This is a genomic window from Streptomyces sp. NPDC016845, assembly GCF_044332585.1.
Lineage (GTDB): Bacteria > Actinomycetota > Actinomycetes > Streptomycetales > Streptomycetaceae > Streptomyces.
In genome coordinates this window covers 1-115343 of the sequence record NZ_JBIRPI010000015.1, presented here as the reverse complement: position 1 = coordinate 115343, position 115343 = coordinate 1, and the positions used below count along the sequence as shown (strand labels likewise).

88 protein-coding genes and 5 pseudogenes (1 of these 93 running past the window's edge) are annotated in these 115343 nt (G+C 71.9%); 47 read left to right on the top strand and 46 right to left on the bottom strand.

Translation table 11 applies throughout. The features are described 5' to 3' along the window. From ACH4RC_RS29085 to ACH4RC_RS29065, 5 genes are all read right to left on the bottom strand, one after another. Positions 1–2490: the 5' end (the start) of a type I polyketide synthase gene (locus ACH4RC_RS29085; protein ID WP_398206164.1), read on the bottom strand. It extends 21822 nt beyond the left edge of the window; 2490 of the gene's 24312 nt are visible here — the first part of the coding sequence; its start codon is at positions 2488–2490; the stop codon falls past the left edge of the window. 282 nt (positions 2491–2772) lie between these two features. Then, entirely contained in the window at positions 2773–3558 is a 786-nt protein-coding gene (locus ACH4RC_RS29080) for a futalosine hydrolase (RefSeq protein WP_398206162.1), read from the bottom strand. Next, entirely contained in the window at positions 3555–4622 is a 1068-nt protein-coding gene (locus ACH4RC_RS29075) for a glucose-1-phosphate thymidylyltransferase (RefSeq protein ID WP_398206161.1), read from the bottom strand. The genes ACH4RC_RS29080 and ACH4RC_RS29075 overlap by 4 nt, the downstream gene beginning before the upstream one ends. Positions 4623–4721: 99 nt before the next feature. After that, on the bottom strand, positions 4722–19736 hold the full coding sequence (locus ACH4RC_RS29070) for a type I polyketide synthase (RefSeq protein WP_398206160.1): 15015 nt from the start codon (positions 19734–19736) through the stop codon (positions 4722–4724). 46 nt (positions 19737–19782) lie between these two features. After that, complete coding sequence (locus ACH4RC_RS29065; RefSeq protein WP_398206158.1) at positions 19783–32238, bottom strand: type I polyketide synthase; 12456 nt, start codon at positions 32236–32238, stop codon at positions 19783–19785. 427 nt (positions 32239–32665) lie between these two features. Between ACH4RC_RS29065 and ACH4RC_RS29060 the strand changes: the two genes are divergently transcribed. Genes ACH4RC_RS29060 through ACH4RC_RS29045 form a run of 4 tightly spaced genes read left to right on the top strand, consistent with a single transcriptional unit; the run spans position 32666 to position 36475 of the window. Further along, positions 32666–34045: an NDP-hexose 2,3-dehydratase family protein gene (locus ACH4RC_RS29060; RefSeq protein ID WP_398206156.1), complete on the top strand. Its 1380-nt coding sequence runs from the start codon at positions 32666–32668 to the stop codon at positions 34043–34045. Then, on the top strand, positions 34042–35034 hold the full coding sequence (locus ACH4RC_RS29055; RefSeq protein ID WP_398206155.1) for a Gfo/Idh/MocA family protein: 993 nt from the start codon (positions 34042–34044) through the stop codon (positions 35032–35034). Before ACH4RC_RS29060 ends, ACH4RC_RS29055 begins: the two co-directional genes overlap by 4 nt. A 35-nt stretch (positions 35035–35069) precedes the next feature. Continuing rightward, positions 35070–35702, top strand: a complete 633-nt coding sequence (locus ACH4RC_RS29050) for a TetR/AcrR family transcriptional regulator (RefSeq protein ID WP_398206153.1) — start codon at positions 35070–35072, stop codon at positions 35700–35702. Positions 35703–35725: 23 nt separating this feature from the next. Beyond that, on the top strand, positions 35726–36475 hold the full coding sequence (locus tag ACH4RC_RS29045) for a VC0807 family protein (RefSeq protein WP_398206151.1): 750 nt from the start codon (positions 35726–35728) through the stop codon (positions 36473–36475). A 24-nt stretch (positions 36476–36499) separates the two neighbouring features. Here the strand turns inward: ACH4RC_RS29045 and ACH4RC_RS29040 are convergent, their stop codons facing one another. Together ACH4RC_RS29040 and ACH4RC_RS29035 are read right to left on the bottom strand one after the other, a co-directional pair. After that, positions 36500–36979, bottom strand: a complete 480-nt coding sequence (locus ACH4RC_RS29040; RefSeq protein WP_398206150.1) for an NUDIX domain-containing protein — start codon at positions 36977–36979, stop codon at positions 36500–36502. A 289-nt stretch (positions 36980–37268) separates the two neighbouring features. Further along, the gene (locus ACH4RC_RS29035) at positions 37269–38123 is read right to left on the bottom strand and encodes an endo alpha-1,4 polygalactosaminidase (RefSeq protein ID WP_398206148.1); all 855 of its coding nucleotides are present in this window, start codon (positions 38121–38123) and stop codon (positions 37269–37271) included. 477 nt (positions 38124–38600) lie between these two features. Between ACH4RC_RS29035 and ACH4RC_RS29030 the strand changes: the two genes are divergently transcribed. Beyond that, positions 38601–39413 (top strand): BTAD domain-containing putative transcriptional regulator, encoded by an 813-nt coding sequence (locus tag ACH4RC_RS29030; RefSeq protein WP_398206146.1) that lies wholly within the window; start codon positions 38601–38603, stop codon positions 39411–39413. Positions 39414–39418: 5 nt separating this feature from the next. Continuing rightward, positions 39419–40012, top strand: coding sequence for an NADH oxidase (locus ACH4RC_RS29025; RefSeq protein ID WP_398206145.1), 594 nt, complete (start codon positions 39419–39421; stop codon positions 40010–40012). Between the two features lie 22 nt (positions 40013–40034). Here the strand turns inward: ACH4RC_RS29025 and ACH4RC_RS29020 are convergent, their stop codons facing one another. Continuing rightward, on the bottom strand, positions 40035–40643 hold the full coding sequence (locus ACH4RC_RS29020) for a DNA-binding response regulator (protein ID WP_398206144.1): 609 nt from the start codon (positions 40641–40643) through the stop codon (positions 40035–40037). 58 nt (positions 40644–40701) lie between these two features. Continuing rightward, positions 40702–41913 carry a sensor histidine kinase gene (locus ACH4RC_RS29015; RefSeq protein ID WP_398206142.1) on the bottom strand — a complete coding sequence of 404 codons (1212 nt, stop codon included), beginning with the start codon at positions 41911–41913 and terminating at the stop codon, positions 40702–40704. Between the two features lie 364 nt (positions 41914–42277). Here ACH4RC_RS29015 and ACH4RC_RS29010 point away from each other — a divergent pair, with 364 nt between their 5' ends. The 3 genes from ACH4RC_RS29010 to ACH4RC_RS29000 all read left to right on the top strand — a co-directional run bounded on the left by ACH4RC_RS29010 (position 42278) and on the right by ACH4RC_RS29000 (position 47394). Then, entirely contained in the window at positions 42278–43075 is a 798-nt protein-coding gene (locus tag ACH4RC_RS29010; protein ID WP_398206140.1) for an ABC transporter ATP-binding protein, read from the top strand. After that, entirely contained in the window at positions 43072–45603 is a 2532-nt protein-coding gene (locus ACH4RC_RS29005; protein ID WP_398206139.1) for an FtsX-like permease family protein, read from the top strand. The genes ACH4RC_RS29010 and ACH4RC_RS29005 overlap by 4 nt, the downstream gene beginning before the upstream one ends. 156 nt (positions 45604–45759) lie before the next feature. Continuing rightward, the gene (locus tag ACH4RC_RS29000) at positions 45760–47394 is read left to right on the top strand and encodes a penicillin-binding transpeptidase domain-containing protein (RefSeq protein ID WP_398206137.1); all 1635 of its coding nucleotides are present in this window, start codon (positions 45760–45762) and stop codon (positions 47392–47394) included. Positions 47395–47524: 130 nt separating this feature from the next. Here ACH4RC_RS29000 and ACH4RC_RS28995 read toward each other — a convergent pair whose 3' ends face one another. After that, positions 47525–48505, bottom strand: a complete 981-nt coding sequence (locus tag ACH4RC_RS28995; protein ID WP_398206135.1) for a helix-turn-helix domain-containing protein — start codon at positions 48503–48505, stop codon at positions 47525–47527. A gap of 302 nt (positions 48506–48807) precedes the next feature. On the opposite strand from ACH4RC_RS28995, the gene ACH4RC_RS28990 reads away from it, so the two are divergent. The 4 genes from ACH4RC_RS28990 (at position 48808) to ACH4RC_RS28975 (ending at position 52278) form a co-directional block, all read left to right on the top strand. Continuing rightward, positions 48808–49632, top strand: a complete 825-nt coding sequence (locus ACH4RC_RS28990) for an alpha/beta fold hydrolase (RefSeq protein WP_398206133.1) — start codon at positions 48808–48810, stop codon at positions 49630–49632. Between the two features lie 126 nt (positions 49633–49758). Then, positions 49759–50589 carry an alpha/beta fold hydrolase gene (locus ACH4RC_RS28985; protein ID WP_398206131.1) on the top strand — a complete coding sequence of 277 codons (831 nt, stop codon included), beginning with the start codon at positions 49759–49761 and terminating at the stop codon, positions 50587–50589. A gap of 30 nt (positions 50590–50619) precedes the next feature. Continuing rightward, on the top strand, positions 50620–51411 hold the full coding sequence (locus tag ACH4RC_RS28980; protein ID WP_398206129.1) for an alpha/beta hydrolase: 792 nt from the start codon (positions 50620–50622) through the stop codon (positions 51409–51411). A gap of 105 nt (positions 51412–51516) precedes the next feature. After that, a complete protein-coding gene (locus ACH4RC_RS28975) occupies positions 51517–52278 on the top strand; it encodes an SDR family NAD(P)-dependent oxidoreductase (RefSeq protein ID WP_398206185.1) in 762 nt (253 codons plus the stop codon). 401 nt (positions 52279–52679) lie between these two features. On the opposite strand, the gene ACH4RC_RS28970 is transcribed toward ACH4RC_RS28975, so the two are convergent. Further along, positions 52680–53255 carry a hypothetical protein gene (locus ACH4RC_RS28970; RefSeq protein WP_398206128.1) on the bottom strand — a complete coding sequence of 192 codons (576 nt, stop codon included), beginning with the start codon at positions 53253–53255 and terminating at the stop codon, positions 52680–52682. 203 nt (positions 53256–53458) lie between these two features. Between ACH4RC_RS28970 and ACH4RC_RS28965 the strand changes: the two genes are divergently transcribed. After that, positions 53459–54325, top strand: a complete 867-nt coding sequence (locus tag ACH4RC_RS28965) for a LysR family transcriptional regulator (protein WP_398206126.1) — start codon at positions 53459–53461, stop codon at positions 54323–54325. A 79-nt stretch (positions 54326–54404) separates the two neighbouring features. Here ACH4RC_RS28965 and ACH4RC_RS28960 read toward each other — a convergent pair whose 3' ends face one another. After that, the gene (locus ACH4RC_RS28960) at positions 54405–55181 is read right to left on the bottom strand and encodes an oxidoreductase (protein ID WP_398206124.1); all 777 of its coding nucleotides are present in this window, start codon (positions 55179–55181) and stop codon (positions 54405–54407) included. 436 nt (positions 55182–55617) lie between these two features. On the opposite strand from ACH4RC_RS28960, the gene ACH4RC_RS28955 reads away from it, so the two are divergent. Both ACH4RC_RS28955 and ACH4RC_RS28950 read left to right on the top strand, forming a co-directional pair. Continuing rightward, positions 55618–56787, top strand: coding sequence for a polyprenyl synthetase family protein (locus ACH4RC_RS28955; RefSeq protein ID WP_398206122.1), 1170 nt, complete (start codon positions 55618–55620; stop codon positions 56785–56787). Positions 56788–57226: 439 nt separating this feature from the next. Beyond that, positions 57227–57640 (top strand): four-helix bundle copper-binding protein, encoded by a 414-nt coding sequence (locus tag ACH4RC_RS28950; RefSeq protein ID WP_398206120.1) that lies wholly within the window; start codon positions 57227–57229, stop codon positions 57638–57640. A gap of 98 nt (positions 57641–57738) precedes the next feature. Here ACH4RC_RS28950 and ACH4RC_RS28945 read toward each other — a convergent pair whose 3' ends face one another. Both ACH4RC_RS28945 and ACH4RC_RS28940 read right to left on the bottom strand, forming a co-directional pair. Further along, positions 57739–58098 (bottom strand): ANTAR domain-containing protein, encoded by a 360-nt coding sequence (locus ACH4RC_RS28945; protein WP_398206119.1) that lies wholly within the window; start codon positions 58096–58098, stop codon positions 57739–57741. Between the two features lie 205 nt (positions 58099–58303). Then, positions 58304–58672, bottom strand: a complete 369-nt coding sequence (locus ACH4RC_RS28940) for an STAS domain-containing protein (RefSeq protein WP_398206117.1) — start codon at positions 58670–58672, stop codon at positions 58304–58306. A gap of 371 nt (positions 58673–59043) precedes the next feature. Here ACH4RC_RS28940 and ACH4RC_RS28935 point away from each other — a divergent pair, with 371 nt between their 5' ends. Together ACH4RC_RS28935 and ACH4RC_RS28930 are read left to right on the top strand one after the other, a co-directional pair. Then, the gene (locus ACH4RC_RS28935) at positions 59044–63213 is read left to right on the top strand and encodes a SpoIIE family protein phosphatase (protein ID WP_398206115.1); all 4170 of its coding nucleotides are present in this window, start codon (positions 59044–59046) and stop codon (positions 63211–63213) included. After that, positions 63213–63509 (top strand): STAS domain-containing protein, encoded by a 297-nt coding sequence (locus tag ACH4RC_RS28930; RefSeq protein ID WP_398206114.1) that lies wholly within the window; start codon positions 63213–63215, stop codon positions 63507–63509. Before ACH4RC_RS28935 ends, ACH4RC_RS28930 begins: the two co-directional genes overlap by 1 nt. Positions 63510–63598: 89 nt before the next feature. Here ACH4RC_RS28930 and ACH4RC_RS28925 read toward each other — a convergent pair whose 3' ends face one another. From ACH4RC_RS28925 to ACH4RC_RS28915, 3 genes are all read right to left on the bottom strand, one after another. Further along, a complete protein-coding gene (locus tag ACH4RC_RS28925; RefSeq protein ID WP_398206112.1) occupies positions 63599–63997 on the bottom strand; it encodes a VOC family protein in 399 nt (132 codons plus the stop codon). Positions 63998–64063: 66 nt separating this feature from the next. Continuing rightward, positions 64064–64507: an ATP-binding protein gene (locus ACH4RC_RS28920; RefSeq protein ID WP_398206111.1), complete on the bottom strand. Its 444-nt coding sequence runs from the start codon at positions 64505–64507 to the stop codon at positions 64064–64066. A gap of 40 nt (positions 64508–64547) precedes the next feature. Next, positions 64548–64889, bottom strand: a complete 342-nt coding sequence (locus tag ACH4RC_RS28915) for an STAS domain-containing protein (RefSeq protein WP_398206110.1) — start codon at positions 64887–64889, stop codon at positions 64548–64550. Between the two features lie 336 nt (positions 64890–65225). Here ACH4RC_RS28915 and ACH4RC_RS28910 point away from each other — a divergent pair, with 336 nt between their 5' ends. The 3 genes from ACH4RC_RS28910 to lepB all read left to right on the top strand — a co-directional run bounded on the left by ACH4RC_RS28910 (position 65226) and on the right by lepB (position 67251). Next, positions 65226–65663, top strand: coding sequence for a hypothetical protein (locus ACH4RC_RS28910; protein ID WP_398206108.1), 438 nt, complete (start codon positions 65226–65228; stop codon positions 65661–65663). A gap of 85 nt (positions 65664–65748) precedes the next feature. Then, positions 65749–66393, top strand: a complete 645-nt coding sequence (locus ACH4RC_RS28905; protein WP_398206107.1) for a class F sortase — start codon at positions 65749–65751, stop codon at positions 66391–66393. A gap of 132 nt (positions 66394–66525) precedes the next feature. Continuing rightward, positions 66526–67251, top strand: a complete 726-nt coding sequence (gene lepB / locus ACH4RC_RS28900) for a signal peptidase I (RefSeq protein WP_398206106.1) — start codon at positions 66526–66528, stop codon at positions 67249–67251. Positions 67252–67407: 156 nt separating this feature from the next. Here the strand turns inward: lepB and ACH4RC_RS28895 are convergent, their stop codons facing one another. After that, on the bottom strand, positions 67408–68004 hold the full coding sequence (locus ACH4RC_RS28895) for a TetR/AcrR family transcriptional regulator (protein WP_398206104.1): 597 nt from the start codon (positions 68002–68004) through the stop codon (positions 67408–67410). A gap of 140 nt (positions 68005–68144) precedes the next feature. Here ACH4RC_RS28895 and ACH4RC_RS28890 point away from each other — a divergent pair, with 140 nt between their 5' ends. Further along, positions 68145–68915, top strand: coding sequence for an SDR family NAD(P)-dependent oxidoreductase (locus ACH4RC_RS28890; RefSeq protein WP_398206103.1), 771 nt, complete (start codon positions 68145–68147; stop codon positions 68913–68915). Between the two features lie 104 nt (positions 68916–69019). On the opposite strand, the pseudogene ACH4RC_RS28885 reads toward ACH4RC_RS28890, so the two are convergent. Together ACH4RC_RS28885 and ACH4RC_RS28880 are read right to left on the bottom strand one after the other, a co-directional pair. Then, positions 69020–69187: pseudogene (locus tag ACH4RC_RS28885) on the bottom strand (MFS transporter); the annotation flags it as partial. 69 nt (positions 69188–69256) lie between these two features. Then, on the bottom strand, positions 69257–70084 hold the full coding sequence (locus ACH4RC_RS28880) for an SAM-dependent methyltransferase (protein ID WP_398206102.1): 828 nt from the start codon (positions 70082–70084) through the stop codon (positions 69257–69259). A 225-nt stretch (positions 70085–70309) separates the two neighbouring features. On the opposite strand from ACH4RC_RS28880, the gene ACH4RC_RS28875 reads away from it, so the two are divergent. Next, entirely contained in the window at positions 70310–70588 is a 279-nt protein-coding gene (locus tag ACH4RC_RS28875) for a hypothetical protein (protein WP_398206101.1), read from the top strand. A 120-nt stretch (positions 70589–70708) separates the two neighbouring features. Then, the gene (locus tag ACH4RC_RS28870) at positions 70709–70960 is read left to right on the top strand and encodes a hypothetical protein (RefSeq protein WP_398206099.1); all 252 of its coding nucleotides are present in this window, start codon (positions 70709–70711) and stop codon (positions 70958–70960) included. An 84-nt stretch (positions 70961–71044) separates the two neighbouring features. Here ACH4RC_RS28870 and ACH4RC_RS28865 read toward each other — a convergent pair whose 3' ends face one another. From ACH4RC_RS28865 to ACH4RC_RS28855, 3 genes are all read right to left on the bottom strand, one after another. Further along, the gene (locus ACH4RC_RS28865) at positions 71045–71191 is read right to left on the bottom strand and encodes a hypothetical protein (protein WP_398206098.1); all 147 of its coding nucleotides are present in this window, start codon (positions 71189–71191) and stop codon (positions 71045–71047) included. Positions 71192–71208: 17 nt separating this feature from the next. Then, entirely contained in the window at positions 71209–71748 is a 540-nt protein-coding gene (locus ACH4RC_RS28860; RefSeq protein ID WP_398206096.1) for a 2'-5' RNA ligase family protein, read from the bottom strand. 103 nt (positions 71749–71851) lie between these two features. After that, a complete protein-coding gene (locus ACH4RC_RS28855; RefSeq protein ID WP_398206095.1) occupies positions 71852–72760 on the bottom strand; it encodes a LysR family transcriptional regulator in 909 nt (302 codons plus the stop codon). A gap of 82 nt (positions 72761–72842) precedes the next feature. Here ACH4RC_RS28855 and ACH4RC_RS28850 point away from each other — a divergent pair, with 82 nt between their 5' ends. Continuing rightward, the gene (locus tag ACH4RC_RS28850) at positions 72843–73742 is read left to right on the top strand and encodes a DMT family transporter (RefSeq protein ID WP_398206093.1); all 900 of its coding nucleotides are present in this window, start codon (positions 72843–72845) and stop codon (positions 73740–73742) included. A gap of 11 nt (positions 73743–73753) precedes the next feature. On the opposite strand, the gene ACH4RC_RS28845 is transcribed toward ACH4RC_RS28850, so the two are convergent. Both ACH4RC_RS28845 and ACH4RC_RS28840 read right to left on the bottom strand, forming a co-directional pair. Beyond that, positions 73754–73948 (bottom strand): hypothetical protein, encoded by a 195-nt coding sequence (locus ACH4RC_RS28845; RefSeq protein WP_398206092.1) that lies wholly within the window; start codon positions 73946–73948, stop codon positions 73754–73756. Beyond that, positions 73945–74826, bottom strand: a complete 882-nt coding sequence (locus tag ACH4RC_RS28840; protein WP_398206091.1) for an SDR family oxidoreductase — start codon at positions 74824–74826, stop codon at positions 73945–73947. Before ACH4RC_RS28840 ends, ACH4RC_RS28845 begins: the two co-directional genes overlap by 4 nt. 203 nt (positions 74827–75029) lie before the next feature. On the opposite strand from ACH4RC_RS28840, the gene ACH4RC_RS28835 reads away from it, so the two are divergent. Then, entirely contained in the window at positions 75030–76232 is a 1203-nt protein-coding gene (locus tag ACH4RC_RS28835; RefSeq protein ID WP_398206089.1) for a serpin family protein, read from the top strand. Positions 76233–76282: 50 nt separating this feature from the next. On the opposite strand, the gene ACH4RC_RS28830 is transcribed toward ACH4RC_RS28835, so the two are convergent. Next, positions 76283–76795 (bottom strand): TspO/MBR family protein, encoded by a 513-nt coding sequence (locus ACH4RC_RS28830; protein WP_398206087.1) that lies wholly within the window; start codon positions 76793–76795, stop codon positions 76283–76285. A 228-nt stretch (positions 76796–77023) separates the two neighbouring features. Between ACH4RC_RS28830 and ACH4RC_RS28825 the strand changes: the two genes are divergently transcribed. Continuing rightward, positions 77024–78457, top strand: coding sequence for a VCBS repeat-containing protein (locus ACH4RC_RS28825; protein WP_398206086.1), 1434 nt, complete (start codon positions 77024–77026; stop codon positions 78455–78457). 7 nt (positions 78458–78464) lie between these two features. Here ACH4RC_RS28825 and ACH4RC_RS28820 read toward each other — a convergent pair whose 3' ends face one another. Next, complete coding sequence (locus ACH4RC_RS28820) at positions 78465–80279, bottom strand: bifunctional sugar phosphate isomerase/epimerase/4-hydroxyphenylpyruvate dioxygenase family protein (protein ID WP_398206085.1); 1815 nt, start codon at positions 80277–80279, stop codon at positions 78465–78467. A 62-nt stretch (positions 80280–80341) separates the two neighbouring features. After that, positions 80342–81235: a shikimate dehydrogenase gene (locus ACH4RC_RS28815; RefSeq protein WP_398206083.1), complete on the bottom strand. Its 894-nt coding sequence runs from the start codon at positions 81233–81235 to the stop codon at positions 80342–80344. Positions 81236–81466: 231 nt separating this feature from the next. Here ACH4RC_RS28815 and ACH4RC_RS28810 point away from each other — a divergent pair, with 231 nt between their 5' ends. Both ACH4RC_RS28810 and ACH4RC_RS28805 read left to right on the top strand, forming a co-directional pair. Next, positions 81467–82132, top strand: a complete 666-nt coding sequence (locus tag ACH4RC_RS28810) for a TetR/AcrR family transcriptional regulator (RefSeq protein WP_398206082.1) — start codon at positions 81467–81469, stop codon at positions 82130–82132. A 178-nt stretch (positions 82133–82310) separates the two neighbouring features. Beyond that, the gene (locus ACH4RC_RS28805; protein ID WP_398206080.1) at positions 82311–83681 is read left to right on the top strand and encodes an MFS transporter; all 1371 of its coding nucleotides are present in this window, start codon (positions 82311–82313) and stop codon (positions 83679–83681) included. Positions 83682–83711: 30 nt separating this feature from the next. Here the strand turns inward: ACH4RC_RS28805 and ACH4RC_RS28800 are convergent, their stop codons facing one another. Then, positions 83712–83915, bottom strand: a complete 204-nt coding sequence (locus tag ACH4RC_RS28800) for a hypothetical protein (RefSeq protein WP_398206079.1) — start codon at positions 83913–83915, stop codon at positions 83712–83714. A gap of 230 nt (positions 83916–84145) precedes the next feature. Here ACH4RC_RS28800 and ACH4RC_RS28795 point away from each other — a divergent pair, with 230 nt between their 5' ends. After that, positions 84146–84997 (top strand): SDR family NAD(P)-dependent oxidoreductase, encoded by an 852-nt coding sequence (locus ACH4RC_RS28795; RefSeq protein ID WP_398206077.1) that lies wholly within the window; start codon positions 84146–84148, stop codon positions 84995–84997. 84 nt (positions 84998–85081) lie between these two features. After that, on the top strand, positions 85082–86038 hold the full coding sequence (locus ACH4RC_RS28790) for an aminoglycoside phosphotransferase family protein (protein ID WP_398206075.1): 957 nt from the start codon (positions 85082–85084) through the stop codon (positions 86036–86038). A 165-nt stretch (positions 86039–86203) separates the two neighbouring features. On the opposite strand, the gene ACH4RC_RS28785 is transcribed toward ACH4RC_RS28790, so the two are convergent. After that, a complete protein-coding gene (locus ACH4RC_RS28785; protein ID WP_398206073.1) occupies positions 86204–86746 on the bottom strand; it encodes a TetR/AcrR family transcriptional regulator C-terminal domain-containing protein in 543 nt (180 codons plus the stop codon). A 156-nt stretch (positions 86747–86902) separates the two neighbouring features. On the opposite strand from ACH4RC_RS28785, the gene ACH4RC_RS28780 reads away from it, so the two are divergent. Continuing rightward, positions 86903–88159, top strand: a complete 1257-nt coding sequence (locus ACH4RC_RS28780) for a beta-ketoacyl-[acyl-carrier-protein] synthase family protein (RefSeq protein ID WP_398206071.1) — start codon at positions 86903–86905, stop codon at positions 88157–88159. Positions 88160–88319: 160 nt separating this feature from the next. Here ACH4RC_RS28780 and ACH4RC_RS28775 read toward each other — a convergent pair whose 3' ends face one another. Both ACH4RC_RS28775 and ACH4RC_RS28770 read right to left on the bottom strand, forming a co-directional pair. Beyond that, positions 88320–88808: a hypothetical protein gene (locus ACH4RC_RS28775; RefSeq protein WP_398206069.1), complete on the bottom strand. Its 489-nt coding sequence runs from the start codon at positions 88806–88808 to the stop codon at positions 88320–88322. 172 nt (positions 88809–88980) lie between these two features. Beyond that, entirely contained in the window at positions 88981–90426 is a 1446-nt protein-coding gene (locus tag ACH4RC_RS28770; protein ID WP_398206067.1) for an FAD-dependent monooxygenase, read from the bottom strand. Between the two features lie 142 nt (positions 90427–90568). On the opposite strand from ACH4RC_RS28770, the gene ACH4RC_RS28765 reads away from it, so the two are divergent. Both ACH4RC_RS28765 and ACH4RC_RS28760 read left to right on the top strand, forming a co-directional pair. Next, positions 90569–91204, top strand: a complete 636-nt coding sequence (locus tag ACH4RC_RS28765; protein WP_398206066.1) for a TetR/AcrR family transcriptional regulator C-terminal domain-containing protein — start codon at positions 90569–90571, stop codon at positions 91202–91204. 161 nt (positions 91205–91365) lie between these two features. Further along, the gene (locus ACH4RC_RS28760; protein WP_398206065.1) at positions 91366–91785 is read left to right on the top strand and encodes an SHOCT domain-containing protein; all 420 of its coding nucleotides are present in this window, start codon (positions 91366–91368) and stop codon (positions 91783–91785) included. A gap of 28 nt (positions 91786–91813) precedes the next feature. Here the strand turns inward: ACH4RC_RS28760 and ACH4RC_RS28755 are convergent, their stop codons facing one another. The 3 genes and pseudogenes from ACH4RC_RS28755 to ACH4RC_RS28745 form a co-directional block, all read right to left on the bottom strand. Then, positions 91814–92812 carry an aldo/keto reductase family protein gene (locus ACH4RC_RS28755; protein ID WP_398206063.1) on the bottom strand — a complete coding sequence of 333 codons (999 nt, stop codon included), beginning with the start codon at positions 92810–92812 and terminating at the stop codon, positions 91814–91816. Between the two features lie 396 nt (positions 92813–93208). Then, positions 93209–93447 (bottom strand): annotated as a pseudogene (locus ACH4RC_RS28750) (DNA alkylation repair protein); the annotation flags it as partial. 145 nt (positions 93448–93592) lie between these two features. Further along, positions 93593–94357, bottom strand: coding sequence for an MBL fold metallo-hydrolase (locus ACH4RC_RS28745; protein ID WP_398206062.1), 765 nt, complete (start codon positions 94355–94357; stop codon positions 93593–93595). Positions 94358–94482: 125 nt separating this feature from the next. On the opposite strand from ACH4RC_RS28745, the gene ACH4RC_RS28740 reads away from it, so the two are divergent. Beyond that, on the top strand, positions 94483–95082 hold the full coding sequence (locus ACH4RC_RS28740; protein ID WP_398206060.1) for an ABATE domain-containing protein: 600 nt from the start codon (positions 94483–94485) through the stop codon (positions 95080–95082). Between the two features lie 81 nt (positions 95083–95163). Here ACH4RC_RS28740 and ACH4RC_RS28735 read toward each other — a convergent pair whose 3' ends face one another. Continuing rightward, a complete protein-coding gene (locus ACH4RC_RS28735) occupies positions 95164–96048 on the bottom strand; it encodes an aldo/keto reductase (protein WP_398206058.1) in 885 nt (294 codons plus the stop codon). 197 nt (positions 96049–96245) lie between these two features. On the opposite strand from ACH4RC_RS28735, the gene ACH4RC_RS28730 reads away from it, so the two are divergent. The 5 genes from ACH4RC_RS28730 (at position 96246) to ACH4RC_RS28710 (ending at position 101855) form a co-directional block, all read left to right on the top strand. Next, a complete protein-coding gene (locus ACH4RC_RS28730; RefSeq protein WP_398206056.1) occupies positions 96246–96341 on the top strand; it encodes an Ms4533A family Cys-rich leader peptide in 96 nt (31 codons plus the stop codon). Positions 96342–96512: 171 nt separating this feature from the next. After that, entirely contained in the window at positions 96513–98231 is a 1719-nt protein-coding gene (locus ACH4RC_RS28725) for an ABC transporter substrate-binding protein (protein WP_398206055.1), read from the top strand. A 2-nt stretch (positions 98232–98233) separates the two neighbouring features. Next, the gene (locus tag ACH4RC_RS28720; RefSeq protein WP_398206054.1) at positions 98234–99283 is read left to right on the top strand and encodes an ABC transporter permease; all 1050 of its coding nucleotides are present in this window, start codon (positions 98234–98236) and stop codon (positions 99281–99283) included. Then, positions 99280–100269, top strand: coding sequence for an ABC transporter permease (locus ACH4RC_RS28715; RefSeq protein ID WP_398206053.1), 990 nt, complete (start codon positions 99280–99282; stop codon positions 100267–100269). The genes ACH4RC_RS28720 and ACH4RC_RS28715 overlap by 4 nt, the downstream gene beginning before the upstream one ends. Next, complete coding sequence (locus ACH4RC_RS28710; protein ID WP_398206051.1) at positions 100266–101855, top strand: dipeptide ABC transporter ATP-binding protein; 1590 nt, start codon at positions 100266–100268, stop codon at positions 101853–101855. The genes ACH4RC_RS28715 and ACH4RC_RS28710 overlap by 4 nt, the downstream gene beginning before the upstream one ends. 201 nt (positions 101856–102056) lie before the next feature. On the opposite strand, the gene ACH4RC_RS28705 is transcribed toward ACH4RC_RS28710, so the two are convergent. The 5 genes from ACH4RC_RS28705 to ACH4RC_RS28685 all read right to left on the bottom strand — a co-directional run bounded on the left by ACH4RC_RS28705 (position 102057) and on the right by ACH4RC_RS28685 (position 106446). Next, positions 102057–102710 carry a maleylpyruvate isomerase family mycothiol-dependent enzyme gene (locus tag ACH4RC_RS28705; protein WP_398206050.1) on the bottom strand — a complete coding sequence of 218 codons (654 nt, stop codon included), beginning with the start codon at positions 102708–102710 and terminating at the stop codon, positions 102057–102059. Next, entirely contained in the window at positions 102707–103297 is a 591-nt protein-coding gene (locus ACH4RC_RS28700; RefSeq protein WP_398206049.1) for a dihydrofolate reductase family protein, read from the bottom strand. The genes ACH4RC_RS28705 and ACH4RC_RS28700 overlap by 4 nt, the downstream gene beginning before the upstream one ends. 164 nt (positions 103298–103461) lie before the next feature. Beyond that, on the bottom strand, positions 103462–104364 hold the full coding sequence (locus tag ACH4RC_RS28695; protein WP_398206047.1) for a phosphotransferase family protein: 903 nt from the start codon (positions 104362–104364) through the stop codon (positions 103462–103464). A gap of 231 nt (positions 104365–104595) precedes the next feature. Then, complete coding sequence (locus ACH4RC_RS28690) at positions 104596–105831, bottom strand: serine/threonine-protein kinase (RefSeq protein ID WP_398206045.1); 1236 nt, start codon at positions 105829–105831, stop codon at positions 104596–104598. Between the two features lie 114 nt (positions 105832–105945). Next, on the bottom strand, positions 105946–106446 hold the full coding sequence (locus ACH4RC_RS28685; RefSeq protein ID WP_398206044.1) for a hypothetical protein: 501 nt from the start codon (positions 106444–106446) through the stop codon (positions 105946–105948). A 91-nt stretch (positions 106447–106537) separates the two neighbouring features. Here ACH4RC_RS28685 and ACH4RC_RS28680 point away from each other — a divergent pair. Further along, a pseudogene (locus tag ACH4RC_RS28680) lies at positions 106538–106720 on the top strand (GNAT family N-acetyltransferase); the annotation flags it as partial. A gap of 375 nt (positions 106721–107095) precedes the next feature. On the opposite strand, the gene ACH4RC_RS28675 reads toward ACH4RC_RS28680, so the two are convergent. Continuing rightward, on the bottom strand, positions 107096–107809 hold the full coding sequence (locus ACH4RC_RS28675) for a hypothetical protein (protein ID WP_398206042.1): 714 nt from the start codon (positions 107807–107809) through the stop codon (positions 107096–107098). Between the two features lie 90 nt (positions 107810–107899). Here ACH4RC_RS28675 and ACH4RC_RS28670 point away from each other — a divergent pair. Together ACH4RC_RS28670 and ACH4RC_RS28665 are read left to right on the top strand one after the other, a co-directional pair. Beyond that, a pseudogene (locus tag ACH4RC_RS28670) lies at positions 107900–108042 on the top strand (pyridoxamine 5'-phosphate oxidase family protein); the annotation flags it as partial. A gap of 433 nt (positions 108043–108475) precedes the next feature. Continuing rightward, positions 108476–109363, top strand: a complete 888-nt coding sequence (locus ACH4RC_RS28665; RefSeq protein ID WP_398206040.1) for an alpha/beta fold hydrolase — start codon at positions 108476–108478, stop codon at positions 109361–109363. 83 nt (positions 109364–109446) lie between these two features. Here the strand turns inward: ACH4RC_RS28665 and ACH4RC_RS28660 are convergent, their stop codons facing one another. The 4 genes from ACH4RC_RS28660 to ACH4RC_RS28645 all read right to left on the bottom strand — a co-directional run bounded on the left by ACH4RC_RS28660 (position 109447) and on the right by ACH4RC_RS28645 (position 112802). Then, positions 109447–110121: a (2Fe-2S)-binding protein gene (locus tag ACH4RC_RS28660; protein WP_398206038.1), complete on the bottom strand. Its 675-nt coding sequence runs from the start codon at positions 110119–110121 to the stop codon at positions 109447–109449. A 129-nt stretch (positions 110122–110250) separates the two neighbouring features. Next, positions 110251–111210 (bottom strand): DUF389 domain-containing protein, encoded by a 960-nt coding sequence (locus ACH4RC_RS28655; protein ID WP_398206037.1) that lies wholly within the window; start codon positions 111208–111210, stop codon positions 110251–110253. A gap of 28 nt (positions 111211–111238) precedes the next feature. Further along, on the bottom strand, positions 111239–111940 hold the full coding sequence (locus ACH4RC_RS28650) for an HAD family hydrolase (RefSeq protein ID WP_398206036.1): 702 nt from the start codon (positions 111938–111940) through the stop codon (positions 111239–111241). A 187-nt stretch (positions 111941–112127) separates the two neighbouring features. Next, positions 112128–112802 (bottom strand): 2-phosphosulfolactate phosphatase, encoded by a 675-nt coding sequence (locus tag ACH4RC_RS28645; protein WP_398206035.1) that lies wholly within the window; start codon positions 112800–112802, stop codon positions 112128–112130. A gap of 138 nt (positions 112803–112940) precedes the next feature. Here ACH4RC_RS28645 and ACH4RC_RS28640 point away from each other — a divergent pair, with 138 nt between their 5' ends. From ACH4RC_RS28640 to ACH4RC_RS28625, 4 genes and pseudogenes are all read left to right on the top strand, one after another. After that, complete coding sequence (locus ACH4RC_RS28640) at positions 112941–114158, top strand: Vms1/Ankzf1 family peptidyl-tRNA hydrolase (RefSeq protein ID WP_398206033.1); 1218 nt, start codon at positions 112941–112943, stop codon at positions 114156–114158. Between the two features lie 112 nt (positions 114159–114270). Continuing rightward, positions 114271–114684 carry a DUF2795 domain-containing protein gene (locus ACH4RC_RS28635; RefSeq protein WP_398206032.1) on the top strand — a complete coding sequence of 138 codons (414 nt, stop codon included), beginning with the start codon at positions 114271–114273 and terminating at the stop codon, positions 114682–114684. A gap of 76 nt (positions 114685–114760) precedes the next feature. Continuing rightward, positions 114761–114955 carry a DUF2795 domain-containing protein gene (locus tag ACH4RC_RS28630; protein WP_398206030.1) on the top strand — a complete coding sequence of 65 codons (195 nt, stop codon included), beginning with the start codon at positions 114761–114763 and terminating at the stop codon, positions 114953–114955. A gap of 158 nt (positions 114956–115113) precedes the next feature. Further along, positions 115114–115343: pseudogene (locus tag ACH4RC_RS28625) on the top strand (hypothetical protein); the annotation flags it as partial.

Below are 115343 nucleotides of genomic sequence, written 5' to 3'. Positions count from 1 at the left end.
GGTGCCGTCGGGTCCGACCTCCAGGAAACGCGTCACGCCCTCGGCCGCGAGGGTGTCGATGCCGTCGGCGAAACGCACCGCCTCACGCACATGCCGGACCCAGTACGCGGCCGAAGCCAACTCGCCCTCTTCAAAGGCGGCGAGGCGTCCGGTCACGTTCGACACGACCGGGATCCGCGGAACCTCGTAAGCGATCCGCTCGGCCACCTCGCGGAAGGCGTCGAGCATCGGCTCCATGAGCGGTGAGTGGAAAGCGTGCGACACCCTCAGCCGGGACGTGCGCCGACCCTGCTGCTTCAGCTCGAAGGCGACTTGTTCGACAGCCGCCTCGGCACCCGCGATCACCACCGCCTGCGGGCCGTTGACAGCGGCGATCGACACCCCGTCCCGGAGCAGGGGAAGCACCTCGGCCTCCGCCGCCTCCACAGCCACCATCACGCCACCGGCGGGCAGCTCCTGCATCAGCCGGCCACGCGCGACGACCAGGGCGCACGCGTCCTCCAGCGACATCACCCCCGCCACATGCGCGGCAGCGATCTCACCGATCGAGTGGCCCACCAGGAAGTCCGGGCGAACCCCGAAGGACTCGACCAGACGGAACAGAGCCACCTCGACCGCGAACAGCGCTGGCTGCGTCCACTCCGTACGGTTCAGACGCTCGGCGTCGTCACCGAACACGACATCACGCAGCTCGTCACCCACCTGCGCGCACACGGCGTCGAAAGCCTCCGCGAACACCGGGAAAGCGTCGTACAGCTCACGCCCCATACCGATCCGCTGCGCACCCTGGCCCGAGAACAGGAACGCCGTCCTGCCTTCCCGGGTGGTGCCGACGAGGGTGCGGTGGTCGGGCTCGCCCTGGGCCAACGTGGTGAGCGCGGTGAGGAGTTCGGCCCGGTCGTGGCCCTGGACGACGGCGCGGTGTTCGAAGGCCGTGCGGGTGGTGGCGAGGGAGGCGGCCAGGTCGTAGAGGTCGGTCGCCGGGTGTGCGGTCAGGTGGGCGGCGAGGCGGCCGGCCTGGGCGCGCAGGGAGTCGTCGTCCCGGGCGGACAGCAGCCACGGGAGGACGGGGAGGGCGGCGCGCGGGGCGGCTTCGGCGGCGGGTTCGTCGGCGGCGGGTTCGGGGGCCTGCTCGATGACGGCGTGGGCGTTGGTGCCCGAGAGGCCGAAGGCGGAGACGCCGACGCGGCGCGGGTGGTCGGTGTCGGGCCAGTCGGTGGGCCGGTTCAGGAGCTCGACGTGCCCGGCGCTCCAGTCGACGTGGGTGGAGGGGGTCCCGGCGTGCAGGGTGGGCGGCAGGACGCCGTGGCGCAGGGCGAGGACGGACTTGATGACGCCGACGACACCGGCGGCGGCCTGCGTGTGGCCGATGTTCGACTTGACGGAGCCGAGCAGCAGCGGGCGGTCGGCGGGACGGCCCTGTCCGTAGGTCGCCAGGAGCGCCTGGGCCTCGATGGGGTCGCCGAGGCTGGTGCCGGTGCCGTGCGCCTCGACGGCGTCGATCTCTGCGCCGGGCAGGCCCGCGTTGGCGAGTGCGGCGAGGATGACGCGCTGCTGGGAGAGGCCGTTGGGGGCGGTGAGGCCGTTGGAGGCGCCGTCCTGGTTGACGGCGCTGCCGCGCAGGACGGCGAGGACCTGGTGGCCGTTGCGGCGGGCGTCGGAGAGCCGCTCGACGATGATCGTGCCGGCGCCCTCGGCCCAGCCGGTGCCGTCGGCGTCGTCGGAGAACGCCTTGCAGCGGCCGTCGCCCGCGAGGCCGCCCTGCTGGCCGAACTCGATGAACGCGCCGGGGCTGGACATGACGGTGACGCCGCCGACGGCCGCGAGGGAGCACTCCCCCGAACGCAGTGACTGAGCGGCCAGGTGGAGGGCGACGAGGGAGGAGGAGCAGGCGGTGTCGACGGTGACGGCGGGCCCCTCCAGGCCGAGCGTGTAGGCGACACGGCCGGACAGGACGGACATGGAGTTGCCGGTGAGCAGGTGGCCGCGGACGTCGTCGGAGACCTCGCGCAGGCCCGAGGTGTAGCCCTGGTCGCTGCATCCGACGAAGACGCCGGAGCGGCTGCCGCGCAGGGTGGCGGGGTCGATACCGGCGCGTTCGAAGGCTTCCCAGACCACTTCGAGCAGCAGGCGCTGCTGCGGGTCCATGGCGAGGGCTTCGCGCGGGGAGATGTCGAAGAAGGCGGGGTCGAAGCGGTCGGCGTCCGTCACGAAGCCGCCGCGCCGCCGGTCGCCGCCGGTTCCGCTCTGCGTCTCGGCGGCGGGCCAGCCGCGGTCGGCGGGCCAGTCCGTCACCGCGTCGGCCCCCGCGACCAGCAGGTCCCAGAAGTCGTCGGGGCTGCGTACGTCGCCGGGCAGGCGGCAGCTCATGCCGACGATGGCGACGGGTTCCTGCTCGCGGGCCTCCAGCTGCCGCAGTTTGCGGCGGGTGGTGTGGAGATCGACGGTGACCCGCTTGAGGTAGTCCCGAAGCTGCGCTTCATTCGTCATGGACTGCCCCCATGCTGTTCGGTTTCGGTGACGGAGCGGCGGTCCGCGCCGGGCCGGTTCGCGCCGGTCCCGGGCGCCCGGTGCGGGCATGGGTCCGACGCTCGGCTCCGAGTGCGGTGGGGACAGCATGACCCGGGGGAAGAGCATTTTCGGCGGCCGAAGGCGTTCACTGGGGAAACGCTTGGATTTCGGTGGCGGCCATCGTTCACGCAGGCCGGAGCGGTGCCCATGGGCCGGCCATGCTGTGCCGAAGGCCCCGGACACAGTCCGGGGCCGGGGTGGTCACGTGTAGGGCGGTGGGGCGCCGCGGGCGAGGACGGAGTGGAGCACCGCGAAGGCGTCGCGGAGGGCGGCGAGCGCGTCGGGGACACGCCAGGCGGCCCGGTCCCGTGGGCCGACGGTGTTCGAGACCGTACGGACTTCGAGGAGCGGGATGCCGTGCAGGGCCGCGGCTTCGGCGGCCCCGAAACCCTCCATGGCTTCGGCGGCGGCCGCGTGCCGCCGCTGGAGCGCCCGGGCGCGTTCCGCGGTACCGGTGACGGTGGAGACCGTCAGGACCGGCGCGTGGACGGCGCCGAGGACGCGGGCGACGGCGGCGGACAGGTCCGGCGGGCAGGTGTGCTCGGTGACGCCGAAGCCGAGGCTGTCGACGGACAGGAAGCCGTCGGACGTCTCGCAGCCGAGGTCGGCGGCGATGACGCGGTCGGCGACGACGACGGAACCCAGGGCGGCTACGGGGGCGAACCCGCCGGCGATGCCCGCGCAGATGACCAGGTCGTAGGGGTCTTCCCGGGCGGCGGCCGCGGTGAGCGCGGCGCCGGTGGCGGCGGCCGCGGCGGCGGGGCCCACTCCCCCGGTCAGCAGGTCCGCGGTGAGGGGGCGGCGGCGGGCGGTGGAGGGTACCCCCAGCGCGTCCCCGCAGGAGACCGCTTCGTCGCTGGTGACGCGCAGGAGTGTGCGGCCGGGCAGGCCGGGCGCGGTGAGCGGGGCGGCGGTGCCGAGGCCGCGCGCGACGGCGTCGCGCTCGGCGTCGACGGCCGTGACGATGAGGAGGCGGACGGGGTTCATGAGGAGATCTGGACCTGCCCGTGGTCGCCGATGACGAGACGGTGGGCGGCGGGCAGTCTGGGCGTCAGGGTGACCTTGACGTTCCGGCCGACGAGGGAGGCGGCGACGCGCCTGATGTGGTCGAAGGACGACTCCCGCAGCACGATGGAGTACTCGATCTCGCTGTGGGCGATGTGGCACCGCTCCGCGACCGAGGTGGACGGGCCGATGTAGGAGTCGGTGACCACGCTGCCCGCTCCGACGATGGCGGGGCCGACGATACGGGAGCGGCGCACCTCGGCGCCCGCCTCGATGCGGACCCGTCCGATGATCTCGCTCTCCTCGTCGACGAACCCGTCGATACGGGGCTGGAGCCGTTCCAGGAGGGTGCGGTTGACCTCCAGCATGTCGGTGACGTTGCCGGTGTCCTTCCAGTAGCCGGTGATGACGGTGGAGGCCACGTCCATCCCCTGGTCGACCATCCACTGGAGGGCGTCGGTGATCTCGAGTTCGCCGCGGGCGGAGGGCTTGATGGCGGCGACGGCCTCGTGGACGGCGGTGGTGAACAGGTAGACGCCGGCGACGGCGAGGTCACTGCGCGGCCGGCTCGGCTTCTCCTCCAGGTCGATGACGTTGCCGTGGTCGTCGATGACGGCGACGCCGAAGGCCGTGGGATCACCGACCCGGGTGAGGAGGACGTGGGCGTCGCGGGGGTCCTTGCGGAACTCGTCGACGACGTCGCTGATGCCGTCGAGGACGAAGTTGTCGCCGAGGTACATGACGAAGTCGTCGTCGCCGAGGAAGGGCTGGGCGATGAGGACGGCGTGGGCGAGCCCGAGGGGTTCGCTCTGCGAGATGTAGGTGACGTCGAGTCCGAAGGCGGAGCCGTCACCGACGGCGGCCCGGATCTCCGGGGCGGTGCTGCCGACGATGATGCCGACGTCGGTGATGCCGGCCTCGGCGATGGCTTCGAGGCCGTAGAAGAGGATCGGTTTGTTGGCGACCGGGACCAGTTGTTTGCTGGAGGTGTGGGTGATCGGTCGCAGCCGCGTACCGGATCCCCCCGCGAGCACGAGAGCCTTCATGTTCCATCCAGATCACGGGTGACGGGTGGGAAATGGCGGGTGGGGCTTGCGGTCGCCCGGCCGCGACGTCGGGTCGCGGCCGGGACGACCGGCCTTGGTTCAGGCCTCGTCGAGGTCGCCCTCGAGGAAGGCGCGCAGCTCGTCGTCGGAGACCTCGTCGGCCTCCGTCGCGGCTGCCGGGGCTCCGGGCAGGCCGGGGGTGCCGTCCAGCCGGTCGAGGAGGCCACGCAGCCGGGCGCGGAGCTGGTCGTGGAGCGTGTCGTCCACGGTCGTGTCCAGCGTCGCCCCGGTGAAGCGGGCTTCCAGGGCGTCGAGTTGGTCGAGGATCGGGGACGTCGCGGGCCGGGCGGCGGGGGCGATGCGCTCCAGGAGGTGCGCCGCGAGCCGCTCCGGTGTGGGGTGGTCGAACATGAGGGTCGCGGGCAGTCGTACGCCGGCGAGGGCGCCGATGCGGTTGCGGAGTTCGACGGCGGTCAGGGAGTTGAATCCGCTGTCCAGGAAGCCTCCTTCGGGGTCGAGTGAGTCGGGGCTGTCGTGGCCGATGACCAGGGCCGCCTGGGTGAGTACGGCGGTCAGGACGGCGGAGTGCCGGTCGGCGGGGGCGAGGCCGGCCAGGCGTGCGCTCAGGTCGTTTGCTGCGGGGGCCGCCGGGCCGGTCGGCGCCGGTTCGGCCGGGCGCCGGGTGCGGGTCCGCACCAGGTCGCGGACCAGGTCGGGCACCGAGCCGTCGGAGGCGCGCAGGGCGGCCGGGTCGAGGTCGACGGGCGCGTACCAGGGTTCCGGGGCGCGCAGCGCGGCGTCGAGCAGGGCGAGCGCGTCGTCGGTCTCCATGGGGCGCAGTCCGCTGCGGGCGATGCGGCGCAGGTCGGCGTCGCCGAGTTTTCCGGTCATGCCGCTGCGTTCGGCCCACAGGCCCCAGGCGAGCGACCGGATGCGGCGTCCCGGGGTGTCGTGGCGGGCGGCGAAGGCGTCCAGGAAGGCGTTGGCCGCCGAGTAGTTGGCCTGGCCGACACCGCCGAAGGTGCCCGCCACCGAGGAGAACAGGACGAGTTCGGTGCCGGTGTCCCGGGTGAGTTCCGCCAGGAGGACGGTGGCGTCGGCCTTGGCGCGCAGCACGGTGTCGACGCGTTCGGGTGTCAGGGACTGCACGATGCCGTCGTCGAGGACGCCCGCGGTGTGGACGACGGTGGTCAGCGGACGGTCGGCGGGCACCGCGTCGAGCAGCGCGGTCAGGGCGTCGCGGTCGGCGACGTCGCAGGCGGCGACGGTGACGTGGGCGCCGAGGCCGGTGAGTTCCTCGCGGAGTCCGGGCATGCCGTCGGCTGCCTCGCCGCGCCGCCCGGCGAGGACCAGGGACCGGACGCCGTGGGCGGTGACGAGGTGGCGGGCGATCCGCCGGCCCAGGACGCCACCGGCTCCGGTGACCAGGACGGTGCCGTCGCCCGGTGCGCGGTTCGTGGGCGCGGCGGTTGTGTCCGCCGGGCCGACCCGGGCGAGCCGCGGGGTCAGCACGACACCGTCGCGCAGCGCGAATTCGCTCTCCGTCAGGACCGGCAGGGAGGCCAGCAGCGCCAGGGAGGCGGGGCTGCCGTCGTGGTCGACGAGGACGAAGCGCCCCGGGTTCTCGGCGCGCGCCGCCCGGATCAGGCCCCAGACGGCGGCCTGGGCGGGGTCGGTGCGCGGTCCGTCGTCGGCGCCGGTGGCGACGGCGTTCCGGGTGAGCACCACGAGGCGGGAGCCGGCCAGGGCGTCCTCGGCGAGCCATTCGGTGACCAGGCCCAGGGCGTGCCCGGTGGCGCGGCGGGTGGCGGCGCCCAGGTCTGCGTCCTCGTACGTCTCCGGTACGGCGGCGAGTACGGCGTCGGGTGCGCCCGTCGCGGCGGTGGTGGTGGCCAGCGCGGCCGGGCCGGTGTGCCGGACGGCGTTGGTGAGCGAGGGCGCCGCGTCGCCGAGGACGTGCGGGGTGCCCGCCGGGACCGTACCGGGTGCGGCGGGTGTCCAGCGGATGCGGTGGAGCGCGCCGCGGCCCTGGGCGGCCGGGAGGGTGCTGGTGTCCACGGGACGCAGCGTGAGGGCGCCGATGTCGGCGACCGGCTGCCCGGCGCCGTCGAGGAGGGCCACTTGGAAGACGTGCTCCGCCTCAGGGGTGAGACGGACGCGCAGGGCGGCGGGCCCGGCGCGGTGCACGGTGATGTCCGAGAACGTGAACGGGACGACCGTGCCACCGTTCTCCTCGCCGGCGGCGAGGGCCACCGTGTGCAGGGCCGCGTCGAGCAGGGCGGGGTGGACGCGGAACCGGTCGGTGCCCTGGAGGTGTTCGCCGTCCTCGGGGGCGATCTCCGCGTACACGGTGGAGCCGTCGCGCCAGGCGGCGCGCAGTCCGCGGAAGGCGGGGCCGTAGGCGAAGCCCCCGGCGGCGATGTGCTCGTACACTCCGCTCACCGGCACCGCGGTGGCGCCGGGCGGCGGCCACGCGGCGGGAAGGGGTGCGGCGACGGTCGCCGCGGGGGTGTCGCTGAGGGTGCCTTCGGCGTGCCGGGTCCACGCGCCGGAAGTGCCGGCGGGCCGGGAGTGCACGGTCAGGGCGCGGTCACCGTCGGCGTCGGCCGCCGTGACGGCGACCTGGAGGTGGACGGCGCCGTTCTCGGGGAGGACGAGCGGTGTCTGCAGGGTGAGGTCCGCGACGCGGACGGCTCCGGTGTGGGCGCAGGCCTCCATGGCGAGGTCGAGGAAGGCGGTGCCGGGGAAGAGGATCCGCCCGTCGAGCGCGTGGTCGGCGAGCCAGGGCCTGCCGTCCACGGAGACAGTGCCGGTCAGGACGGTCCCGGAGCTCTCGGCGAGCGGGACGGCCGCCGTCAGCAGGCCGTGGTGCACGGCGTCGGGATCGGTGCGGTCGGTGTCGGGGCCCGTCGTCTCCAGCCAGTAGCTGCGCCGCTGGAAGGGGTAGGTGGGCAGGTCGGTGCGGCGGGCGCCGGTGGGGGCGAACCAGGTGTTCCAGTCGACGCGGTGGCCGTGGCTGTGCAGCCGGACGAGGGCGGAGGTCAGGGACGCCTCCTCCTCGGTGTCGCGGCGCAGGGTCGGCACGAGGGTGGCGTCGCCTTCGACGCAGTCACCGGCCAGCGCCGTCAGGACGCCGCCGGGTCCGATCTCGACGTACGTGGTGACGCCCTGTTCCTCCAGCGCGCGAACGCCGTCGTGGAAGCGCACGCCGTCGCGGACCTGCCGCACCCAGTAGGCGCCGTCGAAGGGTTCCTCGGCGCTGACGGGGCGGCCGGTGACGGTGGAGACGACCGGCAGCGCGGCCTCTTCGTGCCGGATCCCGCCGGTGTGGGCGGCGAACGCGTCGAGCATGCCGTCCATGTGGTGCGAGTGGAAGGCGTGGCTGACGTTGAGGCGGTGCGTCTTGCGTCCCCTGGCGGCCAGTTCGTCGGCGACCGCGGTGACCGCGTCCTCGTCGCCGGACAGGACGGTGGCCTGCGGGCTGTTCAGGGCGGCCACGGCCACCCGGCCCTCGTGGGCGGCGAGCAGAGGGGTCACCTCATCCTCACCGGCCTGTACGGAGATCATGACGCCGCCCGTGGGAAGCCCGCCCATGAGGCGGCCGCGTACGGCGACGAGCGCGCAGGCGTCCTCCAGGGTCAGCACGCCCGCGACGTGGGCCGCGGCGATCTCGCCGACGGAGTGGCCGAGCAGCGCGTCGGGCCGCACGCCCAGGCTCTCCAGGAACCGGTACAGGGCGACCTGTACGGCGAAGAGGCCGGCCTGCGTGTAGGCGGTGCGGTCGAGGAGGGCGGCCTTCTCGGTGCCGGGAGCGGCGAACAGGACGTCGCGCAGCGGCGGTTCGAGGTGGGCGTCGAGGTGGGCGCAGACCTCGTCGAGGGCGTCGGCGTAGGCCTCGTGGCGCTCGTAGAGGACGCGTCCGGTGGCGGCCTGCTGGGCGCCCTGGCCGGAGAACAGGAACGCCACCTTGCCGCCGCGGGCCCGGTCCGTGGTGAGCAGCGGGTGCTCGCGGCCGTCGGCGAGGGCGGTGAGCGCCTCGGTCAGGCCGTTCGCGTCGTCGGTGACGACGGCCGCCCGCTCGTCGTGGTGGGCGCGGGTGGTGGCGAGCGACAGGGCGATGTCCGCCGCTGCGGTGCCGGGGCGGTCGGCGAGGTGGTCGAGGAGGCGGCGGGCCTGGGCGCGCAGCGCGGCGGTGGAGCGGGCGGAGAGCAGCCAGGGCAGGACGCCGGGGGTGCGGCCCGCCGGGCGGGCCGGTTCGACGGCGGCGGGAGCGTCCGGCTCCGGCTCAGGCTCAGGTTCCTGGAGGATGACGTGCGCGTTGGTGCCGGAGACGCCGAACGAGGAGACGCCCGCACGGCGCGGGGTGTCACCGGGAGCCCAGCCCTGCTCCTCGTGCAGCAGCCGGACGGCTCCGGAGGACCAGTCGATGTGCGGGGACGGCTGCTCGGCGTGCAGGGTGCGCGGCAGGACGTTCTGCCGCATCGCCATCACCATCTTGATGACGCCGGCGACGCCCGAAGCCGCTTGGGTGTGGCCGATGTTGGACTTCAGCGCGCCCAGCCACAGCGGCCGGTCGGCGGGCCGGTCCTGGCCGTAGGTGGCGAGCAGCGCCTGTGCCTCGATGGGGTCGCCGAGGCTGGTACCGGTGCCGTGCGCCTCGACGGCGTCCACGTCCTGCGGCGAGAGCCCGGCGGAGGCGAGGGCCTGCCGGATCACGCGCTGCTGGGCGGGGCCGCTCGGCGCGGTGAGGCCGTTGGAGGCGCCGTCCTGGTTGACGGCGGAACCGGCCACCATGGCGAGTACGGGGTGTCCGTTGCGGCGGGCGTCGGACAGCCGCTCGAGGAGGAGCAGGCCCACGCCTTCGGCCCAGCCCGCGCCGTCGGCGTCCGCGCCGAACGCCTTGCAGCGGCCGTCGGGCGACAGGGCGCGCTGCCGGCTGAACTCGACGAAGGTGTCCGGCGTCGAGATCACGGTGACACCGCCTGCGAGGGCGAGTTCGCACTCCCCCGACCGCAGGGCCTGCACCGCGAGGTGCATCGCCACCAGCGATGAGGAGCAGGCCGTGTCGACGGTGACCGCGGGGCCCTCCAGTCCGAAGGTGTAGGCGATGCGCCCCGAGGCGACGCTGCTAGCGCTGCCGGTGGCGAGGTAGCCCTCCAGTTCCTCGGGGGCGCGGCGGGCGCGGCTGGCGTAGTCGTTGTAGTTGGAGCCGACGAACACGCCCGCGCGGGCGCCGCGCAGCCGGTCAGGATCGATCCCGGCGCGTTCGAACGCCTCCCAGGACGTCTCGAGCAGGAGCCGGTGCTGCGGGTCGATCGCGACGGCCTCACGGGGTGCGATGCCGAAGAAGGCCGGGTCGAACCGGTCGGCGTCGTGCAGGAATCCGCCGTGCCGTGCGTAGGAGTGGCCGATGCGCTCGGGGTCGGGGTCGTAGAGGTTCTCGACGTCCCAGCCCCGGTCGGCGGGGAAGGGGGTGATGGCGTCGGTGCCGTCGGCGACCAGGCGCCACAGCTCCTCCGGCGAGGTGACCCCGCCGGGGAAGCGGCAGCCCATGCCGACGATGACGACCGGGTCGTCGTCCACGGCGGCGGTGGGCAACTGCGGGAGGGCGTCACCGGCCGTGTCCGTACCGCCGAACAGCTCACTGTCGAGGTGGGCGGCGAGAGCGCTCGCGGAGGGGTGGTCGAAGGCGAGCGTGACGGGCAGCCGCAACCCGGTGGCCTCGGCGAACCGGTTGCGCAGTTCGACGGCGGTGAGCGAGTCGAAGCCGAGGTCGCGGAAGGCCCGTCCGTCGGGCACGGCGTCGACGTCGGCGTGGCCGAGCACGGCGGCGGCCTGGGACCTGACCTCGGCGAGCAGCGCGGCACGGCGCTCGGCGGCCGACGACAGGGCGGCAAGGCGTCGTACGAGCGGCGGCCCGTCGACGGTCTCGGTCTCCTTCTTCTCCGCGCTGTCGGCCACGGCGGCCCGGCGTGCTTCGGGGAACTCCCGCAGCGCGGCGAACGCGCGGGCGGTGATGAGCTTCCAGTCGACGTCGGCGACGATCAGGAACTCCTCGTCCTCGTCGAGCGCCTTCTGCAGGGAGGCGATGGCCAGCTCGGGGTCCATCGGGGGGACGCCGTCGCGGCGCAGCCGCTCCGCGACCTCCTCCCCGACCATGCCGCCCCCCGCCCAGGTGCCCCAGCCGACGGAGGTGGCGGGCAGCCCCTCCGCCCTGCGGCGCGCGGCCAGGGCGTCGAGGAAGGCGTTGGCCGCGGCGTAGCTGCCCTGCCCGGGTCCGCCGAGCGTGCCGGCCATGGACGAGAACAGGACGAACGCGTCGAGGTCGAGGTGGCGGGTGGCGGCGTCGAGGGCGAGCGCGGCGTCGGCCTTGGGCCGTACGACGCCGTGCGCGCGCTGCGGGGTCAGCGTGTCGATGACCCCGTCGTCGATGATGCCGGCGGTGTGCACGACGGCGGTCAGCGTCCCGCCGCCGGGCAGGTCGTCGACGAGCCGCCGCACCGCGTCGGCGTCGGCGACGTCACAGGCGACGACCGTCGCCGGGGTCCCCGACTCGGCGAGTTCGGCGACGAGTTCGCGCGCGCCGAGGGCGTCCGGACCGCGCCGGGAGGCGAGTACCAGGTGCTCGGCGCCGCCGCGGGCGAGCCAGCGGGCGACGTGCCGGCCGAGGCCGCCGGTGCCTCCGGTGACCAGGACGGTGCCCGAAGGCCGCCAGGCGCCGTCGGGCCGGGGGCCCTGACCGGCGCGGACGAGCCGGCGGGAGAAGATCCCCGACGGACGCACCGCGAGGTGGTCCTCCTCCAGCGTCCCGGACAGCGCGGTGACCAGCCGGCGCGCGGCACGGGTGTCCAGCGTCCCGGGCAGGTCGATCAGGCCGCCCCAGCGCTGCGGGTACTCCAGGGCCGCGATCCGGCCCAGGCCCCAGCACATCGCCTGGAGCGGGGTGCGCAGATGATCGCCGCGGTGCACGGAGACAGCTCCGCGGGTGGCGGACCACACCGGCCCGCCGACCCGGACGTCACCGAGCGCCTGGAGCAGCGCGGTGGACAGGACGAGACCGGTGGGCATCACCCCTTCGGCGGACCAGGGCGACTCGTCCAGGGCGAGCAGGGAGAGCACGCCGCCGATCTCGACGCCGTCGACGCGCCGGCCAAGGAGCTCCGCCATACGGTCGCGTTCGGCGGCGTCCCGGTCGGCGACCAGGAGCAGCGCTCCGGCCGACCTCTCGTCGACCGCCTTGTGGACCTGCCGCACCAACGGGTCGTCCTCGTACCCGGCGGGCACGACGATCAGCCAGGTGGCGGGGAGGTCGGCGACGCGGGCGGACCGCTCCGAGCGGGGCTGCCAGGCGACCCGGTAGCGCCATCCGTCGAGCGTGGTGCGGTTGATCCGGTCGCGCCGCCAGGAGGACAGCGCGGGTACGACCTCGGCAAGGGACCTCACGTCCTCGATCCCGAGACTCTCGGCGAGCGAGTCCACGTCGTGACTGTCCACGCTGGCCCAGAAGCCGTCGTCAAGGAGGTCGAGGCCACTGGGCAGCACGTCGTCGGCGCCCCGCCGGACCACCGGCTCCAGCCAGTAGTGGCTGCGCTGGAAGGCGTAGGTCGGCAACTCGACCCGGCGCGGCGACCGTCCCTCGAAGACGGAGGTCCAGTCGACGGTGAGCCCCTTCGCCCAGGCTTCGCCGAGGGAGAGGAGGAAGCGGTCGAGGCCGCCCTCACCACGCCGCAGGGACCCGACGACCGGGGCGTCCGAACCGGCCGCCTCCACGGTCTCGGCGACCGGGACGGTCAGCACCGGATGCGGGCTCATCTCCAGAAACGCGCCATGACCCTCGGCGACCAGCCTCGCGACGGCAGGCTCCAGCTGCACGGTCTGACGCAGGTTGCGGTACCAGTACCCGCCATCGGTCTGTCCGGGCTCGATCCACTCCCCCGTCACCGTCGACAGGAACGGTACCGACGGCTCCAACGCCGTCACCGAGGCCAGGACGTCGGCCAACTCCTGTTCGATGGACTCCACATGGGCCGAGTGCGAGGCGTAGTCGACCTCGATCCGGCGTACCCGGACACCCGCGCCATCGGCATACGCGACCAGCTCATCCAAAGCGTCCGCGTCACCCGACACCACGGTCGAGGTCGGCCCGTTCACCGCGGCCACCGACACCCGCCCCGGCCAACGCCTCGCCAACTCCTGGGCGCCCTGCGCAGGCAGCGCGACCGACACCATGCCCCCACGACCAGCCAACGCCGTGATCGCACGCGACCGCAACGCCACCACCCGCGCACCATCACCCACACTCAACGCACCCGCCACCACCGCAGCAGCAATCTCACCCTGCGAGTGGCCTATCACCGCGGCAGGCTTCACACCGAACGACTCCCACAGCGCGGCCAGCGACACCATCACCGCCCACAGCACCGGCTGAACGACATCCACCCGGTCGAACCCGGGGGCGCCGTCCACGCCGCGCACCACATCGACCAACGACCAGTCCACAAACTCATCCAGCGCGGCGGCACACTCCGCGAACCGCGCCGCGAACACCGGTGAGGAGTCGAGGAGTTCGACCGCCATCCCCACCCACTGCGCCCCCTGCCCCGGGAACACGAACACGGGCTGTACGGTCTCGCCGCTGTGCGGGGCGGTGCCCCGGGCGAAGCTCGTGTCGGTGGTGCCGGTAGCGAGGGCCCGGAGGCCGTTCAGCAAGGTGGTGCGGTCGGCGCCGACGACGGCGGCACGCTCTTCGAGTGCGGCGCGGCTGGTCAGAAGGGAGTGCGCGACGTCGAGCGGCTCGGTGTCCGTGCCCTCCAACTGAGTGAGCAGCCGCACGGCCTGGTCGCGCAGGGCGGCCTGCGAGCGGGCGGAAAGCAGCCAGGGCACGGTCGCCGTGTGCCGGTCGTCGGGCGCCGGTGCCGCCGGCTCGATGGGCTCCGGCTCTTCGAGGATGATGTGGGCGTTGGTGCCGCTGACGCCGAAGGAGGAGACGCCGGCCCGGCGCGGCCGGTCGTTCCGCTCCCAGGGACGTGCCTCGGTGAGGATCCGGACCTGTCCGGCGGACCAGTCGACGAACGAGGTGACCTCGTCGGTGTGCAGGGACTTGGGCAGGATGCCGTGTCGCATGGCCTGCACCATCTTGATGATCCCGGCCATGCCGGAAGCGGCCTGCGTGTGCCCGATGTTGGACTTCACCGATCCCAGCCACAAGGGCTGACCGGCAGCACGCTCCTGACCGTAGGTGGCCAGCAGGGCCTGCGCCTCGATCGGGTCGCCCAGCTTCGTACCCGTGCCATGAGCCTCGACCACGTCCACATCCGCCGCCGACAGACCCGCGTCCGCCAGCGCCGTGCGGATGACGCGCTGCTGGGAGAGACCGTTGGGGGCGGTGAGGCCGTTGGAGGCCCCGTCCTGGTTGATGGCGGAGCCGCGGACGACGGCGAGGACCTGATGACCGTTGGCCCGTGCGTCCGACAGGCGCTCCAGGAGCAGGACGCCGACGCCTTCGGCCATGCCCATGCCGTCGGCGCCCGCGCCGAACGCCTTGCAGCGGCCGTCCTCGGCGAGGCCGCGCTGGCGGCTGAAGCCGACCAGGCCGATCGGCTCGCCCATCACGGCGGCGCCGCCGGTCAGCGCGAGGGAGCACTCGCCGGAGCGCAGGGAGCGCATGGCCACGTGCATGGCGACGAGTGCGGAGGAGCACCCGGTGTCCATGGTCACGGCCGGGCCTTCGAGGCCGAGGGTGTACGAGACGCGGCCGGAGGCGATGCTGGTGACCGTGCCGGTGATCAGGTGTCCTTCGAGGCCCTCGGGGACCTCGCCGGACGCTCCGTAGCCCTGGTGGGAGACGCCCACGAAGACGCCGGTGTCGCTGCCGCGCAGGCTGTCCGGCGCGATGCCCGCCCGCTCGAGCGTCTCCCAGGAGGTCTCCAGGAGCAGCCGCTGCTGCGGGTCCATCGCGGTGGCCTCGCGCGGCGAGATGCCGAAGAAGGCGGCGTCGAACTCGCCCGCCTCGTGCAGGAATCCGCCGTCACGGGCGTACGTGGTCCCGGCCCGGTCGGGATCGGGGTCGTACAGGTCCTCCAGGTTCCAGCCGCGGTCGACCGGCAGCGGGGATATCGCGTCGGTCCCGTCGAGGACGAGCCGCCAGAAGTCCTCGGGCGAGTGCGCTCCGCCGGGGAAGCGGCAGCCCATGGAGACGATGGCGATCGGCTCGTCCTCGTGGGCGGGGCGGGCCGCGGGTACGGCGGGGAGAGCGGCTGTCCGCTCGCCGGCGCTGTCGTCGATGAGGTGTCCGCGCAGGTGGCGTACGAGGTCACGCACGTTGGGGTGGTCGAAGACGATGGTGGCGGGCAAAGCCAGGCCGGTCGCCTCGTTGAGGCGGTTGCGCAGTTCGACGGCGGTGAGGGAGTCGAAGCCGAGTTCACGGAAGGCGCGGGTGGCGGCGACGTCGTTGCCGTCGGCGTAACCGAGGACGGCCGCGACCTGGGTGCGGACCACGTCGGTGAGCATCCGGTCGCGTTCGGCGGCGGGCAGGGCGGCGAGCTCCGCGCGCAGTCCGCCGCGCCGGTCGGCGGCGCGGTCGAGCACGGCCTCGTCGGCCTTCATCGCCGCGGCGACCTCGGGCACCTCGTGGAGCAGCGGCCGGGGGTGGGCCGCCGTGAAGACGGGGACGAAGCGCTCCCAGTCGATGTCGGCGACGGCGAGGAAGGTCTCGTCGTGGTCGAGCGCCTGCTGAAGCCCCGCGACGGCGAGGTCGGCGTCCATGAACGGGATGCCGCGCCAGCGCAGTTGCTCGCGTACGACGTTGACGGCCATGCCGCCGCCCTCGGGGCTCCAGATGCCCCATGCCAGGGAGGTGCCGGTGAGGCCGCGGGCCCTGCGGTTCTCGGCGAGGGCGTCGACGTAGGCGTTCGAGGCGGAGTAGGCGCCGTGGTCGCCGCTGCCCCAGGTACCGGCGACGGACGAGTACAGGACGAAGGCGTCGAGGCGGTCGTGGTCGAAGAGCGCGTCGAGGTTGGCCGCGCCGAGCAGCTTCGCGCGGGCGCCCTCGGCGAAGAAGTCGAGGCCCGTGTCGGCGAGCGGCGCGAGCATGCCGACGCCCGCGGTGTGGACGACGGTACGGATGGCGGGCCCGTCGGACTCGACCTGTTCGACGAGCGCGCGCAGCGCGTCCCGGTCGGCGACGTCGCAGGCGGCGATCGTGACCCGGCAGCCGAGGCCGGTCAGCTCCTGCTCCAGCTCGGCCGCCCCGGGCGCATCGGAGCCGTGCCGGCTGGTCAGTACGAGGTGCTCGGCGCCGCTGCGGGCAAGGAGGCGGGCGGTGTGGGCGCCGAGGCCCCCGGTGCCGCCGGTGACGAGCGCGGCTCCGCCGGTGCGCCAGGTGCGCGGGGCGGCCCGGCCGGCGAGCGGCGCGCGGACAAGGCGGCGGATGTGCGCGTCGCGCCCGCGCAGGGCGATCTGGTCCTCGTCGCCCTGCGCGGCGAGGAGGGCGACCAGTCCGTGTGCGGTGTCGTCGTCCACGTCGGCGGGGAGGTCGATCAGTCCGCCCCAGCGGCGCGGCTGTTCGAGGGCGACGACGCGGCCGAGGCCCCACAGGGCGCCCTGGACCGGGTGGTCGACGGCGTCCCCCTCGGCGCCGGTGGCGACGGCGCCGCTGGTGAGGAACCACATCTTGGCGTCGATGTCGGCGTCGATCAGCCCCTGGACGAGGAGCAGCGAGGACACCATGGCGGTGGTGGCGCCGGAGTGCGCGGGTGCCGGGCGCTCGTCGAGGGCGAGCAGCGAGACGACGCCCCGTACGGAGCCGGAGCCGGAGCCGGCCCGGGTCTCGGGCCCGGTCTCGGTCTCGGTCTCGGTCTCGGTCTCGGTCTCGGTCTTGGTATCGGTCTCGGTCTTGGTATCGGTCTCGGTCGCCGTCTGGGTGACGGCGGCGGTGAGCCGGGCGGCGATCTGCGCGCGGTCGAGGTCGTCGGCGGCCATGACGAGGGTGACGACGGTCGCCCCGGCCCGGCTCAGCGCCCCGGCGACACCGCTGACCAGCGGTGATCCCAGATGGTCGGCGGGCACGGCGAGCAGCCAGGTGCCGTCGAGGCGGTCGCTCTCGGGATGCGCGGGCACTGGGTAGGGCCGCCACACGACCCGGTAGCGCCAGCTGTCGAGGCGGGCGCGGCCCTGCCGCCCCCGGTGCCAGGCGGAGAGCGCGGGTACGAGTTCGCCGAGCCCGTCGGTCCCCTCGATGCCGAGCGTGCCGGCGAGCGCCTCCAGATCGCCTTCCTCGACACTGCGCCAGAACTGCTCTTCGGCGGGGTCCGCGGCGGCCTGTGTCTTGGGCAGGTCGAGCCAGTAGCGGCTGCGCTGGAACGCGTAGGTCGGCAGGTCGACCCGGCGCGGCGACAGGTCTGTGAAAACGGCGGTCCAGTCGACGGCGACGCCCTTCGCCCAGGCCTCACCCAAGGAGAGGTAGAAGCGGTCGAGGCCGCCCTGTTCGCGTCGCAGGGACCCGACGACCGGGGCGTCCGAACCGGCCGCCTCCACGGTCTCGGCGACCGGGACGGTCAGCACCGGGTGCGGACTCATCTCCAGGAACGCGCCATGGCCTTCGGCGACCAGCGTGGCGACGGCAGACTCCAGCTGCACGGTCTGACGCAGGTTGCGGTACCAGTACTGACCGTCGGTGACAGCGGAGTCGATCCACTCCCCCGTCACCGTCGACAAAAACGGCACCGACGGCTCCAACGCCGTCACCGATCCCAGCAGCTCGGCCAACTCCTGCTCGATGGACTCCACATGGGCCGAGTGCGACGCATAGTCGACCTCGATCCGGCGCACCCGGACACCCGCGCCATCGGCATACTCGACCAGCTCATCCAAAGCGTCCGCGTCACCCGACACCACAGTCGACGCCGGCCCGTTCACCGCGGCCACCGACACCCGCCCCGGCCAACGCCTCGCCAACTCCTGGGCGCCCTGCGCAGGCAGCGCGACCGACACCATGCCCCCACGACCAGCCAACGCCGTAATCGCACGCGACCGCAACGCCACCACCCGCGCACCATCACCCACACTCAACGCACCCGCCACCACCGCAGCAGCAATCTCACCCTGCGAATGACCCACCACCGCAGCCGGCCGCACACCGAACGACTCCCACAACGCAGCAAGCGACACCATCACCGCCCACAGCACCGGCTGAACGACATCCACCCGGTCGAACCCGGGCGCACCCTCCACCCCCCGCACCACATCAACCAACGACCAGTCCACAAACTCACCCAGCGCGGCGGCACACTCCCCGAACCGCGCCGCGAACACCGGCGACGAGTCAAGAAGCTCAACTGCCATCCCCACCCACTGCGCCCCCTGCCCCGGAAACACGAACACGGGGTCCAGGCTCTCGCTCTCAGCGAGGCCGCGGGCGGCTGTCGCGGGCTGTTCGCCTCGGGCCAGGGCGTGGAGGGAGTCGAGCAGGGCGGAGCGGTCGGCGCCGACGACGGCGGCACGCTCCTCCAGCGCGGCGCGGCCGGTGGCGAGGGCGTGGGCGACGTCCACGGCAGACAGGTCGGCGGATTCGACGCGGTCGGCCAGCCGTCGGGCCTGCTCCCGCAGTGCGGCCTCCGAGCGGGCCGACAGCAGCCAGGGCAGCGCGACCGCAGCCGTGGCGACCTCGACGGCCGTTTCCTCTTCCTCTACGGGTTCGGGTTCCTCTACGGGTTCGGGGGCCGGTGCCTGCTCCAGGACGACGTGGGCGTTGGTGCCGCTGCCGCCGAACGAGGAGACGCCCGCGCGGCGCGGCCGTCCGGTCGCGGGCCAGTCGACGGCCTCGGTGAGCAGCCGGAGGGTGCCGGAGGACCAGTCGACGTGCGGGGTGGCCTCCTCACCGTGCAGCGACTTGGGAGCCACGCCGTGCCGGAGCGACTCGACCATCTTGATGACGCCGGCGACGCCGGAAGCGGCCTGTGTGTGGCCGACATTGGACTTCAGGGAGCCGATCCACAGCGGGTTGTCGGCGTCACGTGCCTTGCCGTAGGTGGCAAGGAGCGCCTGGGCCTCGATCGGGTCGCCTAGCTTCGTGCCCGTCCCGTGGGCCTCGACCACGTCGACGTCCGCGGCCGACAGGCCCGCGTCGGACAGTGCCGCGCGGATGACGCGCTGCTGCGACGGTCCGTTCGGCGCCGTCAGGCCGTTCGACGCGCCGTCCTGGTTGATCGCCGAGCCCCGGATGACCGCGAGGACCTGATGGCCGTTGGCCCGCGCGTCCGACAGCCGCTCCAGGAGCAGCACACCCACGCCTTCGCCCCAGCCGGTGCCGTCCGCGTCGGCGGAGAAGGGCTTGCAGCGGCCGTCGGCGGCGAGTCCGCGCTGGCGGCTGAACTCGATGAAGTTGCGCATGCTGGCCATGACGGTGACGCCGCCCGCGACGGCCATGGAGCACTCGCCGGAGCGCAGGGCCCGTACCGCGAGGTGGAGGGCGACGAGCGACGAGGAGCACATGGTGTCGAGGCTGACGGCGGGGCCTTCGAAGCCGAAGTTGTAGGCGATGCGGCCGGACAGGACGGCGGCGGACCCGCCGGTCAGCAGGTGTCCCTCGATGCCCTCGGGAGCACGGGTGCCGTCGGGCGCGTACGCCTGGTTGCTGGCGCCGACGAAGACGCCGGTGGAGCTGCCCCGCAGGGTGGTCGGGTCGATGCCGCCGCGTTCGAACGCCTCCCAGGTCGTCTCCAGGAGGAGCCGCTGCTGCGGGTCCATCGCGGTCGCCTCACGCGGCGAGATCTCGAAGAAGCCCGCGTCGAACTCGGCGGCGTCGTGGAGGAAGGCGCCCTGGCGGACGTAGCTGGTACCGATGCGCTCGGGGTCGGGGTCGTACAGCGCCTCGATGTCCCAGCCACGGTCGGACGGCAGGTCCGAGACGGTGTCGACGCCGTCGGCGACGATTCGCCACAGGTCCTCGGGGCTGCGCACTCCGCCGGGCATGTGGCAGGCGGTGGCCACGATGGCGACGGGCTCGTGCGCCCGCGTCTCCAGGTCGGTGAGTCTGCTGCGGGTCTGCCGCAGATCCGTGGTGACGCGCTTGAGGTAGTCCCGCAGCTTGTCCTCGGTGTTGTCCGTGTTGGCCATGCCAGTCAGCCCTTCGAGAATCGGGAAGTCGTGTCGGGGGGACCGCTCAGGAGATCCCGAGTTCCTTGTCGATCAGGTCGAACATGTCCTGGTCGGAGGCGCCGACCAGTTCCTCGTCGACGGCCGTGGGGGTCGTCTCGTCGACGGCCGTGGAGATCGCCTCGCCGGTGGTCGTGGAGGTCGTCTCGCCGGTGGTCGTGCGGGTCGTCTGGTCGGTGGTGACGGCCCAGGTGTCGAGCAGGCCGCGCAGCGCGTCGGCGAGTTCCCGCCGGCCGGCCGGGGCGGGGTCGGCGCGGTAGGCCGCCTCGAGCTCCCGGAGCCGGGGGTCGAGGCTGGTGTCGTCGGCGTCACCGGCCGGGAACAGCTCGGCGCCCAGGTGGTCGGCGAGCGCGTTCGGCGTGGGGTGGTCGAAGACGAGCGTCGCGGAGAGCTTGGTGGCGAGCGCGGCGCCGAGCCTGTTGCGCAGCTCCACGGCGGTCAGGGAGTCGAAGCCCATGTCGCGGAACGCCTTGCCGGGCTTGACCGCCTCGGCCGGTCCGGAGCCGAGCACCGCGGTGACGTGCGTGCGGATCAGTTCCGCCAGCCGGCGCCTGCGCTTGGCCGGCGACAGAGCGGTCAGCTCGGCGCGCAGCCCGCCCGCGGCAGGGGTCCCGTCCGCCGCCTGCTCGGCGGCGTCCCCGGCCCGCTGAGCGGCTTGAGCGACAACCAGCGCCTGGGCCTCCGGGATCTCGTCGATGAGCGGACGGTGCCCGTGGGCGCAGTAGGCCGGGACGAAGCGGTCCCAGCGGATGTCCGCCACGACGACGGCCGCTTCGTCCGCCGTCACCGACTCGCGCAGGGCGCGGACGGCGAGCCGCGGCTCCATCGCGGGCACGCCGCGCCTGAGCAGCTGCTCCCCCACCTCGGCGTCGACCATGCCGCCGCCCGCCCACGCACCCCACGCGACGGAGGTCGCCGGGAGCCCCGCCGCGCGGCGCCGCTCGGCGAGGGCGTCGAGGTGGGCATTGGCCGCCGCGTACGGTGCCTGGCCGCCGTTGCCCCAGACGCCGGCGCCGGAGGAGAAGAGCACGAAGGCGTCCAAGGGGTGCCCGGCGAGCAGGTCGTGCAGGTTCCGCGCGCCGACGACCTTCGCGTGCATCAGGTCGACCGCCTCGCCCGCGTCGACCTCGGTGAGAGGCCGTGCCCGGTCGACGGCGCCCGCTGTGTGCACGACCGCCGTCAGCGCGGGCCCGGCGGGAAGAGAGTCCAGGAGTGCGGCGAGCGCGTCCCGGTCGGCGACATCACAGGCGGCGATCGTGACCCGGCAGCCGAGGCCGGCCAACTCCCGCTCCAGCTCCGCCGCCCCGGGCGCGTCGGGGCCGCGCCTGCTGGTCAGTACGAGGTGTTCGGCGCCCTCACGGGCGAGGTCCCGGGCGACGTGGGCGCCGAGCGCGCCGGTACCGCCGGTGATCAGTACCGTCCCTCGCGGCCTCCACTCACGCCGGGCCGCCCTGCCGAGCGGCGAGCGCACCATGCGGCGGACCCGGACACCGACGACACCGGCCCGCAACGCGAACTCGCTCTCCGCGCCGGGCGCGTCGCTTCCGGACAGCAGCGCGGGCAGGTGGGACAGCACGTCGGCGGTACCGTCGGCCGGGAGGTCGACCAGACCGCCGGCCCGCTCGGGGTCGTCGAGCGCGGCGACCCGGAGCAGGCCCCACACGGCAGCCTGCCCCGCGTTCGGTGCCTGTGCTTCGTCACCGTCGACCGTCACGGCCCCACGCGTCAGCGTCCACAGTCCGGCGCGGACCGCGGCGTCGGTGAGGGCCTGACTCAACGCCATGGAGGCCAGCAGGCCCTTCGAGACACCAGGGCTGCGCTTGTCCGGTTCGTCGTCGAGGGCGAGCAGCGACAGCACTCCCGCCGGTGCGCCTCCCGCGTCCAGGACGGCCGCGTCGAGCAGTTCGCCGAGGACCGCGCGGTCCGCCTGTTCGGGTACGACGACCGGTACGACGCCGGCCCCCGACTCCGTCAGCACACGCCTGGTCCGCGCCGTGAGGTCGTCACCGTCTCGGCCCTCGGGCACGACGAGCAGCCAGTCACCGCTGAGGGCGCCACTGCCTGGAGTGGCGAACGGCTTCCACACCACACGGTAGGACCAGTTGTCGAGCGTGTTCCGTTCGCGGCGGGCGGTGCGCCACGCGGCCAGCGCCGGGACGACCGTCTCCAGCCCATCCTCGACACCGAGCGTGCCGGCGAGCGCCTCCAGATCCCCCTCCTCCACCGTCCGCCAGAATTGCTCCTCGACCGGATCCGCACTGACCTGCACCTTCGGCACATCCAGCCAGAAACGACCGCGCTGGAAGGCATACGTCGGCACATCGACATACCGAGGAGACAAACCCTCGAAAGCAGGCGCCCAGTCGACGGCCACACCCCCCGCCCAGGCTTCACCCAGGGAGAGATAGAAGCGGTCCAGGCCACCCTCACCGCGCCGCAGCGACCCCACCACGACCGCATCCGCACCCGCATGCTCGACGGTCTCGGCGACCGGGACGGTCAGCACCGGGTGCGGGCTCATCTCCAGGAACGCGCCATGGCCCTCAGCGACCAGCCTCGCGACGGCAGACTCCAGCTGAACGGTCTGACGCAGGTTGCGGTACCAGTACCCGCCATCCGTCTGCCCCGGCTCGACCCACTCCCCCGTCACCGTCGACAGAAACGGCACCGACGGCTCCAACGCCGTCACCGAACCCAGCAACTCCGACAACTCCTGCTCGATGGACTCCACATGCGCCGAGTGCGACGCATAGTCGACCTCGATCCGGCGCACCCGGACACCCGCGCCATCGGCGTACTCGACCAGCTCATCGAGCGCGTCCGCGTCACCCGACACCACAGTCGACGTCGGCCCGTTCACCGCGGCCACCGACACCCGACCCGGCCAACGACCAGCCAACTCCTCAGCACCCTCGGCCGCCAACGCCACCGACACCATGCCCCCACGACCAGCCAACGCCGTAATCGCACGCGACCGCAACGCCACCACCCGCGCACCATCACCCACACTCAACGCACCCGCCACCACCGCAGCAGCAATCTCACCCTGCGAATGACCCACCACCGCAGCCGGCCGCACACCGAACGACTCCCACAACGCAGCCAGCGACACCATCACCGCCCACAACACCGGCTGCACCACATCCACCCGGTCAAACCCAGGCGCACCCTCCACACCCCGCACCACATCAACCAACGACCAGTCCACAAACTCACCCAGCGCCGCGGCACACTCCCCGAACCGCGCCGCGAACACCGGCGACGAGTCAAGAAGCTCGACCGCCATCCCCACCCACTGCGCCCCCTGCCCCGGAAACACGAACACCGGAGACGACGCCGCGGCCACCACCGAACCCGACACCACCGGCTCCCCCGCGACCACCACCGACCGGCACTCGAACGCCGACCGCGACCGCCACAACGACCACGCCACATCCACCGGGTCCATGGAGGTGGACTCCAGGTGCGTGGTCAGCTGACGGACCTGGGCGGCCAGTGCCTCCTCGGTTCGGGCGGAGACCAGGAAGGGCAGCCCGGACGCGGACTCACGGGCAGGGGCGGGTGCCTCGGCAGCTTGTCGGGGGGCCTCGACGATGACGTGGGCGTTGGTGCCGCTGATACCGAAGGACGACACCCCGGCCCGGCGCGGACGCCCGTCCGGCTCAGCCCACTCCTGGGCCTCGGCCAGCAACTCCACAGCACCGGACTGCCAGTCGACGAGCGGGGACGGCTCATCCGCCTTGAGGGACTTGGGCATGGTGCCGTGCCGCATCGCCTGCACCATCTTGATGATCCCGGCCATACCGGAGGCCGCCTGTGCATGGCCGATGTTGGACTTCACCGACCCCAGCCACAGCGGCCGGTCGGCCCCGCGCTCCTGACCGTAGGTGGCCAGCAGCGCCTGCGCCTCGATCGGGTCGCCCAGCTTCGTACCCGTGCCATGAGCCTCGACCGCGTCCACGTCCGCGGCCGACAGGCCCGCGTCCGCCAACGCCGCACGAATCACCCGCTGCTGAGAAGGCCCGTTCGGGGCGGTCAGTCCGTTCGACGCGCCGTCCTGGTTGATCGCCGAACCACGTACGACTCCGAGCACCTGATGCCCGTTGGCCCGCGCGTCCGACAGCCGCTCCAGGAGCAGCACACCCACACCCTCGGACAGCGCGAAACCGTCCGCGTCGGCGGCGAACGGCTTGCAGCGGCCGTCGGCGGCCAGCGCGCGCTGCCGGCTGAAGGCGACGAACGCGCCCGGACCGGACATCACCGTGGCGGCGCCTGCCAGCGCGAGGCGGCACTCGCCCGCGCGCAGGGCCCGGACGGCGAGGTGCAGTGCGACCAGCGACGAGGAGCAGGCCGTGTCGACCGTGACCGCCGGCCCCTCCAGGCCGAGCGCGTAGGCGATGCGCCCGGAAGCCACACTGGCCGCCGCGCCGGTGGCGAGGTATCCCTCGTTGTCACCGGACGCGGCACGCAGCTGGGTGGCGTACTCCTGGTCGGTGAGGCCGACGTAGACGCCGGTGGAGCTGGAGCGCAGGCTTTTCGGGTCGATGCCGGCCCGCTCCAGGGTCTCCCAGGAGGTCTCGAGAAGGAGCCGCTGCTGCGGGTCCATCGCGGTCGCCTCACGCGGCGAGATACCGAAGAAGGCGGCGTCGAACTCGCCCGCGTCGTCGAGGAACCCGCTCTCGCGCACGTAGCTGGTGCCGAGGTGGTCGGGGTCGGGGTCGTAGAGGGCGTCCAGGTCCCAGCCGCGGTCGGTGGGGAGCGGGGTGATGGCGTCGGTGCCGTCGAGGACCAGGCGCCACAGGTCGTCCGGAGTACGTACGCCACCGGGGAAGCGGCAGCCCATCGACACGATGGCGATCGGGTCGTCGTCGCCCGCCGCGTATGTCGGCTCCTCCCCCGGCCGCGTCTCCTCGCGGCCCTGCCCGCCGAACGCCAGGTCGTCGAGGTAGGCGGCGAGTGCGGAGATGCTGGGGTGGTCGAAGACGACGGTGGTGGGGAGCTTGAGGCCGGTGGCACGGTGCAGCCGGTCGCGCAGGGCGACGGCGGTGAGGGAGTCGAAGCCCAGTTCCTTGAAGGCGGCCTCCACGCTTACGGCCTCGGCGTCGGCGTGTCCCAGTGCGGCCGCCACGTGGGTGGCGACGAGGGTGCGCAGCGCGGCGAGTCGGCGGGCGGGAGGGAGGTCGGCGAGTCCGCGGAGCGCGGCGGACGTCTCGTCGCTGCCCTCGACGGCGGTCTCGGCGGGTTCGGTCCGGGCGGCGGGCAGTTCGGTCAGCAGGGCGCTGCCGCGCACCGAGGTGAAGACCTCGGCGAACCGGCGCCAGTCGACGTCGGCGACCGCCACGACCGTGTCGTCGTGGTCGAGGGCCTGCTGGAGCCCTGTGACGGCGGCGCCCGGCCGGATGACGGGAACACCCCTGCGGCGCAGGTCGTCCTGGACGGACTCGGCGATCATGCCGCCGCCCGCCCAGGGGCCCCAGGCCACGGAGAGCACGGGGGCACCGTCGGCGCGACGGCGTTCGGCGCGGGCGTCGAGGATGGCGTTGGCCGCGCCGTACGCGGCGTGGTCGGCGACGCCCCACGTACCGGAGATGGACGAGAAGTAGACGACGGCGTCGAGGTCGGCGGTGTCGAGGACCTCGTCGAGGTGGGCGGCGCCGAGGACCTTCCCGGACAGGGTGGCGGCGAGGTCGTCGACGCCGGTCTCGGCCATCGGACCGAGAACGCTCACGCCGGCCGCGTGGACGACGGAGCGTACGGGACCGCCGTCCTCGGCGAGGCTGCCGACCAGGTCGGCCAGGGCGTCACGGTCGGCGGTGTCGCAGGCGGCGACGGTGAGCCGGGTGCCGTGAGCCGCGAGTTCGTCCCGCAGGCCGTCTAGATGGGCACCGTCGCCGCGGCGGCCGGTGAGCACAAGGTGTTCCGCTCCCCGCGCGGCCAGCCAACGGGCGACATGTGCGCCGAGCGCGCCGGTCCCGCCGGTGACGAGAACCGTCCCACGCGGCTTCCACTCCCGCGGGGCCGCCCTGCCTCCGGTGGCCGCGTGCACGAGGCGACGGCCGTACGCCGTGCCGTCGCGCAGGGCCACCTGGTCCTCCGCGGTACCCGCCGTGACGGTGTCCAGGAGGAGGTCGACGGCGCGGTCTGCCCCGGAGGCCGGGAGGTCCACAAGTCCGCCCCACCGCTTGGGGTGTTCCAGGGCGGCGACCCGGCCGAGGCCCCACACACCGGCCTGCGAGGGCGCGGTCGGCGCGTCCTGCGGACCGGTGCCGACAGCACCCCGCGTCACACACCACAGTGGCGCGTCGATCTCCGTGTCGCCGAGGGCCTGTACGAGCCTGAGGGTCCCGGCGAGGCCGAGTGGCACGGCGGGCTGACGCGGGTGCGGGCGTTCGTCGAGTGCCAGGAACGACAGCACACCGGCGTAGTCGGCGGACGGTGTGAGCAAGGCGCCGAACGAGGCGCGGTCGAGATCTCCCGAGGCGGCCACGACGACCGCACGGTCTCCGCGTGATGCCAGCGCGGACAGGGTCTCGGTGACGAGCCGATCGTCCTCCAACTGCTGCTCAGGGACGACGAGCAGCCAGGTCCCACCGATCGAGACGGGGGCACCGACGGACAGTGGCCTCCACTCCGTGCGATACCTCCAGCCGTCGACCGCGCCTCGCTCGCGGCGGGCGGTGCGCCACGCGGCCAGGGCGGGGACGACCGCCTCCAGCCCTTCCGCGACACCGAGCGTGCCGGCGACCGCCTCCAGATCACCCTCCTCCACGGTCCGCCAGAACTCCTCCTCGATAGGATCCGCACTGACCTGCGCCTTCGGCACATCAAGCCAGTAACGGCTGCGCTGGAAGGCATAAGTCGGCACATCGACATACCGAGGAGACAGACCGTCGAAGGCAGGCGCCCAGTCGACGGTAACGCCATTCGCCCAGGCCTCACCCAGGGAGAGATGGAAACGGTCGAGGCCGCCCTCACCACGCCGCAGGGACCCCACCACGACCGCATCCGCGCCCGCATCCTCGACGGTCTCGGCGACCGGGACGGTCAGCACCGGATGCGGACTCATCTCCAGGAACGCACCATGACCCTCGGCGACCAGCGTGGCGACGGCAGGTTCCAGCTGTACGGTCTGACGCAGGTTGCGGTACCAGTACTGACCGTCGGTGACAGCGGAGTCGATCCACTCCCCCGTCACCGTCGACAAAAACGGCACCGACGGCTCCAACGCCGTCACCGATCCCAGCAGCCCGGCCAACTCCTGCTCGATGGACTCCACATGGGCCGAGTGCGACGCATAGTCGACCTCGATCCGGCGCACCCGGACACCCGCGCCATCGGCATACTCGACCAGCTCATCCAGCGCGTCCGCGTCACCCGACACCACAGTCGACGTCGGCCCGTTCACCGCGGCCACCGACACCCGCCCCGGCCAACGCCTCGCCAACTCCACAGCACCCTCAGCCGCCAACGCCACCGACACCATGCCCCCACGACCAGCCAACGCCGTAATCGCACGCGACCGCAACGCCACCACCCGCGCACCATCACCCACACTCAACGCACCCGCCACCACCGCAGCAGCAATCTCACCCTGCGAGTGACCCACCACCGCAGCCGGCCGCACACCGAACGACTCCCACAACGCAGCCAGCGACACCATCACCGCCCACAACACCGGCTGCACCACATCCACCCGGTCAAACCCGGGCGCACCCTCCGCACCCCGCACCACATCAACCAACGACCAGTCCACGAACTCACCCAGCGCCGCGGCACACTCCCCGAACCGCGCCGCGAACACCGGCGACGAGTCAAGAAGCTCGACCGCCATCCCCACCCACTGCGCCCCCTGCCCCGGAAACACGAACACCGGAGACGACGCCGCGGCCACCACCGAACCCGACACCACCGGCTCCCCCGCGACCACCACCGACCGGCACTCGAACGCCGACCGCGACCGCCACAACGACCACGCCACATCCACCGGGTCATGGGAAGTGGCGTCGGCAGTGAACTCCGCGAGGCGGTTCTCCTGTTCCGCGAGCGCCGCCGGGGTCCGGGCCGACACGAGCCAGGGCAGGGTTACGTCGGTCCCGGACTTGGCCGCCGCTTCGGAGTCGGGTGCTGCTTCGAGGATGACGTGGGCGTTGGTGCCGCTGATACCGAAGGACGACACCCCGGCCCGGCGCGGACGCCCGTCCGGCTCCGCCCACTCCTGGGCCTGGGTCAGCAACTCCACGGCGCCGGACTGCCAGTCGACGAGCGGCGAGGGAGTGTCGGCGTGCAGGGACTTCGGCAGGAACTCCGCCCGCATGGCCTGCACCATCTTGATGACGCCGCCGACTCCGGCCGCGGCCTGGGCGTGGCCGATGTTGGACTTCAGCGACCCCAGCCACAGCGGCTGCTCGGCATCACGGCCCTGACCATAAGTGGCCAGCAGCGCCTGCGCCTCGATCGGGTCGCCCAGCTTCGTACCCGTGCCATGAGCCTCGACCACGTCCACATCCGCCGCCGACAGACCCGCGTCCGCCAACGCCGCACGAATGACCCGCTGCTGAGAAGGCCCGTTCGGGGCGGTCAGACCGTTCGACGCGCCGTCCTGGTTGATCGCCGAGCCACGTACGACACCGAGGACCTGATGCCCGTTGGCCCGCGCGTCCGACAGCCGCTCCAGGAGCAGCACACCCACACCCTCGGCCCAGTTGGTGCCGTCCGCGTCGGCGGCGAACGGCTTGCACCGGCCGTCGGCGGCCAGTCCGCGCTGGCGGCCGAACTCGACGAACATGCCCGGCCCGGACATCACGGTGGCGCCCGCGGCGATGGCGAGTGAGCAGTCGCCGGAGCGCAGGGCGCGGACGGCGAGGTGCAGTGCGACCAGCGACGAGGAGCAGGCCGTGTCGACCGTGACCGCCGGCCCCTCCAGGCCGAGCGCGTAGGCGATGCGGCCGGAGATCACGCTGGCCGTCGTGCCGGTGAGGACGTGGCCCTCGACGGATTCTCCGGCCTCGTGCAGGCGAGGGCCGTACTCGGACGCGGTGGCGCCGACGAAGACGCCGGTGGTGCTGGCGTGCAGGGTGCGGGGGTCGAGTCCGGCCCGTTCGACGGTCTCCCAGGTGGTTTCGAGGAGGAGCCGCTGCTGCGGGTCCATCGCGGTCGCCTCACGCGGCGAGATACCGAAGAAGGCGGCGTCGAACTCGCCCGCGTCGTGCAGGAACCCGCCTTCACGGACGTACGTGGTGCCGGTGCGGTCGGGGTCGGCGTCGTAGAGGCCGTCGAGGTCCCAGCCGCGGTCGGTGGGGAAGGCGGAGATGGCGTCCGCCTCGTCGCGGACCAGGCGCCAGAGGTCTTCCGGTGTGCGTACGCCGCCGGGGTAGCGGCAGCCCATAGACACGATGGCGACCGGCTCGTCCACGGCGGTGCGGCGTTCGGGCCGGTCCGTGTCTTCGGCGGCGGCCATGGGGGCGGCCAGGTGCTCGGCGAGACGTGCGGGGGTCGGGTATTCGTAGACGGCGGTCGCGGGGAGGCGGGCGCCGGACAGGGTGTTGATCCGGTCGCGCAGCTCCACGGCGGTGACGGAGTCGACGCCGAGTTCCTTGAAGGTCCGTCGTGGATCGACCTGGGTGCGGTCGGTGTGGCCGAGGACGACGGCGGCGCAGTCACGGACGAGGTCGAGTGCGTCGTCGTGGTCCAGTGCGTCGTCGTGGTCGAGTGCGGGGGCGACGGTCTCTGACGGGACCGGAGTGTCCTCCATGGGTGCCGTGCCCGTGGCCCGGTGCGGTGCGGTGGCTCCGGGAGCACCGTCGATCCAGTGGCGGCGGCGCTGGAACGCGTAGGTCGGCAGCGGAACCCGGTGCGGTGCGAGGTCCGTGAAGGCGGGCGTCCAGTCGGCGTCGGCGCCCCTGGCCCACAGGGCTGCCAGGGAGGTCTGGAAGCGGGCGGCGCCGCCCTGGCCGCGGCGCAGGGTTCCGGTGACGACGGCGTGCCGGGGTCCCGCTGTCGTCTCGACGGTGTCCTGCACCGGTGCGGTCAGTACGGGGTGCGGGCTGACCTCGACGAAGGCGCCGTGGCCCGCTGCGGTGAGGGCGCGGACGGCCGGTTCGAGGAGGACGGGGTTGCGGAGGTTGTCGTACCAGTAGCGGGCGTCGGTGGCCGGGTGGTCGAGCCGGTCGCCAGTGACGGTGGACAGGAAGGGCACGTCGGGGCGGCGGGGCGTGATGGGGGCGAGGAGGCGGAGCATCTCCTCGCGGGCGGGTTCGACGTGCGGGGAGTGGGAGGCGTAGTCGATGCCGACGCGGCGGGCGCGCACGTCCTCGCGTTCGGCGGTGGCGAGGATGTCGGTGACGGTCTCGATGTCGGCGGAGACGACGGTGGAGCGGGGGCCGTTGAGGGCGGCGACGGTGACGCGGTCGCCCCAGCGTGCGACGAAGCGGGCGGCGTCGTCGTGGGCGAGGGCCAGGGAGACCATGCCGCTGAGGCCTTCGAGGGGGACGAGGACCTTGCTGCGCAGGGCGACGACCAGGGCGGCGTCCTCCAGGCTGAGCGCTCCGGCGACGCAGGCCGCGGCGATCTCGCCCTGAGAGTGTCCGACGACGGCGGCGGGCCGGATCCCGTGCGACTGCCACAGGGCCGCGAGGGACACCATGACGGCCCACAGAACGGGCTGTACGACGTCGGAGCGGTCCAGCGGCGGGGCGTCCGCGTCGCCGCGCAGGACGGCCGCGAGGTCCCAGTCGACGTGCGGGGCGAGAGCGTCCGCGCACTCGGCGAGGCGGGCGGCGAAGACGGGTGAGGTGGCGAGGAGTTCGGCCGCCATGCCGGGCCACTGGCTGCCCTGGCCGGGGAAGACGAACACCGGGCGGTGGATGTTTCCTTCGACCGGCCCGGCCGGGGCGGCGGCGGTGACGCCGCTGAGCAGACCGGTGGTGTCGGCGCCGACAGCGAAGGCCCGGTGCGCGAGGTGGGTGCGGGTGGTGAGCAGTGACCAGGCGGTGTCCACGGGGTCGGCTCCGCTGGCGCGGACGTGCGCGGTGAGGCGGTCGGCCTGTGCGCGGAGCGCTTCGGGCGTGGCGGCGGACAGCAGCCAGGGCACGGTGGCGGCGGGCCGGATGTGGTGCTGCTCCGGGGGCGTCGCGGTCGCCGGAGCCTCTTCGAGGACGAGGTGCACGTTGGTGCCGCCCATGCCGAAGGAGGAGACTCCGGCGCGCAGCGGGGTGCCGGGGGCGCCCGGGTTCCAGTCGGTGGTCTCGCGCTGGACCCGCAGGCCGAGACCGTCCAGGTCGATGGCCGGGTTGGGCTCGTCGTGGTTGAGGCTGGGCACCAGTCGGCGGTGCGAGAGGCACAGCACGGTCTTGAGGAGGCCCGCGATGCCTGCCGCGCCTTCGAGGTGGCCGATGTTGGTCTTCACGGAACCGACGGCGAGCGGTGCGCGCCGGCCCTCGGCGGTGCCCAGCACCGCGCCGAGCGCGGCGGCTTCCACGGGGTCGCCGACCCGGGTGCCCGTGCCGTGCAGTTCGACGTAGCCGATGTCCGCGGGGTCGACGCCCGCGCGGTGGCAGGCGGCGCGCAGGACGGCCGCCTGGGCGCCTGCCTCCGGGGTGGTGATGCTGGTGCCGGTGCCGTCGTTGTTGAGGGCGCCACCGCGGATGACGGCGTGGATGTGGTCGCCGTCGGCGAGGGCGCGGGAGAGCAGTTTGAGTACGACGATGCCGCCGCCCTCGCCTCGTACGTAGCCGTTGGCGCGGGCGTCGAAGGTGTGGCAGGCGCCGTCCGGGGAGAGCGCGCCGAACTGGGCGGCGGCGAGGGAGCTCTCGGGGCTGAGGTTGAGGTGGACACCGCCGGCGAGGGCGAGTTCGCTGTCGCCGAGACGCAGGCTGTCGCAGGCGAGCTGGACCGCTGTCAGCGAGGAGGACTGCGCGCTGTCGACGGTCATGCTGGGGCCGCCGGCACCGAGTGCGTAGGACAGCCGGTTGGCGATGAGGGAGCGGTTGAGGCCGGTGAGGGTGTGGTGTCCCGCCCCCTGCCCGGCGTCCCGCACGACGTCGGCGTAGTCGCAGGTGTCCGCGCCGAGGTGGACGGAGGTGGCGCGCGGGGCGGCGGTGGCGGGGATCCCGGCGTTCTCCAGGGCTTCCCAGCCCAGTTCGAGGGCGAGGCGGGCCTGCGGGTCCATGGCGTCGGCCTCGCGGGGCGAGATGCCGAAGAACGCCGCGTCGAAGTCGGCGGGGGCGGACACGTATCCGCCGCGCAGGGGTGCGGTGCCGCCGTGCGGGGTGGGCCAGCCGTCGGCGGGGACACCCGTGCGCCGGTCCTCGGGGGTGTCGGTGACGGCGGTGCGGCCCTCGGTGAGCAAGTGCCAGTACTCGACCGGATCGTCGGCGCCCGGGAGTCGGCACGCGAGGCCGACCACAGCCACGGGCTCAGGGCCCGGAGCGGTATTCCGGACGTCGGTGGGCACCGGCTCGTTCATCGATGGCACTCCAAATACCGAGGGCGGGAGGGCGGGGACGGCTCACACATTCGCATGAGGTCAGGGGCCGTCCGGCGTTCGGAGGAAACGCTCTAGGGGAATCTCTAAGCACGTCGTGGGCTCCGGCGACGGCGCCGGGCCGAGCGGTTCCGGGCCGGGTGGGCAGGGCGCGGCGGCGGATCGTAGCCAGCCGGAGAACCGGCCGCAAGGCCGATGTTCTAGGCGAATGCCGGAATTCGAGCGGGCACGCTGGGAGGGCGGCAATTCGCTGCGTGCCCCTCGGCACCGTGCGCGTGACCGCCTCCGGCCCGGTGAATCGCGTGCACGCGAAGTCGCACCCCCCTGAATCGCGTGCGCGCGAAGTCGCACTCCCCTGAATCGCGTGCACGCGAAGTCGCACTCCCCGAATCGCAGGAAGGGCAGACCCATGGCACCGACAACCGCATCCGCGCCGTCGCGCGGCGAGGAGGCCGGCACGCGGGCGGCGCTGGCCGCTTCGGCGGCGACCGTCGACGGCGGTGTGCTGAGCGACGTGGAGCTCGCCGCGTGGCTGGAGGAGCGGCGTCGCACTCAGCCGCAGCAGGTGGAGCGGGTGCCGTTCGCGGACCTCGACGGCTGGCGGTTCGAGCCGGACACCGGCGATCTGCGCCATGCCAGTGGCCGCTTCTTCGCGGTGCACGGGCTGCGGGTCCGCTCGGACTTCGGGCCGGTGTCCGAGTGGGAGCAGCCCATCATCGACCAGCCCGAGATCGGGATCCTGGGTATCGCCGTACGGGACTTCGACGGCATTCCGCACCTGCTGATGCAGGCGAAGTCGGAGCCGGGCAACGTGAACGGGATGCAGTTGTCGCCGACGGTCCAGGCGACGAAGAGCAACTACCTCAGGGTGCACGGCGGTTCGGCCGTGAAGTACCTGGACTGCTTCCGCCGCCCCGAGCCGGGCTCGGTGATCGCCGACGTACTGCAGTCGGAGCAGGGCTCCTGGTTCCTGCGCAAGAGGAACCGCAACATGATCGTCCGGGTCGGCCCCGAGGTGGAGGCCGGCGAGGACTTCGCCTGGCTGACGCTCCGTCAGGTCAACATGGTGCTGCGGCAGGACAACGTGGTGAACATGGACGCCCGTACCGTTCTGTCGTGCCTGCCGGACTGGCGGCCCGACGCCACCGGTCCGGCCGCCTCCCTGCACACCGACACCGAGATCCGCAGCTGGATCACCCGGCGACGGGCCGAGCACGACGTGCACGTGGTTCCGATCGGGCTGGCGGAGACCAAGGACTGGCGGCGTGACCCGGAGGCCGTGTCCCACCTGGGCGGACACCACTTCAGCGTCGTGGCGGTCGATGTCGTCTCGGGACGGCGCGAGGTGGCGGCGTGGTCGCAGCCGCTCCTCGAACCGCACGGCACGGGCACGGCGGCGCTGTTCGTCCGGCGGGTGAACGGCGTGCCGCACGTCCTGCTGCGGGCCCGCGCCGAAGCCGGTTTCCTGTCCGTCGTCGAGCTCGGCCCGACGGTGCAGTGCACCCCCGAGAACTACGCGGACCTGCCGCCCACCGCCCGGCCCCCGTACCTGGACGAGGTCCGCGAGCGACGCGACTCGGCGCTCTACGACGTACTGCTGTCGGAGGAGGGCGGGCGCTTCCTCAACGCCCAGAGCCACTACGTGATCATCGAGGTCGAGGACGACATCCCCCTGGTCTCCGACGAGTTCGCCTGGGTGTCGCCGCGCCAGATCGATGAACTGCTGCGCTACAGCCACCACTTGAACGTGCAGGCCCGCACGTTGATCGCCGCGCTGAGGTCGCTGTGACGGCGCCCGCGGCCCGGCCGCTGCGGCTCGGAGCGATCGGTACGTCGTCGATCGCCTGGCGGCGCGTGCTGCCGACGGTGGTCCGGATGCCGCAGTGGGATCTGGTGGCCGTCGCCGGACGTACGGCGAAGAAGGCGGCCCTGTATGCGGAACACTTCGGGTGCGCGGCCGAGGACGACGCCGAGACGCTCCTCGCGCGCTCCGACATCGACGCCGTGTACGTGTCGACCCCGACGGCCCTGCACCACGAGTGGGCCGGGCGCGCACTGCGCGCGGGCAAGCACGTGCTGGTGGAGAAGGCCATCGGGACGGACGCGGCCGAGGCCCGTTCGCTGTGCGCGCTGGCGGCGGAGCGGGGCCTGACGCTGCGGGAGAACTTCATGTTCCTCCACCACCCGCAGCACGACAGGGTGCGCGAACTGATGGCCGAGGGCCGCCTGGGACGGCTGGCCTCCTTCCGCGCCGCCTTCTGCATCCCGCCCCTGCCGGACGACGACATCCGCTACGACCCCCGCCTGGGCGGCGGCGCGCTCCTCGACGCCGGCGTGTACCCGCTGCGGGCCGCGGCGCTGCTGCTCGGACCGGGCCTCGAGGTGGCCGGCGCGACGCTGCGCACCCGGGCCTCGGACGGCCTCGACCTGTCGGGGCAGGTGCTGCTCACGTCCCCGTCGGGGGTGCTGGCCGAGCTGGCGTTCGGCTTCGAGCACACCTACGCGTCGACCTACACGCTGTGGGGCGACCGGGCGCGGCTGACCGCGACGCGCGCGTTCACCCCGCCGCCCTCCCATCAGCCGACGCTGGTCATCGAGGAACAGGACCGCGAGGAGCGGCTCACACTGCCCGCCGCGGACCAGTTGACGTTGCTGCTCGACGAGTTCGCCGGGGCGATCCGCACGGACGCGGGCACCGGGCCGCACACGGACTCCCTCACCAGCACGATGGAGCTGGTCGACACCATCCGCAAGACGGCACGACGGGCTGAACTTTAGGAAAATCCCGATCATGATTTCGTTAATCTGAGGCCATGATGGTCAAGACAGCCAAGACGAACACGCGGACCTTCACGCAGAATGCGCGGCGAGCCCAGATAGTCCAGGCGGCTATCGAAACCCTCGCCGAATCCGGCTACGCGAAGACGTCGTTCACGAGGATCTCGCAGCAGGCGCAACTCAGCAGCACCGGGATGATCTCGTACCATTTCTCCGGCAAACCCGAGCTGTTCGCGGAAGTCGTCAGCACCATCATGGAGAAGGCCGACCATATAGCGGACGCGCGTATGCGTGAGGAGAGCACCAGTCGCGGCAAGCTCGGCGCGTTCATCACGTCCCGCTTCGACTTCGTCGCCCGTTATCCGCTCCACACCCAGGCACTCAACGAGATCCTCCGGATGGTCCGGGACCATCAGATCACCGGCCTGGAGAACACCGAACGCAGCATCATGTCGGTGGACCGGCTCGTCGCGCTCCTCGAACAGGGCCGCAGCGCCGGGGAGTTCGGCAGCTTCGACTGCTTCACCATGGCTCTGGCCGTACGCGGCGCGATCGAAAGCGTCCTGCGCCACCATCTGTGCGACGTGGCGATGGACCTCGACCAATGCGCCCGCGAACTGGCAGACATGTTCGACCGCTGTACACAGGCCGTACAGCGCACGCCGTAAGGCCATCCCCTGGAGCACACTTCATGACCTCCCCCACACCCAGCCCCGAGCCCACGACGACTCCCCCCACCGCACCCGCCACGTCCGCCACGTCCGAGAAACCCTCTTCACGCTGGGGTTTCGTGGTGACCGTCGGCTGCGACATCGTGTTGCCCGTCGGGCTCTACTACGTACTGCGCGCGGCCGGCGCGAGCGAGATCACCGCCCTGCTGCTCAGCGGTTCCGCGCCCGCGCTGCACACACTCCACTCCGCGATACGCCATCGCAAACTGGACGCCATCGGCGTCTTCACCGTCGCGCTGCTGCTGGTGAGCGCGCTGGCCTCACTGCTCACCTCGGACCCGCGGATCGCCCTGGCCCGCAACGGCCTGTTCACCGCCCTTGCCGGTGTCTGGCTGCTGATCACCCTGTTCACCGCGCGCCCCTTCACCTATCAGGCGCTCCGCACCCTGCTGCCCGGACGCACGGCGAAGCTCGAGCAGTTGTGGGAGTCGGACCCCGCCTTCCGCCGCGTATGGCGCGCCCTGACCGTTCTGTGGGGCGCCGGCCTGCTGGGCGACGCGCTGCTGCGGCTGATCATGGCGTACACCCTGCCCGTCGACACCGTGCCCGCTCTGGACGGCGCCCTGTACGCGGTGTCGTGGATCCTCCTCCAGGTGATCACCCAGATCGTCCTGTTCCGCACGAGGACCCTGACCAAGATCTTCGGTGAGCGCGGCCCGGGCCGCCGCCCCTTCGCCGCCGCGCCCCAGCGACAGGAGGCCAACGACTGACCGGCGCGTCCCGGGCACAGACCGTCAGCGTTCCGCGGTCTGCGAGAGGCCGACCGTGGTCTCCAAGATGAGACGGCGATGGGCGTCCAGCAGACCGTCGGGCAACTCGTCGACGGCGAACCACCGGGCTTCGAGAATCTCGAAAGGGTCGATGCGCAGGGTTCCACCGGTGAGGCGGGCCTCGTAGGTCACCTCGGCGCGGAGCTTGAAGCCACTGTTCAGCCGCACCAGCCGACCGACGGCCACGTCGAGGCCGGTCTCCTCACGTACCTCTCGTACGACGGTGTCGCCGAACTCCTCGCCCTTGACCGCGAAGCCCGTGGGGAGCCCCCACGGACGCCTCTTCGACCACATGCGATGCCGCAGCAGCAGTACGTGCTGCTGCTCGTCCCGCACGATGCCGGTGACACCGACCACGAACTTGGCATGGCTCATCCACAGCACGCGCCACTGAAGGCTGCCGCGAAGTCCGTGCCAGATCCATGCGGTGAACCGCGAAAACACGCTCGTTCTCCCTCCGGGGCAGGGTGCGTCCCCACACCCCCCGATTGTGCCGCAGCCGCCGGACGCGCCTGCACGGAGCCTCGACGGGTGGAATGACCGCCATGATGTCCTCGACCGGCGAGCCCGTGTTCCGCCGGTGCAGTCCCGAGGCCCAGGCAGCGCTGTTCAGGCCGAAGCCGGCCGACCGCGCCGGGCGTCGGCTCGGGGCGATGATCCTCAGCGGCTCCCGGGCCCCGGCTCGTCGACGCCGTGGAGGCCCGCACCTCGACCAGATCGCAGTAAGCAGCGCCTACACGTCGCCGCAGGTCTCACGGACGTAGCCCGCCTCGCCGTCCGGCGTGACGTCCACGTCGCGACGGACGATGCTGATGTCGTCGCCCCAGCCGTCGCAGGCTCGCTTCAGCCCGCGCTCGGTGTACTCGATCACCATGACGTTGTCGCCGAACGCGTCGGTGTAGTCGCCGCACTCCTTGTACGCGCCGCACTCCTCGACCACCGCGAAGTCGAGGCCCACCTCCTTTCGGGCGGGGGCCAGTTCGACCGTGTTCTTCTGGCCGATGGCCAGGCCCTTGGTGTGGGCGTGCTCGGCGAGGAGGGTGAGGAAGGCTTTGGCGTCGTTCGCGCCGAGGAGGCCCTTGGGGGCCCGCGTGTAGCTGTCGTAGTTGTCGGGCTCGACCGCCTGGAAGCCCTTGGACGCGCACTCGTCGATCCAGCCGTCGACCTTCCCGGCGATCCGCTCGCGCTTGTCGGCGGTGCCGATGTCCAGGATCGCCTCGCCCCAGTCCTCGTCCATCACGACGTCGCCGCCCCGGTCGCGCAGCAGGAGGTCGGCGTCCCAGTCCCGCTCCGCGTCGGGCTGGGCCTGGAAGGCGTTGACGTAGCAGACGTTGTAGAGGCCGGGGGCGGGCTTCGCCGTGTGGTCGCGGGCGACGATCTTCACGCCGTCCGGCGGGGTGTAGGCGCCGCCGAGCTGGTAGTCGAAGCCGGCGTGGACGGGCGGGAGGGTGACCTTGCCCGAACTGGTCGTGCCGCCCGGCTCCTGGTCGCCGTCGGCCGAACACGCCGTGAGGGAGCAGGCGATGAGTGCGGCCGACACGGCGAGCAGGGCGGTGGTCCGGCGGGCGGGCAGCTTGGTGTCGCGCATGGCTGACAGGCTCCGTATGAGGGGACACGTCCCCGCCTCGGACGCGACAGCGGTCCTGGCGACTCGGTCCGGGCTCGCGGCACTGGGCCGCCCTACCGGCTGGGCATGTCTCTCGGCCGACGGCTCACCGGCAGCCGCTCATGACGCTAAACGATCAGAAAACCGCACGTCAAACCGGGTACCGGAGGCAGCGCGACGCCTACTGCTCACCCAGGGCCGGTTCGACGGCCTCGCACACCCGCGCAGTCGAGGGCTTCCTCCGGGGAGCCGGCCGCCAGTCCGCTGGGCGAGTTGTGGTCCTGGTAGCTGTCTGCCGGGTGCGGTGGCGATCGCACCCGGCACCTCCGCCGACCTGCCCCGTATGAAGAACTCATGTCTGCGGGCTTCCCGAATTCATCCCCTTCTCGTGGCCGGCTCACTGTCGGCGCGGGGACGCCGCGTGTCAGGCTCGCGCCATTCAGCGAGAGAGGGAGCGCCATGGCGTATCTGAGGATCGGGCTGCTGGGGCCGTTCGCGGCTTCCGTGGGGGACGTGTCCATCGTCCCGAGCGCGAGCAAGCAGCGCAGGTTGCTGGCGCTGCTCGCCATCGGTGGCGGGCGTGAGGTGGGGATGTCCGCCATCGCGGAGGAGCTGTGGCAGGGGTGCCCGCCGGCCGGGCCGTCGGCCGCCGTGCAGACGTACGTGAAGGAGTTGCGGCAGCGGATCGCGGCGGCGGTCTCGCGGCTCAGCCCGCGCCTGGACGCCAAGGAGATCCTTGTCCGGGGGCACAGCGGGTACCGGCTGTGCATGCCTGAAGTGCGCACGGACGCGCGAGGATTCGAGCTGTCGGTGCGCCAGGGGCACCAGGCGCTGGCGGACGGGGACGACGAGCGCGCGGCGCGGCTGCTGTCGGACGGCCTCGCCCTGTGGCGCGGGCCCGCTCTGGGGGACGTACGGGCGTCGGGGGCGTTGCGGGCGGAGGCGCTGCGCCTGGACGAGGTGCGGCTGGCCGCGGTGGAGTCGCGCATCGAGGCGGAGCTGCGGCTCGGGCGCCACGTTCATCTGGTCAGTGAGCTGACCGCGCTCACCTCCCTGCACCCGTTGCAGGAGAGCCTGCACGCGCTGCTCATGGTGGCGCTGTACCGCAGTGGCCGCCCTTCGCAGGCGCTGGAGTCGTTCCGGAGGCTGCGTGCGGCTTACGTGCGCGAGCTGGGCATCGAGCCGTCGCGGCGCCTTCAGGAGCTGCACCGTCGGGTGCTGGCCGGTGAGCCGCTGCTGGACGCGCCGGAGCGGATGCCGGCCGCGTTCTAGTCGACATGCCTGCTGACATGGTGACGGTCGACCTCTGGTCGCTGGCCGAGGACGTGGTCGTCGAGCACGACGAGAGGCGCGATCAGGTGGTGCTCAAGAGCCGGTGGGGGGTGGACTGCCTGGAGGGGCCCGGCAGCGCGGTGCGGGAGGCGCTGCGCCGGATGGAGCTGGGGCCCATGCTCCTCGCCAACGCCTCGGACGCACAGGGTGACCTGTACGCGGTGATGCTGCCGGTGCTGAGCCGGCTGTCCCATCTGGTGGTGCGCACGCTCGGCGTCGACGATCTGCGGGGGCCGCTGCTCTCGGTGTTCCCCGTGGCGAAGAACGCGCGGTTCAAGCTGGTGTGGCTGCCGGATGGGCGGCGTGTACGGATGCCGCGCCAGGTCGTCGTGACGACGGTGGAGTCGGGGCTCGTCCTGGACGTGGCGGGCGGTGCGCACCGGGTCGTGCTGCACCGGCCCGAGGCGGCGCTGGTGGCGGCGATGCTGGCCTGGCCCGTCACGCCGGACAAGGTGTCGGCCGGTCTGCCGCTGCCGCCGGAGCTGACCGAGGACGTCATCCGTTACCTGGCGGCGGCGGGGATGGCGGCTCCCGTCTAGGGTGTCGCCCGCACGGGGTGGGTCAGACCAGCCAGCCGGCGTCGCGGGCGATGCGGATCGCGTCGACCCTGTTGCGGGCGTTCACTTTGGTGACCACGGTCGTCAGGTAGTTGCGCACGGTTCCGGTCGACAGGTGCAGGGCGGAGGCGATCTCCTTGGCCTCCGAACCCTCGGCGGCCAGGCGCAGCACCTCGGTCTCGCGCTCCGTCAGCGGGCTCTGGGCGCCGCTCCAGGAAGCCAGGGCCAGCTTCGCGTCGATGACCCGGTGTCCGGCGACCACGCGTCGGATCGCGTGGGCCAGTTCGGCGGGTGACTCGTCCTTCAGGAGGTAGCCGTCGACCTCCGCGGCCAGGGCGCGGCGCAGGGTGCCGGGGCGGCCGAGGCTGGTGAGCATCAGCGTCTTGCAGCTCGGGAGACGTTCACGGAGCCGGACAGCGGCGCTGAGTCCGTCCAGGCCCGGCAGGTCGATGTCGATCACCGCGATGTCGGGTTTCACGTCGATGGCGGCGTCGAGGATCTCGTCCCCGCGCTCCAGCTCGCAGACGACTTCGAGGTCGGTCTCCAGGTTGAGCAGCGCCACGAGCGCTCCCCGGATCATGTTCATGTCTTCTGCGAGCAAAATGCGGATCACCGCAGTGCACCCCCCCAAACCACACACAACGGCGCATCGATCTACCTGCGTCACCTTATCAACTCCGCTGCCCGGGTGACCTGTTCGCGGTGGCGGGGTCGGGCACCCGGGCCGCGAGCCGGAAGGTGCGCGTGTCCTGGTCGACGGTGAGGGCGCCGTCGACGGCGCTGAGCCGTGTCTCGAGGTTGCCGAGCCCGCTGCCGCTGTGCGGGGACGTGTCCCGGTGGCCCGTCACCACTCCGTCGTTGACGACGGTCAGCCGTATCTGTCCGGCGCTCCGCTCGGCGACGATGTCGCAGTACGTGGCGCGGCTGTGGCGCAGGACGTTGGTGACCGCCTCGCGCAGTACGGTGGCGAGCACGGTGTCCAGCTCCTGCTCCAGCTCTCCGATGCGGACCCGGGCCTCGACCCGTACGTCGGCCGCGCCGAGCACTGACCGGGCGGAACCGATCTCGTCCCGCAGTGACATGTCGCGGTAGCCGCTGGCAACACTGCGCACGTCGGCGAGCGACTGGCGGGAGATCGTGAGCACGTCCTCCACCTCGGACTTGGCGCGCGCGGGGTGCGTGGGCAGCAGCCGGTGGATCAGCTCTCCTTTGAGAGTGATCGCGGAGAGGCTGTAGCCGAGGAGGTCGTGCAGGTCGCGGGCGAAGCGCAGGCGCTCCTTGGTGACGGCCGCGCGGGTCAGTTCGGTGCGGGTCTCGTGCAGGACGCGGATCAGGTCGGCGAGCCGGGTCAGGCCGAAGACGACGAGGCCGGTGAGCAGGGTGGACTGGACATAGTAGAACGTCTCGATCACGCCCAGGTCGCTGATGAGCGGCGGCGCCAGCATCGACGCGCCCACCGCCCCGTACGCGAACCAGGCCTGGCGCGGAGGCAGGAGCAGCAGGAGGGAGCCCGCGAGGAAGCCCGCCATCGAGCCCCACTGGGTGCGGAAGACGAGCAGGGGGAGGTAGGTGAGGAGCGCCTGGGTGCCCAGGGTGAGGGTCTTGCGGCGTACGGAGGCCAGTTGGGCGCCGGGCCGGGAATGCAGCAGCTGCAGCCCGAGGATGGCGAGCAGGCACAGGATTGCCGCGCTCACCTCGACGACCGAGCTGTGCGACCCCAGGATGTTGAGCAGGGTGATGCTGAAGTAGCACAGCAGGGCGGCGAGCAGGACGAGGCGGCCCAGCCGGGGGGCGGGGAAGTCACCGCTCCTGGCGAGGAGTTCGTCCGACGGCTCGGTGTGCGCTCCCGCCTCCTCCGGCGAGATGTGCTGACGCCTCGGCATGCCCGGTCCCCTCTCCCCCGCCCCGTCCCCGTGCGGGAGCATAGGCGAGAGGCATGTGGATCTCGTAGCGGCAGCGGCATCCCGATCGATCGGGTGCCAGGGGCCTCAGCTCATCGAGACGTCGGGAAGGTCGCCGACCGTGTCTGTGACGGTCGGCCGCCGCCTGGTGCGCGGAGGCCGTCGGCGACGGGTGAGTCGGCCTCCTCAGCGGAACCTCAGCAGGTAGTCAGCGGTTCGTCAGCGCGGGACGCGACGATCGTCGGGGCACCGGGGCCGGTGCCTCGGAGCGAGGACTTCCCGGGGGCGGATCACCGCCGGTCATCTCCGGCCCAGCCACCCTTTTTCCAAGGCCTTAAGGACACCCATGAACGGGACACAGGACCCGCATGCCCAGCCGGTCGTCCGGCTCGACACCGTCAGCCGGCTCTACGGCGGCTCGAAGAACCGTGTGACGGCACTCGACAATGTCAGCATCAGTCTGGGGAGGGGCAGCTTCACCGCCGTCATGGGCCCCTCCGGTTCGGGGAAGTCCACCTTCCTGCACTGCGCGGCGGGGCTCGACCGGCCGACGTCGGGCTCCGTGCACCTGGACGGGGTGGATCTGGCCTCTCTGCGTGAGAAGTCCCTGACCAGGTTCCGCCGCGAGCGCATCGGTTTCGTCTTCCAGGCGTTCAACCTGCTCCCGGCGCTGAACGTGGTGGACAACGTGACGCTTCCGCTGCGCCTCGCGGGCACCCGCCCCAGGAGAGCCGTGGTCGACGAGGTTCTCGAACAGGTCGGTCTGGCGGACAAGCGGCGCAGCCGCCCGGGGGAGCTCTCCGGCGGCCAGCAGCAGCGGGTCGCCCTCGCGCGGGCGCTCGTCACCCGGCCCGCGGTGATCTTCGGTGACGAGCCGACCGGCGCACTCGACACCCGGACCGCCGCCGAGGTCCTCACGCTGCTGCGGCAGTCGGTGGACGCGGTGGGCCAGACCATCGTCATGGTCACCCACGACCCGGTCGCCGCCGCGTACGCGGACCGGGTGGTCTTCCTCGCCGACGGCCGGCTGACCGGCGCGCTCGAGCGGCCCGGCGTCGAGCAGGTCACCGAAGAGATGCGGAAGCTGGGCACCTGGGGCGACCCGGTCGCGATCCGCTCCACCGGGCACGAGGTGCGCCGATGATCAGGCTCGCGCTGCGCACCCTGCGCCACCACACGGGCGGCTTCGTCGCCTCCTTCGTGGCCCTGTTCCTCGGTGCCGTCATCGTCATCGGCTCCGGCGGCCTGCTGGAGACCGGCATCCACAACGCGGCGCCGCCGCACCGGCTCGCCGCCGCACCCGTCGTCGTCACCGGCGACCAGCGTTACGAGTACACCCAGCAGGAGCTCGTCTTCCCCGAACGCCTGCACATCGACGCCGCGTTGGCCGAGAGGATCGAGAAGGTGCCGGGGGTCGAGTCGGCGGTCGGGGACCTGTCGTTCACGGCAGCGCTCGCCGAGGGCGGCAAGGTCACCGGCCACGGCTGGTCCTCCGCGAAACTCTCCCCGTACAAGCTCACGGACGGCGCCGCACCCGCCGCGGACGGCCAGATCGTGCTCGGCAAGGCGCTCGCGGAGCGTACGGGGGTGCGCACCGGTCAGCAGGTCCGGCTCCTGGTCCACGGCGCGCAGCACAGCTACCGGGTCGCGGGCCTCGCCACGGGGCCGGACGACGGCGGCGACGTCTTCCTCACCGACGCCGCGGCCGCCCAGGTCGCGGACCGCGTCGGCAGGACCGACAGCATCGGCGTCTTCCCCGTCTCCGGCGCGGACCCGCGGGAGATCGCCTCCGCGGTCCGCAAGGTCGTCGACGGCTCACCGATCGCAGTGCTCACCGGTGACGAGCGCGGCCGCGCCGAGGACCCCGGTGTGGTGGCCGACGGCAGCGACCTGGTCCCGCTCGCCGCCGCGTTCGGCGGTCTCTCCGCCATGGTCACCGTGTTCGTCGTGGCCGGCACGCTCGGCCTCTCGATCCAGCAGCGGCAGCGCGAGATGGCGCTGCTTCGCACCATCGGCGCGACTCCGGGGCAGCTGCGCCGGCTCGTCCTCGGCGAGACGCTCCTCCTCGCGGTCGTCGCCACCGGTCTCGCCACCGTCCCGGGGCCCCGGTTCGGGCGCCGGCTGCTGAGCGCGTTCGCCGACGCGGGGGCCGTGCCGGACTCGATCGCCTACCGGGCCGGTTCCGTACCGGTGATCGTCGGCGTGGGCACGGCGCTGCTGACCGCCGTGGGCGCGGCATACATCGCGGCGCAGGCCGCGGCGCGCACCCGGCCGACCGAGGCGTTGGCCGAAGCGACGCTGCGGCGCCGCTGGTTCAGCTTGTTCCGGCTGATCGTCGGGGTGCTGTGCCTGGCCGGGGGCGCGGCCCTCGCCTGGGGTACCGCGGGCTCGGCGGGGCCGGACGCGGCGGGTGTCGCCACCCCGGCCGCGATGGTGTGGGCGTCGGCGTTCGGTCTGCTCGGCCCCGTCGTCGTACGGGCCATGGTCGCCGTCCTGCGCCGCCCCGTCGGCAAGGTGTCCGGCCTCGCCGGTGAGCTGGCCGCGCACAACGCGCGGGCCCGCACGGCGCGCCTCGCCTCGGCCGTGATGCCGGTGATGCTGGCGAGCGGCCTCGCGGTCGGACTGATCTATATGCAGACGACCCAGTCCGACGGCGCCGAGCGGGCGTTCGACGAGAACCTGCGGGCCGACCTCGTGGTGACGTCGGCCTCGGGCGGCCTGCCGCTCGGCCTCGTCGACACGATCCGCGAACAGCCCGGGGTGGCGGCGGCGTCCGCGCAGATCCCCACGACCGGCTACCTGGAGCCGGACGAGCCGATGCGGCCGAGCGAGGGCGAGGACACCGGGCCGCAGCCGACGGAGATGGCGATGCAGGGGGTGACACCGCAGGGCCTGGACCGCACGACGGCGTTCCAGGCGGCGAGCGGCTCCCTGGCCGCGCTGAGCGGCGACTCCGTCGCACTGCCCGCCGCCTACGCCGAGGACCACGAGCTCGGTGACCTGGTCCCGATGCGGCTCGGTGACGGCACCCGGGTCAGGCTGAAGCTCGTCGCCACTGTCGAGGGGCGGCGCGGTTACGAGACCGCCCTCGTCCCCGCGTCGACGCTGGTCGGTCACACCGACGGCGGTCTGGTGCCGCAGATCTCGGTGCGGGCCGCCGACGGCACCGACCCGGCTCGACTGCGCGCCTCGCTCGGCAAGCTGGCGCAGGACCAGCCCGGTCTGCGGGTGTCCGGCAAGGAGGTCCTGGAGGCGGCGCAGGCCGACGCGGACGACACCCAGGAGTGGATGGCCCATCTGGTCCTGGGCGTCGTCGTGGGCTACGCGACGCTCGCCCTGGTCAACACGCAGGTCCTCGCGACGGCCGAGCGGCGCAAGGAGTTCATGCTGCAGCGGCTGATCGGGGCGACGCGCCGTCAGGTCCTGCAGATGATGACGGTCGAGGCGTCCCTGGTGGCGCTGGCCGGGATCGTCCTCGGCCTGCTGGTCGCGGGGGCGACGCTGGCGCCCCTGAGCATGAGCGTCCTCGGCACGGCCCTGCCCGGCGGCTCCCCCTGGATCCTCGTCTCGGTCCTCGCCGGGGCCGTGGCCCTGACCCTGGCCACGACGCTGCTCGCGGCATGGGCAGTCCTGCGGGGGCGGCCCGGGGACATGGCCGGCATCAAGGAGTGAGAGGTCCTGACCGGACGTGCGACGCCCGCCGGCACTCCAGCTGGGCAGAGTTGGAACGTGTGCATGGCACCGGTCACGGCGATCCGCTAAGTTGAACGCGTTCATAATCTGAACGCGTTCAAGAACGCGTGCCGGTACACAGCGTGGGGGCCGACAATGAGACGCAGCGTCAGAAGAGCGGTGATCGGCGGGGTGTTCGCCGGCATGGTGGGGGTCGCGGGGGTCGGCGCGTTCAACCTGTACGAGGGCGTCACGGGAGGCGGCTCCGGTGGCGCTTCGGGGTTGGCCGCGCACGCCGCTCCGGGCGAGACCGGGCCGCCCACCGCGGCTGAGACAGCCGACACCGCCAGGGACTTCCTCGACGCCTGGGCCAAGGGCGACTACGACCGGGCGGGAGCGCTGACCAACGACAGCACCGGCGCGAGCGAGGCCCTGGCCGCGTACCGCTCGAAGGCGCACGTATCGGCGGTGCGGCTCACCGCGGGCACGGCGCAGGGGGCATCGGTGCCGTTCGCGGTGCGCGCCACCCTCACCTACGAGGGCAAGCGGTCCACCTGGTCCTACGACTCCGCGCTCAGCGTGTTCCGCGGCGAGACCACCCACAAGCCGCTGGTCGACTGGCAGCCGTCCGTGCTGCACCCGAAACTGTCGCAGGGCCAGTCGCTGGAAACCGGCCGGACGGCGTCGCCGCGCGTCGTCGTGGTCGACCGCAACGGCAAGCGTCTCGACGCCGATTCCCTCCCGTCCCTTGAGGGCGCCCTGACGCAGCTGAGTGAGCGCTACGCCGACAGGGCGAGCGGCGGCAAGCCGGGCATCGAGACCTGGATCGACTCGGACGACGGCAGCGAGGGCGAGAGCCTGCACGTCATCACCCGCGGGACACCTGCCACGCTGCCCACGACGCTGGACGCGCGTCTGCAGGCCGCGGCCGAGAAGGCGGTCGCGCGGCGCCCCCAGGCATCGGTGGCGGCCGTGGACACCGGCACGGGCGGTGTCCTCGCGTTCGCCAACAGCTCCGCGGCCGGGAACAACGCGTTCGGCGCGGCCGTCGCGCCCGGCTCCACGTTCAAGATCGTCACCGCGACAGCCCTGCTCAAGGCCGGAGTACGGCCCTCCACACCGGCGCCGTGCCCGGCGACCGCGAACGTGGACAACGGCAAGATGTTCCACAACGTCGAGAGCTCGTCCGAACCGGCAGCGACCTTCCAACGGGACTTCGCCATCTCCTGCAACACCGGTTTCATCAAGTTGTCGGGCAACCTCGACGACTCCTCGGTCCCCGACGCGGCCAGGACGTACTACGGCTTCGGCCAGACCTGGAACGTGGGCCTGCCCGCGTACGACGGCAGCGTGCCGGGCGGAACCGGCGACGAGACGACCGAGGAGATGATCGGCCAGGGGCGGATCCAGATGAGCCCGCTCAACATGGCCGCTGTCGCCGCCACCGTACAGAACGGCACGTTCCATCAGCCGAGGATCGTCGCGGCCGGGCTCCTGGACGGACCGCTCGCCACGGCCACGGCCCCCCTCCCCTACGGAGTACGCGCCGACCTGCGTTCGATGATGCACCTGACCGCCCGCTCGGGAACCGCCGCCGCTGCCATGGCGAGCGTGCCGGGCTCCGACGTCGGCGCGAAGACCGGCTCCGCCGAGGTCGACGGCCAGACCACGCCCAACGGCTGGTTCACCGCCTACCGCGGACGCGTCGCGGCAGCCGGCCTGGTCCTCCAGGGCGGCCATGGCGGCGACTCCGCGGGACCTGTCGTGGCCGCGGTGCTCAACGCGTCGTAGCCACAGCGGTCCGCGGTCGTGAGACAGGAGCACCGCTTCACCGCCCTTGGAACCTTGCCGGTGGCGTACGAGTCCGCGTAGGTCGCACCCTGCTCAAGGCGCCCGGCCGCCCCCGCGACGGCCTTGGCTCTCAGGGCTCGTCCGGGTGCGCGAAAGCTGCCGGGCGTTGATGGAGGAGGCGCCATCGGCGGGGCGTGGCGCCGTAGGTCTGGTGGAAGCGGCGGGAGAAGTAGGCCGGGTTGGTGAAGCCCCAGGAGCGGGCGACGGCCTCGATGGTGCGGTGGGCGTGTTCGGGCGTGGCCAGATCGCGGCGGGTGCCTTCGAGGCGGCGGCGGATGATCCACTTCTCCAGGCTGAGGCCGCCCTGCTCACACTGCCGGTACAGGGTGCGTACGGAGATGTTGTGGGCCGCGGCGATGGTGCGGGGAGTCAGTCCGGGGTCGGACAGATGTGCGCGGATGTAGGCGAGGACGCGGGTGAGGAGGGTCTCCTCCGCGACCGAGCGCCTGGTGCGTTCGTCGGCGGCCACCGAGACGATGAGGGCGCGGGTGAGTTCCAGGGTGGCGGAGGCGAGCGCCTCGGCGCCGGGGTCGGCGCTGAGCCGGTCGGCGTTGCGGTGCAGGCTCCGTATGTGACGCAGCAACAGTGGCGCGACAGGGCTGTGCCGCAGGAGCGGAACCGCGGCCCGGACGAGGTGTTCGGGCAGGCCGAGACGTTCGGTGTCGACCATGAACGCGACGGACAGTCCATCCCCGGACCAGGCGTATTCATAGCCGGCGGTCTTGTGTGCCAGAGCCAGGCTGTCGGGCCCGACGTGCTGCTGATGGCCGTTCCAGGCGAACGCGCCCGTCCCCCGGCTCTGGGTGATGACCGAGACGGTGTTCATCGAGTCGAGTCGTGCGTGTCGCGGGGTGCGCCAGATGCGCATGCCGGAGCCCTGCGTGGAGAACAGCGTCAGCGGGCCGAAGTTCCAGACCTCCAGCCTCTTGCGGACGCCGGCCTCGGGATGTTCCTCCTCCACCGAGCAACTGCCGCTCTCCCCGACAGCCACGGCGCGAAAAGCCTCGATCCGGTCGGCGGCCGGTAAGTCCGCCGTGTCCAGAACCAGCATGGTCCCCCCAGAGCCGCGCAGCGGGCCTTCCGCTGCCGTGCCCGTCCTCCGGATTCTTCAGCACCGCCAGTGGATTGCGGAGGCGGAATCAAGCACCGCCGGGTCACCTGCGTCTCGTCCCGCACAGCACGCCGCAGCGGTCACGGGTGCGGACGGCGCGACGGCACGCAAGGGAACGCGTCGGCACGCAGGGCACAGTTCTCGGCGTGCACGGCAAAGAACCCCGCGCACCGCACTGGCACGATCCCCCTCACTGAGCCGGGCTCAGGCGCCCGGCACCGGCTGCTGACGGGAGCGCTCCCATGGGCAACTCCATCACGACGCGCGACGGCACGGAGATCTTCTACAAGGACTGGGGCAGCGGCCGGCCTGTGGTGTTCAGCCACGGCTGGCCGCTGAACGCGGACGCCTGGGACGACCAGCTGCACCTCGTCGCCTCGCACGGCTACCGCGCGATCGCGCACGACCGCCGCGGACACGGCCGCTCCGGCCAGCCGTGGCAGGGCAACGACATGGACACCTACGCCGACGACCTCGCCGAGCTGATCGAGACGCTCGACCTGCGCGACGCCGTGCTGGTCGGGCACTCGACCGGCGGCGGTGAGGTGACCCGCTACATCGGCCGCCACGGCACGTCCCGGATCGCCAAGGCCGTCCTGCTGGGCGCGGTGCCGCCCCTCATGCTGAGGACCGACGCCAATCCGCAAGGCCTGCCGATCGAGGCGTTCGACGCCATCCGTTCCGGTGTGTCGGCCGACCGGTCGCAGTTCTACGCCGAACTGAGCCTGCCCTTCTACGGGTTCAACCGGCCGGGCGCGAAGGTCTCGCAGGGTGTGTCGGACGCGTTCTGGCTGCAGAGCATGCGGGTCGGGCTCAAGGGCGCGCTGGACTGCGTCCGCGCGTTCTCCGAGACCGACTTCACCGAGGACCTGGCGCGCTTCGACATCCCCACCCTCATCGCCCACGGCGACGACGACCAGATCGTCCCGATCGTGGCCGCCGGCCTGGAATCGGCCAAGCTCGTCAAGGACGCGACGCTGAAGGTCTATCCGGGCGCTCCGCACGGTCTCGTGGGCGCCTACAAGGACGAGTTCAACGCCGACCTGCTCGCGTTCCTCGCCTCTTGAACCCCCGCCGGCCGGGGCGCCGATGCGCTCGCCTCCGGCCGGGGCACCATCGGCGCCGGAACACAGCTCCCGACGGCGCCGCCGCACCCTCCGACCCGTCCGACCCACCTGTCCGAAGGGTTCGTCATGCGTGTTCCCGAACTACGCCGTCTGCTGACGGCACTGGCCGTCGCCGTCCTCGTCGCCGCCGGCACGGTCTCCGCCCAGGCGACCTCCCACAAGCCCGGTCAGACCGGGAAGGAGCCGAAGCCGACCGTCGTACTCGTGCACGGGGCGTTCGCCGACGCCTCCGGCTTCAACGACGCCATCGCCCTGCTGCAGAAGTCCGGCTTCCCGGTCATCGCGCCGGCCAACCCGCTGCGGGACACCGCGGGCGACGCGGCCTACATCTCCAGCGTGGTGGACACCGTCCCCGGCCCGGTCATCCTGGCGGCCCACTCCTACGGCGGCATCGTCATCACCAACGCCGCCCGCGGCCACGCCAACGTCAAGGCCCTCGTCTACTTGGGGGCCTTCGCGCCCGACCAGGGTGAGAGCGCGCTGCAACTGGCGGGCCAGTTCCCGGGCAGTGAGCTGGGCGCCGCCCTGATCCCCCGCGACTACCCGGTGCCGGGCAGCAGCGAACCGGGCACCGACGGCTACATCGACGCCGCGAAGTTCCGGGCCGTGTTCGCCGCCGACCTGCCCGCCTCCCGGACCCGGCTCATGGCCGCCACCCAGCGCCCCGGCAGTGTCCAGGGCCTCAGCGGCGCCAGCGGCGTACCCGCCTGGAAGACCGTCCCGTCCTGGTACCTGATCCCGACCCAGGACAAGGTCATCCCGCCCGCCGCCCAGCGGTTCATGGCCGAGCGCGCGGGCAGCAAGGTGGTCGAGATCCGGTCCTCGCACGTGGTCATGGTCTCCCACCCGGACGCGGCCGCGGACATCATCAAGGCGGCCTACTCCGCCACCCGTTGACGTAGCGAACGTGGAAGGAGTGAACCGCTCATGAAACCGGACACCATCGTCCTCGTCCACGGCTTCTGGGTGACGCCGCGCAGCTGGGAACACTGGATCACCCGCTACCAGTCGCAGGGGTTCCGGGTGCTCGCCCCCGCCTACCCCGGTTTCGAGGTGGAGGTGGAGGCGCTCAACGCCGATCCCACCCCGATCGAGGAGCTCACCGTCGCCTCGATCGTCTCGTCGCTCGAGAAGCTGATCGACGGCCTCGGAACTCAGCCGATCATCATGGGTCACTCGGCCGGCGGGGTCTTCACCCAGATCCTGCTCGATCACGGGTACGGCAGCGCCGGCGTGGCCATGAACTCCGCGCCCACCGAAGGGGTGGCGACGGTCCCGCCGGCCCAGCTGAAGGCCACGTTCCCCGTACTGAAGAACCCGGCCAACCGGCACAAGGCCGTCGGATTCACCTACGACCAATGGCGCTACGCCTTCACCAACACCTTCCCCGAGGACGAGTCCCGCGCCCTGTACGAGCGCTACCACATCCCCGCGTCGGGCCATGTGTTCTGGGACAGCGCGCTGGCCAACATCCATCCCGGCCACACCGACTCGTACGTGAACTACCGCAACGACGACCGGGCGCCGCTGCTGTTCGTCTCGGGCGAGCACGACCACCTGATGCCGCCGAAGATCCAGCGGTCCAACGCCCGCCACTACAAGTCGAGGACCGTCACCGACATCGTCGAGTATCCGGGCCGGTCACATCTGATGCCCGCCCAGGACGGCTGGGAGGAGATCGCCGACTACGCCCTGGCCTGGGCCCTCGACCACACCTGACCAGCACTTCCCACGTTGGTCCACGTGCGCCCCGGGCAGCGGCGAAGTGGACACCCGGCCACGACATGTCCCAAGATCGGGTCCACATCGATTCGAGGGAGCATGATGAGGCGGGTACTGATCACCGGGGCGTCCCGCGGGATCGGCCGGGCAGTGGCCCTGGCTTTCGCCGAACGCGGTGCCGCGGTGGCGGTCCACTACGCGTCCCAGCACGTCGACGCGGCCGAGACACTTCGCCTCCTGCCCGGCACCGGCCACACCAAGATCTGCGCCGACCTCGGTGATCCCGAGGCGGCGCGGGAGATGGTCGCCAGGACGGTGCACGACCTGGGCGGGATCGACGTCCTGGTCAACAACGCGGCCACCGCGCCCTCCGCCGAGACCCGGCACGCGGTGGCCGACGTGTCGTACGAGGACTGGCAGCGCAACTGGCGCCGCATGGTCGACGTCAACCTGCTCGGCGCGGCGAACGTGACCTACTGCGTGGCTCAGCACCTCATCGAGCGGGGGAGCCCGGGCAGCATCGTCAACATCGGTTCGCGTGGCGCCTTCCGCGGTGAGCCCGACTTCTCCGCGTACGCGGCGAGCAAGGCCGCGCTGCACGCCTTCGGGCAGTCGATGGCCGTTTCGCTGGCGTCGCACGGTATCTCGGTGACGTCCGTGGCGCCCGGCTTCGTGGCCACTGAACGGCAGAGCCCCAAGCTGGCGGGCCCGCAGGGTGAGGAGCTGCGCGCCCAGAGTCCGTTCGGGCGCGTCGGAACACCCGAGGAAGTCGCCGCCGCCGTGCTCTACCTCGCCTCTCCCGAAGCGGCCTGGTCGTCCGGAACGGTGCTCGATGTCAACGGGGCCTCCTACCTCCGCACGTGACAGAGCGCTCCTGAAGCTCGATGACCCTTTGAGACCCGGCTCGCGGGTTCACGCCTCGGCCGGACGCACGTGCCCGCGCATCGCAGGTCGGAGCCCGGCACCGCCGCGCGGCCCCGGCCGGGCCCTGGCCGGGTCGGAGGCGCTGCGGGCGATGGCGGTCAACGCCGCGTCCGCCGCGGGCGGGGAGCGGATCGCCGGGCGCCTGAGCGTGGAGTTCCGCGCCGACCTGTCGGTGTTCGGAGACGACCCGGTCGCGGCGCCGGCGCTGGAGCTTTTCGATGTGCCCGTGCGGTTGAGCGCGGTCGGCGGCCGGGTGACGTACCGCGTGGACGGTCTTCAGCACTTGCGGGACCAGCGGGTCGGCCTGCGCTCGCACGGATGCGAGCGCTCGGAGTGGCGACTCAGCGGAGCAGGCGCATCAGTTCGTCCGCGCGCCGGTGGTCCTTCGGACGGCCGAGGGCGCGCCGCATCCGGATCAGGTCGTCCAGAGCCGCGTAGCGAATGACGAAACCCGCCGCGTCGCGGGTGCTCACCGCCCGGGCCAGGCAGGGAGTGACGTCCATGTCGCCCCAGGGCAGGGCGGGTGTGCACAGGTCACCGCTGACGCCGGTCACCTGATAGGCCACCTGCGGACGGCTGAGGTCGGGCACGTCGGTGCGGCCTGCGGCGGTGAGGGCGTCGCGCAGTGCCTGAGCCTGTGCGGGGGTGCCGTCCCACAGCAGGTCGAGATCGCCGGTCAACTCCTGCGAGCCGTGCATGATTCCGGCGACCTGGCCGATGACCACCGCCCGCGAACCAGCCTCGTACAAAGCACGGAGCAAAGGGAACGGGTCGAAGCCGAGCGCGCCGTCCGTGGCGAACGTGCCCGCGACATCGTCGGCCTCCTGCGGACCACGCCCCGTGGCAGCGCGTTCGCCGGTGGCGTCGTGGATACGCCGGACGGCCTGACGCAGTCGAACAGCAGCCAACTCGCTCATTCAGCGCATTCAACAGCAACCGCGGCGGCCTGCGCCACGGGCTTCGGCCCCGCGCCGGATGGAGCGGCAGCTCTCCAGAGCGGCCCGGCCCGGCGCGGGCCGCAACCGTCCGCCGGGGAATCGGTGCCGGCCGGGCGGGGTTGCCCACTGTGCAACGACCACGACAGGGTGAGCCGCGAGCCACCATGAGGAGACGGCGACCGATGAGTCTTCGCCAGTTCGAGTACGCCCTGGCTGTCGCCGAGGCCGGTTCGGTGACGGCCGCGGCGCAGCTGCTGCATGTCGCCCAGCCGTCGATGTCCCAGCAGATCCGCGGTCTGGAGCGGGACCTCGGGGTGGAACTGTTCGCCCGCACGCCGACCGGCCTGGTCCCCACCACCGTCGGCCGCGACTTCCTGCGGGAGGCGGAGATCGCGGTGAACGCGGCGCGGCGGGCCAGGGCGACGGCCAAGGCCGGTGCCGACGAACTGGCGGGCGAGCTGGTCGTGGCGGTGCAGATGGGTTTCGGCGCGCGCCAACTGCCGGGCGCCCTGGGCGCGCTGCGCCGCCGTTTCCCACGTCTCGAGGTCACGGTCTTCGAGGAGCCGAGCTCCGCCGAACTGGAGCGGCTGTGTCGTCGAGGCGTGCTCGACCTCGCCCTGATGGCGGCGTGCGAGCGCAGCCCTGCCGACGCCCACCACCTCGGCGACGAGAAGTTCGTCGTGGTGCTGGGCGCCGGCCACCCTCAGCTCGAGGCGGACCGGATCGAGCTGCGGGACCTGGCGAGCGAGCCGTGGGTGCGGTTCGACCGCGACAGCGCGCTCGACGGCGTGCTGGTGTCCGTACTGCGTGACAACGGGCTGACGCCCGGCACGGCCGCCCGCGTCTCCCGGAGCGCGACGGCCGTCCGCTGGGCCGCGGACGGGCTCGGCGCCACGCTTGTCCCGGCCTCGGCGGTGCCACCCGGTCACGAGCATCTCGTCCGCCCGGTGTTCCCGGTCGTGTCCCAGCCGGTCATCGCCGTACTCCGCGACGGCATGAACCCGGCGAAGGACGCTCTGCTCGAACTCCTGCGCAACGAGAACTGGTGAACGAGGGCGCCGGTAAAAGCCGATACCCGAAAACCCTCTCGGCGCGGCAATGGACGCTGGACACGGGCCATTACGGCGATTACACCCGGGAGAATTCCCCGCCGTCCACCACCACATTGCTTCCGGTCAGCCAACCCGCCCGGTCGGACAACAGGAACAGCACCGCGTCCGCGATGTCGTCGGGTGCGCCGTCGCGGCCCAGCGGAGGGGTGGCGGCGGCCTGGCGGGGGCCCGGGTCCAGGCGCCCCCACTGCTCCCGTGTCGCCTCTCCGCCGGGGGTGGCCGTCCTGCCGGGCGACACCGTGTTGACCCGGATCCCGTGCGGCGCCAGCTCGGCGGCGAGGCCCCGGCCGTAGTTCTCCAGAGCCGCCTTGGCCGCCGTGTAGTGCAGGAACGGCGGCGGCACCGCGGGCACCGCGGCCGAGGAGACGTGCACGATCGCACCCGAACCCCGCTCCCGCATGCCCGGCGCCAGCAGCGCGTTCAGCCGCACCGACGACAGGAAGTTCAGCTCCATCGCCTCCTGCCACACCTCGTCCGCCATGGACAGAGCGCTTTCGTACGGCTGCGCCCCGCCCGCGTTGTGGACCAGGAGGTCGACCCCGCCGAGCGTCTCCCGCGCGGCCGCGGCGATCGAGTCCGCCCCGGCCCGGGTACGTACGTCGGCCGCAACGAAGGCCGCCCCGCTCGGGGCGGTGTGCGCCGCCGACCTGGCGGTCGTGAGCACCTCGGCGCCGGCGTCCAGAAGCCGGCGCACGACCGCCGCCCCGATGCCACGCGTACCGCCGGTGACCACAGCGCGCTTTCCGGCGAATTCCCGCGTCCCCGCCCCGGGCAAAACGTTCGTCGATTTCATTTCTTCATTCCTCTTCATCTGACTTCAGCCGTCTTCAGCCGACTTCATCCGTAGTAATTTCGCCCACCTTCACAAGGTGACTTCGGCGAACTGCTTCACCGTAGGCCCGGGAATTACGAAGGAGCAAAGACGAAATATCAGCGGGGGGTATAGGGGGTCCCTATGGCGTGGCGGCGCGAGTATCCGGCCGTCTCGCCGGACCCCTACCCCGGCTTGGCGGCGGTGGCCCCGCACCCGGCGCGCACGTACGAGGCGAGCACGGTGCGGCACCCCTGTCGCCGGGCCGTGTCCCGCGGACCGACGCACTCGGGTGCCGTCGCCCGATCATTTGAGTGACTTGGGGCGACCAGGGCTTACGAGCGGTTATATGCACGAGGCGGGTCACTCGCCACAGAAGTGCTCACCCCCTCGGCTCTGACGGAAAGCGAGTCGCTCCATGCCCGGCCCTCCCCCGTCCTCCGGTGACGCGCTCACGGCCCAGCCCCCGGACGCCGCCTCCGTCCGGAGGCGTATCGACCGGACGGCGCGGCGCATCGACCACCACATCGACCGTCTGTGCCCCCACGCTCCCGCGGACGCGAGCCGGACCTGGCTGCCCCCCGGACACGCGACCGGAGTCGGCCATGTGAGCGAGGGCGCACTCGCCCACCGGCTGAACCGCTCGCTGACCGCCCCCGTCCGCCACCTGACCGACGCCGGCGGACGGCGCTGGCGGCTGGCGCTGGCCTGGGAGGCCATCACACTGCTGGGCGGGGACAGCGAACGCTGCGGGCCGCTGGTCGCCGCGCTGGAGCTGCTCCACACCGGCTCGCTGATCGTCGATGACGTCCAGGACAGCTCACCGCTGCGCCGCGGGCGGCCCGCGGCGCACACCGTGTTCGGGGTGCCCGCCGCCCTGAACGCCGGTACGGCCGCGTACTTCCTGTGGGAACGGGCGATCCAGCTGTCCTTCCCGGACGACGCCGCGTGCGGCGCGGAACTGCGCGGCCTGCTGGTGGCCGCCCTGCGCGCGGCGCACGTCGGGCAGGCGCTGGACCTGCAGGGCCATCGCCAGGAGATGGACCAAGCCGTGGCCGACCGGGATCAGCGCACGGTGCTGGATCTGGTCCGCCTCACGCATTCCCTCAAGTCCGGTGCCCCGGTCGCGGCCTGCCTGGAGACGGCGGGCGTGGTCACCCGCGCCGGTCCCCCGCTGCGCGAGGCGTTGCGGGCCTTCGGCTCCGCGGTGGGCACCGCCTACCAGATCGCCGACGACGTGGCCGATCTCCGCGGTGTCACGCTGGGCGGGGCGCTGACGAAACAGGTCGCCGAGGACCTGCGCGCGGGCAAGGTGACCATGCCGCTGGCGCACGCGGTGGAGCGGCTGCCGCATCAGCGCCTGAAGCTGATCTGGCGTCAGGTGAGGGACGGCACGGGAAGCACCGCGGCCGTTTCCGAGGCGTGCCGGCGGCTGGAGGCCTGCGGGGCCGTGCGAGCCTGCCGGGACGAGCTCGTCCGCACCGTGGACGGCGCGTGGAAGCGGTTGGAACCTCTGCTGCCGTCCGGCGGCCGACAGCTGCTGTACCACATGGCGCAGAGCATCGTGCGGTGCGACCAGGTCGCCTGAGATGACCACCGCGGCGCGCGACACCCCCGTCTCCGGCCGGACGCGCCCCGGTGGCCGCCCCGGTGGCTGTCGTCACCGGGGCGGGAAGCGGTATCGGCCGGGCGATCGCCACGCGGCCGGCCGCGGACGGCTGCCGAGTTCTGCTGGGCGACATCGACATCGACATCGACGTCAACGTCACCGGGGTGACGCACGGTTGCCGCACCGCACTGGCCTTCGTACTTCCCGCCGGGCAGGGGCACATCGTCAACATCGTCAGCGTTTCAGGCATGCGTCGAACGCTCGTAGGTCACAGGGTCGATGCGGCGGGCAGGACGCCGTGCCGTCCTCGGCTGTTCGTGTCCGGTCGGGTTTCCCGCCCGCTGCATGGTGTTACGCGTACAGGGCAGCCGCCGGCCCGCGCGGCACACACTGGCACAACGCCCGACGGAGGCCCCGTATGAGTACGACGACGGTCAAGGAAATGCTCGCCGCCCACCCCGCCGACCTGGGCGGCGTCGACCGCGACAAGCTGGTCCGCTGCATCGAGGAGTGCGTGGCCTGCGCCCAGACGTGTACCGCCTGTGCGGACGCCTGCCTCGCGGAGGACATGGTCGCCGAGCTGACCAAGTGCGTCAGGACCGACGCCGACTGCGCCGACATCTGCACCGCGACCGCCGCCGTCCTCTCGCGCCGGACGGACCCCGACCCCGGCATCACCCGCGCCGTCCTCACGGCGTGCGCCGCTGTCTGCAAAGCCTGCGGCGACGAATGCGCGCGCCACGCCGACCGGCACGAGCACTGCCGCGTCTGCGCCGAGGCATGCCGCCGCTGCGAGCAGGCTTGCGACGAACTGCTCGCCTCTCTGGGCTGACGGAGTCGGAGGGCGGACGCGCGCGGCGGTGCGGGACCGCGTGAACGGCCGCGGCCCCACCACACTCTTCCTGACTCCTCGGCAGCCGATACCGACAATCAGCGCGGCATCTCCGGCGCTTCGGCGCGTGGGCGTCGGCGGCAGCGGCGCAGTTGCCGGAGGAGTTCGGTACGGATTCTGGTGGGCAGGGCGCCGCTGTGGCCCCACTGGGTGATCAGGATCGCCACGTGGCGGAGCTTGATGTTCGTGTGCTGAGAGATGTCACGCAGCATCTCCCACGCCCGGCCGGGCGGAACGTGGGCCGTGGCCACGATGACGCCGAGCGCCCGGTCGACGTCCGCGTGCGAGGCGACCGCCTCTCTCAGCTGGGCGACTTCCCTCTCCAGCGCCGCGACCCGCGCCTCGGCCCTCTCCAGCTCCGGGCAGGCGGCCGTCTGCTTCGATGCGTCGAACGTCAACTCTTGCCTCCGGGGTCATGGGGGGCAGCGGTGTCAGTTTCCCACCAGCCTCCCTCGCCCGCCCGGCCACATGCAAGCAAGGCCGACGCCGCGGCGCCGGAGCCCCGTGCCCTCAAGCAACGGGGCGGCTCCGCGACCGGCCCGCGGGCGAGTGGCGAGAGGGTGACACGCGGGGTCCCGCCGGGCCGGACCCCGCTTCGCCGGGTCAGGACTCGGCGGAGGTGCGCAGAGCGGTGACGGCCTCGTCGACGGTGGGACGGAAGGTGAAGATCTGGTCGAGCCCGACGATCTGGAGCACGCGCATGAGGTCGTCCCGCACCGCGGCGAGGACCAGCGGAGTGCCGCTTTCCCGGGACCGGTTGTAGGCGCTGACGAGCACCGTGATGCCGGTGGAGTCGCAGTAGGTGAGGCCCGCGAGGTCGAGGACCACCGGGGTGTCAGGGGTGAAGGGTGTCTGTTGCAGGACCTGGGTGACCTCCGGGGCCGTGTGGTGATCGAGTTCGCCGGCCACGGTCAGCACGACGACCCCCGAGGGGTCTGAACTCCGGGTGGCGGTAAGGGTGCGGTCGGTCACCTTTTCTCCTGTACGGGAACGCTGAGGCCGGGAGGTGGGACGGACTGAGCGAACAGCTCGGTGTCGTCTCTGACTCCAGTGCCCAGATCGGTGCGAAGTCTGCGCGGCACGGCCGGCTGGATGACATGCGGGTCGGGCGGCAGTGCGCCGGCGCGAAGCGCTGGACCGCCGTCATGCGCTGCCTTCCGCCCGGTGCCGACCGATGTGACTGCCGCCTTCAGGCACGGCCGTCTCATCCTACGGCCCGCGTCGAAAAGGCTTCCCGGCGGGCGCAGGAATTCTCTTCTTCAGGGCATAGGACTTCACGGCACAATGGAGCGGCCCGCAGGGTGCGATTCCGCCGGGGGCCGGGGCGAAGGAAAGGGTGTTCAGTGACACGTGCGGACGACGGCGAACCGAGCGTGCCGTCGAGGGCCGGGGGCGACATCTTCGCGGCGGAGGAGAGGGTCGGCCGGGATCTGTCCCGTGTGGACTGGTCGGCGACCTCCCTCGGCGAGCCGGAGAGCTGGCCGCAGAGTCTGAAGACGGCTGTGAGCATTCTGCTGTCGTCGAAGTTCGCCATGTGGATGGCCTGGGGCCCCGAGCTGACGTTCTTCTGCAACGACGCCTACCGCCGCAACACCCTGGGCCAGAAGTACCCGTGGGCGCTGGGCCGCGCCTCCAGCGAGGTGTGGGCGGAGATCTGGGACGACATCGGGCCCCGTATCGACACCGTTCTGACGACGGGTGAGTCGACGTGGGACGAAGCGCTGCTGTTGTTCGTGAGGCGCTCGGGTTACGTCGAGGAGAGTTACCACACCTTCTCCTACAGCCCCTTGCGCGATGACGCCGGTGCCGTGGTCGGCATGCTGTGCGTGGTCAGCGAGGACACCGAGCGTGTCATCGGCGAGCGCCGTATGGCCACGTTGCGGGATCTCGGCTCCGATCCGAGCGTGGTCCGCACCGAGCAGGAGATGCTCGACTTCGCCGGTGAGCAGCTCGACCGCAACCCGCACGATCTGCCGTTCACCCTGACCTACCTGCTCGGGGACGACGGCAGCGCCGCTCTCGCCGCGACGAGCGGCATCCCGGCCGGCCACCCCGCCGCACCGGACCTCCTCCCGGCAGGCGCCGAGACGCTGTGGCCGGCTGCCGCCGCGGCCCGCGGAGAGAGCACCACGGTGCTCCTCGACGGGCCGCCGTTCGCCGCTCTGCCATCCGGGGCGTGGGCCAAAGCACCCGGTCAGGCGTTGGTCGTGCCCTTGCTGCAGCAGGGCGGTGCCCCGTACGGGTTCATGGTGGCCGGTCTGAACCGCTACCGGGCGCTCGACGGGGACTACCGCGGCTTCGTGGAACTGGTCGCCGGGCACGTCGCCACCGGGATCGCCAGCGCCCGCAGCTACCAGGCCCAGCAGCGCCGGGCCGAGGAGCTCGCGGAGCTGGACCGGGCGAAGACCACGTTCTTCTCCAACATCAGCCACGAGTTCCGCACCCCTCTCACCCTGATCATGGGGCCGCTCGAAGGGCTGCAGGACGAACTCGCCGACGCGGCTCCCCGCGTGCGCGAGGAACTGGACGTCATGCACCGCAACGGGCTGCGCCTCGGCAAGCTGGTCAACACCCTCCTGGACTTCTCCCGCATCGAGGCGGGCCGGATGCAGGCCAGCTACGAGCCGGTCGACCTGGCCACGGTCACCGGCGAGCTGGCCAGCGTCTTCCGTTCCGCGATCGACAAGGCCGGCCTGGACTTCGACGTCGACTGCGCACCGCTGCCCGAGCCCGTCCACATCGACCGGGGCATGTGGGAGAAGATCGTCCTCAACCTTCTCAGCAACGCGCTGAAGTTCACCTTCGAGGGCTCGATCCGCGTCACCGTGCATGCCGAAGGCCCCGAAGCCGTGGTGAACATCCACGACACCGGTATCGGCGTGGCCGCCGCAGAGATGCCACGGCTGTTCGAGCGGTTCCACCGCATCGAGAACGCACGCTCACGCTCCAACGAGGGCAGCGGCATCGGTCTGGCCCTGGTGAAGGAGCTGGTCACCCTGCACGGCGGCACCATCACCGCCGACAGCACCGAGAACGAGGGCACCCGCTTCACCATCCGGCTGCCCTTCGGCCGGGCCCACCTGCCCTCCGACGCCGTCCGCCCCGACGACGACGGCACGGGCTCCGCGCTTCACGCGGCCGACCCGTTCGTACAGGAAGCCCTGCGCTGGCTTCCCGACAAGCAGGCGCCCTCCGAGGACGAGGATGCGGCTGATCACGCCGACGCACCGCCGGCCACCGCTACGCAGACAGCCGCCCTCGCCCGGATCCTGGTCGCCGACGACAACGCCGACATGCGCGAGTACCTCAGCAGGCTGCTGCGCGGCGCCGGCTACGAGGTGCACACCGCCGACGACGGCCGCCAGGCGCTGGACGCGATCCGGGACGACGCCCCCGACCTGGTGGTCAGCGACGTCATGATGCCCCACCTGGACGGGCTGGCCCTGGTCGGTCTCCTGCGCAACGACCCGCGGACCGCGTCCGTGCCGGTGCTGCTGCTGTCCGCCCGCGCCGGTCAGGAGGCATCCATCGAGGGGCTGCAGGCCGGCGCCGACGACTACCTCGTCAAGCCGTTCGCGGCCGCCGAGTTCCTCGCCCGGGTCCGCGCCAACGTCGAGCTGGCGCGGCTGCGCAACCACCACGCCCGATGGCGCACGGCGCTGGTCGACTCCCTCCAGGAGGCCTTCTTCGTCTGCGACGAGGAGGGTGCCGTCATCGAGATCAACGCCGCCTTCACCACCATCCTCGGCTACGACACCGACCACCTCCCCTACCAGCCGATCCACCCCTGGTGGCCCGACGCCGCCACGGACCCCGAGGCCCACCGGCAGGTCGCCGACGCCTTCGCCACGCTGCTCGACCGGAGCCGGGGCAGCTACACCATCCCCGTCACCCACCGCGACGGCCACCGGCTGTGGGTCACCGCCACGTTCAACCAGGTCCGGGACCCCGACACCGGACGCTCCGTCGTCGTCGGCACCTTCCGCGACGTGAGCGCCGAGCACTACGCCATCCAGCGCGAGAGCGCCCTGGCGGCCCTCAGCACCTCACTCTCCCGGGCCACCAGCCTCTCCGAGGCGGTGACCGGCGCACTTGGTGAACTCAGGGAGCTGTGGCGGGCCCAGCGCGTCACGGCCGCCGTCTTCGACCACGGCGACGAACCCACCCTCACCTCCACCGACCCCGCCCTCACCTGGCAGCAGCTGTCCACCGAACGCCGCCGCACCCTCGCCGAACTGCGCCGGCAGGCACCACTCACGCCCCTCCTCGACCAGGGCGGAGCGGGGATCTCCCTCGAATACCCCGACGGTCCGCTCGCGCTGTGGATCGACCTCGGCGAGAACCGCCCCTTCAGCGGCGAGGACGAACTCCTGCTGTCCCTGCTGGCCGGGCACCTCGCCCAGGGTCTCGCCCGCGCCCACCAGATCGACCAGCAGCGCGAGACGGCCATCGCGCTGCAACGCGCCATCCTCGGCCCTCCCCAACTGCCCGCCGGATTCGCCGTCCGCTACGAGCCCGCCACCCAGCCCCTGGAGGTCGGCGGCGACTGGTACGACACCGTCACCCTGCCCGACAGCCGTATCGGCATCGTCGTCGGTGACTGCGTCGGCCGCGGTCTGGAGGCGGCCAGCGTGATGGGGCAGCTGCGCAGCGCCTGCCGCGCCCTGCTGCTGCAGGACGCCAGCCCCGCGCAGACCCTCATGGCGCTCGACCAGTTCGCCGCGGGTGTGCCCGGAGCCATGTGCACCACCGTGTTCTGCGGTGTCCTCAACGCCGAGACCGGTCAGCTGACCTACTCCAGCGCCGGGCACCCGCCGGGGATACTCGTCCGCCCCGACGCCACCACCATCCTCCTCGAAGGCGGCCGGTCGCTGCCCCTGGCCGTCCGGCCCGGCAACCCGCGCCCCGAGGCCACCTGCACCATCCCGGCACGCTCCACCCTGCTGCTGTACACCGACGGGCTCGTCGAACGCCGCCGCCGCCCGCTCAGCGCCGGGATCGCCCAGGCCGGCGAGGCTCTCCAGGACGGCCGCGACACCGCGGTCGACGACCTCGCCACCGACGTCATGTCCCGCCTGGCCCCAGCCGACGGCTTCGACGACGACGTGGCCCTGCTCCTGTACCGGCACCCGGCGCCGCTGGAGATGTCCTTCCCCGCCGAGTCGGCGCAGCTCGCACCCGTCCGCAAGGCCCTGCGCAGCTGGCTCGAACAGTGCGAACTGCCGCCGACAACGGCGCAGAACATCTTGGTCGCCGCAGGGGAAGCCTGTGCCAACGCCATCGAGCACGGGCACCGCGACGCCCCCGGTGACGTCGTCCATTTCCGTGCCGAGGCGTTCGTCGACAACCTGCGCCTGACGATCGCCGACACCGGTCGGTGGAAGACCCCCCAGCCCGAGCTCAACACCCACCGCGGCCGCGGTCTGAGGCTGATGCGTGCCCTGATGCAGCAGGTCACCGTCGTCCCCGGACCGGCCGGCACCACCGTCGACATGCACACGAGGATCGCCTGATGACTACCCCTCTGACCCTCACGCCCGGCCGGCAGGCGGACGGCGCCGCCGTGTTGACCGCGGTGGGCGAGATCGACATGAGCAACGCCGCCGAGCTGGCCGCCGCGATCGAGGACACGTCCGGCGCTCTCGTCCTCGATCTCAGCGGCGTCGAGTATCTCGACAGCGCGGGCCTGAGCGTGCTCTTCCCCCACGCCGACCGCATCCGGCTCATCGCCAACCCGCTCCTGGCCCCGGTCCTGGCCATCTCCGGCCTGACCGACCTCACCGCCACGGCCGAGCCTCCGGCGAACTGACCGGCCCGGCGCGGGCTTGAGCGGGGCCTCGGCGAGCGCCGGTCCATCGGGGCTGAGCCGGCCGCTCAGGCCCCCGCTCAGGCCCTCGCTCAGGCCCCCGTGCGCAGCGCCAGCCATTCCTGGAGTTCGATCAGGTTTCCCTCCGGGTCCTCCAGGTAGGCGACCCGCATCCGGTCGCCCATCGGGCCCGGTTCCCGGAGGAACTCCGCGCCGCGCGCGGTGAGCGCCTTGTGGGTCGCGTCCAGGTCGTCCACGCGGAGCACGACCAGCGCCCGGTGGCCTTCCCCCTCCGCTTCCAGCCGTTCCAGCACACCGGCCATCCGCGCACGGTCCTGCAGCGCGATCGCGGCGTGTCCGGTGTCGGGGCCGAGCTTGGCGTACGGGCCGTTCTCCGCCTCGACCTGCGGCTTCAGCCCGAGTACGTCCCGGTAGAAGCGGTAGACGGCGCTGAAGTCGGACACCAGCAGGCGTATCTGGGTGAGTTCCATGCCCTCATTCTTCACGCCCGGCGCCGCGGAAGCGCCTCAGCGGCCCGGTCGCCCAGCGGGTTCGCGTCAGCCCATGGGCAGGTAGGCGGTGATGGTCTTCCCGCTGCCGTCGGAGTGCGCGTCCACCGAGACGCTCGCGGCCAGCTTGCGCACCAGCGCCCAGCCGAAGCCGCCCGGTTCGGCCCGGGGCCCCTCGGAGGTGACCGGCAGGGCCGCGCTGCGGTCGCTCACCTGGATCAGGACGCAGCCGCGTTCGTGCCACACCCGGAACGAGGTGAGGCCGCTGCCGTGGCGGCGCGCGTTGGAGACCAGCTCCGAACAGATCAACTCCGCGTCGGCCACCCGCTGTTGCACGGAGTCCGGCGCCTTCCCGGCCTCCGCCGCGCAGGCCAGCACGACGTTCCGCACCTGCTCCCGCGCCCGCGCGCCCGACAGATAGGTGGCGTCGTCGGCGGTGTCCCGGGGCAGCTCGCGGTCGCCGCCGCGCCCCGCCCCCATCACTGGGACCACGCGCTGGTCCGGGCCCCGGCCGGGGGCCTGCACACCGTACTCACTCCGTACACCCCTGATCCTCGCAACCTTGCCCCGGCGGGTCCATGAGGAGGCCCAGGGTCCCCGTCTCCGTCAGCAGGCGCCGCACGCCGACGCTGAGCGGCCCGCGCACGACGAGCCGACGCTGCCGGTCGTTCTGTGTCCGCCATGCTTCGAGCAGTGCGTGCAGGAGCGTGGAGTCGGCGAAGCGCAGGCCCGCCACGTCCACCACCACAATCTCGGGCGCGCCCGCCAGCGCCTTGGTCAAAGCCGCTGTCAGGGCAGGCCCGGTATCGCCGTCGCACTCACCCGTCAGGGCGATCACCGACTGCTCCGGGCCTTGGTCAAAGGTGATTCCCACCGACGCTCGCACGGCGCCATTCTGTCACCGTCCGTCGGCTGACGCCCCGACGGTCCCGTCTTCCGGACAGCGCCGGACAGCGACGGCCGGACGATCCCGATCCGGACACCTCCGCACACCTCGCGGACTACGCCCGTTCGGCGCACCCGGGACGACTTCACCCGTTGGCCGGAGCCACCCCATCTGGCCTGCGACGTTGCCCGCACCGACGCGCCCGGGAAGACCGGAACCGACACGGCGTGTCGCGCACCATCGGGGCGAGCGGGTTTACCTCCAGCCAGGAGCCCTTCACAGCGGCCTACGGTGTGCCGCGGGCTCTTCCTCTGGAGGAAGTACATGCGTTCGCTGAAGATAGCCACCGGCACCGTCCTCGTCGGCACCGCTCTGCTGTTCGCCGCGCCGACGGCCTCGGCATCCGACACCCGGTGCGACCCGGCCACCGCCTCCGCCCAGGAGGCGGAGACCGCGTACAAGTCCGCCCTGGCCGACTACCAGAAGACGATCGACAACGGCGGTCACCCCGGCCAGGCCGAGAAGGACAACGTCGACCAGCTCAAGCAGAAGGCCGACTCCACCGCTTCCGAGGCGCAGCGCGTCTGTGGCGACACCGTCATGAATCCCACCCGGAAGCCGACCGGTGCGATGCACACCGGCACCGGCTCCACCGACCTGTTCGGCACCCCGGCCCTGGCCGCCGCCGGCGGTCTCGCCGTCACCGCCGCCGCGGGTGTCTACCTGCACCGCCGCACGGTTTCCGGCCGCCGGCAGCACTGACCGCCGGCCCGGTGACCGGGCGCCGCCCAGGGCTCTCTCTGGGCGGCACCCACCTCGACGACGACACATCTCGGGAGGGCGGGACGTGGCCGCGCACCCCACATCCAGGTTCAAGTCCCGCGCCGCGGGCTGCATATGGGCGCTGCTCCTGATCGGCAGCGCGGCTGTCGCCTTCGGCTTCACCGGCCTCGAGCAGAGCGAGGAGCCGCCCCAGCCGCCGCGACGCCACAGCCAACGCACCTCCGCCGCCGCCCCCGCCGCACACCCTCTGCGGGCGTCGCGGCCCACGCGCGTACAGATCCCCGCCCTCCGCGTCGACGCCCCGCTGACCGGCCTGCGCCTCGCCGACGACGGCCGTCTGGACGCGCCCCCGAAGGACGACCCTAAACTCGCCGGCTGGTGGAGTGACGGCCCCTCCCCCGGCAGCCGGGGCACCGCCATCATCGCCGGACACGTCGACCTTCCCTCCGGCCGCGCCGTCTTCTACGACCTCGGCACCCTCCGACCGGGCATGCACATCGATGTGCCCCGCCAGGACAAGGTGACCGCGCGCTTCACCATCGACGCCATCGACGTCTACGACGCCGCCGACTACCCCGACGACAAGGTGTACGCCGACACCGGCCGCGCCGAACTGCGCCTGATCACCTGCGGCGGCGGCTACGACCACGCACGCGGGCAGTACAACGGCAACGTCGTCATCAGCGCCCATCTCACCGGGAGCCGGTGACAGTCCCCGCCGGGCGTGGCGGGCCGCAGACTCGGCGACCGTGACGTTCTCGCACCTCCGCGCGCTGAGTCGGAGGAGGGGCGAGAGACCTCTCACGAGTACGCCGCAGGGCGGGGACATGGGGATATGGGGATGACGTTGACGCAGCACCGAAGACCGGGTCGCGGGCTGAGAGTCGCCGGCTGGATACTCGCGCCGCTCGGGGCCGTGCTGCTGCTGGGCGCGATCGCCGGGATCGTGCACGGCGGCGGCCCGGCCTACGAGCGGGTCACCGTCGCGAGCGACGCGATGCGGCCCACCTTCGGCCCGGGCGACCGGCTGATGATCGAAGGCCTCGGCGAGAACGGGATACACCGGGGGGACGTCGTCCTCGTCCAGATCCCCGGCCGGTACCGGGGCGCACCGGTCCTGCAACGGGTGATCGGCCTGGGCGGGGACCATGTGAAGTCCCCCGACGGTACGCGCGTCCTGGTGAACGGCAAGGAGCTCGACGAGCCGTACGTCGAGCGAGACGTGTTCGGTGTGCCGACTCTGCCCACGTACGACGTGACCGTCCCGGCCGGGCGGCTGTTCCTCCTCGGCGACAATCGGCCCGACTCCTACGACTCACGCTTCTTCCTCGGCGATCGGTCGGGCACCGTCGCCGCCTCCGGGGTACGCGGCCGAGTGCGGGACGGAGAGGGCACCCTGCCGCTGATGCTGCTGGCCCTCGCTCTTCTCGGAGGACTGTCGCTGCTGTGCGGGGCCGGTCTCGGCATCGGGGGCCACGTAGCGGGGCGGCGCGCCCGGACCCTGGGTGCGGGGCTGCCGCCGTGGCCGACAGACCCGTACGGCAGGGACTGGGGCGCGAGGAAGTAGCTCCGGGCTCCGGCGGCTCTTCGACGAACGCGGCGTCGACGAGCGCGCGGGGTCGTCGATCGCTGGAGCGCGCCAGCGCCGTGGAGACACTCGCGTGAGCGGCCGGCCGAGCACCGCGCCGCGCTGAGAGCAGCTGAGAGCAACCGGCTCAACCCCTCAGGCGAAGGACCGCAGATGCTCGATCCCGGTGTCGAGGGCCGCCCTGAGATGGGTCGAGTCACCGGTGGACATCATGATCGTGACGCCGCCCTGGACCCCCGCGAGCAGGGCGGCAGCCGTACGGTCCGTGTCGAGGCGGGGCGATGCGAGGCCCTTGTCCTGCATGGCGCGGACTCCGCGGGCGAGTTGCTCCTGCCACTGCCGCATCAGCTCGGTGACGATCGCCTGCGCGCCCGGACTCGACCGCCCGACCTGGAGGAACAGTGCGCCCAACGGGCAATGGTCGCCCTGGAGTTCATAGCGCTCCACCACCACGTCCCGCCATCGCTGCCATGATTCCCACGAGTCGAGGCGGCCCAGGTGCGGCTGCTGGTCCTCGAGCACCCGGTCGGCCTCGAACTGGGCCACAGCGAGGAGCAGGTCGTCCTTGCCGCCGGGAAAGTAGTGGAACAGCTGGCTCTTGCTGGTGGCGGTACGGTCCCGGATGTCGTCGAGCCGTGTGAAGGAAACCCCCTGCTCGCGCAGCACCTCGGCCGCACCCTCGACAATGCGGGCGCGGGTGGCCCGCCCTTTCGCGGTCAGCGTCTCGCCCATGCCGGCCCTCTCTCCAGAGACGTACGTGGCAACGGTACCCCTGTTCTGGACTTGCCAGTCCATTTTCGGCGGAGCACCGTAGGCATCACGCGACAGAGCGCACGCCACACAGAACACGGACCGAACAGGGAGAGCACGCCATGACTGGACGACTGCACGGCAAGACAGCACTGGTCACCGGGTCCACCAGCAACATCGGTCAGGCCATCGCCGAGGTGTTCGCCGCCGAGGGCGCCCACGTCGTCGTGTCCGGGCGCAACACGGAACGCGGAGCCGCCGTCATCGCCGGAATCCGCGCCTCGGGCGGCCGGGCCGACTTCGTGGCAGCGGACCTCGACGGCAGCGCGGAGGCGTCCCGCGAACTCGCCGGGCAAGCCACCGCGGCCCTGGGCGGCCGGATCGACGTACTGGTCAACAACGCCGGCATCTATCCGTCCCCCGGCACCACCGACACCGACGAGAAGACCTTCGACCACGTCTACGCCGTGAACGTGAAAGCACCGTTCTTCCTCACCGCCGCCGTTGCCCCCGCCATGGCCGCCGCAGGCGGTGGCACGATCGTCAACCTCGGCTCCTGGATCGCCCGCCTCGGTGTCCCCGCGGGCGCGCTCTACAGCTCCACCAAGGGCGCCATGGAGACCCTGACCCGTGCCTGGTCGGCGGAGTTCGGCCCCCAGGGCGTACGCGTCAACGCCGTCTCCCCCGGAGTCATCCTGCCTCCCTCCCCGGAAGGCAGCGACCCCCACCAGGGCCAGGTCATGATGCACGGCACCCCGGCCGGAACCGTGGGCACACCCGCCGCGATCGCCCACGCAGCCCTGTGGCTGGCGAGCGACGAGGCGTCCTTCGTCCACGGCACCGTGGTGGACGTGGACGGCGGACGAACGGGGGTGGCGGTGATCGCGGCGTAGCCCGAAGCCCGTAGCCCGTAGCCCGTGGTCGGCTCGGCGAGGCCTCGGTCGCCTGCCGCGCGGCGGTTGGTGCGCGGCAGGCGACTACCGTCTCGGCGAGTGGACGGCCGTCCGGTGGTCAGCGGATGCTGGTTGCTCACGTGCACGACCTGAACCGCGAAGTCCAGCACCACCACGCCGACGACGAGCAGCCACAGGGACCGGGTCAGCTGCGCGGTCGCGGCCCAGGAGACGCGGAGCAGGGCGAGCGCGAGCCCGGCCATGGCGAGTGCGGAAGGTGGAACAGAACGGGGTCGTCGGTCGCACGGCGGTACGTGAGTGACTCGGGTCAGCTCGTCTCCCTACGGCTTCCTGGCCACACCGCAGAAGTGCGTCACGTCCACGATGCCGGCCGCCGCCGATCTGTCGTTGCGCCAGCGCGAGCACGAGACGACGCCGGGATCGAGCAGTTCCACGCCTTCGAACAGCCGCAGCAGTTCCGTACGGGTGCGCAGCGTCATCGGGGCGGAGCCCTGGCCGTTCCAGTAGCGCACGGCTTCTGTCATCGCCTCGCCGTCCACCTCGACGGTTGGATGGGAGATGACCAGATAGCTGCCGGACGGCACAGCGTCCAGGAGCTGTTGCACGATCGCCCGGGCCTGGTCGGTGTCCGTGATGAAGTTGATGACGCCGAGCATCGTCAGAGCGACAGGCCGACGGAAGTCCAGTGTCTGAGCGGCGCGTTCGAGGATGATCTCCGGGGAGCTCAGGTCGGCCTCGATGTAGTCCGTGGCCCCCTGGGCGGTGCTGGTGAGCAGGGCCTGGGCGTGCCGGAGCACGATGGGGTCGTTGTCCACGTACACGATCCGGGCGGTCGGGTCGTGCCGTTGGGCGACCTCATGGGTGTTGTCGACCGTGGGCAGTCCGGCGCCGATGTCGAGGAACTGCCCGATGCCCGCCTCGGTGACGAGGAACTCCACGGCCCGCGCGAGGAATTTCCGGTCGGCCACGGCGGACCGGGGCAGGGCGGGTACGAAGCCGAGGATCTGCTCCCCGACCTCCGCATCGACGGGGTAGTGGTCCTTGCCGCCCAGCCAGTAGTTCCAGATCCTGGCCGAGTGCGACACATCGGTGCGGAGTTGGGCCGCGATGGTGGGTTCTTCGTCGCGGGACATCGACAGGTCCGACATACCTGGGTCCTCCTCAACCTTCGATCACTTGATCGGTTCTGCTTCAATCTAGCCGCCCCCTGTCCCCCGGGCATCGTTTTCTAAGTCGGCGCTCGGCAGGCGGGGTTGAGCGGCCGGCAGGGCTGCGTGCTCGGCGTGGATCGAACCGTGTCCGGCAGCCGCCGACGGAGGTACGGCACTCTCAGTGGCACGTCACCCTCTTCGGCGACGGCCTATCGTTGAGCGGTGACATGGACCGAAGCCGAGTATCTCGACTATCTGCAGTCCGAGCGGCGCGCTTATGCATGGGTGATGGAGCATCACGGCGGGCTGGCGCCGAAGGAGGCCGGTGAGGCCGCCCTGGAACGCTACCCGTACGAGCCGGCCGAGGCCCCGTACCGCGGGCTGGTATTTCACGACGAGGCGTGGCACTGGGCGATGCTGGCGGTCCATGGCGATCGGTACACAGTGGAACACCCGGAGCTGATCGATCCGTCACCTGGCTACCTGGCCCTTGAGCACTGACGGCCGATCCGGCATCCACCACGACCCCCGTGCTCGGCCTGCGAGCGAACACGTAGGTGCTGAAGCCCCGACCGCCCGCCCTCGCGCGCCGATCCGCGTGATCCGTACGATCCGATGGTGATGTCTCGTCTCCTTCCCACCCTCCGACGCCCGGCCGTCGTCGCATCGATGGCCTTCTTCGGCTTGTGCCTGCTGGCCTGGTGGGCGGTGCAGCCGGTCGGGCCCGACTGCCCGACGCTGTCCTCCGATCCGTACGGTTCCACCTTCGACTCCTCGCAGATGGCCACGCACTATCACTCCACCCTGTCCAGCGGCGAGGACTGCATGTCGGGGAGCACGCATCCGCGCCTGTACGACTGGTTCGGCCGATGACGCGCCACTCCCCCGACGACCTTCCGCTCCTGTCGGCTGGCTGAGCGCGGTCGTGGAGTCATGGTCGGCGGGCGGCATTCGGCGTCAGCCGGGCGGCTGCGGCGTCAACAGGCCGTTCAGGGCGGCCGATTGCAGCAGGAGGATGGTGTTGCCGTCGGTGATGCGTCCGTCGCGCGTCATGGCGAAGGGCACAGGGGCGGCGAAGAAGTGGAGGCGTTCGGGACCACGCACGGTCGCAATGGGCCGTGTCAGGCCAGCAGTTCCACCGTTCGCCGTACGGAGTCGTAGCTGCGGGCCTGTGTGAAATTTCCCTCCCACGGCTCGGCCAGCTCCACGGGCAGCAGTTCGTCGGGCCAACAAGCGGCGGCGGAACGCGATCTGCCGAGGGTGAGGTGCGGAGTCCAGCTCCCGGGGGCGTGCAGAGGATTGCGGTTCGCGCCGCCATCGCTCTTGCCTTCGCCGTCTGTGTGCAGCTGCTCCCACACCTGCCGGTGAATCGCCGTCAGTTCAGCGCCGGGAACGACGCGCCAGGCCAGTACCCGGGTCCGACCGTCGAAGCGGAGCACGCCCTCAAGGCGCAGGGGCACAGGAAGCGCGCTCAGAGTCCGTGCGAGTGCGCGCCACCCGCCTGGCGGCAGCTCGGCCGACGTGGCCAGGGTCAGATGCGGCCGGTTGGTGGGGTGGTGGTGGCCGGCCTGGCTGGGCAGGCCGGTGGCGGCGAGCGCGCGCCAGACGCCGACCACCCGTTGCTCCGTCACGCGATCGACCAGCAGCTCCACAGTGTGCACCGCGGCAGCTTAGGGTCCAGCGCTCGGGCAGGGCCGCAAGGTCCCGCGCCGGGCGGGTCGGCGCCGAGCGGCGCCGGGTACCTGGAGCGGACCTGCCGGGTCGTCAAGCGCCGAGTGCCCCGGTCCGCTCGGCCTTCGCCGCGGACACCAAGCCCTCCAACAACTCGACGGCGCGCCGGACGGCCGGGTGCCGCGCCACCGATTCCTTCACCGCGAGGCTGAGATACCGCACCGGGGTCGGGGACACCAGCGCGACGGTCGTCAGCTCCCGCGGCAGTTCGCCGATGCCGAGCGCCGGTACCACCGTCAGCCCGATGCCCGTCGCCACGAAGGACATCGCCGTCCGGTAGTCGTGCGTCTCCACCACGAAGCGCGGGGCGAACCCGGCCTGCGCGCAGGCGTTGAGGAGCACCTGGCGGCAGGCCCCTTCGCGGAGGTCGTTGTCCACCCAGTGCCGCTCGGCGAGGTCCGCCAACGCCACCTCCGGCAGCCCGGCGATCGGGTCGTCGACCCGGACGACGGCGAAGTAGGGGTCCTCGGCGAGCCGGTGCACGCGAACGGCCCCGGCATGCTCGGCGCCCGACTCCTCGACGAAGATGTCCAGGTCCGGGTCTCCCGGGGTGAACTCGGTCAGCAGCAGATCCAGCCGGAGCTCCGCGAACTCGGTCCGCAGCGCGGCGACGACCGGCGCCAGCAGCGCCGCACCGGCCGAGCTGAAGTAGCCGACCGAGAGACTGCCCACCCGGCCGGCCCGCAGGTCCCCGACCACCCGCTCGACCCGGCCGAACGCCTCGAACAACGTGTCGGCCTCAGCCGCGAGGATCCGGCCCGCCGCGGTGGGCTCGATGCCGCGACCGGAGCGTTCGAACAGCTGCAGTCCGGTCTCCCGTTGCAGGGTGGCGAGCTGCTGGCTCACCGCGGAGGGGGTGTAGCCGAGCGCGGCGGCGCTCGCACGGATCGAACTCGTCGCGACGACCGCCCGCAGCACGCGAAGTCGGGGAATGTCCAGCATGCGCGTACCGTACAGCCGCGCTTAACGAACGTACAGAAGTCGTCGCTTGTCCTGTACACAGGGGGCGGCCGAGGATGGCCAAGTGACCGATCTGCGCGAGACCACCCAGCCCATCGCCACCAGCACGAACGTCGGCAGAACCGCGGCCGCCGCCGGGCTCGCCGTCGTGCTGTGGGCCTCCGCGTTCGTCGCCATCCGAGGCATCGGAGACGCGCTGTCCCCCGCGCCGCTGGCACTGCTGCGGCTCGGCGTCGCGGCCGTCACGCTCACGGTGCTCGCGGTGGTCAGGGGGACCGTCCGGGTCCGCGTGTCCCGCAGGGCGTTCCTGCTGATCGCGGCCTACGCCGTGCTGTGGCTCGCCGGCTACACCGTCGCTCTCAACGCGGGTGAGCAGCATGTCGACGCCGGGACCGCGGCCTTGCTGGTGAACATCGCGCCGCTCCTTGTCGCCGTCGCCGCCGGCAAGTTCCTCGGTGAGGCCTTCTCGCGATCGCTCGTCGTCGGCTCGCTCGTCGCGCTCGGCGGCACCGCGATCATCGCGGCCGGAGCGAGCGCGCAGCGCGACTGGGCGGGTGTCCTGCTGTGCCTGCTGGCCGCTGTGCTCTACGCCGCGGGTGTCATGGTCCAGAAGGTCACACTCCGCCACGTCGACGGATTCACCGCGATCTGGCTCGGCTGCGTCGTCGCCACGGCCGTCCTGCTGCCCTGGGCGCCGCAGCTGGCCGGCGAGGTGCGGGAAGCGCCGGTGGGAGCGGTCCTCGCCGCCGGCTACCTGGGCGTGTTCCCCACCGCGATCGGCTTCACCGCCTGGGCCTACGCGCTGCGCCGCATGAACGCCGGCCGGCTCTCCGCCGTGACCTACGCCGTCCCCGCTGTATCGGTACTGCTGTCATGGCTGCTGCTCTCCGAGATCCCGACGACGTACGGGCTGGTCGGCGGCGCGCTCTGCCTGGCCGGGGTGGCCCTCTCCCGGCGCCCATGAGGCGCTGCGCGTCAGGCGGCCGGTCCCGAGCGGAGTCGCCGTACGTCCCGCACGAGCGCGTACGAGGCTCCGAAGAAGATCGCTGCTCCGACGCCGACCCACAGGGCCGACGCTCCTGACCGGTGCTCACGAACGGCGAAGGTGAGCAGAAGGGCGCCGGCAAGAACGCCGAGGGCCGAGATGAAGGCGCTGATGCGGTGGGTCACCGGGGCATCATCGCCGAACGCCTCGGCGTGCGGGGAGAAGATCCCGACGTGGCTTCCTGGCCGCCGAGAAATTCCCGTGCGCCGCGCAGACGGGTGCGCAGTTGTCGCTGCGTGGCCCGGCTGTCGAGGCGCACGTCGAGCCCGCCGGGCAGGCCGCTGTCCGCGCGTCGCCCGGTGGGCAGCCGCTTCGGGTCCAGACCGTCGCGCTCGGCGATCAGCACACCGAGTTCGTGGCGGCTGACGGCCTCCGGCCCACCCAGGTGGCACACGCCCCGGGCCTCGTTCCCGGCGAGCTCCCACACCGCGGCGGCCAGGTCGTCGACGTGCACGGGACAGCGGATGTCGTCGGTGAACACGACGCCCGTGCGCACGCCGTGGACCAGGTCGTGGACGACGCGCTCGTGCTCGGAGGCGCCGTCGCCGATGATGAGCGACGTACGGGCGACAACGGCGTCCGGAGCGAGGAGACGCACCGCGGTCTCGGCCGCGGCTTTCGCCGCTCCGTACGGGGTGAGCGGGTCGGGCGAGCAGCTCTCCGCGTACGGCGAGGCACGGCCGGAGAAGACGGCGTCACTGGAGATGTGCACGAGGCGCGAGCCATGCGCCTTCGCCGCCCGCGCGAGACGGCCGGCGCCTTCTGCCGTGACGCTCCAGTCGGCCGACCGGCTCGCCGCGTTGATGACGGCCCTGGGCGCGAGTTTGTCGAACAGATCCGTGATGGCGGCCGGGTCGCGCAGGTCCAGCTCGTGCCAGTCGGCGTCGGCCGCGGTGCCGGGCCGAGTGGCGTACGTGGCGGTGACGTCCCGGCCCGATGCCTGTGCGTGGCGTACCAGTGCGCCGCCGAGGAAGCCGCTCGCGCCGACGATGAGAGCTGTCATGGTCGATCACCGTAGCGGTACCACCTGCCAGATGTTTCAGCTCCGGCAGCGTCCGGTCTTGGGGGAATCGGCCGGATAAGTGCTTGCGCCCGGAAGCCGGCCCGGGGGCAGGAGTACCGTCCCCCTGGGCCGGAGGGCGGCGGAACCGAAGCGGCGTACGACGGGGTGCGTCCTGGGCGCGCGGGACGGCCGGTGGGGGCGGTATGGCAATCGCGACGACGGTCCGCGCGGTGAACGACCTGACCGCGCGGTGGGCAGACGTCTCGGAGGGCGGGACGGTGTTCTCGGCGGCGGGGGTGTGGCCCCTGCTGGCCCATCTCGCCGACGGGGCCGACGGCGCGGCGCGAGCGGAACTGGCGGAGGCGATAGGGCTGTCCGCCGGGCAGGCGGCGGGCGCCTCACGCGAGTTGCTCGCCACGATGGGCACCGTACAGGGACTGGACGCGGCTCTGGGGCTGTGGACGAAACGCACGCTGAAACTGCGCGAGGAGTGGGAGACGGCGCTGCCCGCTCACGCTCATGGGCTGCTCACCGGGGACGACGAGAGCGATCACCGGACGCTGGACGCGTGGACGGCGGAGCGGACCGGCGGGCTGATCGACCGTATGCCGGTCGATCTGGAGACGCGGACGCGGTTGGTGCTGGCGAGCGCGCTGGCCCTGCGCACGGAGTGGCAGCTCCCCTTCCGCCATGAGGAGCTGACAACGGCGTACGGGCCGTGGGCCGGCAAGCCTCTGCTGGGTCTGCGGCGCTCCGGCGGCGCGACCGACGAGGTCGCGGTGGCGGACACGTCCGCCGGGCGAGTCACCGAGGTGAAGGTGCTGGGGAACAACGACCTGGACGTGCACCTGCTGCTCGGCGAGGAGGGCATGAAGCCGGGGCGGGTGCTGGGGGCCGGGCTCGACATCCTCGCCGGCCGGTGCGCGGCCGTGCCGGGGCCGAAGCTGCCCCACGGGAACGCCGGACCCGGTCTGCGCGTGGAGGACGTGCGCTGCACGCGGCCCGAGCCGCCGTCCCTGGAGGTCGCGACCGCGGCGTTCGACATGAACGAGAGCCACGATCTGCGCGACCGGCGCCAGTTGTTCGGGCTCACGACGGCCATGGACACCACGGTGGGGCACTTCTCCGGCATCAGCGATTTTCCGCCGCTCGCCGTCGGGTCGGCCAGGCAGAACATTCTGGCGAGGTTCCGTGCGCTGGGCTTCGAGGCCGCCGCCGTGACGGCCATCAACGTGGTCGCCACGAGCCTGCCCGACCTCCGCTACATGACCACCAGGGTCAGCGCCACCTTCGACCGCCCCTTCGGCTTCCTCGCCCTGCACCGCCGGACCGGGCTCGTGCTGACGGCCGGCTGGGTCACGGAGCCGTTGCCCTTCACCGGATACGGCCGGCACGACGAGCGGTGAACGGTCAACGGTCAACCGGTATGGGCCCGGCGACGCGCAGGCCCTGTTCACTATCTGTTGCGCCGTGCGATCTCGGCGTTCAGGGCAGTGGCGAAGGTGCACCACAGCGCGTAGGGAACGAGCGCGACCGCCGCGCCCCGGTCGATGTGCGCGGCGCGCCGCACCAGGTCCCACGACGAGGCGGCCGTGGCCGCTGTGACGGCCAGGCCCGCGTAGGGCGTGCGTGCTTTGAAGAACGACCAGCCGAAAGCCGAATTCAGGGCGAGGTTGACCGTCAGGGCGTTTGCCCAGCGGCGACGCTCTCCAGCGGGGGCACGGCGCAGGGTTCGTCCGCCGCAGGCCGCGATGGAGACGTACAGCGGTGTCCACACCGCCCCGAAGGCCGCCGGTGGCGGTTGCCACGGCGGCTTCTTCAGGGAGCGGTACCAGACGTTGTCCGGATCGATGGCCAGCGATCCCACCAGCGCCGTGGCCGCCACACCGGCGCCCACCGGAACGTAACTGCGCAGCGCGCCCGGTGCCGGCCGCCCCGCGGGCCTCGACAAAGCACTCAGTAGTCTCATGCCTCACGTGTTCCCCGCACCCGGCCCACCACTCGGTCCGCACGGATCACGTCGCCCGTCCGACTTCACTGAGGATCCACCTGTGAAGTCGGAGTCACCTGGCGTCAGCGCGCCGACGAGAACGGGTGCCGCGCGTTCAGCAAGTTGCCACCTCGCGTACAACCGTTCGCCACCTCGGGCAGTCGAACCCCCATACGTAGGCAAGTAACTGCGAACGGGAGTTGCCCTGTGCGTCTTCGTCTTCTCGTCACCGCCACCGCCGCGGCCCTCGCGGCGACCGGACTGACCCTGCCGGCGGCCGGGGCGGCGGGTGCGGCGCCCGCGCTGCGCGGCGACTTCAACGGTGACCGCTACCAGGACCTCGCCGTCGGCGTGCCCGACGCCACCGTGGCCGGCAAGGCGCAGGCGGGCTATGTGAACGTGGTCTGGGGCGGGCCCGGTGGCCTCGGCTCCAAGGGGTCCACGACGATCAGCCAGAACAGCCCCGGCGTGTCCGGCGGCGCGGAGGCGTACGACCGGTTCGGTGCCGCCGTGGAGAGCGCCGACACGGACGGCGACGGTTACGCGGATCTGGTGGTGAGCGCACCGGGCGAGGACATCGCGGCCGGGACCACGGACAGTGAGGGCATGATCAGCGTCGTACGGGGCGCGCCCGGCGGTTTCGCGGGCGGCTTCTCGGTGGCCAAGGGCGCCGGAGCGTTCAGCGCGATCGGTGAACAGCTCGCCGTGGCCGACTTCGACGCCGACGGTGATCTCGACCTCGCCCTCGGTGTCGCCGGCGACGAGAACGGCTCCCTCGCCTGGCGCCCGGGACCGCTGACCACCACCACCGCGGACACCACTTCCCGCATCGCCGGGCTCGGCATGGGCGGGCGGGTCCGTGACCTCGCCACCGGCGACTTCGACGGTGACGGCGTCGACAACCTCGCCGTCACCTGGCGCGCTCTGGAGAACTCCGCCATCGACGTCTACACCTGGGACGCGGCGGACAAGCCGCTCAAGAGCTGGAGCACTCCGGACTTCGGTCAGTCCCTGGCCGCCGCCGACCTCGACCGCGACGGTGTCGACGACCTGGCCGTCGGGCTGCTGTCCGCCAACCCGGACTCCGAGGACGGCCGCTCCAAGTGGTGTGCCGACCTGAACGGTGGAACGGTGCTCATGCTGCACGGAGCGGAGGGCGCGGGCCTGGGCGGCGACTTCGACTGCGTCACCCAGTCCAGCCCGGGCGTTCCGGGCAACGCCGAGGCGGACGACGACTTCGGCTACTCCCTCGCCGCCGGTGACACCGACGCCGACGGCTATCCCGAGCTGGCCGTGGGTGTCGACAGCGAGGCGATCGGCGGCGCGAAGAACGCCGGCATGGTCGTCGTCCTGGAGGGAACCGCCGACGGGCCCGTCAGCGGCGGGTACGGCTACCACCAGGGCAGCGCCGACGTTCCCGGCACCGTCGAGGCGGGCGACCGCTTCGGCAGCGCCGTCGCCCTCGGCGACTTCGGCTCGGACGCCCGGGCCGACCTCGTGGTGAGCGCACCGCAGGAGAACGCCGGCGCGGGCGGCGTCTGGTCCTTCCCCCACGCCCTGGCCCCGAACTCCCGCGCCCTCTCCCCGGCCGGCCTGAACCTGACCGGCGCCGCGAAGTACGGCTCCGTGCTGGCCCGCTGAACCGGGATCACCCCGCTGCCCCCGCCTCGTGCTGCGCGGCGAGCCGCACCGGAGCGTTCTGGGCGCCGTAGCCCCGGTAGCCGTCGTCGCGCTGGGTCAGTTCGAAGAAGACTCGGCCGACGGTGCGCGTGTAGCAGTGGCGGAAGGTGCCGCCGCCTGCCTCGCGGTCGTAGAGGATGCCTAGTTCGCGGTAGGTGTCGAGCTCGTCGGGCTCGAACTCGTAGCGGGCCGCGAGGTCGTCGTAGTAGTTGGCGGGGATGGGCAGCAGGTGGCCGCCAGCGGACAGGTGGCGGCGTGCCGCGGTGACGATGTCGTCGGTGGCGAGGGCGATGTGCTGGGCGTGGTCGTCTTCGCCGCCGGGGGCGGGGCCGACGCCGAGGGCCACGCGGACCGAGCCGTCGGCGGTGGAGAAGGCGCGGCTTCGGCGCAGCCCGTAGGGGTCGGCGACGTCGACGCTGTCCTGCGCGTCGAGGCCGAGGACGCCCTGGTGGAAGAGGGCGGCTTCGTCGAACTGGTACCAGGGCTGGGTGAGGGCGAGGTGGTCGATGCCGCGGACACCGCCGGTGCCGTGGTCCGTCTGCCGCTCGCCGGTGGGTTCGAAGTCGCGCTTCCAGCTGGTGAGTCGGGGGCGGTCGGTGGCGCAGAAGAAGAGTTCGGTGCCGTCGGGCGCGGCCACGGCGTCGAGCAGTACGTCGCTGGGCGCTCGGCGGCGGGGCAGGACCGGGGCGAGCAGAGTCTCGGCGCGGTGGGCGGCGCCCGCCGGGTCGGGTGACTCCAGGCCGACGGCGGCCAGGACGGTGCCGTCGCGTCGGGCGGCCGGTCCGGTGTTGAGCAGGACGCGGGCCTCGCCCTGTTCCCACAGGTGGACGGGTTTGTTGCGGTGGCGTCCGGTGCGGGTGAAGCCGAGCGCGGTCAGGAGGGCCGCCGCGGGTTCGACGTCGGGTGTGACGAGTTCGGTGAAGGCGATCCCGGTGGGCACGACGGGCGCGGGCGCCCCGCCCTCGCCGACGGCCTCCTGGAGGATGAGGAGGGAGCGCAGCGCGTCGACGGCGGTGGGTCCGGCCTCGGCCTGCCGGAAGACGTCGTTGAAGACTTCGAGGGACAGCGGCCCCCGGTATCCGGCGCGCAGTACGTGCCTGAGCAGTCCCGCGAGGTCGAGGTCGCCCTGGCCGGGAAAGCAGCGGTGGTGGCGGCTCCACTGCAGCACGTCCATGGCGAGGTACGGCGCGTCGGCGAGCTGGAGGAAGAAGATCTTGTCGCCGGGGATGTCACCGATCCCCTTGGGGTCGCTGCCCGGATCGCTGCCTTTGGCGAGGATGTGGAAGCTGTCGAGGCAGACACCGAGCGCGGGATGGCCGGCTTCCTCGACGATGCGCCAGGCGTGGCGGTACGTGTTGACGTGGCGGCCCCAGGCGAGCGCCTCGTAGGCGACGCGGATGCCGTGGTCGGCGGCGCGTTCGGCGAGTCGGCGCAACTGGTCCGCGACGAGCGCGTCGTCGTCCGCGGCGAGCGGCGAGACGCTGGAGCAGACGAGCACCGTGTCGGCGCCGAGCCGCCGCATCACCCGGAACTTGTGCTCGGCGCGGCGCAGATTGCGGGCGAAGGCGTCGGGGGGCACGCCCTCGATGTCCCGCATCGGCTGGTACAGGTCGATGGTGAGTCCGAGGTCGGCGCAGAGCGTCCGGATCTGCTCGGGCGTGAGGGGGCTGGCGAGCACGTCGTTCTCGAAGATCTCCACACCGTCGAAGCCGGCCCGCGCGGCGGCGGTCAGCTTCTCGGTGAGTGTTCCGCTGAGCGAGACGGTGGCGATGGAGGTACGCACAGCTGACTCCTTCAGGACGTCTTCACGGCGAGGGGGCGCAAGGGCAAGGGTGCCGGTGCGCCTCAGTCGGCACGCGTCACCGCGCCGTCGGCGGCGGTCAGTTCGGCGAGATGAGCGAGCATGCGTACGGTGTCGGGCTCGCACCCCGTGAACAGGCGGAACGCGTCGGCCGCCTGGAAGACGGCCATGCCGCCGCCGTCGAGGACGGTGCAGCCGCGCGCGCGGGCGGTGCGCACCAGCTCGGTCTCCAGCGGCCGGTAGACGACCTCGGCGACCCACAGGCGCGGGTGCAGCAGGTGTGCCGGGAGGGGCAGGCCGGGGTGGGCCGCCATACCGGTGGGCGTGGCGTGCACGATTCCGTCGGCGTCATCGAGGTGTTCGGCGAGCGCGGACGGAGCCGCGTGCGCCGCACGGCCCGCGCCGAAGTGCCGGTCGAGCGACGCGGCCAGCTCGGCGGCCCGTTCCGTCATCGCGTCGACGAGGACGACCTGTCCGGCGCCGAGGGTGAGCAGGGCGTGCGCGACCGCGGCGCCCGCTCCCCCGGCGCCGAGCTGCACGATCCGCTCCATGCGGGCGTCGGGCAGGCCGCGCGCGAAGGAGGCGGCGAAGCCGGTGACGTCGGTGTTGTGACCGACGGCGCGGCCGTCCTCGAAGACCACGGTGTTGACCGCGCCGAGCGCCGCGGCCTGCGGTGACAGGGCGTCGAGGTGTGCGACGACGGCCTGTTTGCAGGGGTGGGTGACGTTCAGCCCGTCGAAACCGAGCAAGCGGGTCGCGTGCAGCAGGGTCTTCACCGCTTCCTGGGGCCGTCCCCGCACGCCGAGTACGTCGAGGTCGAGGAGCCGGTACAGGTACCGCAGGCCCTGCCGGTCGGCCTCCCGGTGGTGCAGGGCGGGGCTGAGCGAGGGGCCGATGCCGGAGCCGATGAGGCCGACGAGATACGAGTCCTGCGACACGGGGTCCTCCTGGCCGGGCTGACGGAGTTACCAGTTGGCTAATGTACGAACTGGTTCGTTACTCATATCAGGCCTGCCCCGCCCCTGTGAAGAGGAGGGGAGAGGAACGGAAGAGAAGAGGAGCGGAAGAGGACCAGCCACCACGGTGCGTCGCGACCCCGGCTTCTACAATCGCCAGGAACCGCCCAGGCCAGTCAGCCGCTGGTCCGCCGCCCGCCCGAAGGATCGCTGATGACCACTGTCGAAGAGCCGGCACGGCGTGCGGGCCGCATCCGTGACGCGGCCCGTACGAAGGCCGAGATCCTGAAGGTCGCCACGGAGGAGTTCGCCCGCGCCGGGTACACCGGAGCCCGCGTCGACGAGATCGCGGCCCGTACCCGCACCACGAAGCGGATGATCTACTACTACTTCGGCGGCAAGGAGCAACTGTTCACTGAGGTCCTGGAACGCAGCTACGCGGTGATCCGGCACGCGGAGCGGGATCTGGACGTCGAGCACGCGGACCCGGTCGTCGCGATCCGCCGGCTCGCCGAGCTGACCTTCGACCACCACGAGGCGCACCCGGACTTCATCCGGCTCGTCAGCATCGAGAACATCCACGACGCGGAACACATCACCGCCTCCGAGACGCTCAGTTCGCTCAACTCGCCCGCGATCGAGGTGATCGGCCGGATCCTGGAGCAGGGGCGGCGCGAGGGCGTCTTCACCGCGGACGTGGACGCCGTTGATCTGCACGCGATGATCAGCTCGTTCTGCTTCTTCCGGGTCTCCAACCGGCACACGTTCGGCGCGCTGTTCGGGCGCGATCTGACGGCCGCGGACCGCCGGGAGCACTATCGGACGATGCTCGGGGACATGGTCATCGCCTACCTCACGGCCGGGCGTCCGGCCGAGTAGTCCGCGCGATCCTCCGCGGCACGACCCCTTGACAGGCGCGGCACACCGGCGCAGCATCCGTAGCCATCCACTGCTAACTATCCAGTGGGTTAATTAGCCGGGCGCTCCCCCGGCACGCCGCCCCGCACACCCACAGGGCCCGGCACCTCTCCCCTTCTCGTCCCCCGAAGGAGCCCGTGTGTCCGTCCCCGCCGCACCGCCCCGCGCCCAGGGCCAGCCCCGCAAGGCCGCGCTCGCCGCCTGGATCGGCAGCGCCCTGGAGTACTACGACTTCTTCATCTACGGCAGCGCCGCCGCCCTCGTGTTCCCGAAGGTGTTCTTCGACGAGTCGGACCCGGCCGACGCCACGCTGCTCTCCCTCGCCACGTTCGGCGTGGCCTACGCCGCACGCCCGGTCGGCGCGTTCTTCCTCGGCCACATCGGCGACCGGCTGGGCCGCCGCAAGATCATGGTGTTCACCCTGATGCTGATGGGTTTGTCGACGTTCCTCATCGGCTGCCTGCCCACCCGCTCGCAAGTCGGCACGTTGGCACCGGTGTTGCTCGTGCTGTGCCGGGTACTGCAGGGCATCTCGGCCGCGGGTGAACAGGCCAGTGCCGGATCGATGACACTGGAACACGCGCCCGCCCACCGCCGCGCCTACTTCACCAGCTTCACGCTCAGCGGCACCCAGGCCGGACAACTGCTCGCCACGCTCGTCTTCCTGCCGATCGCGGCACTGCCCGAGCGCCAACTCCTCTCCTGGGGCTGGCGGATCCCGTTCTGGCTGAGCGTGCTGGTCACGATCGCCGGCTACGTCATCCGTCGCACGCTGCACGAGACCCCCGAGTTCACCCGGCACACCCGGCAGGCCTCCGCGGCCGAGGGGCCGGCACGGCTGCCCCTCGCGATGCTGCTGCGTGATCACTGGGCGGACACGCTGAGGGTGATCGCGTGCTCCCTCGTGGCATCGGTCAGCACCATCTTCACCGTATGGGCCCTGTCGTACGCGACGAGCGACGCGGTCGGCATGGACCGCTCCGCCATGTTGTGGGTGGGCGCCCTCGCCAACCTGGTCGCGCTCGGCACGATCCCGCTCTGGGCCTGGTCGGCCGATCGCATCGGGCGCCGCCCGGTCTTCCTGATCGGCGCGGCGGGCAGCGCGCTGCTCATGTCCGGCTACCTCTGGGCGATCTCCACGGGCTCGTACCCACTGACGTTCCTGCTCGGCATCCTCGCCTTCGGCGTCGTGTACAGCGCGGCGAACGCGGTGTGGCCCGCCTTCTACGGCGAGATGTTCCCGACCCGGGTCCGCCTGTCGGGCATGGCGATCGGGACCCAGATCGGCTTCGCCGTGGCCGGGTTCGCGGTGACGTTCGCGGCCCACTTCTCAGGACCGGACGGCGACAACTGGGGTGCGGTCGCCCTGTTCACCGCCGCCCTGTGCGTGCCGCCGGTCATCGCCGCCCTCACGGCACGCGAGACCCGCGAGGTCCCCACCGAGCGACTCGGCGAACGCCGCGCGACGGCCGACGAAGTCGCGGCCGGCGTCCGCAAGGCGACCGTCTGAGCCGAGCGCCTCGTACGGACTTCCTCAGGGTCAGCCGTGGGCCTGGATGGCAGCGGTGATCTCGGCGAAGCCGGTGAAGTCGGCGAGCGTGTGGAAGGTGGAGGGGGCGCGTCCGGTGAAGAGCCGGAACGCGTCCGCTGTCTGGTGGACCAGCGTGCCTCCGCCGTGGCGGACGGTGCGTCCCAGGGCGTGGGCCGTGTGCGGGAGCGGTGTCCACAGCGGGTGGTGGTTCACGGTAGCGCGGTCGCGGCTGCGCGCTCGCCTCGGCGGTCGGACGGGGCGTGAACTCCTCACGGCCTGACACGATCATCCGCCGGAAGCCGTCACCGCGCAGATGCACGGAGCGCGGAAGCCGCTCGGCCGGCGACACACGTGTCCGCACAGTGCCGGCGACACACGTGTCCGCACAGTGGTTGTCCGTCCGGGGGACACCTCCGGCATAGCATCCACAAAAAAGGAGCACCATGACCATCGACCCGCAATCTCCACTCGCCAGGGGCACGGCGATCGTGACCGGTGCCTCCTCGGGCATCGGTCAGGCCTACGCACGACGGCTCGCCGCGGACGGCCACAACCTGGTGCTGGTGGCCCGTCGGGCGGACCGCCTACGGGCTCTCGCCGCTGAGCTGACCGGGACACATGGCGGCGTACGGGTGGAAACCCTCGGTGCGGATCTGAGTGACAGCGAAGACCTGGACCGCGTGGTCCGGCGGGCCGCCGAGGACGACATCGACGTGCTGGTGAACAACGCGGGCATCAACGGATACGGCCCCTTCGCCGAGACCGATCCCGCCCTCCTGGAGAAGGTGCTCGCCGTGAACGTGGTGGCGGTCACCCGGCTCGCTCGCGCGGCTGTGCCGGGCATGCTGGCGCGTGGCCGCGGCACAGTGGTCAATGTCGCGTCCACTCTCGCCTTCGCCGGCTCGCTGCCGCCCGGCCCTCTGCCGACACGAGCGGTCTACGGAGGGACCAAGGGCTACGTGGTCACCTTCAGCCGGACCCTCGCCGCGGAGCTCGACGCCTCCCCGGTCCGCGTCCAGGTGTTGTGCCCCGGGCTCACAGCGACCGAGTTCCACCTCACCCAGGGGCAGGAATCGGTGAGCGGCGACCAGGCGCGCGTACACGACGACGGTGGCATGCCCGTCGAGGACGTGGTGACCGCTTCGCTCAGGGCTCTGGAGACCGGAGAAGTCGTGTGCGTGCCGGGGCTGGTCGACGGCGCGGCGGTGGATCGCATCACCGAGGCGGAGACCGGGCTCCGAGCCTCGTCCGCCGGCACACTCGCGCCGCGCTATCGGGACCCCGCGCAGCAGTGAGAACGGACAGCCGACGCCCCGTGGACGGCAGTGCTCGCGGAGCCGCCGGCCGGACGAGTGGGCGTCCACGGACGTACTCGTAGGATGCACGGCGACTGTGTCGACCAGCTGTGGGGGGACTGGAACGTGTTGGAGGAGTTGGCCCGCGTGGCTCCCGAGGTCCGGGACCGGCTCATCGTCCGGTTCGGCCCTGATGTGCTCGGTTGGTGTGCCGAGCTGCCGGCTCTCGTCCGTGAACTCGCCGCTCGGTGGGGCCTGGAGCCGGTCGCGGCGAGTGGTGGGGGCACCTCGCGGGTGTTTCGCTGCGTGCGACATGACACCGGTGCCTCGGTGTGGCTGAAGCTGACGCCGGAACCCGGGATCGCCCGTGAGGAGGCCGAAGCCCTACGGGCCTGGGAGGCGACGCCGTCGGTCGTCACTCTCCTGGCAGAGGACCTCGCCGCCGGAGCCTTGCTGCTCGAGAACGTGGAACCAGGGGTGCCGGTGCGGCAGCTCGCCTGGAGTCTGCCCGAGGTCGCGGCGCTCCTGCGTGACCTGCGAATCCGCACTCCCGGGCCCGGGAAGCACTCAGTACTGCGGCCCCTCTCGCACCGGATCGACTTCACCTTCGACCTGACCGACCGCAGGCTGGCGGCGGCGCAGTCGCGCACGAACGGCCTGGTCTCCCCGACGATGCTCGTTCACGCCCGAGCCGCGGCCCAGGAACTCGCGGCCGGCGGTCCCGTAGGCCTCGTACACGGCGATCTCCATCCCGCCAACGTGCTGTCCGGCCCGGACGCCCGCATGGTGGCGATCGATCCGAGGCCGACGTGGGGCGACCCGGACTTCGACGCTGTGGACTGGGTACTCGAAGGCGCCGCCGACCCGGCCACGTTGGAGCGGAGGATCGAGGGGCTGGCAGCGCTGGTCCCCGGCCTCTCCCCCGAACGTGTGCTGCGGTGGTGCCGGGCTCTGGGCGTCCTCGCAGCGGTTCCCAGAGTGTGCGCGGGGAGGGACGACGCGGAGATTCGGTTCCTGCTGGCCCTGGCGGCGCACGACTGAACTGCGGGCGGGCCCGACGCATGGGTCCGGGCGAGTCGCATGCTCCGGAGGTATTCGAGCGGCCTGGTCGAGCGGTCGGAACGAGACACCCTGCGCGGGGCTTCGCGTCGGGCGGCCGCCGCCTCCGTTCCCAGTTCGGCCCGCCTCTGACCTGTCATAACCGCCTCAGTCGGGATCGACTTCCTCGTCGTAGATCGTCAGTGTTCCCGCGAGGTCGAGATCGGCGACCGTGCCGTGTGCTCCGGCGCGGACGAGCAGCACCGCGCCGAGAGCGGTGCTCCAGAACGTGCGGACCTCCACGTCGAGCGGTCGGCGGGCCTTCCAGTCGCGGTCGCCGATGATCTGGCTCACGAACTGTTCGGACTGCCGGAACAGCAGCCGGAGGTGCTGGTCGACCACGGGGGCGAGTTCGGGCTTGGAGATTCCGGCGGCGAGTGCGCGCGCGGCCGACGGGAGCGAGGGCATGGCGAGTACGGCCCGCGCGATGTTGCGCCGGAAGGCCGGCGCGTCCGGGGCCTGGCGGCCGACCCGTTCGACGCGTCGGGCATCGTGCAGCAGGCCGAGGAAGGCGGCGTGCACGAGCAGCGAGTCCTTGGCGCCGAAGTGGTAGGTGACCTGGTTGGGAAAGACGCCTGCCGCGTTGGCGATCTCGGCGACGCTCACCTCCGCGCCGGGTCGCTCCTTGCAGAGCTGTGCGGTCGCCTCCACGAGTCGGCGTTTTGTCGCATGACCGCGCTCACGCGGCCGGGCCTGACCTGATCGAGCTGCGGTTCGCTTCTTCTCCACACCCGAATTGTATGTGATACAACTGCACCCGTTCGTTGATTTGTATCGCATACAAGAAAGAAAGAAGGGGTTGAGGGCATGCACAGGACTGATGTCGTCGTGACCGGACTCGGCGCGATCACACCGCTCGGCGCGGACGCGGGGTCCACCTGGAACGCCCTGCTCGCCGGGGAATCTGGTATCCGTGGTGAAGTCCTGCCCGACACCGTCGCGGGGACGATGGCCGTCGACCCCGCCGAGTCGCTGACGCCGGTACGGGCCAGGCGGCTCGACCGCTCCCAGCAGGCGGCCCTCGCCGCGGCTGCCGAAGCCTGGGCCGACGCCGGCGCCCCGGCGGCGGATCCGGACCGCCTCGCGGCGGCGATCGGCACCGGCATCGGGGGCGTACAGACGCTGCTCACGCAGGACGACGTCCTGGAAGCGTCCGGCGTCCGGCGCGTCTCGCCCCGCACGGTCCCCATGCTCATGCCCAACGCGGCGGCGGCGTTGATCAGTATCGAGTACGGGGCACGGGCCGGTGCCTACACGCCGGTCTCGGCATGCTCGTCCGGTGCCGAGGCGATCGCCCTGGGCGCCAGGCTCATCCGCGCCGGTGAGGCGGACGTGGTCATCGCGGGCGGGACCGAGGCGGCGATCACCCCGATCACCGTCGCGGGCTTCGCCCAGGCCAAGGCGCTATCACGGCATACCGGCGAACCCGCGTCGGCGTCCCGGCCGTTCGCCGCGGACCGCAGCGGATTCGTCCTCAGTGAAGGCGCCGCTGTCGTGGTCCTCGAAAGCGCGGAACACGCCCGCGCCCGCGGCGCGCGCGTCCACGCGGTGCTCGCGGGCGCCGGGATCGCCGCCGACGCGCACCACATCACCGCGCCGGCGTCCGACGGCTCCGGGCAGATCGCGGCCATGCGGAAGGCCCTGGCCCAAGCCGCCCTGGACCCCGGGGAGATCAGCCACGTCAACGCCCACGCCACCGGAACGCCACTCGGTGACGCCGCCGAAGCACACGCCGTCGGTCAGGTCTTCGGCCACGCCACCGTGACCGCCCCCAAGGCGGCGCTCGGCCATCTCTTCGGCGCCGCCGGTGCGATCGAAGCGCTCATCGCCGTTCTCAGCGTGCGCCACGGCGTCATCCCGCCCACCCGCAACCTCGCCGCGGGCGGCGTCGACCCCGGCATCGCCCTCGAACTCGACCTCGTCACCGAGCCACGGCACACGCCGCAGCGCGCCGTTCTCAGCAACTCCTTCGGCTTCGGCGGACAGAACGTCTCCCTCATCTTCACCAGCGGGGACCGCCAAACGGACCGTACGGACTCCGCCGAGTCGGGACGCGCCGAGTGATGTCTGGAGGGCTCGCCCGCTGCCCGCTTCCGACGGGCCGCGTAGCGCAGCCGGGCAGCGCTGCCTGTCCCACGAGGTCGGTCTTGTCCCCTGCCGTGGGGAAGCACCCCGATGCCGTGCGGGCAGTCGTCGAGGACAGAGATCCGCCGCGGGGCCTTGATCAGGCGGCCCGCTGCGACGGCACGGTCCTGATGCCCGGTGCCTGGCCGGCCTCTTTGTGCGCGCAGGTGCGCGCGGTCTCGGTGTAGGGCAGGCGCATACGGTGCACGAGATCACGCGTCGTACGCCGGGTGAGACGGCTGCGCCACGCGACGTCGGGGTAGCACGCGCGCAGATGCGCCACCGCGCGCATGCCCAGTCCGCTGTCCTGCAGCGGGGAGGCCACATACATCTCGGTGATCACTCCGCTCGCGCACTCCTCGCACACCTCGTACGTGAGCCGGCCGACGATGCGGCGGGTGTAGACGAGCAGCAGGCTGTCGGCCGACGCGGCCGGGGCGGGCGAGTGAACGATCCGCACGTCGCGGTAGGCGAGCAGCCGTCGGTGCAGCTTGCCGCGTCGGCGGCGCGCCCGGGCGTGCCGGGAGGCGGTGCGCCCGGGGAGCGCGCGTGCGAGAGATGTCGGCGCCGCTGCAAGTGTCTCTAGCATGCGGTGCGACTACCCCCGCGATATGCGCTCAATCGGCGTGCTTGCGAGACCGGCCCGGCGCCCGGCGCGGGTAGCCGTTTCCAGCGGGCCGGCGGGGGTCAGGACCGGGCTGCGAGCTGCCCGGGTAGGCGGCGTGGCGGACACGGGCGGGGGGCTCGGTGGCCCCTCCGCCTCAGCCCGCGTGCGTGGCGGCCACCGCCGCACGGGCGGCTCGGGCCAGGGCCGCGTCGTCCGTCTCGTCGCAGGCCCAGGCGACGTGACCGTCAGGCCGTAGGAGTGCGGCCCGCACGTCCGCCCATCCCGCGGGCGGCTCGGCCAACGCGCCACGGTGACAAGGACCGGACAACACCTCAGCTCCGGTCAGATCGAGCAGGACGTGCCGGGCGGGGTGCAGGAGCGCGAAGAGGCCGGTGCCGTTCAGCGCCAGGTCCGGGGCGCGTCGGCCGGTCAGCGGGTGCTCCCCTTTCGCGGGGTAGGCGACCGCGAGGGCGGACAGGCGGCGGGCGAGTTCCAGGGAGAACTCGGGGACGGTGGCGATGCACTGCGCGAGCAGGGTGCGCAGTGCGGTGATCTCCGGTGTGGAGCGGTTCATCAGCGCCGTCTGGGCCCGTGTGCTGAGCAGCAGGTCGGCGCCGACGGGGTGGCGTTCCGCGTGGTACGTGTCCAGGAGGGCGTCCGGGGCTGTGCCGCGGACGGTCGCGGCGAGTTTCCAGCCCAGGTTGGCGGCGTCCTGGATGCCGACGTTCATGCCGACGCCACCGGCCGGGTAGTGCATGTGCGCCGCGTCGCCGGCCAGGAGGACCCGGCCCGCGCGGTAGTGGGCGGCCTGGCGGGTGGCGTTGCCGAACCGGGACAGCCAGCTCGGGGTGCGCATGCCGAAGTCGCTGCCGGCGATACGTACGACCTTGGCGCGCAGTTCGTCAAGGGTGAGGGGGCCCGGGCGGTCGGCGTGACTGCCTTCGGGGTCGCCGCCGACGATGCGATGGACGCCGCCCGGCAGCGGAACCACCATCAGGCCGCCGTGCGGGCCCGATATGTTGAGGACGGGCGTGTGCGGCGGCTCGTCCAGGACCACGTCGCCGAGCCACCCCCAGGTGGTGGCGCCGGTGCCGGGGAAGTCGATGCCGGCGGCCTCGCGGACGGTGGAGCGGGTCCCGTCGCAGCCGACGACGTACGCGGCCCGCAGAAGGCAGGCCCCGTCGGGACCCTCGGCCCGCACTGTCACCCCGTACGCGTCCTGTGTGAGCCCGATAACCCTGTGACCTCGGCGGATGTGTGCTCCCGCGGCGCGCGCACTGTCTTCGAGGAGCTCCTCGGTGCGGGCCTGCGGCAGGGCGAGGGTGAAGGGGAACGGGGTGTCCAGGCCGGCGAAGGACATCCGTTCGTCGAGACCGCCGAAGTGGCCGTCGGGGATGCGGCGCCCTTCGGCGAGGAAGCGGTCCACCACCCCGCGCAGCGCGAGTACTTCGAGCGTGCGCGGGTGCACGGTGAGCGCCTTGGAGTGCGGGTCACGCTCGTGGCGCGCCTCCAGGACCGTCACCTCCACGCCGCCCAGGCGGAGTTCCGCGGCGAGCCAGAGCCCCACCGGTCCGGCTCCGACGACGATGACCTGTTCCATGGCGTCTCCCTTGTTTCCATGACGACTGTCCCTGCGGCGGCTGTCCCCGCGGCGCCTGTCTCTGCCGTGACCGTCTCTGCGACGGCACTCGACTTATTATTGGTCAGTGACCAAGACGCGGGAGCGCCAGTAGACTAGGTCAGTGACCAAAAAGCAAACGCGGACGACCGCCGGACCCCGCCTCGACCCCCGGGCCGTGGTCCGCGCGGCACTGGAGTTGCTGGACGACAAAGGCGCGGACGCGGTCTCCGTGCGCGGTACGGCGGACCGGCTCGGGGTGCGGATGAACACCGTGCTGTGGCACGCCAAGACCAAGGCGCGGCTGCTGGAACTGATGGCGGACGCGATCGTCGCCGAGGCGCCCCTCGACGGTCTGCCCGCCGCCTGGGACGAGCGGGTCGCCGAGCTCGCCCGCCGCTACCGTCGCGCGCTGCTCTCCCACCGCGACGGGGCCGCCATCGTCACCGGCACCTACGCCGCCGAACCCGCCACCCTGGCCTTCGCCGAGAAGATGATCGCGGCACTCCTCGACGGCGGACTGCCCGCGCGCGAAGCCTCATGGGCCTGCTGGACCGTCCTCTACTTCGCCCTGGGGCTCACCCAGGAGGAACAGGCCTCGACGGGGGCGGCGGCCGACGAACAGCGCTTCGCTCAGGCGCTCGCGGCGGGCGACTACCCCTCGCTCACCCAGGCCGCCCCTCACCTGACGGACGCGTCCTTCGAGGACCGCTTCGAGTACGGCCTCAGCCGCATCCTGAGCTCCCTGGCACAGGGTTGACGCTCCGTCAGCTCTGACGAGGGGCCGGTGCCGTCCCGGCTCAACTCACCTTCCGCGGGTGATGCCGTACCGACCGGTGCGTCGCTCAATGAAGTGCAACTCCCGGAGGGACACCGCCGCCCGCGCGAAGCCGTGCGGGCGCGAGGAAGGAGAGCAGCACTGTGAGCAGTTCCGTCACCCTCGCCTACGACTATCCGCTCTTCGGCGTTTTCTGGACCACCATGTGGTTCTTCTTGTGGATCCTTTGGTTCTTCCTGCTCTTCCGCATCATCGGCGATCTCTTCCGCGACGATGCGCTGAACGGCTGGGTCAAGGCGGTCTGGATCGTCTTCGTGATCGTGCTGCCGTTCCTGGGTGTCTTCGTCTACGTCCTCGTCCGGGGCCGGGGCATGGGCCACCGCGAGGTCAGCGCCGCCGAGTCCCGTCAGAAGAATTTCGACGAGTACGTACGCCGGACCGCGGCGTCCGACACGCCCCCTGCCACCCCGGCCGACGAGCTGACGAAGCTGTCCCGGCTCAGGGAGCAGGGCGACATCTCGGAGGAGGAGTTCCAGCGGGCCAAGGGCAAGGTGCTGCACTGACCCCGGCAGTGGCCTGACCGGCGCCTGGTCAGCGGTGTTTGATGCCGGTCCGGGCGCCGGGGGCGAGGGTGGGTTCGGCGACGGGGGCGTCACCGAGCGCCTGGTCGACCGCTGCGAGAAGGTCGTCCGGCAGGTCCACGCCGGAGGCGCCGGCGTTGGCGTGGACCTGTTCGGGACGGGAAGCGCCGGTGATCGCGGAGGCCACCTCGCCGCGGCGCAGGACCCAGGCGAGCGCCAGGGTGGGCATGCTCATCCCGGCCTCCTCGGCGATCGGGACGAGGCGCTGGACCGCTTCGAGCGTGGCGTCGCTGTAGACCAGGTCCTTGGAGACGGCCATGTCGGCGGAGGCGAACCGGCTGCCTTCCGGGACGGGCTGTCCGGGCTTGTACTTGCCGGTCAGCACGCCCTGGGCAAGGGGTGACCAGACGATCTGGGAGATGCCGTTGTCGGCGCACAGGCCGAAGACCTCGGCCTCGGGGGCCTGCCACAGCATGGAGTACTGCGGCTGGGAGGAGACGAAGAGGCCGGGCCCCGCGACATCGACCGCGGCTCGGATCTGCTCAGGGGTCCACTCGCTGAAGCCGATGTAGCGGGCCTTGCCCTGCTCGACGACCTTCTGGAACGCCTCGACGATGTCCTCGACGGGCACCGTGGGGTCGAAACGGTGCGCCTGGTACAGGTCTACGTGATCGGTCTTCAGGCGGGTGAGGGAGGCGTCGATCTGTTTGTCGATCTGCGCCGGGGACAGCCCCTGGTCGGCCGGGTCGTCGGACATCGGGAAGTACACCTTGGTGGCCAGGATGTAGGAGTCGCGGGGGCGGGAGGAGAGGATCTCGCCCCAGGCCGTCTCCGCGGCTCCCTGACCGTAGACGTTGGCGGTGTCGAAGAAGTTGATCCCCGCGTCGAACGCCGCTTCGGTGCAGGCCCGGACCTTGTCGGCCTCGATCCCGCCGGAGTAGGTGAGCCAGGATCCGAGCGAGATCTCGGAGACCTGGAGGTCCGAGCTGCCGAGTGTGCGGTACCGCATGGTGCTCCCTTGCGTCGGTGTGGAGGTGTGGGTGTAGCGGTGTGACGGTCTGGCGGTGTAGCGGTCTAGCGGTGTGAGGCCAGCGTCGACGAAGCGTCCGCTCTAGCGCGGTATTGAAACGGCCGGTGTCGCCCGCCCAGGTCGCCGCCCGTGCCAGGCCGGTGTACCGGACGACGCCGTCGACACGGTCGACACGGTCCAGGGTTGGCGGATCGCGGTCCGGGAAACTCTTTGCCGAGCCGGGCACCCGTGGCCGAGGGTATGGCCGTCATCACGCTCGCAGAAGCCGGCCGTACGGCGAAGAAGTTTTCCATGATCGTGGTGTTTGCCGCCTCCGGCGCGGCCCGGGCCGGCTGATCGTCGACCGTCTTCTGACCCGGCTCCCCGGTCCGTCCCGATGACGTCGAGCAGCCCCGGAAAATCGAGCCCCTCGGGCTTCTTCGCCACGCGCTCAGTGGTCAGAGCCCATCCGGCGCTCGCGACCGGGGAACCGGGTCCGCCGACCATCCCCGGCGCAACTCCTCCTTGTGCGGGCTCTTCTTCACGACGTAGTTCACGAGCCAGTCGTGCGCCTTCGGAGAACGTGCCTCGCGGGCCACGGAGCCCAACTCGTCGCGCTCGAACGCCTTCGGGCGGCGAGCACGGCCAGTTCGGCCAGTGCTTCGTCCACCGTCGTCCCGCCGACCCGGACCTCCCACGTTCGACCACGGCAACGTTGCGACGTTGCGACGTTCAGTGGGACGAACCTCCCAAGGCCGTCCCACCGGCCGGTGCAGGGTGTCAGGCCAGCTCGACGCGGTCGGCGAGACCGGCGGCGGTGAAGGCGGCGAGCAGCGGATCGCGGCCTTCGCTGAAGTGGGCCCAGCTGTCGAAGTGGACGGGGACGATCCGGCGGGCGCCGAGGATCGTGGCGGCCTCGGCAGCCTGGGCGCTGTCGAGAGTGAGGAGCGCGCCGTCGAAGAGGGCCGGCACGCGGACGGCACCGGCGAAGAGAACCGCGGTGTCGACCGGCCCGAACCGGTCGGCGATCCGGCGGACCAGGTCGAGCGAGGCGTTGTCGCCGCTCACATAGACGGTGGGGAGACTCTCGCCGGTCAGGACGAAGCCGGTGACTTCTCCGGTGACGGGTTCGCACCCCTCCGGACCGTGGAGAGCGGGTACGGCCGTGACCGTCACGCTACCGCCGCCGGGCCGGTCCAGGCCCACGGACTCCCAGGGGGTCAGGCCCCGCGCGGTGCCGCCCAGGCGCTGCCCGGCACTGGGGGTGGTGAGGGTCAGCGGCACGTCCGCGAGCAGAGCGCGGCCACCGTGGTCGAGGTTGTCGGCGTGCTCGTCGTGGGAGAGGAGCACGGCGTCGATACGGCCGACGTCCGCGGGCGCGGCCGAGGACGGGCGCGTCTTGGTGAGGCCACCGCCGGGCGACGGGTACTCGCCGGGGGCGTCGAACGTGGGGTCGGTGAGCAGGCGCAGCCCGCCGTACTCGATCAGAGCCGTGGGGCCACCGAAGGTGTGCACCGGAACCGGAACCGGAACCGGCACCGGCACCGAACTGCTCCTCCCGCTACCACTAATACCGACACCGACACCGACATCATGGATACGTTCGTCGTTTCCCATGATGCCCACGCTAGGCCGACGTCACGGAAAAGCGCAAGGTTTACCATGAGGACATGCAAGCCACCGAACGCGCCGTCGCCCCCCTGCCCCCCGCCCCCGGCGCCGACCGGTACCTCTCCGTGGACTTCGCCGACACCGCGACCACCCTGCCCGGCGGCAACGCATACGACGTGCTGGCCGCCCCGGACTCCGCCATGTCCTGGCTTGCCGGGCACGACCTGACCCCGCCCGACGTACGGGTCTACGACACGTGCGCGCACCGCATGCGCACACTGCGCCGACACGTACGCGCACTGTTCGCCGCCCGCGTCGAAGGGCACGTCCCACCGGAGCGATCCGTACGCGCGCTGAACGAGGCGCTGACCCGGGTCCCCACCGCGCCCCTGCTCGCCTGGGACGCGGCACAGGGCCCCCACCGCGCGCCCGCCCACCCCACCGACCAGGCCGTGAACCATGCGCTGGCCACCCTCGCCGCCGACGCCGCCGATCTGCTGACCGGCCCGGACGCCGACCGACTCGCCGCCTGCGGCGCCGCGCCCTGCGACCGCTTCCTGGTACGCACCCACGGCCGACGCCACTGGTGCTCGACCCGCTGCGGCGACCGCGTCCGCGCCGCGCGAGCCCGCCGGAGCACCGCCACGAGCGACACGTGACCGTCTGCGCGTGCACCGCGGCGGGGACACGGTCGGGTCCGCCTCGCCGAGCTGTAGGGCGTGCGCGGCGACGCGAGCGTGTCAGGCCGCGTCGAGCCGGGCGAGCTGCTCCGCGCTGAGCTCGAGGCCGGCCGCGGCGGCGGAGTCGGTGACGGAGGTGGGGCGCTTCGCACCGGGGATCGGGATCACCACGGGGGACTGCGCCAGCTCCCATGCCAGCGCCACCTGCTGCGGGCTGACCCCGAGCTCCGAGGCGACCTCCTGGAAGGCGGGGTGGTCCTCGGCGAGGCCCTTGGCACGGTTCAGGCCGCCGAGCGGGCTCCAGGGCAGGAACGCGAGGCCCAGTTCGGCGCAGACGTCGATCTCCGGACGGCTGCCGCGGAAGGCGGGCGAGAACTGGTTCTGCACGCTGACGAGCGCGGGGCCGAGCACTGCGTGGGCCCGCCGGATCTGCTCCGGGTTCGCGTTGGACAGGCCGACCATGGCGACCTTGCCGCTGTCGTGGATCTCCTTGAGCGTGTGCACGACCTCCTCGTAGGGGACGGCCGGGTCCGGCCGGTGGTGCTGCCACAGGGCGATCTGTTCGACGCCGAGGCGGCGCAGCGAGTCGTCGACGGACTTGCGCAGATGCGGCGCGGAGCTGTCGGTGGCCCAGTCGCCGCCCTCCGTGCGGACGTGGCCGCCCTTGGTGGCGAGCAGCACGCGGTCGCGTACGCCGAGTTCGTCGAGGAGTCCGGCGATCAGGCGCTCGTTCTCGCCCTGGGCGTCCGCACCCTTCTCCGCGCCGGGGCCGTAGGCGTCGGCGGTGTCGAAGAGGGTGACGCCCGCGTCCAGCGCGGCGCTCACCGTGTCGAGCAGTTGCGCGCGCGGCTGGGCCCCGGTCTGGTCGAACGTCATCAGGCCCAGCCCGATGGCCCCGACCTCGTGCCGTCCGACGGTGTCATTGCCGATGAATCGTGTCTGCATGGTGGACGACGTAACCAGCGGTGAAGTCTTCCAAACTTGCACGACACTTGCACGACACTTGCACGATCGCCTTCGCCCATGAGCGCTCGGTCAACTTCACCGCGCGCAAGCGGTGTTGCCTCACCAGTCCACACATTGAGACGTTTCGTCTCACCACGCGTTGACATTTCCCGGATCGGTGATTCATATTCCTGTCCATGTCACGCAGCCCCTCCACCCCCGCGAACGCCGCCTTCCGGCTGGCGCTCATCGGTGTGACCGGGCACAGCGTCTCCGACATCCACTGTTGCTGACGCCTGCCAGCGTGCGCGTCGCACTTCTCCCCGACTGCGCACCTGCATCCCTTCACCCGCAGGCGCGACAGTCCCGGTGAATCCGGTCGCCTTCTTCGCCACCCGAACTCCTCGGTGCCGCCTGCGCGGTTCTCATCCCGTTGTGGCAGTACTCCGAGAGGTCATGTCCCGATGCGTCAACCGCCCTTCATATCGCGCCGCCTGACCGCGGCGGCAGCCGTACTCGCCGTGGGTGCGGGCGCCGCGGCCTGCGGCCCCCAGGACAGCAAGGACGGTTCCGCCGGCGCCTCGGGCGCCCCGCACAAGGGCGGCACACTCACCGTCCTGAACAGCACCCCGCAGACCGACTTCGACCCCGCCCGGCTCTACACCTCGGGCGGCGGCAACATCCCCTCCCTCGTCTTCCGTACGCTCACCACGCGCAACCGCGAGGACGGCGCCGCCGGCGCCAAGGTCGTCCCCGACCTGGCCACCGACCTCGGCACCCCGACCAAGAACGCCACCGTGTGGACGTACACCCTCAAGGACGGCCTCAAGTACGAGGACGGCACCGAGATCACGAGCGCCGACATCAAGTACGGCATCGAGCGCTCCTTCGCCGCCGAGCTGTCCGGCGGCGCGCCCTACCTGCGGGACTGGCTGGTCGGCGGGGCCGACTACGAGGGCCCGTACAAGGACAAGAAGGGCCTCGACTCGATCGAGACGCCCGACGAGAAGACCATCGTCTTCCACCTGAACAAGCCCGAGGGCGAGTTCCCCTACCTCGCCACCCAGACGCAGACGACGCCGGTGCCCGAGGCCAAGGACGAGGGCACGAAGTACGAGCAACACCCGCTCTCCTCGGGCCCGTACAAGGTCGTGAGGAACGAGGGCGACGGCGAGCGTCTCGTCCTTGAGCGCAACACCCACTGGTCTGCCTCGACGGACGAGGAGCGCAAGGCCTACCCCGACCGGATCGACGTCCGCTCCGGCCTCGACTCCGCCGTCATCAACCAGCGGCTCTCCGCATCGCGCGGCGCCGACGCCGCCGCCGTCACCACCGACACCAACCTCGGCCCGGCCGAACTCGCCAAGGTCAGCGGCGACAAGGACCTCGCCGCCCGGGTCGGCACCGGACACTTCGGTTACACCAACTACATCGCCTTCAACCCGAAGGTGAAGCCGTTCGACAACCCGAAGGTGCGCCAGGCGATCGCCTACGCCGTGGACCGCTCCTCCGTGGTCAACGCGGCGGGCGGCTCCTCGCTCGCCGAGGCCGCCACCACCTTCCTGCCCGACCAGAAGTCCTTCGGCTACACGCCCTACGACCACTTCCCGGCCGGAAAGTCGGGGAACGCGGCCAAGGCCAGGGAGCTGCTGAAGGAGGCCGGTTACGCCAAGGGCCTGACCGTCACCCTCACGCACTCCAACGAGAAGGACTTCGCCACCAGCCCGGAGATCGCCACCTCCGTCCAGGAGGCGCTGAAGAAGGCGGGCATCACCGTCGAGCTCCAGGGCCTGGAGGACAACGACTACTCCGAGACCATCCACGACGTGAAGAGCGAGCCGGGCTTCTTCCTCACCGGCTGGGGCGCCGACTGGCCCTCCGGCGGCCCGTTCTTCGCCCCGGTCTTCGACGGCCGCCAGATCGTCAAGGCCGGGTACAACTTCAACGCGGCCCAGCTGGACGACGCCTCGGTCAACAAGGAGATCGACGAGATCAACAAGCTGACCGACCTGAGCGCCGCCGCGAACCGCTGGGGCGCGCTCGACAAGAAGGTCGGCGAGCAGGCCCTGACGGTGCCGCTGTTCCATCCGGTCTACAAGCGGCTGTACGGCAAGTCCGTCAAGAACATCGTGATCAGTGACTGGACCGGTGTGCTCGACGTCTCGCAGGTCGCGGTCAAGTAGCCATGACTCAGACACTCCTCGCCGAGGAGACGGAGGGGGTAGGGGCCGTGATCGCGGCCCCCGCCCCCGGGGGCCGTACGTTCTGGCGGCGCCTGCGGGCCCGCCGGGCGGCCCTCGTCGCGGGCGCGATCGTCGCCCTCCTCGTCCTCGTCGCCCTCGCGGCATCCCTGCTCACCGCGCTCGAAGGGCAGAACCCCACCACGTACCACCCGACGCTCGTCGACTCGGCGACCGGCGGCGTACCGATCGGCTCGCTCGGCGGGATCAGCGCCGACCACTGGCTCGGTGTCGAGCCCCTCACCGGCCGCGACCTGTTCGCCCGTGTCGTCTACGGCGCCCGTGTCTCGCTCGGCGTCGCGCTCACCGCGACCGTCTTCCAGGTGGCGATCGGTGTCCTCGTCGGGCTCGCGGCCGGTCTCGGCAACCGCTTCGTCGACCAGGCGCTGAGCCGGGTCACCGACGTCATGGTCGCCCTGCCCGTCATGGTCATCGCGCTCGGCGCCCTGGCCGTCGTCCCGGCCTCCTTCCCGCGTCCGGTCCTGATCGCGGTCGTCATCGGCCTGGTCGGCTGGGCCGGTACGTCGAAGATCGTGCGGGCCCAGACCCTCGCGCTCAAATCGCTCGACCACGTCGCCGCCGCCCGGCTGAGCGGCTGGAGCGGGTGGCAGGTCGCCCGGCGCGAGCTGCTTCCGGCCCTGGCCGCGCCCGTCATCACGTACGCGGTGCTGCTCTTCCCCGCCAACATCGTCGTCGAGGCGGCCCTGTCGTTCCTCGGGGTCGGCATCAAACCGCCCACACCGTCCTGGGGACAGATGCTCAGCGACGCCGACACCTGGTACCAGGCGGCCCCCAGCTATCTGCTGATCCCCGCCCTGCTGCTGTTCGTCACCGTCCTCGCGCTGACCGTCCTGGGCGACGGCGTGCGCACCGCGCTCGACCCGCGCGCCGAGTCCCGGCTGCGGATCGGCACCGGACGCGACAAGCGTGCCGAGGAGACGAAGGGCACCAAGAACACCAAGGACACCAAGGACACCAAGGAGGCCAGGGCATGAGGGGGTTCCTGCTCCGGCGCGTCGGCGGGGCGGTCTTCGTCCTCGTCGCGCTCAGCATCGTCGTCTACGCCGCCTTCTACGTGGCTCCCGGCAACGTCGCGCAGATCGCGTGCGGCCCGCGCTGCTCCCCCGCGCAGGTCGCGCAGGTCAGCGAACAACTGCACCTGGGCGACCCGCTGTACGTGCAGTACGCGCACTTCGTCGAGGCGCTCTTCGCCGGACGCGACTACTCGACCGGCACCGGGACCATGCACTGCCAGGCCCCCTGCCTCGGCCTCTCGTACCAGAGCGACCAGCAGGTCACCGGCCTGATCCTGGCCAAGCTACCGGCGACCGCCTCGCTCGTCGTCGGCGCCTTCGTCCTGTGGACCGTGCTCGGTGTCGGCACCGGGGTGCTGTCGGTGTGGCGGCGCGGCCGTGCCACCGAGCGCGTCCTGATGTGGATCACGCTCGCCGGCATGGCCACCCCGGTCTTCGTCATCGGCCTGCTGCTCATCATCCTGCTGGTGACCTGGCTCCAGATCCTGCCGTTCCCGGACTACGTGCCCTTCACCGACGACCCCGAGCAGTGGGCGTGGAACCTGCTGCTGCCCTGGATCTCCCTGGCGCTGATCTCCGCGGCCCCGTACGCCCGGATGACCCGCGCCTCGATGCTCGAGACACTCGCCGAGGACCATGTGCGCACCTTCCGCGCGTACGGGGTCGGCGAGGGGACCCTGGTCGGCCGGCATGCCCTGCGCGGCGCACTGGCGCCGGTCATCGCGCTCGCCGCGCTGGACGTCGGAGCGATGTTCGGCGGCGCCGTCCTGACCGAGTCCCTCTTCGGCATCCCCGGAGTGGGCCGTGAACTCGTCGACGCCGTGAAAACCGTGGACCTTCCGGTCGTCGTCGGCCTGGTACTCACCACCGGCTTCTTCGTCGTCCTCGCCAACACCGTCGCGGACGTCCTGCACGCGATGGCCGACCGACGGGTGGTGCTCGCGTGAGCCTGGTCGAAGTCTCCGGTCTCTCCATCTCGTTCGGCGACGTACGGGCGGTACGGGACCTGTCGTTCTCCCTCGAACCGGGCCGCGCGCTCGGCGTCGTGGGCGAGTCCGGCTCCGGCAAGAGCGCCTCGGCGTACGCACTCCTCGGCCTCCATCGCGGTACGGGCGCCGAGGTCACCGGCTCGGTCGAGGTCGCCGGAACCGACGTGAACGCGGCGGACGACGCCGAGCTGCGGTCGCTGCGCGGCGGCCGGGCCGCGATGGTCTTCCAGGACCCGCTCTCCTCGCTCGACCCGTACTACGCGGTCGGCGACCAGATCGCCCAGGTCTACCGGGTCCACCACCGGGTCTCCCGGCGTGCGGCGCGGGCGCGGGCCGTCGAGGTCCTCGACCGGGTCCGGATCCCCGATGCCGCCCGGCGTGCCCGGTCGCGGCCGCACGAGTTCTCCGGCGGCATGCGGCAGCGCGCGCTGATCGCGATGGCGCTCGCCTGCGAGCCGCAGCTCCTCATCGCCGACGAGCCGACCACCGCCCTGGACGTCACGGTGCAGGCGCAGATCCTGGACCTGCTGCACCAGTTGCGCACCGAGACGGGCATGGGCCTGCTCCTCGTCACGCACGACGTGGCGGTCGCGGCGGAGTCGGTCGACGACGTACTCGTCATGCAGTCGGGCCGGGCGGTGGAACGGGGGCCGGTCGGCGACGTACTGCTCGCTCCGCGCGAGCCCTATACGAAGGCGCTGCTCGCGGCGGTGCCGCGCATCACGGCGGCTGGCCCTCCGGTCACGGCCGCGACCTCGGTGACCGACCCGTCGGAACCGCTCGTCGAAGCCGTCGACCTGGTGCGGGTCTTCGGCAAGGGCGCGTCCGCCCACACCGCCGTCGACGGCGTCTCCGTCGCCGTCCGCCGGGGCGAGACCCTCGGCGTCGTCGGCGAGAGCGGCAGTGGCAAGACCACGCTCGGACGCATGCTCGTCGGGCTGCTCGACCCCACGTCCGGCAGCGTCTCACGGCGGGCGCGCGTGCAGATGGTCTTCCAGGATCCCCAGTCCTCCCTCAACCCGCGCCGCTCCATCGGCGAGTCGGTCGCCGACCCGTTGCGGGCGTCCGGCGAGCGCGACGAGAGCGTCATCCGGTCCCGGGTCGGCGATCTCCTCGAACGCGTCGGCCTCGACCCCGGTCAGTACGACCGGTACCCGCACGAGTTCAGCGGGGGCCAGCGCCAGCGGGTCGGGATCGCGCGCGCCCTGGCCGGGGAGCCGGACCTGATCGTCTGCGACGAGGCGGTCTCCGCGCTCGACGTGACGACGCAGGCCCAGGTGATCGCGCTGCTCGGCCGGTTGCAGCGCGAGCTGGGCCTGGCCCTGGTCTTCATCGCGCACGATCTCGCCGTCGTACGGCAGGTCAGCGACCGGGTCGCCGTCATGCGCGGCGGCCGGATCGTCGAGGAGGGCGAGGTGGAGACGGTGTACGCGGACCCGAAGGACCCGTACACGAAGCGGCTCCTCGCCGCCGTCCCCGCCCTCGATCCCGCGCTGGCGGCGCAACGCCGCACGGAGCGGGCCGAGTTGTCAGCTCCGGTCTGATCCGGGCTGGTTCGGCCTGAGCGGGTCTGTCCTGCCTGACCCGGCCTGAGCAGGTCTGTCCTGCTTGATCCGGGCTGGTTCGGCCTGAACAGGTCTGTCCTGCCTGATCCTGCCTGAGCGGTCTGCGCCTGTCTGAGCAGGTCTGCGCCTGTCCGGCTCTCCGCCACCCCCGTGGGCGGAGAGACGGCACTCCCTGCCCTGTTACGCCGTTTCGCAACGCGCCCGGAGGCGCTCGACGCCGTCGCCCGACAGTTCTTCGCAAGGGGCCGCGCGTCCGGTCATGGCCATCGTCAGAGCCAGGGTGGTCCCGGACACGAGCGCGCCGGACCCCGTAGCGAACGGGCCGTCGGTCGCCACGAGTCGCAGGCCGCCGATGCGTCCCTTGGCGAGGACCACCATGTCCGACCCCTGGTAGTACTCGGCCACCCGCGTGACGACCTCGACCGGGTGGTCGCGACGGATGCCCAGGGGGCGCCGGATGTCCTCCGCGTGCACGATCGTCTCGCCGAGCATGGCCACGACGGGAAGGGGCGGTTTCGTCCGGCTGGGAACGGTCCGCCGGAACCGTTCCAGCGTCTCGGCCGGGGTCGCGCCGAGTTGTTCGGCCAGCCGCATCGCCACCTGCTTGTCGAAGTCGAACCGGCAGCGGACCACCCCCGCCAGCCAGCGCACCGGGTTGAGGCTCGCCCCCGCGGTGAGATGTGCGAGGACCTCGCGCACGGACAGCCCCGCGCACAGTGAGGGGGCCGCCCACTGGTCGTCGCGCAGCTCGGCGAGATCGGCGGCGAGCGCCGCCCGCTCGGCCCGGATCAGGGGCCAGATCTCGGCTTGGGATTCGGCGGCCTGTGTTCTCACGCGGCCTTCTCCTCGGACCGGCGCACCTGGTAGCGCAGATGCGTGACGTCCCGGTCCTCGAGCCGCCGGACGAGGTCGAGCTCGATGTGCTCGCTGCCCAGGTGGTCGAAGAGCCGTCGGCCTTCCCCCAGAAGGACCGGCACCAGATGGATCTCCATCTCGTCCATCTGCCCCGCTCGGAGAAGCGCCTGGGCCGCCCCGGCCCCGTGCACCATCACGGCTCTGTCCCCGGCCGCCGCGCGAGCCTGCCGGGCGCAGTCCTCGACGTCGGTGACGAAGCGCGCGTGGCCGGGCGGCACGTCCTCGTCGTCGATCCGGTGGGTGAGTACGAGGATCGGTACGCCGTCGTGGTGGTCGCCCTGCCAGCGCCCGGCGAGTTCGAAGGTCCGACGGCCGGAGATCACCGCGCCGGTCGCCAGCGCCTCGCGGTAGACCTGGCCGCTCGGGCCGTCGGATCCCCGGTCGTCGAGCCAGTTGAAGAGCCGACCGCCGTCGCGCCCGAGCTCCTGGCCCGGTTCGTCGTCGGGTCCGGCGACATAACCGTCGAGCGACATCGACATGTACAGCCGAATCGGATTGTTGGTCATGGCTTCGCTGCTTTCTCCGGAACACCGGGGTCCATCGGGCGACTCGTCGCAGGGAAGACCCCGGACGAACGGCGAACTCATCGGTGCGCTCACCACCGGCTTCCGGCTACCGGCTACCGGCTACCGGCCATCCGCCGCCCACCACCCGCCATCGGCACCAGCGCTCAGCCCCAAGTGTCCATCAAGGCGGTGACATAGGCGTCCAGCCGTTCCTCCACGGTGCGCGTCGTCAGCTCCGCCCTCCCCGCCTCCCGCCAGACCCGTGACACCTCGCACACCTCCTCCGAGGAGGCCAGCGCGTCCCGGACCAGCCAGTACAGCCGCCGGCTCGCGGCAGCGGCCGGCACCCCGCCGGCCTCCTCGTACGCCTCGGGGAAGCGCAGACCCCACTGCGGACCGTGCAGGAGCGCGAGAGTGACGGCGCAGTGCGCCACATCGAGGTCCGCCGGGCCCCAGGAGGTCGCCGCCCAGTCGACGACGCCGGTGATGCGGGCATCCGCAGGACCGGACGACGGGACGTCGAACAGTACGTTGCCGGGCTGGAAGTCCCGGTGCAGGAAGCGCCCCTCGTAGGGCGGTGCGGGCCTGCGGATCACGTCGGTCGCCGCGGCCCAGGTGCGCGCGTCGGCGCCGCGCGGAGTCACGACGGTGTCGGCGGTCGTCAAGGCCACGTACGGGCGGGGCCGTGCGGCGGGGCGCAAGGCGTGGATCGCCACGAGTTGCCGGGCCAGCAGCGCGACACGCCGCTCCACTCCCTCGTCGTCGAGCACCGTCCGCCCCGGCAGATGTGTCATGAGGAGCGACGGGTACTCACAGTGCGCCGCGGTCGGATCGACCGCGATCAGCTCAGGGGCCGGTACCCCGGTCCCCGGCAGGAGGGCGAGGGCGGAAGCCTCCCTGCCGAGCCAGTCCTCGGCGTTCTCCTCGTCGACGAAGGTCCGCAACACCAGGACACGGGTGCCGCCGTCCCGATGCCTGACGGTCAGCCGCCGCATCTCAGCGGTGAGACCACCATGCAACGGCTCGGCTCCGACGACCCGTTCACCGGCCCCCAACTGCCGGCTCACCCACACATGTGTCAACGACCGGACACCCGCCACTCCATCACGCTCGATCACCGTGCCAGGCCATCATCCGGGCACCGGTGTGCGCAAAGGTTTTTCGCGGGTCAGGCCGTCATGCCGCCTGCGCGTCGGCGGCACGCCCCCCAGCCGAGTACGCGGGCAGTGCCGGGCCCGGCGCTGCGGTGCTCACCGGTGCTGGTGCTCACCGGTGCTGGTGCTCACCGGTGCCGGTGCTCACCGGTGCCGGAGGTGACGCTCGAGCAGCTCCTCCAACGCGTCGATCCATTCCTCGAGCCGCTCGGCCTGACGAGTCTTCACCTGGCACGCGTAGCGCTCGCCGTTCGTTGTTGCGACGGTCACGGTCAGTCCGTAACCGAAGGTGCGGATGGCTTGGTCGTAGAGGACCTGGGTGATGAACGGCCAGGGCAGATCGATCGTGGTCCCGTCCATGCCGAGGGAGATGCCGCGGCTGTCGCCCACGATTCCGTTCTTGCGGTCCGTGGCCAGGAACGCGGCCTCTTCCCGCTGCCCAGGTGTCGCCGGTGAGAGGGCGGTCGGGGAGTAGGAGGGAGGCGGAGGGGCGACGGGTCGGCCGGGGGAGGTCGTGGTCGGGGCGTCGTGGGGCGGGAGCGGCGGTCGAACGTCGGGCGCTGTGGCAGGGGTGACGGTCGGCACTGGTGTGGCCAGTGCCTCCAGCACCTGCTCCGGCGTGGGGCGCTGTGCCGGACTCTTGGCCAGACAGGTCTCCACGACCGGTCGCAGAGCCACCGGAACGGCGCTGATGTCGGCGTCATGGTGAACGGTGCGGTACATCAACGCCATCGGGGTGCCCCCTCCGAAGGCGCTGCCCCCGGCCGCGGCCACGAGGACGGCGCCAAGGGCGAACACATCGGCCGCACCGGTCACTTCAAGACCTTCGGCCTGCTCCGGGGCGAGGAACCCGGGGGTGCCGATGCCGGTACCGGTCGTGGTGAGGCGGGAGTGCTCGACGGCGCGTGCGATGCCGAAGTCGAGTACGCGGGGTCCGTCGGTGGCCATGATGATGTTGCCGGGCTTCAGATCACGGTGTACAAGGCCGCACCCGTGAATGGCCTGCAGCGCCTCGGCGAGCGCGGCGCCGAGACCGCGGAGCCGGGCCTCGTCCATCGGCCCCTGTTCGGTGAGCAGACCAGCCAGAGTGGGGCCGGCGATATAGGCAGTGGCCAGCCAGGGCCGCTCCGCGGCCGGATCGGCGTCCACCACCGGCGCCGTGTGGAAACCTCCCACCCGCCGGGCGGCTTCCACCTCGGCGCGGAACCGTTCCCTGAAGGCGGCGTCCCGTGCCAGTTCGGCGTGTGCCACCTTGACGGCAACCGGCCGACCACCGCGGGACCGGGCCAGGTACACAGCGCCCATCCCACCCTCGCCGAGCGCCCGCTCCACGACGTACGGCCCCACCTGCATACCGGCACCCGGCTGCGACCCGTCCATGCCCATGCCCCCTCCCACCAGCGCATTCTGCGCAGGAACACGATACGTGGCGGGCGAGAAAACCTGTCCTGACCACCCGAAAGGGGACCACCTTTGGGCATCCGCAGGGCAGAATCACCGCATGACAAAACTGCCGGTACGGTCGGTCCGTCGCCCCTCCTCTGGTTCAGTGCTGTCCTTGTGGTCGCAGGACTCCGTGTTGTCGATCGGGTCAGCGGGTTCGGTGCTGTCCGTGGGCTCCGTCGGCTCGGCGCTTTCGATCGGCTCGATCGGAAGCGCCCTGTCGGTGGGCTCGATCGGCTCCGCGCTGTCCCTGATCTCGACCGGATCGTGGCTGAGCACGGGGTCGTTGTTCTCGGCGCACTCCCGGTGGTCGGTGATGTCCTGGAACTCCTCCCACAAGGCCTTGGCCGTTGGAGGAGCCGTGGGGGCGGGAACCGCGGGGCTCCTGCTCCTGGCCCAGTCACTGCACACCACGAGTCGACGCAGCTGACGGTCGGGCCCGGCGGCCGAGCCCATCGCCGCCTGCATGGTCGAGGCAGTCCCCTCCGAGACGTCGGATGCCGGGCGTCGGGCGTCGGCGTCGGGCGTCATCAAGGTGTCGGGCGTCGGCATGCCCTGTGCCTCCGACATCGACGCCCATCGAGGACAACCGGCGGATGATCGAGGATCAGCGCGCCGCGTCGGCACGCACCGGCATCGCACGGTAGGCCGGTCTTCCCTCGACGAACCGGAGATCGCCTACGAAGGAACTGTTCCGGCACGTGCACGGGCAGGGCCACGCCACCGAGGCGGCATCCGCGGTACTCGAAGCGGCGAGCGCGACGGGCGGAAGCGCCTCTGGTCGACGGTGCGCCCCTGGAACGCGCCATCGCTGCGCGTCCTCGAAAGCTCGGCCCGGCGGAGCATGCGGCGCGGGTGTTCGTAGGCGGCGAGGTCGTCGTCGTGCGGCTGAGCGGCGAAGCAGAGGGCGGCGCGACCCGCGAGGACCGGACTGGCTCCGAACGTGTCGATGGCGGGGGCGGTGACGGCGAGGTCGATCGGGGCGAGGCCGTAGGAGAGGAGGAAGTAGTCCAGGGAGGACGCCCGCCGTGGCGGCCATGGTGCCGAGCACACGCACGTTCTCCGCCGCGCCTGCGGGGAGGACGGCCGACCGCCCGAGCGAAAGCCCGCGCCCGTGAAAGGGCCCGCGCCCGTGAAGGGGCCCGCTCCGCAGACCGCGTCGAGCGCGTGCTGGTCCGCTCCGAGCCGCGGCAGCCGGTCCTCAGCAGGGGCGACCCGGACCGCCGTCAGGCAACGCCTCGTCTCCGGTCGCCTTCTCCCACGCCCGCCACACCGCGGAAGGGATACGTCCGCGCAGGGGCACGGTGAAGCCGTTGGCCCGGCCCCAGGCGCGGATGGCCGCCGAGTCGAGGGGCGGTGTCACCGTCGGCATCGGTGGATACCACTGGTCCGGATCCGAGGGTTCGAACCCGGTGCCGCCTTTCAGGAGATCCGCCGGGAACTGCGGGACCGCCGTCTCTCCGCCCAGGACGGCGACCAGGAACTCCGTCAGGCTGCCTGGGAAGTGGAACCAGCGGGGCCCGCGCGCTTCGTTGACGACGATCGTCCAGGCATCCGGTCGCCCCTGCGGAGCCGTCGCCCAGAACAGGTGCTCACCGTTGTCCGTGGCGCCGCAGGGCAGCAGGAGCGCTGCGTCAACGGGAGCCGGATAGATGCCGCGAGCCTGATCGGACTCCATCTGCTGACGGATCCGGTCACTGGCCGAGCCCACGAGGTTGACGTGAACGGATGTGTGCCGAGGGTCGTAGACCCAGAGGTAGCCGGCGAAGCAGCCGGGGTCGTATGTGGCGGTGAGTTGTTTGTAGTCGCCGGGAAGAGGGGTGCCCAGCGCGGACTCCACGCGCGCCCAGTCCACCGGCTGCCGGCGTGCTGCCGGTGGGGGACAGAGTTCCGTGAGGCGATCGAGAGGGCTCATTCGTTCTCGTTCCTTGGGCGGACTCGCCGTACCTGGTACCTGGTACCTGCGGTCCTGGGTCGCGGGACGGTGGTGAAGTGACCGGCCGCAATGGAGGATTGTGGAGTGGAAGCCTCTGGTCTCGATGTGGACGCCTTCCTGCAGCAGCCGCTCACCGCCCGGATCGCGACGAGCGGGCCGACAGTGGGCCGACAGTGCGGCCCGTCTGGTTCCTCTGGGAAGAGGGGGCCTTCTGAATTCTGACAGGACCTTGGACCCGGTTGTTCGGTCGTGCCCTGCGCGTCCGCCTCCAGGTTCGCGCGAAGCGTCGCCAAGGTGTCGCCCAAGCGCTCCACATCGTCCGCGCGGACCTCTTCGGACAGCGTGACAAGGGTGATCTCCACCACCGGCCGGGCGGCCATGAGCGTCTTCTCGGCCGAGTCCTTCCGCCCCGGCCACTCCCCACCGGGCCGGACTCTGACCGCTACGGCTCAGACTCGCCGCCACCAGCGGGCCCGACGGTGCAGCGGGAGGACGGCCGGGTCCGTTCGGGCGCGGGAAGGACACGGACCCCAGGTCGCCGTCCCGCACGATGCCCGCACCGGTCTCATCGCAGGACGACTCGATCCCCAGCACCACTGGTCCGGTTGAGTGACACACCGCCCCCGCACCGGTAGCTTCTGCTCGGTGGATCTCACGGAGACGCACGGGCACGGGGCCATGACCGACGGCGCCCGCATTCACTGGGTTCGACTGGACGGTGACTCGCCTCGGCAGGAGGACGGCGCGCCCGCCGTGGTCCTGCTCCACGGCGGCCCCGGCCTCCCGGACTACCTGGACGACGTCGCCGCCATGTCGGCGGACCTCGCGCCGGTGTACCGCTACGACCAACGGGGCACGGGCAGATCCCCCTGGCAGGGCCGCCACACCCGCAAGCGACATGTCGACGACCTCGCCGAGCTGCTCGACATCTGGGGTGTGCCCGCGGCCGTGCTCATCGGCCACTCCTACGGCACCGACCTCGCCGCCCGCTTCTGCGTCGCCCACTCCGACCGGGTGGCCGCGATGCTTCTGCTGTGCGGACCCTTCGTCGGCGACTGGCGCACGGCCGACCGGGCGGAACGGGCCCGGCGGATGACGCCGGAGCAGCAGGAACGGCTTCGCGAGCTGGAAAACCTGATCGGCCGCACGGAGGAGCAGGAGACCGAGTTGCTCACCCTCTCCTGGTTCACCGATCACGCCGATCCCGAACGCGCCTGGGAGTGGGCCGCACTGGACGCCCTGCGCCGGCGTCCCGTCAATTGGACGATGAACCGTGAACTCGGCGCGGAAGGACGTAGCGACCCGCTCGGGCAGCACCTCGACGAACTGGCCGCGCGTCTGCCCCGCCAGACGGAGATCCTCGGCGGCACCGACGACCCCCGCCCGCTGTCCGCCCTCGCCTCGCTCGCCTCACGCCTCGGTGTTCCGCTGACGCGCATCGACGACGCGGGACACGAACCGTGGCTCGAGCGTCCCGCGGAGACCAGGGCCCATGTGCGGCGGTTCGTCCGTGCCGCGGTCGACCGGCAGTGACACACCGCAGGTGTCCGTCCGGTCCCGGACGGACGTGCGGCGACACCGCGCGGGTCTTGACGGCCTCAACGGTCCCAGTGGTCTCACAGACAGCAGTCGCCGCACTTTCCGCCGCCGGGTGCGCGGTAGTAGAGGCAGCAACTGCGTCGCCGGAAGGTCAGTTCCGGGCCGGTGACATCGCCCGTGGCCACGAGGCGTCCGGTGCCGAGCAAGGCGTGGGTCAGCCGGGTCAGCGCCGGGCCCGTGTCGGGGCGCGCTCGCAGCAGCACGGCCGCGGAGCCGACCAGCGCGGAGGCGACGTTCCCGTCCAGAAGCCGGGGCGCGACCTTCACGTCGAACGTGCTTTCCAGCCCCGCGAGCGGGCCGGCCACCTGCTCGTACACCGCCTGGGCCGGGTCGGGCAGCCGGTCGACCGGTCGCCCTGTGGCAGAACCTCGTAGCCGGATCGCCGAACTGCCGTCCGCCCACTCCAGGTTGTTCAGGTCGGGCACGATGCCGTGCACGACCGTGCAGGCCAGCAACGGTGACCACAGCCGTGCCGCGAGTCCCAGGTGTGCGACGGACCATCCGATACGTTTCTCGCTCGTCCCGTACCGGCGATTCACCTCGTGAGCCCGCGCGGCGAAGCCGTCCGCGAACGCCGCCGTCCCCGTGCGGACGCCGCCCCCGGCGGGCAGGACGAAGAATCCGCCCAGGCCGGCGACGTCCCGGAGTACGTCATCCACCGGGACGTAGGCCGGCTCCGCCCACTCCCCCATCCTTGGCACCCTTACCAACCCCTCCCTACGGACGACAGGCGACAGGCGACAGGCGACAGGCCACAGGCCACAGGCGACCGCGCTGAGAACACGTATGCGCACCCTCTTACTTGCGACGTGCGTCCGGGCTCAGCCCCGGCCGCTCCGACCGCCGCGCTCGGCGGCCCGTGTGCGTTGCCTGCCCCACAAATACTTCTGGACGAGGAGGGTGAGCGTGCCGGCCAGGACGATGCCGAGAAGGTTCAGCAGGAGTTGTTTCGTGGAGCCCCACGTCTGGGCCATGTCGCCGTAGCTGAGGGCGACCGCGGCGTTCGCCGCCGCGGGCACGGTCGTCACCGAGATGGCCACCCCCACCAGGGCGCCCGACTTCGCCGACGTGAGGGAGAGCATGCCGGCGGCGCCCGCGAGCACCGCGACCACGAACGAGAACCAGTCCGGCGCGTAGACGAAACCGGTGTTGGGGCGCTCCGCCTCCAACTGCCCCTCGGTGAACAGGCCCACCGCGTCCATGAAGGCGCTGAAACCCACCGTCAGCACCATCGCCGCCGCGAACCCGACGAGCAGCGCGATCAGCGAGCGCAGGGCGAGGCGCGGAGCGCGCTGGACCAGGGCCGTGCAGACGCCCGCGAGCGGGCCGAACTCCGGTCCGACGGCCATGGCGCCCACGATCAGGATGGCGTTGTCGAGGACGACGCCGCAGGCCGCGATCATCGTGGCGATGACGAGGAACGCCATGTAGGTGACGGTGAGCGTCGACTCCTCGTGTGTGGTGTCCTCCAGGTGTTCCCACAGCACGGCGTCCGCGCCCTCGCCGGGCGCCGCCTCCTCCGCCTCCTCCGCGCGGTGTGAGAGGGACAGGTCGATGTTCTCGACGGCGATCGATCCCGCCCGGTCGAGCCCCAGCTTCCGCAGGCCGTCGATGAGTTCGTCCCCGGCCTCCCGGGCGACGTCGCACATCACGACGTCCCCGGCCGGGTCCCGTGCAGCCTTCGGCAGGAGTACCAGGTGTGCGGTGCCGACCGTGTTCTCGATCAGACGCACCGCGGCGTCCGTGGTGTCGGCCGGGGTGATCAGGCGCAGATGCAGCATCCGGGTACGGTAACCGGCCCTGCCACGGTCATCGCTCGTCGGCGTCGACCCGCATTGACCCCGAGGCGGTCCGGGACAGCTGGTCGGGGAGGGCGGTGAGGCGTTCTATGCGGAGTACCGTCTCGTCCGCCGCCGGGGACGGTCCGCCGGTGACGAAGTCGATGCCGCGGTCCAGCCAGATGCCGGTCAGCCCGGCGAGGGTGGCTGCCCGCACGTCGCTGCTGAGCATGTCGCCCACGTTGACGGCGTGCGCGGGCTCCGTCCGCATCCACCGGCACGCGGCCGCGTAAGCGGCGGGCTTGGCCGCACCCAGCTCGGTCGGGGTCAGCACGGCGTCGAAGTACGCGAGGAGGCCGAACCGGGCGAGCTTGGCGCGCTGTTGCGCAGGATCCCCGTTGGTGAGAACGGCGAGCCGAGGAGCTCCGGGAAGCTGTGTCAGGGCCTCCAGGCAGGGCTGGACATCGGGATAGCACCGCCAGGACTCCGCGAACGGCGTCAGGTAGCGCTCGGCGATCCAGTCGTCCAGAAGGCCGGCCAGGTACTCCCGCATGTGCCGCGCCTCCAGCGCCCACCACGACGCCAGCAACTCCTCCCGCCGAGCCGTCGCGTTCGGCGCGGCCTCGATGACGCGGCCGATCGTCTCCCAGACCGCGCTTCGGTGATCGACCAGGGTCCCGTCCAGATCGAAGAAGATCACACCCACATCCACATCCACATCCACATCCACCATGCGCTGATCATCTCGTGGTGCCTGACACCGGCGCCAATATCGGGGAGGCTGAGGGCATGCTGCTGCCGCTGTCCCACGGGAAGACCGAGTTCAACGACGCCGGCCCTTCGACGCGGGAAGCCCGGCCGCCCTTGACCTGCTGCACCTCTTCCGGTCCTGCGTGACGGACTGAGGTACGGGCCGACAGTCAGGCCCGGCGCGGCCTCAGCACCGCCAGTCCTTCCTCGAGCCCGACCTCCATGGCGAAGTCGAACCGGTCCAGCTCCAGGCAGAGCTCCACATCAGCGGGGTCCGCACCGAGGCGCCGCCCGTCGCGCAGGTCGTCCGCGGCCGGGGATGTCCGGGCGCGGTGCAGATAGGGGCCGGGGTCGGGCCGGTCCCCGGCCACCAGACGGTGCAGGTACTCGGCGCAGGCCAGATCCTCGGCGGCACGGCCGTCCTCGCCGGTGGCCACGAACGTGACGGAGCCGGCCCCGGCCTGCGCCAGGGCCCGGGCCGTCGCACCGGCCACGACGAAGCTCGCGCACAGCGCCACCTTCGCCTCGACCACGGCCAGGGCCCCGACCGTCCCCGCGGTGGTCTTCTGGATCACGGTGCGACCGGCCAGATCAGCCCCCTGGATGAGGGCGGGAGAGTTGACCAGGTCGAATCCGCTGACCCGTGCGCCGTCCTTCAGCGCGAGCCAGCCCGGGTGAGCCGCCTTGAGCGCCAGCGCCTCACCCTCGTCGGCGGCAAGAACGATCTTCTCCGCCCCGCGGTGGAACACCCACGGGGCGGTGGTGAACGCCCGCATCACATCGATCACGACGGCCACCTGCTCGGCACCGTCCACCTCGGGTATCCCGACCACTCGCGCATCCATGCCGAGATCGTCGCAGCGACCTGCGTCGACGCGCATCCCGCGACGAAAAAGTTCTGGATGATTTCCTCGCAGCTCCTCGGGTACCCAGGCCCCGTACAAGGATGAAACAGGGTGAACCGGGATGATTGAGGAGGAAGCATGCATTTGTCATTTCTGGGGCCGCTCTTCGACCGCTCAGGTCCATGGGCCACGGTCTACTTCGGCCTCGGTCAGAACGACGAGTCGGGGGCGAAGCGGCGGGAGCTTTCCGTCCGGGAGGTCTGCCGGACCTTGGCGGAGCAGGGCGCCGACCAGGCGACCGTCAAGGCGGTCGGCGAGGCCCTGACCGGCACGTCTGTCGCGGAATACCCGGCGGGCCGGGCCCTCTTCGCCGCCGACGGCGAGGTGGTGCTCACCCACCGCCTCTCCCGCGCCCCACAGGGCCAGCTCGCCTCCTGGGCCCCGCTGCCCCGGCTGATGCCGCTGGTCGAGCTGTCCGGGCAGGACCCCGTCTGTCTCGTGGCGTACGTGGACCGCACCGGCGCGGACTTCGAACGCCGCGGCCCCGGCGGACCGCGGGACATCGGAGGGGTCGAGGGCCGGCAGTGGCCTGTCCACCGCACCGCGACGTCGGACTGGTCCGAGCGGCACTTCCAGCTGAAGGTGGAGAACACCTGGGAGCAGAACGCCGCCGAGATCGCCGACGCGCTGGCCACGGCGTACGAGGAGTCCGGCGCCGAGCTCGTGGTGCTGGTCGGCGATCCGCGCGAGCGGCCCTCGGTGCACGAGAAGCTGCCCGAGGCCGTCCGCGAGGTCACGGTGGAGACCGAGCACGGCGGACGTGCCGCGGGCTCCGACTCCTCAGCTCTGGAAGAGGCCATCGAACGCGCCCGCGGCGAGTACACGGGCCGCCGCGTCGAAGAGGCCCTGGACCGCTTCCGGGCCGGCCGGTCGAGCAAGGACGACCGGCCTGAGGGCGCGGTCGAGGGCGTCCCGGCCGTCGTGGAGGCCGCCCGCGAGCACCGTATCGACACCTTGCTGCTGCGCCCCGACGGCCCCGACCTGGGCCGGGAGACCTGGGTGGGCCCCGGCCCCGACCAAGTGGCGGTCAGCCGCGGCGATGCGCACACTTTGGGGGAGAGCGACCCGTACTCGGTACGCGCGGACGATGCCCTGCTGCGCTCGGCCGCCGCCACCGGAGCGGACGTCCTCGTGCTCCCCCTGCCCAGTGACGGCAAGCCTTCCCTGTCCGACTTGTCCGACGACACGGGCCAGGAGGGCTCGGACGGCACGGACCGGCCGGGAGGCCCGCCGGGCGCGGTCGTCACCGACATCCCGGCCGGCGGTATCGGCGCGCTGCTGCGCTGGACTTACTAGTTCGCCCGCTGAGTTCGCCCCGGACCCCTCCCGCGCCGCGACCCGACGCGACAGACGCGATAGACGCATCCGACGCAATAGCAAGCACTCGCACGAACCGAGGTGTGCACACATGGAGCGAGGCAGCAACCAGGTCGGTCCCCGCAAGGACGACGAGATGAAGCACGAACTGGAGGGCTATCTCCGGTCCGGTCAGCACACACACGTGGAGGAGGGCAACGACCCCGAGCCTCCGGCGGACGACGACATCCGCGTGGACCCCGGCGGGCCGGTCCCTCCACCCGGCGGTGAACGCGACCAAGCGCTCGCGGAGGCCGACACGGAGTCTCTGCGCCTGGAACTGGCGCGCCACCTCGAACGTGCCACCTTCCCGGCCGACCGGCAGACGGTACTGGACGCCCTCCAGGCCAACCACGCCCCGGACACCGTGCTGGAGGCGGCGCGGAGCATGCCGGACGGGGCCACGTACGCGAACGTCACCGAGATCGTCGCCGCCGTCGCAGACGCCCGTCCCCGGCAGCGGTGAGCAACAACCAGAACGCACCGACAAGCACAGCAAGCAAGGGCAAGCAAGGGCAACCAACGACCACAAGGAGAGCACCATGGCGGACCTGAGCCCCATCGACCTGCAGAAGGCGCTCAAAGGCGCCGAGTACCCCACCAGCAAGGACGAACTGGTGTCGCTGGCCCAGAAGAACGGCGCCAACGACTCCGTCGTCTCGAAGCTCGACGGAGTTTCGCCGGACCACTTCGACGGGCCGGACGAAGTCCAGAAAGCGGTGTTCAAGAACGCGTAGCGAGGTCCGGCACGGAGGCGCCTGCCGGGGCGAGGCCCCGGCAGGCGCCTCACGCGCGTAAGAGCCCTCCACCGAATGGAGCAAGTCGAACAGCGCGCGGGCGCGGTGCCTGGTCATGGTGGGGGTGTCCCCCGCCGTCCGGAACGGAGAACCCGCACATGGGCGAGTACGAAGGTGCGGCCGAGCCGTGTGCCGAAGTCGACTTCCGGTCGGCGGACGCCTCCGACGTGCCGCGCGTCGTCTCGCTCCTGTCGGAGGCGTTCGCCGAGGACCCCTGGGCCGAGTGTCTGTTCCCCGACCCCGTACGGCGGCGCGACCTGCTGCCCGCCTACTTCGAGGTCACCGTCCAGGACCTGCTGACCCGCGGCGAGATCTACCTGACCCGGGA

Bases quoted from the DNA above. Each gene is read 5' to 3' on its own strand.
- ACH4RC_RS28955 (WP_398206122.1), top strand. From the start codon at position 55,618: ATGCCCGGCCCTCCCCCGTCCTCCGGTGACGCGCTCACGGCCCAGCCC.
- ACH4RC_RS29035 (WP_398206148.1), bottom strand. From the start codon at position 38,123: ATGCGCGACACCAAGCTGCCCGCCCGCCGGACCACCGCCCTGCTCGCC.
- ACH4RC_RS28735 (WP_398206058.1), bottom strand. From the start codon at position 96,048: ATGCAGACACGATTCATCGGCAATGACACCGTCGGACGGCACGAGGTC.
- ACH4RC_RS28965 (WP_398206126.1), top strand. From the start codon at position 53,459: ATGAGTCTTCGCCAGTTCGAGTACGCCCTGGCTGTCGCCGAGGCCGGT.
- ACH4RC_RS29030 (WP_398206146.1), top strand. From the start codon at position 38,601: ATGGCGTATCTGAGGATCGGGCTGCTGGGGCCGTTCGCGGCTTCCGTG.
- ACH4RC_RS29075 (WP_398206161.1), bottom strand. From the start codon at position 4,622: ATGAAGGCTCTCGTGCTCGCGGGGGGATCCGGTACGCGGCTGCGACCG.
- ACH4RC_RS28855 (WP_398206095.1), bottom strand. From the start codon at position 72,760: ATGCTGGACATTCCCCGACTTCGCGTGCTGCGGGCGGTCGTCGCGACG.
- ACH4RC_RS28910 (WP_398206108.1), top strand. From the start codon at position 65,226: ATGCGTTCGCTGAAGATAGCCACCGGCACCGTCCTCGTCGGCACCGCT.
- ACH4RC_RS28715 (WP_398206053.1), top strand. From the start codon at position 99,280: ATGAGGGGGTTCCTGCTCCGGCGCGTCGGCGGGGCGGTCTTCGTCCTC.
- ACH4RC_RS29025 (WP_398206145.1), top strand. From the start codon at position 39,419: ATGCCTGCTGACATGGTGACGGTCGACCTCTGGTCGCTGGCCGAGGAC.
- ACH4RC_RS28675 (WP_398206042.1), bottom strand. From the start codon at position 107,809: ATGAGCCCTCTCGATCGCCTCACGGAACTCTGTCCCCCACCGGCAGCA.
- ACH4RC_RS28990 (WP_398206133.1), top strand. From the start codon at position 48,808: ATGGGCAACTCCATCACGACGCGCGACGGCACGGAGATCTTCTACAAG.
- lepB (WP_398206106.1), top strand. From the start codon at position 66,526: ATGACGTTGACGCAGCACCGAAGACCGGGTCGCGGGCTGAGAGTCGCC.
- ACH4RC_RS28795 (WP_398206077.1), top strand. From the start codon at position 84,146: ATGACCATCGACCCGCAATCTCCACTCGCCAGGGGCACGGCGATCGTG.
- ACH4RC_RS28690 (WP_398206045.1), bottom strand. From the start codon at position 105,831: ATGGACGGGTCGCAGCCGGGTGCCGGTATGCAGGTGGGGCCGTACGTC.
- ACH4RC_RS28630 (WP_398206030.1), top strand. From the start codon at position 114,761: ATGGCGGACCTGAGCCCCATCGACCTGCAGAAGGCGCTCAAAGGCGCC.
- ACH4RC_RS29060 (WP_398206156.1), top strand. From the start codon at position 32,666: ATGGCACCGACAACCGCATCCGCGCCGTCGCGCGGCGAGGAGGCCGGC.
- ACH4RC_RS28980 (WP_398206129.1), top strand. From the start codon at position 50,620: ATGAAACCGGACACCATCGTCCTCGTCCACGGCTTCTGGGTGACGCCG.
- ACH4RC_RS29065 (WP_398206158.1), bottom strand. From the start codon at position 32,238: ATGAACGAGCCGGTGCCCACCGACGTCCGGAATACCGCTCCGGGCCCT.
- ACH4RC_RS28655 (WP_398206037.1), bottom strand. From the start codon at position 111,210: ATGCTGCATCTGCGCCTGATCACCCCGGCCGACACCACGGACGCCGCG.
- ACH4RC_RS28810 (WP_398206082.1), top strand. From the start codon at position 81,467: ATGACCACTGTCGAAGAGCCGGCACGGCGTGCGGGCCGCATCCGTGAC.
- ACH4RC_RS28970 (WP_398206128.1), bottom strand. From the start codon at position 53,255: ATGAGCGAGTTGGCTGCTGTTCGACTGCGTCAGGCCGTCCGGCGTATC.
- ACH4RC_RS28960 (WP_398206124.1), bottom strand. From the start codon at position 55,181: ATGAAATCGACGAACGTTTTGCCCGGGGCGGGGACGCGGGAATTCGCC.
- ACH4RC_RS28995 (WP_398206135.1), bottom strand. From the start codon at position 48,505: ATGCTGGTTCTGGACACGGCGGACTTACCGGCCGCCGACCGGATCGAG.
- ACH4RC_RS28755 (WP_398206063.1), bottom strand. From the start codon at position 92,812: ATGCGGTACCGCACACTCGGCAGCTCGGACCTCCAGGTCTCCGAGATC.
- ACH4RC_RS28890 (WP_398206103.1), top strand. From the start codon at position 68,145: ATGACTGGACGACTGCACGGCAAGACAGCACTGGTCACCGGGTCCACC.
- ACH4RC_RS28685 (WP_398206044.1), bottom strand. From the start codon at position 106,446: ATGCCGACGCCCGACACCTTGATGACGCCCGACGCCGACGCCCGACGC.
- ACH4RC_RS28635 (WP_398206032.1), top strand. From the start codon at position 114,271: ATGGAGCGAGGCAGCAACCAGGTCGGTCCCCGCAAGGACGACGAGATG.
- ACH4RC_RS28650 (WP_398206036.1), bottom strand. From the start codon at position 111,940: ATGGTGGATGTGGATGTGGATGTGGATGTGGGTGTGATCTTCTTCGAT.
- ACH4RC_RS29005 (WP_398206139.1), top strand. From the start codon at position 43,072: ATGATCAGGCTCGCGCTGCGCACCCTGCGCCACCACACGGGCGGCTTC.
- ACH4RC_RS28770 (WP_398206067.1), bottom strand. From the start codon at position 90,426: ATGGAACAGGTCATCGTCGTCGGAGCCGGACCGGTGGGGCTCTGGCTC.
- ACH4RC_RS28975 (WP_398206185.1), top strand. From the start codon at position 51,517: ATGAGGCGGGTACTGATCACCGGGGCGTCCCGCGGGATCGGCCGGGCA.
- ACH4RC_RS29050 (WP_398206153.1), top strand. From the start codon at position 35,070: ATGATGGTCAAGACAGCCAAGACGAACACGCGGACCTTCACGCAGAAT.
- ACH4RC_RS28700 (WP_398206049.1), bottom strand. From the start codon at position 103,297: ATGACCAACAATCCGATTCGGCTGTACATGTCGATGTCGCTCGACGGT.
- ACH4RC_RS29080 (WP_398206162.1), bottom strand. From the start codon at position 3,558: ATGAACCCCGTCCGCCTCCTCATCGTCACGGCCGTCGACGCCGAGCGC.
- ACH4RC_RS28660 (WP_398206038.1), bottom strand. From the start codon at position 110,121: ATGGGGGAGTGGGCGGAGCCGGCCTACGTCCCGGTGGATGACGTACTC.
- ACH4RC_RS28640 (WP_398206033.1), top strand. From the start codon at position 112,941: ATGCATTTGTCATTTCTGGGGCCGCTCTTCGACCGCTCAGGTCCATGG.
- ACH4RC_RS28740 (WP_398206060.1), top strand. From the start codon at position 94,483: ATGCAAGCCACCGAACGCGCCGTCGCCCCCCTGCCCCCCGCCCCCGGC.
- ACH4RC_RS28925 (WP_398206112.1), bottom strand. From the start codon at position 63,997: ATGGAACTCACCCAGATACGCCTGCTGGTGTCCGACTTCAGCGCCGTC.
- ACH4RC_RS29045 (WP_398206151.1), top strand. From the start codon at position 35,726: ATGACCTCCCCCACACCCAGCCCCGAGCCCACGACGACTCCCCCCACC.
- ACH4RC_RS28775 (WP_398206069.1), bottom strand. From the start codon at position 88,808: ATGCTAGAGACACTTGCAGCGGCGCCGACATCTCTCGCACGCGCGCTC.
- ACH4RC_RS29010 (WP_398206140.1), top strand. From the start codon at position 42,278: ATGAACGGGACACAGGACCCGCATGCCCAGCCGGTCGTCCGGCTCGAC.
- ACH4RC_RS28880 (WP_398206102.1), bottom strand. From the start codon at position 70,084: ATGTCGGACCTGTCGATGTCCCGCGACGAAGAACCCACCATCGCGGCC.
- ACH4RC_RS28985 (WP_398206131.1), top strand. From the start codon at position 49,759: ATGCGTGTTCCCGAACTACGCCGTCTGCTGACGGCACTGGCCGTCGCC.
- ACH4RC_RS29015 (WP_398206142.1), bottom strand. From the start codon at position 41,913: ATGCCGAGGCGTCAGCACATCTCGCCGGAGGAGGCGGGAGCGCACACC.
- ACH4RC_RS28930 (WP_398206114.1), top strand. From the start codon at position 63,213: ATGACTACCCCTCTGACCCTCACGCCCGGCCGGCAGGCGGACGGCGCC.
- ACH4RC_RS28835 (WP_398206089.1), top strand. From the start codon at position 75,030: ATGGCAATCGCGACGACGGTCCGCGCGGTGAACGACCTGACCGCGCGG.
- ACH4RC_RS28830 (WP_398206087.1), bottom strand. From the start codon at position 76,795: ATGAGACTACTGAGTGCTTTGTCGAGGCCCGCGGGGCGGCCGGCACCG.
- ACH4RC_RS28950 (WP_398206120.1), top strand. From the start codon at position 57,227: ATGAGTACGACGACGGTCAAGGAAATGCTCGCCGCCCACCCCGCCGAC.
- ACH4RC_RS28730 (WP_398206056.1), top strand. From the start codon at position 96,246: ATGTCACGCAGCCCCTCCACCCCCGCGAACGCCGCCTTCCGGCTGGCG.
- ACH4RC_RS28720 (WP_398206054.1), top strand. From the start codon at position 98,234: ATGACTCAGACACTCCTCGCCGAGGAGACGGAGGGGGTAGGGGCCGTG.
- ACH4RC_RS28840 (WP_398206091.1), bottom strand. From the start codon at position 74,826: ATGACAGCTCTCATCGTCGGCGCGAGCGGCTTCCTCGGCGGCGCACTG.
- ACH4RC_RS29070 (WP_398206160.1), bottom strand. From the start codon at position 19,736: ATGGCCAACACGGACAACACCGAGGACAAGCTGCGGGACTACCTCAAG.
- ACH4RC_RS28725 (WP_398206055.1), top strand. From the start codon at position 96,513: ATGCGTCAACCGCCCTTCATATCGCGCCGCCTGACCGCGGCGGCAGCC.
- ACH4RC_RS28780 (WP_398206071.1), top strand. From the start codon at position 86,903: ATGCACAGGACTGATGTCGTCGTGACCGGACTCGGCGCGATCACACCG.
- ACH4RC_RS28895 (WP_398206104.1), bottom strand. From the start codon at position 68,004: ATGGGCGAGACGCTGACCGCGAAAGGGCGGGCCACCCGCGCCCGCATT.
- ACH4RC_RS28645 (WP_398206035.1), bottom strand. From the start codon at position 112,802: ATGGATGCGCGAGTGGTCGGGATACCCGAGGTGGACGGTGCCGAGCAG.
- ACH4RC_RS28870 (WP_398206099.1), top strand. From the start codon at position 70,709: ATGTCTCGTCTCCTTCCCACCCTCCGACGCCCGGCCGTCGTCGCATCG.
- ACH4RC_RS28790 (WP_398206075.1), top strand. From the start codon at position 85,082: ATGCACGGCGACTGTGTCGACCAGCTGTGGGGGGACTGGAACGTGTTG.
- ACH4RC_RS29000 (WP_398206137.1), top strand. From the start codon at position 45,760: ATGAGACGCAGCGTCAGAAGAGCGGTGATCGGCGGGGTGTTCGCCGGC.